Below are 98,656 nucleotides of genomic sequence, written 5' to 3' on the forward strand. Positions count from 1 at the left end.
CCCGCCGAGCTGCGCCACGAACGCGGTGTGCGGTCCGGGCGCACCGGTCACCGCGCAGTCGCCGAAGGTCGGCGCCCAGCCCGCGATCGAGAGGGCGCGCAGCAGGTAGGAGTCGAGGATCAGGGAGGCCCCGTGGTCGCCGCGGGCGAGCGCACGCAGCGCGCCGACGAGCAGCAGGTACTGCTGCGGCGACGCCTCGTCCGTCAACCGGTCGGCCGTCTCGACGATCACGTTCGCCGCGGTGAAGCTCGCGTAGTCGGCGGCGATCGCCGACCCGTAGGTGCCGAGCGACTCCGCCTGCTGGATCACGTCGAGGCTGCGGCCCTCGTAGCACTGCAGGTCCACGACCATGAAGGGCTCGACGTGCGATCCGAAGCGGCTGGAGGTGCGCCGCACGCCCTTCGCGACCGCGCGGATCTTGCCCCGGTGCTTGCCGAGCATCGTGATGATGCGGTCCGCCTCCCCCAGCTGGTGGGTGCGGAGCACGACGGCTTCGTCGCGATAGGTCGGCACCGTCCGATTGTCGCAGTTCCCACCGACTGTGCAGCGGCTCGCGGTACCCAGGAGGTCGACACCGACGGAAGGAGTTCCCATGGCGGGACTGTTCGACAAGGCGCAGGAGTTCCTGAAGACCGACAAGGGCGAGCAGGTCAGCGACCAGGTGCTCGACAAGGCCGCTGCTGCCGCGGACAAGGCCACGGGCGGCAAGCACACCGACGCGATCGCGTCCGGGCGCGACACGGCCGACAAGCACCTCGGGACCGAGTGACGGCCTCCCGCAGGACGGGACAGGAGGAGGGCGGCCGCAGCGCGACCGCCCTCCTCCTGTCGGTGCAGCCGGAGCCGCGGTGGTCTCAGGCCGCCTGGGCCAGCGGGAAGGCGCGCGCCTCCTCCAGCGAGGCGAAGCGGTGGATGCTCGAGATCGAGCCGTTGCGCAGGCCGAAGGTCGAGTAGACCGTCAGCGGGGTGTTCGTCGTGTCGCTGTTCCAGGTCGCGTCCTGCGCCACGACGATCCCTCCGGGGACGTCGTAGCAGTCGCGCGGCATCAGCCGCACGCCGGCCGTCTCCACCCATCTGACCATCTCGTCGCGACCGGTGGACTCGCCCTTGGGCCCCGCGACCACGACGTCGTCGGTGCAGGCGGCGGCAGCGGTCGCCCCGTCCCCGTTGTTCACCGCGACGTGCCAGATGACGATGACGGAATCGAGCGTCGAAGTCGTGAGCGTCATGGCCCCAGGGTGCCCGACCGGGTCCCGGCACGCCAGCGCCGTTCACGGAATGTTTCCTATGCGTCGCTGAAGTTCGCGCATAACGAACACATCACGGGGAATCGCCCCGGGAAAGCCCTGGCACCCGTTTCACCGATCTTCCAATCGACACGGAAAAGGGCCGCCGGAGACCGTTTGCGCGGGTCCTGGGCGGCCCTTCGGCACCGAGCGGATCAGGCGAGCGCGAGCTCGCCGACCTCCGCGCGCACGGCGCGGTTCACGGACGACACGATCGCCTTGAGCGACGCGGTCGCGATGTCCGCGTCGATCCCGACGCCCCAGAGGCGGACCCCGTTGACCTCGAGGTCGACGTACGCCGCGGCCTTCGCGTCGCCGCCGGCGCTGAGCGCGTGCTCGACGTAGTCGTAGAGGGAGATGACGAACCCCTGCTCGGCCATCACGCGGAGGAAGGCGTCGATCGGACCGTTGCCGCGCGCGTCGACGTCCTGCACCTCGTCGTCGATGCGGAGCCGGACGCCGAGATCGATGTCGCCGCCCATGTCGCTCGACGTGCGGGTGCGGAGCAGCTCGAACCGGCCCCACTTCGCGATCGGGTCCGGGTGCGGGAGGTACTCGTCCTGGAACGCCGTCCAGATCTCGTCGCTCGTCACCTCGCCGCCCTCGGCGTCGGTCTTCGCCTGCACGACCCCGGAGAACTCGATCTGCAGCTTCCGCGGCAGGTCGAGGTTGTGGTCCGTCTTCAGGAGGTACGCGACGCCGCCCTTGCCGGACTGCGAGTTGACGCGGATGACCGCCTCGTAGCTGCGGCCCAGGTCCTTCGGGTCGACGGGCAGGTACGGCACCGCCCACTCGAGCTGCTCGACCGGCGTGCCGGTGCGCTCGGCGGTCGCCGCCATCGCCTCGAAGCCCTTCTTGATGGCGTCCTGGTGGCTGCCGGAGAAGGCCGTGTACACGAGGTCGCCGGCCCACGGGCTGCGCTCGGGCACCCGCAGCTGGTTGCAGTGCTCCGCGGTCGCCCGGATGCGGTCGAGGTCGCTGAAGTCGATCTGCGGGTCGACCCCCTGCGTGAACAGGTTGATGCCGAGCGCGACGAGGTCGACGTTGCCGGTGCGCTCGCCGTTGCCGAACAGGCAGCCCTCGATGCGGTCGGCGCCCGCCAGGTAGCCGAGCTCGGCCGCGGCGATCGCGGTGCCGCGGTCGTTGTGCGGGTGCAGCGACAGGATCACGTGCTCGCGGTGGTCGAGGTGCCGGTTCATCCACTCGATGGAGTCGGCGTACACGTTCGGGGTCGCCATCTCCACCGTGGCCGGCAGGTTCAGGATGACGTTCCGCTCCGCGGTCGGAACGAAGATCTCCATGACGCGGTTGCAGATCTCGGCCGCGAACTCGAGCTCGGTGCCCGTGTAGGACTCCGGCGAGTACTCGTAGTAGACGGTCGTCTCCGGGATCGTCGCCTCGTACCGCTTGCAGAGCTTCGCGCCCTCGACGGCGATGTCGATGATCCCGGCACGGTCGGTGCGGAACACCACATCGCGCTGCAGGATGCTCGTCGAGTTGTACAGGTGGACGATCGCCTGCTTCGCGCCCCGGATCGACTCGTAGGTCCGGGCGATGAGGTGCTCCCGGGCCTGCGTCAGCACCTGGATGGTGACGTCGTCCGGGATCGCGTCCTCCTCGATGAGGCTGCGGACGAAGTCGAAGTCGGTCTGGCTCGCGGACGGGAACCCGACCTCGATCTCCTTGTAGCCCATGCGCACGAGCAGGTCGAACATCGTGCGCTTGCGCTCGGGGCTCATCGGGTCGATGAGCGCCTGGTTGCCGTCGCGGAGGTCGACCGCGCACCAGCGCGGCGCCTTCGTGATGCGGTTGCCCGGCCAGGTGCGGTCGGGCAGGTCGACCCGGAACTGGTCCAGGTAGGGGCGATACCGGTGGATCGGCATCGAGGACGGCTGCTGCCGGTTCTGCATGATCGTGCGTTCTCTCTACTCGTCGGTTCCGGCCAGCGCGAGGACTCCGCGACGAGGAGGGCCTGAGGAGTTAGGCCTCGTCGCGGCAGCGAAGGAGGAGGAGCGCCGTCTGCACGGTGGCCAGGGTAGCACCGCGGCCGCGAGGAGGGCTCGGAGCCGGACCGCCTACCGGCGCTCCTCCCCCGCCGGCGCGCCCTGGTCCTGCGGGGCGGCCGCCGCGAGCGTCCGGATCCGGGCCTCGTCCTCGTCCTCCTCGGGCCGGAGAGCCCCGACCATGCGGGCGAGCACGGGGAGGGTGATGTCCGGCAGGTAGGCGCGCGCGACGGCGATGCTGATCGCCGGCAGCGCGACGGCGTCCGCGTAGGCGAGCACCTGGGGGCGGTGCTCCGGGCGGAACTTCTGCTTGTACGCCGCGAGCGAGCGGAAGCCGTAGGCGGGCTCGAGCAGGCGGCCGAGGCTTCCCAGCAGCCGTTCGAGCCGGTCGTCGGCGTCGGACGACGCGCCCGCGAGCGGAGCGACGGAGAGGCTGACGAACCGCAGGGCGCGCTGCGCGGCGTGGCCGATGACGGCGGCGATGACGAACTCCATGACGCCGTTCGGCGAGCCCGGCCTGCGGCGCATGAAGTCGAGCGTCAGGCCGACGAGCTCGCCGTCCTGCCACGTGGGGAGCCAGGAGGTGACGCCCTCGATGCGGTCCCCGGGGCCGACGGCGAGCATCAGCCGCACCTCGCGGTCGACGAGCTCGCCGACGCCGCCGAGGGTGAAGCCGAGCTCCGGCAGCCGCTTGTCCGCGACCCACTCCTCGCTGATCGACTCGATCTGGGTGCGCCAGCCGAGCGGCAGCTCGGCCCAGCCCGTCCAGACCGAGCGGATGCCGAGGCGGTCCGCCCGGTTGATGGAGGAGCGCACGTCCTGCCAGTGCTTGCCCTTCATGGAGAACGAGGTCGGGTCGATGACCGTGTCCTCGCCGACCTCGACCGACGCCCAGGCCGCGCCGGGACCGCCGAGCCCCTCGGCGAACTCCGGCCGCACGGAGTAGAAGGCCGGGGTGAGTCCGATGTCGTCGCAGTGGACGGCGAAGGCGCGCGCCGCCTCCATCGCGCCGTCGTCGGGCCCGACCGGCTCCCCGAGGGTGAGCGCGACGCCCGAGCCCTCGCGGTAGGCGACGGCGTGCCGACCGTCCGCGCTGAACCAGTACCGGTTGCCCGGCCAGGTCGCCATCCAGGAGATCGATCCGCGCCCGCCGGCCTGCAGCAGGGTGCGCACGCGCGCCAGGTCGCGCTCGGAGGTCGCGCCCAGCACGGAGCGGGCCACGACGATCCCGGCGACGAGCAGGGCGAACCAGGCGAGCGGCCCGACCCATCCCTCGAGCAGCTGCGCGACCGGTCCGACCGGCACGAAGTCGACCCGGCGGAACCGGAGGAAGCCGACGGGCACGTAGCGCTGCGGCAGCTCGAGGAGCAGGTCGAGCACCGACGGGACGGGTTTGAACTGGGCGCGCACGAGCGTGCCGAGGCCGACGTAGAGCACCGCGGAGAGGACCGTCGCGCCGCCGAAGACGGCGCCGCCCACGAGCACCGCCTGTCGCGAGGGGCGCGCGGTCAGATGCCGGCGGCCCACCAGGACACCGACGACGAGCGCGAGCGGCACGAGGACGGCGAGGATCGACTGCAGCGTGAGCTGAGCGCGGATGTCGGCGATCTGGTCCGGGTCGCCGAGGGCGGGGAACAGCCCGTAGTAGACCGCGGCGAACAGCGCGAGCAGGCCGTTCACGAGGATCGAGAGCCAGGCGCCGACGCGTCGGCCCCGCTGGACGGCGAACGCGGCGAGCAGCGCGACGAGCAGCGGGAGCACCGTGAGCACGAGCGCGCCGGGACCGTTCAGCCGGGCGAGCGCCAGCTCCCGTCCGCAGCCGGGCTCCGCACCGATCCGCGCGCAGCGCTCGGCCAGCGCCCCCGCGCCGGGGAGCGTGTCGCGGAAGAGCCGCCCGAACGGCCGCAGCAGGCCGTACCCGGTGGGCTGGACGATCGCGACGACCGGGCCGATCGCGGAGACGGCGAGCACGACCGCGAGCAGGCTGCGCGCCTCGTGGTGCGAGCTGCGGAGGAAGACGAGGCGAGGCCGCCGACGGGCGAGCACCCAGCCGAGCGCGAGGCCGCCGAGGGCGGCCGCGAGACGGTTCACGTCGCTCGGCTGGCCCGAGTAGAGGAGCAGGACGATCAGCGCGGCGAAGCCGACGAGCCGGATCCGCCGGCGCCAGAGCGGCCCGGCGAACGCGCTCGTCGCCATGACGACGCCCACGATCGGCGTGATCGGGTCGAGCACGATCGAGGTGGCGGGCGGGGTTGTCCAGTACTCGCGCGTGAGGAGACCGGCCGCCTGCGCCGCCGTCCCCAGCAGGCCGCCCAGCACCGCGGTGACGATCCAGGCGAGCAGGACGCGGCCGGTGCCGATCAGCCGCTCGCAGGCGCCGACGCCGAGCACGAGCGCGAGCACCGCGACCGGCAGACCAGGGCCGCGCGCGAAGAGCACGCTCGAGACCAGCCGCCAGACCTGGCCGCGTTCGTACAGCTCCCGGATGTCGAGCCCGACCGCGGCCGCGAGGCCGGAGTCCTGCCCCGGGACGAACGAGCGGGTCGCGATCGCGAGCAGCAGGAGGAGGACGGCGAGGCCGACGGAGGCGGGTCGCTGACGGATCCAGGCGATCACGGCAGCTTCCACCACGGCGTGAGGACGTCGAGCCCGTACGAGAGGCCCGCGGCGCCGGTGTTCCAGTTGTGCGCCAGGCCGGCGAGCGTCTCGAAGTGCGTCGTGATCCCGACCTTCTTCGCCGCCGCGACGAGCAGCGGGGTGTCGGCGCCGTAGCGGAGGTCGTCGGCGCCCACGCTGAACGCGATGGCGGTCGCCGGGTAGTGCCCCACCCGCTTCATGATCGCGATCGGCTGCGCCGCCGCGTAGGCCTTCCTGCTCCCGTGGAAGCCCACCGCGATCGTGTGCGCGACCGAGCCGTTGCGCGGCCCGAGTTCGGAGGACACGGCGATCGCCGACCCGAACAGGGTCGGGTGCTCGGTCGCGAACTGCACCGCGCAGGTGGCGCCCTCCGAGAAGCCGGCGACGGTCCAGGCGAGCCGGTTCGTCGACACGGGGAGGTTCTGGAGGATCCAGTCGCGGACGTCGTCCGTGACGTAGGTCGCGACGTTCCCGAGCTTCGAGTTCACGCACATCGGGTTCTTCGCGTACCCGCCGAGCTGATCGGGGACGACCACGATCGGCGCGATGCCCTTGTGCTTCGCGGCGAGCGCGTCGAGCGGCGCCTGCAGGTTCCCGGCGAGGAACACGTCCGAGGGACCGCCCGGCTCGCCGGAGAACGCCACGATGACCGGCAGCTTCGGCGGGTGCTTCACGAGCGCGGCCGGCGGCAGGTAGATCCACGCCTCGCGCGCCTTGAAGTGCGACTCGGTGCCCGGGATCGTGCGGGTGCCCAGGGTGCCGGTGGTCGGCATGTCGGCGGGCGGAACCCAGTTCTTGAGGGAGTGGCCCTTCCCGCCCACCACGTCGATCGGCAGCGTCGTCACCCCGGTGTCGCCGACGACGTCGCCGAGCCGCGGGTAGTAGGCGACGTCCCGGTTGATCATGAGGCCCGATGCGGCGATCACCGCGGGGAGGGCGACGATCGCCACGACCTTGCGCCACCAGCGCGTCCGGACGAGGTTGACGACGGCGAGGCCGATGCCCGCGCCCGCGGCGAGCGCCGCCGCGAAGATCACGGCCGAGGCCGGGGCGCCGAAGAGGTCCTGCACGACGACGACCTCGTAGACGGCCACCCAGCCGAGCAGGGCGCCGACGCCCGCGGCGAGCGCGAGGACGCCGATGCGCGTCCGCAGCCGCCATCCGGTGCCGGGGCGCGGCAGGAGCAGCACCGCCAGCAGCACCGCCGCGACCACGTACACCGGCACGAGCACGTGATCGCGCTCGATCGGCAGATCTCTCAACCAGCTCGGCATCGCCGTTCGTTCCTTCTCCGGCGTCTGTCGTAGCGCCGCGGACCAGGTTCTCGTCCACGATGCAAGACAACGTGCAGAAATCGCGCGAAATGGTTCCGTGCTCGGACGGACGGGTCAGCCGCCGTGCCAGTGCACGACGAGCTGCACGCGGTCGCGGAGCCCGAGCTTCGCGAGCACGCGCGAGACGTGCGTCTTCACCGTCGCCTCGCTGACGTACTCGTGGGCGGCGATCTCGGCGTTGCTGAGACCGCGGCCGGCGAGGTCGTAGATCTCGCGCTCGCGCGGGCTGAGCACCGCGAGCTCGTCGTCGCGGCCGCGGTGCCCCGAGCCGAAGGTGTCGAGCAGGTGCCCGATCGCGGCCGGCGCGATGACGGCGGCGCCCGCGTGGACGGTGCGCACCGCGGCGAGCAGGAACTCGGGCCGCGCGTCCTTGAGGACGAAGCCGGACGCGCCGGCCCGGAGCGCACGGGCGGCCGCCTCGTCGAGGTCGAACGTCGTCAGCACCAGCACCCGCGGCCGGGCGCCGCGGGCGGCGAGGCGCTCGGTCGCGGTGACGCCGTCCATCCCGGGCATCCGCACGTCCATCAGCACGACGTCCGGATCAGTGCGCTCCACCTCGGCGAGCGCCGCGGCGCCGTCGGCGGCCTCGCCGACGACCTCGATGTCGTCCTGGCTGTCGAGCAGCATGCGGAGGCCGGAGCGGAACAGCGCCTGGTCGTCGACGAGGACGACGCGGATCGGCGCGATGTGGCCGACGTCAGGCACGGGGCTCGGCGAGCTGCGCCATCAGCGCAGCGAGCGGGTTCGGCGCCGCATCGGCGGGCGCCGCCTCCGTCGTCGTCTCGGCGGCGATCGGCAGCGCGACGCGCACGCGGAAGCGGCCGTTCGTGCCCGTGCCCGCGGAGCAGTCGCCGCCGGCGTCCAGGGCGCGCTCGCGCATGCCGGTGATGCCGTGGCCGGCGCGCTCGGTCGCGGCGACCGCCTCCACCGGCACCGCGTTGCTCACCACCAGGACCACCTCCCGCTCGCCCCAGTCGAGCTCGAAGCCGACCGGTTCGAGGCGGTCGCCGTGGCGCATCGCGTTCGTGAGCGCCTCCTGCGCGATGCGGTAGAGCGCGAGCCCGGTCCGCTGGTCGAGCGGGCGCGCCTGCCCGAAGGACGCCTCATCGACCTCGACGCCGAGCGCGCGCACCCCGTCGACGAGCCCGGCGAGGTCGTCGGGACCGGGCACGACGCCGCTCTCGCCGCTCGCCCGCAGGTCGTGGAGCATCGTGCGCACCTCGCCGAGCGCGCGGCGGGCGGTGTCGGAGATCGCCTCGAGCGCCGGCGCGACGGAGGCCGGCTTCGTCTCCGCCGCGAAGCGGGCGCCGTCCGCCTGCGCGATCACCACGGCGAGCGAGTGGGCCACGACGTCGTGCACCTCCCGCGCGATCCGGTTGCGCTCGAGCTCGAGCAGGACGTCGCGCTCCGCGGCCTCGCTCCGCGCAGTGGTGTCGACGAGCCGACCGGACACCGTGCCGAGGTCCCGAGCGAGCCGAGCCACGACCCACGGGCCGAGAGTCAGCGCGATGAAGGGCAGGCCGAGCGTGACTGCGACACCGCTGCTGCCCGCGAAGCGGGTGGCGATGAAGAGGGCGCCCGCCACCGCCACGAACCCGGTGAACGCGACGCCGATCCTCCGGACGCGCTCGTCGTCGCTCCGCGCCGCCCCGAAGATGGCGAAGGTTGCAGCGGACTGCTGCGTCGCGTCCTGAATGGCGAACCCGTTGGTCATCGCCCACGCCATCAGGAGGATCCCCGTCGCACTGAACCCCATCGCCAGGACCGGCCGAGATCGGAAGGCGACGAGGACCAGCGCGGCAGGTATCGCGGTGACGATGATGCTTCCGGTCCTGCCGATCTCGCCGGCGACGACCACCGCGTAGTACGCACCGGCGGCCACCACCCACACCGCAGCCCGAAGTCGCGGGTCGACGACCCACTGCCGCTTCAGCCATCCGAGGAGATCCACGATGCGAGCGTACGAACACCGCCGGTCGAGGCACAGGCTCGAGCAGACCATTCATCCTCCGGGATGACGGGAATCAGCCGATCGGGTCTGCCGCGCGACGGCGCCGCGCCGATGGGCTGCGGGCATGCGGATCGCGATCGTCCTCGACTACTCCCTCGATCTGATCGGCGGCGCGCAGCGCGCTGCCCTGAACGAGGCGGCGGCGCTCGTCGCCGCGGGGCACGGGGTCGTCCTCGTGGCGCCGCGGCCGACCGATCCGCGCTCGGTGCTGCCGCTCGGCGTCGATGCGCTCTGGACGTCGGCGCGGCGGCTGCCCGCGCTCGACTTCCCGCTCGTCCCGGACGGCGAGGAGCTGCGCGGCCGACTGGTGCGCCATCTCCGCGCGGCCCGCATCGACGCGGTGCACGTGCACTCCGAGTTCGGGCACGCGCGGGCCGCGCTCCACGCGGCACGGGTCCTCGGCCTGCCCGTCGTGCACACGGTCCACACGGCGTACTGGCCGGGCGTGCCCGGTCCGCTGCGGCCGGTCGCCCGCGACCTGCTCGCGCGCCTCGCGGGTCCGGTGCCGCATCGGACCCGCAACCCCCTGCTCGACCACACCGTCGACCTGGCGCTCGCCGCGGACGTCGTCGTCTCGCCGTCGGCGCACCAGGCGGCGGACCTCGTCCGGCTCGGCGTCCCCGCGCCCGCGGTCCGACCGAACTGCGACGCGGGCGGCGCTCCCCCGCTCCCGCTGCCGTCGTTCGAGCACCTCCGCGTCGCGTGGGTCGGGCGCTGCGTGCCGGAGAAGCGCCTGCTCGCCTTCGTCCGGGCGGTCCGCATCGCCCGGTCGCGCCTGCCGGAGGACCGGCTCCGGGTCGCCGTCGCGGGCCGGGGACCGCTGCTCCCCGTCGCGCAGCGGATCGCGGGACCCGGGGTCGTCTTCCTCGGCCGTCTCGACCGCGCCGGCGTCCGGCACCTGCTCGACGCGTCGCACCTGACCGCGCTCACCTCCCACGGGTTCGACAACCAGCCGATGACCGTCGTCGAGTCCGTCCGCGCGGGACGCGGCGTGCTGCACACCGACCCTCGGCTCCGGGAGGGGCTCGATCGCGCCGGGCTGCTGGCGGCCGCGCCGGACACCGAGGCGATCGCGGACCTCCTCGTCGAGCTCGCGCTCGACCCGACCCGGGTCCGCGCCGCGGCCGTCGGCGCGCGCGCGTCCGCCGCGCTCTTCGCACCGGAGGCGCACGTGGCCCGCCTCCTCCCGCTGCTCGCGGGCGGACGAGCGGCCGCCGCGGCGTGACCGCACAGCCGCTGGTGCGGCTCGAACGCGCTGATGCGGCCCCGCATTCGACCGCATCAGCCCGTTCGGACCGCGTCAGTGCGGCGTCACGACCTCGTGCGCCGGGCTAGAACCCGAGGCGGCCCAGCTGCTTCGGGTCGCGCTGCCACTCCTTGGCCACCTTGACGTGGAGGGAGAGGAACACCTTCGTGCCGACGAGCGGCTCGATCTGCGCCCGCGCCGCGGTGCCGACCTGCTTCAGCCGGGAGCCCTTGCTGCCGATCATGATGATCCGCTGGCTGTCCCGCTCGACCCAGACGTTCGCGAAGACGCGGGTCATGCCCTCCTGCTCCTCGACGTCCTCCACCGTCACGGCGAGGGAGTGCGGCAGCTCCTCGCGGGCGCCCTCGAGCGCGGCCTCGCGGATGAGCTCCGCGATGCGCTGCTCGAGCGACTCGTCCGTCACCGCCTCGACCGGGTAGAGCGCCGGCCCCTCCGGCATCAGCTTCAGCGCCTCGGCCACCAGCACGTCGAGCTGGATCCCGTCCTGCGCCGAGACGGGGATGATGCTGTCCCACTCGCCGAGTCCACTGACGGCGAGCAGCTGCTCGCCGACGCGGTCGCGGGGCACCGCGTCGATCTTCGTCACGATCGCGATCCGCTTCGCGCGGGGCGCGTCGTCGAGGCGCTTGTGCAGGAAGCGGTCGCCGGGGCCGATCGGCTCGGCGGCCGGGACGCAGAAGCCGACGACGTCGACGTCCGAGAGCGTCGTCGCGACGACGTCGTTGAGCCGCTCCCCCAGCAGGGTGCGCGGGCGGTGCATGCCAGGGGTGTCCACGACGACGAGCTGCCCGTCCGGCCGGTTCACGATGCCGCGGATCGCGCGGCGGGTCGTCTGCGGCTTCGGCGAGGTGATCGCCACCTTCTCGCCGACGAGCGCGTTCATCAGCGTCGACTTGCCGACGTTCGGCCTGCCGACGAACGTCAGGAACCCCGACCGGAACCCCTGCTCCTCCACCGGTCCGTCGGTCATGCGCCCAGCACCTTCGCGTCCTCCTCGGCCTCGCTGTCGTCGTCGCCGATCCGCTCCACGAGCACCCGGCTCAGGCCGCGGCGGCGGCCCTCGATGTGCTCGGCGGTGAGCCGCAGCCCGTCGACCTCCACGCGGTCGCCGAGCATCGGCAGCCGGTCGAGGTGCTTCGTCAGCAGGCCGCCGACGGAGTCGACGTCCTCGTCCTCCACCTCGCCGCCCACCAGGTCGGACAGCTCGTCGAGCTGCATGCGGGCGGAGACGAGCCAGCGCCGCTCGCCGACCTCGACCGCCTCCGGCGCCTCCCGGTCCGACTCGTCGGTGATGTCGCCGACGAGCTCCTCGATCAGGTCCTCGAGCGTCACGAGGCCGGCGATGCCGCCGTACTCGTCGACGACCATCGCGAGGTGGTTCGACGCCGACTGCATCTGCCGCAGGGTCTCGTCCGCCTTCTTCGAGTCGGGCACGAAGAGCACGGGCCGCGCCAGCTCCGCCGCGGTGGGCGGCTTCGGACCCTTCTTCGTCTGGTCCGTGAGCACCCGCGCGACGTCGCGGAGGTGGAGGACGCCGACGATGTCGTCCGCGTCCTTGGCGCGCACCGGCACGCGGGACAGCGCGCGGTCGAGCAGCAGCCGCATCGCCTTGTCCGCGCGGGAGGTCGACTCGATCGTGACCATGTCCGTGCGCGGCACCATGACCTCGCGCACCGGGGTGTCGCCCCATTCGAAGATCGAGTGGATCAGCTCGCGGTCGACCTGCTCGAGCACGTCGAGCTCGGTCGCCTCGTCGACCATGCTGAGCAGCTGCTCCTCCGACGTGAACGTGGAGGCGGCGCGGGCGCGACCGGGCGTCACGCGGTTCCCGAGCCACACGAGCACGTTCGCGAGCGGGCCGAGGATCAGCCGGGACGCGCGGACGATCGGCGCCGCCGCCTTGAGCAGCCCGCGCGGGTGCGTCCGGCCGACGCTGCGCGGGCTCGCGCCGACGAGCACGAAGGACACCCCGGTCATGATCACCGCGGCGATCAGCAGGACGAGCCACGGGTTCTCGACGATCGCGGCGAAGGCGAGGGTGACGAGCACCGCCGCGCTCGTCTCCGCGAGCACGCGGAGGAAGTTCACCGCGTTGATGTGCGCGCCGGTGTCGGCGGCGATCGCGAGCAGCGACGCCCGGAACCGGGCGCGGATCGCGGTCTCCTGCAGCTCGGCGCGCGACAGGGTGACCATCGCGGCGTCGCACGCGGCGAGGAGGCCGCCGAACACGACCAGGAGGAACGCGGCGACGAGGAAGAGGGGGGTCATGCCCGTTTCTGCTGCTTCTCCTGCACCGCGAAGCCGACCAGGATGTCGCGCTGGACGCCGAACATCTCGCGCTCGTCCTCCGGCTCGGCGTGGTCGAACCCGAGCAGGTGCAGGAGGCCGTGGGCCGTCAGCAGCTCGATCTCGTCGAGCACGGAGTGCCCGGCGGTCTTCGCCTGCGCTTCCGCGACCTGCGGGCACACGACGATGTCGCCGAGCAGCCCGGCCGGGGTCGGCGCGTCGTCGGTGCCCGGGCGGAGCTCGTCCATCGGGAAGCTGAGCACGTCGGTCGGACCCGGCTCGTCCATCCACTGCACGTGGAGCTGCTCCATCGCGGCCTCGTCGACGAAGAGGATCGCGACGTCCGCGTCCGGGTGCACGTGGAGGAGGTCGAGGCCGAAGGTCACGAGCCGCTGGATCGCGGACTCGTCGACGGGCACCCCGGACTCGTTGTTCAGCTCGACGCTCATCGGTGGCGGCCCTCCGTGCGGTCCGCTCGCCGCTCGGCGCGGTTCTGCGGCGGTCGATAGTCCGTCGGGAGCCGAGAGGTCGCGACCTCGTCCGGACCGCTGCGTTCCGGCCGTCGCGCGGCCGCCGCGGCGAGACGCTCCTCGTCATACCGGCTGTAGGCGTCCACGATGCGGCCGACGAGCGAGTGCCGAACGACGTCCTCGCTGCCGAGGCGCGAGAAGTGGATGTCGTCGATCCCGTTCACGATGCGCTGGACCGTGCGCAGACCGGACACGTTGCCCGGCAGATCGACCTGCGTGATGTCGCCAGTGACGACCATCTTCGAGTTGAAGCCCAGGCGGGTGAGGAACATCTTCATCTGCTCGGGCGTCGTGTTCTGCGCCTCGTCGAGCACGACGAACGAGTCGTTCAGCGTCCGGCCGCGCATGTACGCGAGCGGCGCGACCTCGATCGTCGACGTCGCCATGAGCTTCGGGACCAGCTCCGGGTCCATCATCTCGTTCAGCGCGTCGTAGAGCGGCCGCAGGTAGGGGTCGATCTTGTCCGTGAGCGTGCCGGGCAGGTAGCCGAGCCGCTCCCCGGCCTCGACGGCAGGCCGGGTCAGGATGATCCGGCTCACCTGCTTGCGGGTGAGCGCCTGCACCGCCTTCGCCATCGCGAGGTACGTCTTGCCGGTGCCGGCGGGACCGATACCGAAGGTGATCGTGTTGTGGTCGATCGCCTCGACGTACGCCTTCTGCCCGAGGGTCTTCGGGCGGATCGCCCTGCCCTTGGCCGTCAGGATCGCCTGACCGAGCAGCTCGGCGGGGTGCGAGTCGCGGTCGCCCTCGAGGATGCGCGCCGACGAGTTCACGTCGACCGGGCCGAGCTCGTGGCCGTTGCGGACCATCTGCAGCAGCTCCTCGATCAGCCGCTGCGCCGCATCGACCTGCGCGGGCTCGCCGTCGAGCGTGATCTCGTTGCCGCGGACGAGCACCTCCACCAACGGGAACTGCTGCTCGATCTGCCCGAGCAGGCGGTCCTGCGGGCCGAGCAGCCGCACCATGGCGATGCCGTCGACCGACATCGTCCGGGTCTCGGAAGCGGCGGCCGGGTAGCGGCGGGTCACGGACGAGGAGGTCCGGCCCGCGGTCGGACGGAGGTCGTCGGAGTCGGTCAAGCTTCCTCTCCATCGGGCAGGCCGCCCGCCATCGTCGCCTCGGCGAGACCGCCGAAGCGCGTCGCCAGCACGTGCGCGTGCACGTGGAAGACGGTCTGACCGGCGCCGACGCCGGTGTTGAAGATGAGTCGGAAGTCCGCGGCACCGGCCTGGGACGCGGCCACCCGCGCGACCTCGACCATGCTCGCGAGCAGCTTCGGGTCGCCCGCCGCCAGCTCGACGACGTCGGCGTACTCGTCCGCCTTCGGGATGACGAGCAGGTGGATCGGCGCCTGCGGCGCGATGTCCCGGATGACGAACACGTCGTCGGTCTGCAGCACGATCTCGCTCGGGATCTCCCCGCGCAGGATGCGCGTGAAGATCGAGGGCTCCGTGCCGACGCGCTCCGTCATGGGCCGAGAGTCTACGTGGGGGCCCGCATCCGGGCGCGTCGGATCCGCCCCGTCGCACCCCGGTAGTTTTGGGGCGTGTCGAAGATCCTCTCGGACCTCCCCGTCGGCCAGCGCGTGGGCATCGCCTTCTCCGGGGGGCTCGACACCTCCGTGGCGGTCGCCTGGATGCGCGAGCACGGCGCCGTCCCCTTCGCCTACACGGCGGACCTCGGGCAGTACGACGAGCCGGACCTCGCCTCCGTGCCCGGTCGCGCGAAGGACTACGGCGCGGAGGGCGCCCGCCTCGTCGACTGCCGCGCCGCGCTCGTCGAGGAGGGCTTCGCCGCGCTCGCGTGCGGCGCCTTCCACATCCGGGCCGGCGGCGCCCCGTACTTCAACACGACGCCGCTCGGCCGCGCGGTCACCGGCACCATGCTCGTGAAGGCGATGGAGGCCGACGGCGTCTCCATCTGGGGCGACGGATCCACCTTCAAGGGCAACGACATCGAGCGCTTCTACCGCTACGGCCTCCTCGCGAACCCGGACCTCCGCATCTACAAGCCGTGGCTCGACCGGCGCTTCGTCACCGAGCTCGGCGGCCGCGCGGAGATGTCCGCCTGGCTGACGGAGCGGGGGCTGCCGTACCGCGCGAGCGCCGAGAAGGCGTACTCGACCGACGCGAACATCTGGGGCGCGACGCACGAGGCGAAGAAGCTCGAGGACCTGGACAGCTCGATCGAGCTCGTCGAGCCGATCATGGGCGTCCGGTTCTGGGACCAGTCCGTCGAGATCGCCCAGGAGGACGTGACCGTCGGCTTCGAGCGCGGCCGCCCCGTCTCGGTGAACGGGCAGCGGTTCGACGACGCGGTCGCGCTCGTCGACGAGGTGAACCGCATCGGCGGCCGGCACGGCCTCGGCATGACCGACCAGATCGAGAACCGGATCATCGAGGCGAAGAGCCGCGGGATCTACGAGGCGCCGGGGATGGCGCTCCTCTTCATCGCCTACGAGCGGCTCGTCTCCGCCATCCACAACGAGGACGTGGTCGCCTCCTACATGACGGACGGGCGCCGGCTCGGCCGCCTGCTCTACGAGGGCCGCTGGCTCGAGCCGCAGTCGCTCATGCTCCGTCAGGCGCTGCAGCGCTGGGTCGGCGCCCCGATCACGGGCGAGGTGACGATCCGCCTCCGTCGCGGCAACGACTGGACGATCGTGAACACGGTCTCGCCGAACGCGACGTATCAGCCGGAGCGGCTGTCGATGGAGCGCACGGAGGACGCCGCGTTCGACCCGTCGGACCGGATCGGGCAGCTCACGATGCGGAACCTCGACCTCGCCGACTCGCGCGCGAAGCTCGAGTACTTCGACGGCCTCGGCGTCTTCGGCGGCACGGTGCACGCGCTGGTCGGCGAGCTCGAGCCCGGCCGGGCGGCGCACATCGCGTCCTCCGGGCACGACGACAGCGCCGAGGCCGCCCTCGACGCCGCCGCGATGGAGGCCGGCACCGACTGACCGCTCGCTCGCACTGTTCGTTCCGTAGGAAGCCGCGTCCTACGAAACGAAGCGTCCGGTCAGGGCCAGAGGTCGAGCCTCGCCGCAAGGGCGGCGAGCGCCGCGGGGCCAGCGGTGGAGGTGCGGAGGACGAGGGGCCCGAGGCGCACCGCGGTCGCGCCGGCGGCCTCGAGCCTCGCGCGCTCCTCGGGCGCGATGCCGCCCTCCGGCCCGACCACGAGCACGAGGTCGCGACCGTCGGGCGGACCGACGTCGAGCAGCCGGGCGTCGGCCGTCGGCTCGAGCAGGAGCATCGTCGAGGACGCTGCCAGCTCCGCGAGATCCGTGGTCGTCGCGAGCGGGCGCACCTCGGCCGCCCAGGGGCGCATCGACTGCTTGCCCGCCTCCCGCACGATCGCCGACCACCGCGCGACGCCGGCGTCGACCTTCGGTCCGGTCCAGCGCGTCACGCTGCGGGCCGACTGCCACGGCACGACGGCCGCGACGCCGAGCTCGGTCGCGGCCTGGATCGCCGACTCGTCCCGGCCGCCCTTCGCGAGCGCCTGCACCAGCACGACGCGGGGCGACGGCTCGGGCGTCTCCCACAGGTCGAGGACCCGGAGGACGACCCGGTCGCGGGCGACCTCCACCGCCTCCGCGTCCGCCACCCGGCCGGCGCCGTCCCCGACGACGACCGCCTCGCCCACCCGCAGCCGCGCGACCTGGGCGGCGTGGCGCGCCTCCTCCCCCGTCAGCTCCGCCGCCTCCGCGGTGAGCGACGAGGCGAGGTAGAAGTGCGCCATCAGCAGCCAGCGGGGCAGGACGTCAGACGCCGAGGAAGCGGTCGCGGAGCTTCGCGAACAGGCCCTGCTGGAAGTGCGCGAAGGCCGGCGCCTTCTGCTTGTTCCGGCCCGCGAGCTGGCGGACGAGCTCGGTGGCCTTCGCGTCGAGCTTCGTCGGCGTCACGACCTGCACGCCGATCCGGAGGTCGCCGCGACCCGAGCCGCGCAGGCGGGTGATGCCGCGCCCGGGCACGGTGATGACCTCCGCGCTCTGCACGCCGGGCTTCACCTCGATCTCGACAGGGCCGTCGAGCGAGTCGAGCTTCGCCGTCGTGCCGAGGATCGCGTCGGTCATCTGCACCTCGAGCGTCGCGAGCAGGTCGTCGCCCGCCCGGCTGAACACGTCGTGGTGCCGCACCTTGATCTCCAGGTACAGGTCGCCGGCGGGGCCGCCCGCCTGACCGACCTCCCCCATGCCCGACATCTGGAGCCGGAGGCCGGTCTCGACGCCGCCGGGGATGTCGACCGGGATGGTCGTGCGCGCCCGCACCCGTCCCTGCCCCGCGCAGTTCGTGCACGGGTACGGGATGACGGTGCCGTAGCCCCGGCAGACGGTGCACGGCGTGGAGGTCATGACGTTGCCGAGCAGCGAGCGGACCGCGCGCTGGATCTGGCCGGAGCCGTGGCAGATGTCGCAGGTCGCGACGGAGGTGCCTGGCTGCGTGCAGGCGCCGTGGCAGACCTCGCAGAGCACGGCGGTGTCGATCTCGAGGTCGCGGTGCGTCCCGAAGACGACGTCCTCCAGGTCGATCTCGACCCGGAGCAGGGCGTCCTGCCCGCGCTCCTGCCGCGACTTCGGGCCGCCGCCGCGCATCCCGCCGCCGAAGAACGACTCGAAGATGTCGCCGAACCCGAACGACTGGGCGCCGCCCGAGCCGCCCATGTCGTACTCCTGCCGCTGGCGCGGGTCCGAGAGCACGTCGTAGGCGTGGGTGACGTCCTTGAACCGCTCCGACGCGTCGGGGCCCGGGTTCACGTCGGGGTGGAGCTGCCGCGCGAGCCGGCGGTACGCCTTCTTGATGTCATCGGCCGATGCGTCGCGGGCGACGCCCAGCACTTCGTAGTGGTCAGCCACGTGGGCCCTCCTCGTCGCCGCGTCCGATCGCGGCGGCACGTCGTGGCCGTGGGACGGCCAGGTGGGTCACTCCTCGCCGAGGAGCTTCGAGAGGTAGCGCGCCACCGCACGGACGGCGGCGATGTTCTGCGAGTAGTCCATGCGGGTCGGCCCGAGCACGCCGATGCGCGCGACCTCGCCCGCCGACGAACGGTACCCGCCGGCCAGGATGGACGTCTCGGCGAGCCCGACCAGCGGGTTCTCCCGCCCGATCGAGATCGAGACGCCGCGCTCGTCGAGCTCCATCTCCCGGAACAGTCGCAGCATGACGACCTGCTCCTCGATGGCCTCGAGCACGGGGAGGATGCTGCCCGGGAAGTCGCGCTCGGTCCGGGCCAGGTTCGCCGTGCCCGCGAGCAGGAGGCGGTCCTGCCGCCGGTCGTCGACGGTCGCGGCGAGCGCGGCCGCGACGCGCTCGAGTACCGCGCGAGCGGCCGGCGCGAGCTCGTCGGCGAGCGCCGCCAGGGCGGTGTCGACCTCCGAGATGAGCCGCCCGACGAGCGCGCCGTTGATCCGCGCGCGCAGCTCGGCCTGCCCCGCGTCGTCGAGGCGCTCCGCGTCCCCCGGCGGCAGCTCGACGACCCGCTGGTCGACCCGCCCGGCGTCCGTGATCAGGACGACGAGCAGCCGGGTCGCAGAGAGGCTCACGAGCTCGACGTGCCGCACGTACGAGCGCGGCACGACGGGCACCTGCACCAGCGCGACCTGGTTGGTCAGCTGCGACAGCATCCGGACGGTACGCGCCAGGACGTCGTCGAGGTCGGCGCCCTCCTCGAGGAAGGTGCGGATCGCCAGGCGCTGCGCGGTGCTGAGCGCCCGGATCTCGGCGAGGTGGTCGACGAACATCCGGTAGCCCTTGTCGGTGGGCACCCGGCCGGAGGAGGTGTGCGGCGCGGCGATCAGGCCGTCCTCCTCGAGCGCGGCCATGTCGTTGCGGATCGTGGCGGCGGAGACGCCGAACGAGTAGCGGTCGACGATCGTCTTCGACCCGACCGGCTCGCGGGACGCCACGTAGTCCTGGACGATCGCCCGCAGGACGTCGAGGCCGCGTTCCGAGACCATCGCCCACCCTCCGTCTGGCACTCGCTGCTGAGGACTGCCAATTCTACCGCCCGTGACCCGGAGGTCTGGCGTCGCACACCGGCCTGTCGATACCCTGAACGCCGTCCAACGGTGCGTCGAGAGCACCGTGCGAGGTCAGGAGCATCCGCGATGTCGGGGTCCCAACCAACCGGTGCGGCCCAGCCGCTGTCGCCGGCGGACGAGAAGCTCTGGTCCACCCTCGCGCACGTCGGCAACATCATCGGCTTCCTGCCGTCGCTGCTGATCCTCCTCATCCTCGGGCCGCGCAGCGGGCGGGTGCGGGAGGAGTCGCGGGAGGCGCTGAACTTCGTCATCACCGCGACCATCGCCTGGGTCGCCCTGCTGATCCTCGGGCGCATCGTCGGCGCCCTGTACTCCGCGACGCCGACGGGCCTCGACCTGATCTTCGGGCTGCTCGGGCTCCTCATCGGCCTGGCGCAGTTCGCGGTGTGGATCGTCGTGGTCGTCTTCTCGATCGTGGCCGCCGTGCGCGTCAACAACGGGGGCTCGTACCGCTACCCGTTCGCGCTCCGGCTCGTCAAGTAGTCCTCCCCAACCGAAAGGCACGTCCGTGACCAGTGACCAGCCCCCCGCCTACACGCCCGCCCAGCCGCTCAGCCCCAGCGACGAGCGCCTGTGGGCGACCCTGATCCACGTCGGCGGCATCATCATCGGCTTCATCTCGCCGCTGCTCGGCTACCTCCTGCTGAAGGACCGCAGCTCGTTCGTCGGCGAGAACGCGAAGAACGCGCTGAACTTCCAGATCACCGTGCTGATCGGGTACATCGCCTCGGGCGTGCTGATGTTCGTGCTCATCGGCTTCCTGACCTACCCGCTCGTGTGGGTCTTCAGCATCGTCTTCTCGATCGTCGCGGCCGTCGCGGCCAACCGCGGCGAGGTCTACAGGTACCCGCTGACGATCCCGTTCATCAAGTAGACCCCGGCTCGGACGGATCCGCGGGACAGGGCCGGCGGCGCGTGGTGCGCCTCACCGGCCCTGCTCCGTGCCCGCCGCCAGGATGGTGCGCATGACCGACGACCTCCGAACGACGCGGCCGCTGAGCGACCACGACGCGCGCCTCTGGGCGACGCTGACCCACGTGAGCGCACTGATCGGGATCGTGGTCGGCGCCGGCTTCATCGGCTGGCTCGGCCCGCTGATCATCCTGCTCGTGCTGAAGGACCGCAGCGCCTTCGTCGCCGACCACGCGAAGACGACGCTGAACTTCCAGATCACCATGTTCATCGTCGCGGTGATCGCGGCGGCGACCTGGATCATCCTCGTCGGCTTCCTGCTGACCGCGGCGGTCTACGTCGTGGTGATCGTGTTCTCGATCATCGCCGCGGTGGCGGCGGACCGCGGTCAGCGGTACGAGTACCCGCTGACGATCCGCTTCATCAGGTAGCGGGGTCGAGCGCCGCCTCGAGCGGCAGCAGCCTCCGGACCACCGCGTCGGCGAGGAGCCGCCCGGAGCGGGTGAGCACCACCCGGCCGCGGAACGCGGAGGACGGCTCGACGAGCCCGTCCGCGATGAGTCCGGCGACGGCGCGGCGCCCCGCCGCGTCGAGCCGGTCCACGGGCATCCCGTCGGCCAAGCGCGTCTCGAGCAGCACCCGCTCGACGGCGCGGGTGGCGTCGTCGAGCGTCTCGCGGCCGGCCGCCGGCGACAGCCCCGCCGTGAGCCGCTGCGCGTACGCGGCCGGGTGCTTCACGTTCCACCACCGCACGCCGCCGACGTGGCTGTGCGCGCCCGGCCCGACGCCCCACCAGTCCTCGCCCGTCCAGTACGCGAGGTTGTGGCGGGACCGGGCGTCCGGGCGCCGCGCCCAGTTGCTCACCTCGTACCAGTCGTAGCCGGCGGCGGCCAGGCGCTCGTCCGCGAGCTCGTACATGTCGGCCTGCAGGTCGTCGTCCGGCTGCAGCACCTCGCCGGACCGGATGCGGCGCGCGAGCGCGGTCCCCTCCTCGACGATCAGCGCGTAGGCGGAGAGGTGGTCCGGCTCGAGGGCGAGTGCCGCGTCGAGGCTGCGGGACCAGTCCTCCAGCGACTCCCCCGGCGCGCCGTAGATGAGGTCGAGGCTGACGTCGAGCCCCGCCTCGCGCGCCCATCCGACCACGAGCGGGACGCGCTCCGGGTCGTGGGTGCGGTCGAGCACCTCGAGCACGTGCGGCACCGCGGACTGCATGCCGAACGACACCCGGGTGAAGCCGGCGTCGGCGAGCGTCCGCAGCGCCGCCGCGTCGACGGAGTCGGGGTTCGCCTCGGTGGTGATCTCGGCGCCGGGGGCGAGCCCGATCGACGCGCGGACGGCGCCGAGCATGTGCGCGAGGTCGGGCGCGGGCAGGAGGGTCGGCGTGCCGCCCCCGAAGAAGACGGTGCTCGCCGGCCGGGCGGGGAGGCCCGCCGCGTCGAGCACGCGACGCGCGAGCGCGACCTCCTGCGCCGCCTGCCCGGCGAAGTCCGACCGCTTCGCGCCCCGCAGCTGGTCCGCCGTGTAGGTGTTGAAGTCGCAGTAGCCGCAGCGGACCCGGCAGAAGGGCACGTGGAGGTAGACGCCGAGCGCCCGGTCCTCGGCACCGACGAGGACGGAGGCCGGGAGCGCGCCGTCCGCGGGGGCCGGATCGCCGATCGGGAGCGCGCTGGGCATCCGTCCATTGTCCGGCTCCGGAAGACTGGACCCGTGCGGATCGTGCTCTGGGACGTCGACGGGACCCTGCTGCTGAACTCGAAGAAGGCGGGCGCCTTCTACCACGACGCGATCCGGGAGGTCGCGGGCGTCGTACCGCCGCCGGGCGAGCCGCACGCCGTCGAGCACGGGAAGACCGACGCCCAGATCATCACCGAGCGGCTGACGCGGTGGGGCGGCGACCTCGCCCACTTCGACGCGGTGTCGGCGCGGATGGACGAGCTGTCGGACGCCTACCTGACCGATGCGGCCCGGCGGGAGGCCGCGGTCGGCGTGCCCGAGGCCCTGCGGGCGTTCGCCGACGCCGGCTGGACGAACGGGCTGCTGACGGGGAACTCGCGGCACCGGGCGCGGGTCAAGCTCGAGGGCGCGGGCGTCGACGTCGGGGCGTTCGACTGGACGCGCTCCTACTTCGGCGACCGGTTCGTGCGGCGCAGCGACCTCACGTCGGCGGCGCGGGACGAGCTGGCCGAGGCGACGGCGGTCATCCTCGGCGACACCCCGGCGGACGGCGAGGCGGCGGACGCGGTCGGCTTCCCGTTCCTCGCGGTCGCGACCGGCGCGTACTCGGTGGCGGAGCTGCGCGAGACCTCCGCCCGATCGGTCGTCCCGGACCTGGAGCAGGGCCTTCCGTCCCTCCTGGAGACCCTCCGGGCCCTCTGAGCGACTACCCCTCCGCGCGGAGCAGGCTGCGGAGGTACCGCTCGGTGAAGCGCTGCTGCAGGAGCAGGCCGACCGGAGCGGCGAGCGAGTACGGGAACGCGGGGCGCGAGAGCGCGCGCAGCTCGAAGACGGTCTCGGGGCCGATCCGGCGGACGAGGAAGGCCTCCTCCCCCACCTCCGGATGCCCGGGCAGCGTGCCGTACGCGAAGCCGACCCGGTCGGGCTCCTGCACCACCGCGGTCACGCGGAACGGCGCTCGCACCGGCACGCCGAGAGCGGGCACCACGACGACGCCCTCGAGGCCCTCCGAGGCGCGCGGCGCGTCGTCGCCGCTGTCGAACAGCGCCCGGACGCCGCTCCGCCGCTGGACCGCCCAGTCGAGCACCTCCTCGGCCGCGGTCGGGAACCGCTCGGCGGTGCCGATCACCGTGCGGCGCTCGAGACGGCGGTAGCCCCGCGGCGTCGCGTCCGTCAGGACGGTGCCCGGGAGGAAGTCGAAGGTGAAGCGGCGCATGGTGCGCCCATCCTGCCCGGCGTCCGCGGATCCGGAGATCCCGCTCGACACGCCGCGGTCAGCAGCCCGTCGTCGGGGTGTCGTCGAGGATCTCCGGATCCGCGGACGGGCTCAGGACGCGTTGCTGGGGTGCAGGGCGCGGACGATGCGCTCGTCGACCTTGCGCTGCCGCGCGTCGGCGGCGCGGGCGAGGCGGTTCAGCCGCGACGTCGGCGCCTCCCACATCGACCGGAGGACGACCTGGACCGCGTCCTCGTCGTCGTGCTCGACGAGGAGGAGGCGCTCCGCGCACTCGGCGCTGCCGGTCATCGAGCCGAACACGTAGCCGATGCGGCCCGGCTCGTCGATGACGCTCACGACCTTGACGGGGCCGCCGGCGCCTCCGGGCTCCGTCGCGGTGAGCGACGCGGTCATGCCGGGCGTGATCCAGGGCGTGCCGTCCTCGAGGAACAGCGGCCCGGCGCCCCGCGGCGAGTGCGTGGCCGGTTCGGCGTGCACGTCCTCGACCCGGAACCCGGCGGAGCGCAGCGCGCCCCAGGTCATGAGCGCGCGGCCGGCGAGGTCGAAGCGGCGCGCGCCGCTGCCGATGCGGTGCCGGTACTCGGCGGAGTGGAACCCGGACGGCGGGAACGGCAGCACGTCGGGGCGCGCGGTGGCGCCGATCGCCGCGTAGTTCAGGCCGTGGTCGACGGCGGCGGCGCCGCCGCGACGCATCGGCCCGACGGCTCGGACCGCGCTCACTTCTTCGCTGCCTCGGTGTCGCCGGAGAGCGCCGCGATGAACGCCTCCTGGGGGACGTCGACGCGACCGATGGTCTTCATGCGCTTCTTGCCCTCCTTCTGCTTCTCGAGCAGCTTGCGCTTGCGGGTGATGTCCCCGCCGTAGCACTTTGCTAACACGTCCTTGCGCATGGCCCTGATCGACTCGCGGGCGATGATGCGGGCTCCGATCGCGGCCTGGATCGGGACCTCGAACTGCTGCCGCGGGATGAGCTTCTTCAGACGCTCCGTCATGAGCGTCCCGTAGGCGTAGGCCTTGTCGCGGTGGACGATCGCGCTGAAGGCGTCCACGCGCTCGCCCTGCAGCAGGATGTCGACCTTCACGAGGTCGGCGACCTGCTCGCCGACCGGCTCGTAGTCGAGCGACGCGTAGCCGGCCGTGCGGCTCTTCAGCTGGTCGAAGAAGTCGAAGACGATCTCGCCGAGCGGGATCGTGTACGAGATCTCGACGCGCTCCTCCGACAGGTACTCCATGCCGATCAGGGAGCCGCGGCGGCTCTGGCACAGCTCCATCACCGTGCCGACGTAGTCCTTCGGCGCGAGGATCGCGGCCTTCACCATCGGCTCGCGCACCTCGGCGACCTTGCCGACCGGGTACTCGCTCGGGTTGGTGACGGTGACCTGCTTGCCGTCGTCGGTCGCGACCTCGTAGATCACGGACGGGGCGGTGGCGATCAGGTCGAGGCCGAACTCGCGCTCGAGCCGCTCGGTGACGATCTCGAGGTGGAGGAGGCCGAGGAATCCGCATCGGAACCCGAAGCCGAGCGCGACCGAGGTCTCCGGCTCGTACACGAGCGCGGCGTCGGAGAGCTTCAGCTTGTCGAGGGCCTCGCGCAGCTCCGGGTAGTCGGAGGCGTCGATCGGGTACAGACCGGAGAAGACCATCGGCTTCGGCTCGGTGTAGCCGGCGAGCGGCTCCGACGCGGGCTTCACCGCGGTCGTGACGGTGTCGCCGACCTTCGACTGGCGCACGTCCTTCACGCCCGTGATCAGGTAGCCGACCTCGCCGACACCGAGACCCTTCGTCGGCGTCGGCTCCGGGGCGGAGACCCCGATCTCGAGGATGTCGTGGGAGGCGCGGGTCGACATCATCTGGATCCGCTCGCGCGGGTTCAGCTGTCCGTCGACCATGCGGACGTAGGTGATGACGCCGCGGTACGCGTCGTAGACGGAGTCGAAGATCGCGGCCCGCGCGGGGGCGTCGGGGTTCCCCTTCGGCGCCGGGATCCGCTCCACGACGCGGTCGAGCAGCGCCTCGACGCCCATCCCGGTCTTGCCCGAGACGCGCAGCACGTCGCCGGGATCGCCGCCGATCAGGTTCGCGAGCTCGGCCGCGTACTTCTCCGGCTCTGCCGCGGGCAGGTCGATCTTGTTGAGGACCGGGACGATCTCGAGGTCGTTCTCGAGCGCGAGGTAGAGGTTCGCGAGCGTCTGCGCCTCGATGCCCTGCGCGGCGTCGACGAGGAGGATCGCGCCCTCGCACGCGGCGAGCGACCGGGAGACCTCGTACGTGAAGTCGACGTGGCCCGGGGTGTCGATCATGTTCAGCGCGAACACGTCGTCCCCGACCTGCCACGGCATGCGGACGGCCTGGCTCTTGATCGTGATGCCGCGCTCCCGCTCGATGTCCATCCGGTCGAGGTACTGCGCGCGGGCGTCGCGGTCGGACACGATCCCGGTGATGCCGAGCATGCGGTCGGCGAGCGTCGACTTGCCGTGGTCGATGTGGGCGATGATGCAGAAGTTGCGGATGCGCGCCGGATCCGTCGCGGCGGGCTGCAGGGGGGTGAGGGCGCGGGGCATGGCGCCGACAGTCTCCCCCATGCGCGTCACGACTAGCGTCGAGCCGTGCCGACGCCCGAGTTCATCCTCCGTCTCCGCGCCTCCGTCGGGCGGACGCCGCTCTGGCTCGTCGGCGCGACCGCCGTCGTGGTGCACGAGGACCGGCTGCTGCTGGTGAAGCGCGCCGACACCGGCGAGTGGTCGCCCGTCGCCGGGATCGTCGAGCCGGGCGAGCACTCCGCGGACACCGCCGAGCGGGAGGTGTGGGAGGAGGCGCGCGTGCACGCCGTCGTCGAGCGCCTCGCCGCCGTCGGGGTGACGCGCGAGTACGAGTACCCGAACGGCGACCGGACCCGCTTCACCGACCACACGTACCGGCTCCGGTACGTGTCCGGAACGCCGGAGGTCGGCGACGACGAGTCGACCGACGCGGGCTGGTTCCCGATCGACGACCTGCCCGAGATCCCGGAGCGGTACCTCGCCCGGATCCGCCGCGCCCTCGCGCCCGGCACCGAGACCCTGCTCGTCCGCGACGCCGAGGCCTGATCGTCCGACCCTTCGTTCTGCAGGACGCGCCGTCCGATAGAACGAAGAGTCGGACGGGGCTGTCACCGGGGCGTGGCACCCTCCCCGCGTGACCGACACCCGGACCGACACCCGCGCGGCGGCGCTCGACGTGCTGCGCACGCTCGTCGGACGCCCCGACGCCGACTTCCACGACGGCCAGTACGACGCGATCGAGGCGATCGTGGACGACGCCCGCCGCGCGCTCGTCGTGCAGCGCACCGGCTGGGGCAAGTCGGCCGTCTACTTCGTCGCGACGAAGCTGCTGCGGGACCGGGGCGCCGGGCCGACGCTGCTCGTCTCACCGCTGCTCGCGCTGATGCGCGACCAGGTCGCCGCGGCCGCGCGGGCGGGCGTGCTGGCCGCCTCGATCGACTCCGCGAACCAGCACCTGTGGGACGAGGTGCGCGAGCGCCTCGACCGGGACGAGATCGACGTCCTGCTCGTGTCGCCGGAGCGTCTGAACAACCCGGACTTCCGCGACGGCCAGCTGCCGGGGCTCATCGAGCGGACCGGCCTCATCGTGATCGACGAGGCCCATTGCATCTCCGACTGGGGCCACGACTTCCGGCCGGACTACCGGCGGCTGCGCGACCTCGTGGCCGCCGCCGGCAGCACGCCGGTCCTGGCCACCACCGCGACCGCGAACGGCCGCGTGGTCGCGGACGTCGCCGCCCAGCTCGGAGGTCCGGACGAGGTGCTCACGATCCGCGGGCCGCTCGCGCGGGCGTCCCTCCGGCTCGGCGTGCTCCGCACCCGCGATCAGGCGACGCGGCTCGGCTGGCTCGTGGAGCACCTCCGCGACCTCCAGGGCTCCGGCATCGTCTACGCCCTCACCGTGTCGGCGGCGGAGGACACCGCGCGGCTGCTGCGCGAAGCCGGCTACGACGTGCTCGCCTACACCGGCAAGACGGAGAACGCCGAGCGCGAGACCGCCGAGCAGGCGCTCAAGGAGAACCGGGTGAAGGCGCTCGTCGCGACGAGCGCGCTGGGGATGGGGTTCGACAAGCCGGACCTCGGCTTCGTCGTGCACCTCGGCGCCCCGTCCTCCCCCGTCGCGTACTACCAGCAGGTCGGGCGCGCGGGGCGCGCCACGGACTCCGCCGACGTCCTGCTGCTGCCGGGCGCGGAGGACGAGGCGATCTGGTCGTACTTCGCGACCGCGAGCATGCCGACGGAGGAGCAGGCGGCCGCGGTGCTGCGTGAGCTCGACCCCGACCGGCCGCTGTCCACCCCGGCCCTCGAGGCGCTGGTCGACGTCAAGCGCAGCCGGCTCGAGCTTCTGCTCAAGGTGCTCGACGTGGACGGCGCGGTGCGCCGGGTGCGCGGCGGCTGGGTGGCCACGGGCGAGCCGTGGACGTACGACGCGGAGCGCTACGAGCGGATCGCGGAGGCCCGCCGCGCGGAGCAGCAGCACATGCTCGACTACGAGGCGCTGCCCGAGGGGCCGGAGGGCTGCCGGATGGCGTATCTGCAGCGGGTGCTCGACGACCCGTCGGCGGCGCCGTGCGGCCGGTGCGACCGCTGCACGAGCGCCTGGTACCCGGCCGAGGTCTCCGGCGACGCGGCCGGGACGGCCGGCGCGGCCCTGCAGCGCGTCGGCGTCGCGATCGAGGCGCGCAAGCAGTGGCCGACCGGGGCCGAGTCCCGGGGCCTGCCGGTGAAGGGGAACATCGCGGTCGGCGAGCGCCCCGAGGAGGGGCGGGCGATCGCCCGGCTCACCGACCTCGGCTGGGGCGGGACGCTCCGGCGCCTGCTCGCCCCGGGCACGCCGGACGCGGAGGTGCCCCGCCCCGTCGTCGACGCGGCGGTCCAGGTCCTCCGCGCATGGGACTGGGCCGAACGGCCGGTCGGCGTCGTGGCGATGCCCTCGCACGGCCACCCGCGGCTCGTCGACTCGACTGCGCGGGCGCTCTCCGAGATCGGGCGGCTACCGCTGCTCGGTGCGCTCGAGGCGGCGACGTCCGGCCCACCGGAGGGCGCCGGCGGCGCGAGCCTCGCCCGCCTCGCCGGCGTCTGGAGCGCCTTCCGGGTGCCGGACGACCTCCGGGAACGGCTCACGGCGTCGACCGGACCCGTGCTGCTCGTCGACGACGCGGCCGACAGCCGCTGGACCTTCACGGTCGCCGCCCGCCTGCTCCGGCAGGCCGGAGCGCCCGGCGTCCTCCCGTTCGCCCTGGCCCTCCAGGCCTGACGCATCCTTCGTTTCGGAGGAAGCCGCGTCCTCCGGAACGGAGCGGGCGTCGACGTCAGGGCGTCGGGAGGCGGCGGAGGCCCTCGAGCAGGTCCTCGCGGGACGCGGCGGCGCAGACGCGGATCCAGCCCTCGCCCGCCGCGCCGAACGCGCTGCCGGGCGCGACCGAGACGCGGCGCTCGAGCAGGAAGCGCTCGGCCCAGGAGGTGACGTCGCCGTCCGTCGCGTGGGAGAGATCGATCCACAGGTAGAACGCACCGTCCGGCTCGCGGTACCGGATGCCGCGCTCGTCGAGCAGCGCCGTCGCGGCCCGGAGGTTCTCGCGGTAGTGCGCGGCGGCGGCGGTGACGGCGTCCTGCGGTCCCTCGAGCGCGGCGACGGCGGCGCGCTGGGCGGGCGAGTTGACGCAGGAGATCAGCGCCTCCTGGAAGCTGCGGAGCAGACTCGCCGGCGTCGGCGGGGTCACGAGGTAGCCGACCCGGCCGCCGGTGAGCGCGTACGTCTTCGAGAACGACTGCACGGTCAGCACGCGCGTCGGGTCGATCGAGGCCGGGCTCACGTGCGGCAGCCCGTAGGTGAACGCCTCGTAGACCTCGTCGCTCACGATCCAGAGGTCGTGCCGCTCGGCGAACGCGACGAGCTCGCGCACCGTCCGCTCCGGGAAGACGACGCCGAGCGGGTTCGACGGCGAGTTGAGGATGATCGCCCGCGTCCGGGAGGTCACGAGGGCGTCGAGGTCGGCGGCGCGCGGGAGGAACGCCTGCGCCGGGTCGAGCCGGTACGGCACCGGGACCGCGAACTGCATCCGCGGCGCCATCGTGAAGGTCGTGTAGCCCGGGTCGGGGATGAGCACCTCGTCGCCCGGCGCCAGGATGAGGCCGAGCGCGAGGTAGAGCGCCTCCGTCGCGCCGGGCGTCACCCACACCTGATCGGCGCCGACGTCGATGCCGTTGTCGCGGCGCAGCTTCGCGGCGATCGCGGCCCGCAGCTCGGGAATGCCGCCGTTGCCGGTGTACCGGGTGTCGTCCGCGAGCCATGCGGCGCTCCCCGCCTCGAGCACGTGGGGCGCGACCGGCAGATCGGGCTCGCCCACGGCGAGCGCGATGATGTCGTCGAGCGTGAGCGCGATCTCGAGGATGCGGCGGATGCCGCTCTCGGGGACGGCCAGGGCGTTGGCGGTGTAGGACGGCATCGGATCCATTGAACCGCCGTCGCGGCGCCGCCGCCGTGCTGATAGGCTGCCGGTCGGCTTTCGGGCACCCGCGCGCCCTCCGCGCCGCCCGTCGAGGCTCCTCCCCCACTGGAGCGGCCTCCCACCGATTCTCGAACAGCAGGAGCATCCGCATGGCCAACATCAAGAGCCAGATCAAGCGCATCGGCACCAACAAGAAGGCGACCGAGCGCAACAAGGCCGTCAAGAGCGAGCTGAAGACCCACATCCGGGCCGTCCGCACCGCCGTGACCGCTGGCGACAAGGACAAGGCGACCGCCGCCCTCGGCCTCGCGACCAAGAAGCTGGACAAGGCCGTCTCCAAGGGCGTCATCCACAAGAACCAGGCCGCGAACCGCAAGTCCGCGATCGCGAAGCAGGTCGGCGCGCTCTGAGCCGAGCAGCATGACGAAGGCCCCGCCGAGCGATCGGCGGGGCCTTCGTCGTTCCGTTCCCGCCTGCGGAGGTCCGACGGCCGGAATCTCCGCAGCCGGGAACCTCACCTGCGCTTGCGGGTGCCGAAGATGCCGCCGAGCACGTCGCCGATGATCCGCTGCGTCTGCCGGTTGCCGAGGACCTTCGTGATCGCCCCGACGCCCTGCTGCATCGCCTTGTCGCGCGCAGCCGTCTGGCGCTGCGCCTCGCGCTGCGCGGCGGCGCGCTCCCGCTCCGCCTCCTTGCGCGCGGCCTCGTCCTTCCGCGCCTCGGCCGCGGCGACCTTCGCCGCCGCGGCGTCCTCCTTCGCCTTCGCGGCTGCGGCCTTCGCGGCCTGATCGGCCGCCGCAGCGGCGTTCATCTTCGCCGTGAGGAGCTCGTACGCGGTCTCGCGGTCGACGGCGGTGCCGTACTTCGCCTGCAGCGGGGACGCGGCGACGGCGGCGCGCATCGCGTCCGGCGCGCTCGGCGACATCGATCCCTGCGGCGCGCGCAGCCGCGTCCACGCCACCGGCGTCGGCGCGCCGTTCTCGTTCATCACCGTGACGACCGCCTCGCCGATGCCGAGCGTCGTGAGGACCTCCTCGAGGTCGTACGCCGATTTCGGGTAGGTCTGCACGGTCGCCCGCAGCGCCTTCGCGTCGTCCGGGGTGAAGGCGCGCAACTGATGCTGCACGCGCGAGCCGAGCTGCCCGAGCACCTCCCCCGGCACGTCCTTCGGCGTCTGCGTCACGAACACGATGCCGACGCCCTTGGACCGGATCAGGCGGACCGTGCGGACGACCTGGTCGAGGAAGTCCTTCGACGCGTCCGCGAACAGCAGGTGCGCCTCGTCGAAGAAGAACACGAGCTTCGGCTTGTCCGCGTCGCCGACCTCGGGGAGGTCGTTGAACAGGTCGGCGAGCAGCCACATGAGGAACGTCGAGTACAGCGCGGGCCGGTCGGCGACGCCCGGCACCTCGAGCAGACTGATGACGCCGCGCCCGTCGGGGGTCGTGCGGAGGAACTCGCGGGTGTCGATCTCGGGCTCGCCGAAGAAGCCCTCCGCACCGGCGTCCGCGAAGCCGACGAGCTCCCGGAGGATGACGCCGACCGTCGCCGGCGAGATGCCGCCGAGGCCCGCCAGCTCCGCCTTGCCCTCGTCGCCGGTCAGGTACTGGAGCACGGCGCGGAGGTCCTCGAGCTCGGCGAGCGCGAGTCCGTGCTCCTCCGCGTAGTGGAACACGAGGGCGAGACTCGACGCCTGCGTCTCGTTCAGCCCGAGGACCTTCGCGAGCAGCAGCGGACCGAACCCGGACACCGTCGCACGGATCGGCACCCCCGTGCCGTTGCCGCCGAGCGAGAAGTACTCGACCGGGAACGACGCCGGGCTCCAGTCCTGCCCGATCGCGGACGTACGGGCGGTCAGCTTCGGGTTCGCGGTGCCCGGGGTCGCCACCCCGGACAGGTCGCCCTTGATGTCCGCCGCGAACACGGCGACGCCGTGCGCGGAGAGCTGCTCCGTCAGCGTCTGGAGCGTGCGCGTCTTGCCGGTGCCGGTCGCCCCGGCGATCAGGCCGTGGCGGTTCAGCATCGCGAGCGGCACGCGCACCTGGGCGTCGACCACCGGGGAGCCGTTCAGCAGCGCGCCGAGCTCGAGGGCCGCGCCATCGAACGCGTAGCCCTTCCGGATCGCCGCGACCTCGGCGTCGGAGAGCGGACCGGCCGCAGGCGCTGCGGCCGGGGCCGCGGATGCCGCCGGTGCGGCTGCAGCGGCGGCGCGGGCCTTCGCCGCCTCCACGGCCGCAGCAGCAGCGGCCGCCGCCTGCTGGGCACGCTCGAGGGCCGCCTGCGCCTCCGCCTGCAGCCGTTCGGCCTCGGCCGCCGCCGCGGCCGCCTCGTCGATCGTCGGGTCGCTCATGTCGCGATCCTGGCATCACCGGCTGGTGCGCGGAACCGCGGCGTCGCTGCCAGCCGGGGTCAGCCCGGCTCGCCGCGTTTCGCGATGAAGGCCACGAGCCGCTCGACCGCGTACTCGGGATCCCGGGCCGCGCCCTTGACCCGCTCGTCGGTCTCGGCGGCGAACACGATGGCGCGGCCGAGTCCCGCGGTCTCCCAGCCCTGCGCGTCCCGCCGCGCCCGGTCGATCTGCCAGGGTGCCATGCCGTACTCGGCTGCGATCCTGGCCGCGGGGCCACGCGCGTCGAGCACCTTCGCCATGGATCGGAGCTTCATCGCGAGCGCGGCGACGATCGGCACCGGGTCGGCGCCGCTGTCGATGGCGTGCCGCAGCAGCACGAGCGCCTCCCCCGCCCGGCCGGCGAGCGCGGCGTCCGCGACCGCGAACGCGTCGGTCTCCATGCGGCCCGCGTAGTACGTCTGCACGGTCGACTCGCGGATGTCGCCGGAGGTGTCCGCGATGAGCTGCTGGCAGGCGCTCGCGAGCTCGGCGAGGTCGCCCTGGAAGGCGGAGACGAGCACGCGGAGCGCGCCGGGCGCGACGCGTCGACCCGCAGCGCGGAACTCGCCGGAGGCGAACGCCGACCGGTCCGCGTCGCGCTTCACCTCGGCGCAGGCGATCTCGATCCCGCCGCCGGCGCCGCTCCGGACGGCGTCGAGGAGCTTCTTGCCCCGTACCCCGCCGGCGTGGCGGAGGACGACGGTCGCCCCGTCCGCCGGCGCCTCCAGGTAGCGCAGCGCCTCGGTCAGGAACGCCTCCGACAGCCGCTCGACGCCGCCGACCCGGATCAGCCGGGGCTCGCCGAAGAGTGAGGGGCTGGCGAGGGTGCTGAGGTCACCGGGGACGGCTGCGGCCGCGTCGAGGTCGGTGACCTCCAGGCTCGGGTCCTCGGCGGCGAGGGTCTCGCGAATCCGTCGGGTCGCGCGCTCCGCGAGCAGCTCCTCCGGCCCGGAGACGAGGACGATCGGCGCCGGTCGCGCCGCGTCCCACGGGACCTGCTCGATCTTCGGCGCGGAGCGCGCCGCGGGCCGTGCGGCCATCTGCTCGCACCCTCTCCGCCGGTGTCCACACCGCGGCGGTCACCGGGCGCTCCGACCAGACGACGAGCTTGCCACCCGCCCACGACACCAGCACCAGGCCGTCCTGGTCGGTCCGCACGGGCTGCGTCCCGGCCGCCCGCAGCATGTCGAGCAGTCGCCGCGTCGGGTGGCCGTAGTCGTTCTCCGCCCCGACCGACACGATCCCGAACTCGGCGCCGGCCGCCGCGATGAACGCGGCGCTCTGGTCGGCGCTGCCGTGGTGGGCGACCTTCAGGACGTCGACGCGCGGGAGCGTCCCGGCGGCGAGCACGGCGTCCTGCGCCTGCTCGCCGAGGTCGCCGGTGAGCAGGAGGGAGGCGCCGCCGCCGGTCACGTGCAGGAGGATGCTCGCCGGATTGCCGGGCTCGACGCCGCCGAGCGGGTCGGGCGGCCAGAGCACGTCGAGTCGGAGGCGGCCGAGGCGCACGACGTCGCCGCGGCGGGTCTCGCGCACGTGCGCGCCGGCCCGCGCCAGGTCGCCGCGGAGCGCGACCGCCGCTCCCCCGTCGGTCGGACCGACGAGCGCGAGGCCGACCCGGTTCGCGATCGACCGGGCAGCCCCGACGTGATCGGCGTCCCAGTGGGTGAGGACGAGCAGCTCGACCCGCCGGACGCCGAGTCGCGAGAGGCACGCGGCGATCGGCCGGTCCTCCCGCCCCGTGTCGACGACCGCGTAGTGCCCGCCCCCGCCGTTCAGCACGAGGCCGTCGCCCTGCCCGACGTCGCAGGCCGCGAAGGCCCAGTCGCTCGGGGTGCCGGCGAGCCGTCCGACCGTGCCGCCGGCGGCGGCTCCGGCCACCACGACGACCGCGAGCGCCGCGGTCACGGCCCCGGCGAGCCGCAGCCGCTGCGGTGCGGAGCGCACGAGGACCAGCGTCCCGGCGACGAGCAGCGCGAGCGCGATCGCGGCGCCGAGCATCCCTGCGGGCCAGCCGAGCTGCGGCAGCGCGCCGGTGGTCCTGGCGACGAGCCCGATCCAGGCGGCGGGTACCCAGGCGAGCACCGCGGCGCCCGCGGCCAGCGGCGGCGCGATCGGACCGAGCAGGCAGGCGAGCAGCCCCAGCACCGTGACGACCGGGGCGGCGGGCTCCGCGAGGAGGTTCGCCACGACGCCGAGCACGGGGATGCCGGGCTGCAGCAGCACGAGCACCGGCTGACAGGCGGCCTGGGCCGCGATCGGCACCGCGAGCACGACCGCGAGCCCGGTCGGGAGCACCCGCGCGAGCCGGTCCACGAGCGGCGGCGCGAGCAGCAGCAGTCCGGCCGTCGCGGCCGCGCTCAGCACGAACCCGGCGCTCCACGCGAGCCACGGATCGGCGACGAGGAGCACGAGGACCGCCGCCGCCAGCGCCGGCACGCCCGCGGCGCGACCGCCCCGGAGGGCGCAGAGCAGGGCGACCGCGGCCATCGCCGCCGCGCGGACGACCGACGGCTGCGGCGTCACCAGGACGACGAATCCGGCGAGTGCCACACCGGCCGCCGCGATCCGGAGCGGTCGCGGCAGCCGCAGGAGGCCGCAGAGCGCGAACACGGCGACGGTCACGACGGCGCAGTTGGCTCCGGACACCGCGGTGAGGTGGGTCAGCGACGCGTCCTGCATCGCCTGCTGCAGGTCGTCGCCGACGCGGGTCGTGTCGCCGACCGCGAGCCCCGGCAGGAGGGCGCCGCCGTCGCCGGGCAGCCGGGCCGTCCGCGCCAGCAGGCCGGCGCGGAGGTCGGCCGCGACGGCCTGCGCGGGCGGTGGTCGGTCCACGAGCTCGGGTCGCCCGACCACCGACCCGATCAGGGCCGCGGCGTCGGTCGGCGCCGCGGCGCGGAGCACGGTCCGCACCCGCAGGACGCTGCCGGGGACCGTCGGCGGACCCGCCGACGCGAAGAGCAGCACCGGCACGTCCAGCGTCCTGCCCGCGTGTGCGACGATCGCGCCGCGGAGCAGCCGCCGCGCGGTGAGCGCACCGCTCCGGTCGTTCCCGGAAGCGGCGGCGACCTGATCGACGCGGACGTCGACGACGACCGGCGTGCCCGCGGGCAACCCGGGCGGATGCCGGCGCACCTCCCCGGTCGCGACGGCGGCGAGGACCACGGCGCAGAGGACGGCGCCGGCGGCGAGCAGCACGGCAGCCCGGGTGCGGCGCCGTGCGGCGCGGACGGCGAGCGGGACCGCGGCGAGCACGAGGGCCCCGGCCGCGATCGGCGCGGAGCCGGGCAGCGCCGTCGACCCCAGGGCGGCGAGCCAGACCGCCGTCGCCGGCAGGAGCAGCCCGGACCGGACGAGGGCGGCGCTCACGGCGTGACCAGGTCCCGCAGGCCGGCGAGGGTCTTCGGCCCGATGCCCCCGACCTGCCCGAGCTCGTCGACGGAGGAGAACCCGCCGTGCGCCTCGCGGTACGCGATGATCCGCGCCGCGAGCGCGGGACCGATCCGCGGCAGCGTCTCGAGCTGCTCCGCCGTCGCGGAGGACAGGCTGACGGTCGCGCCCGTGGCGGTCCCGGCGGCCGCGGTCGCCGCCGGAGCGGCGCCGCGCTTCGGCACGACGACCTGCTGCCCGTCCGCGACGCGGGCGGCGAGGTTGACGACGCTCTCGTCCGCCGCCGAGGTCGGGCCGCCCGCCGCGGCGACCGCGTCGACGACGCGCGCACCGACCGGCAGCGACACGAGCCCGGGCGACCGCACGGCGCCGCTCACGTGCACGAGCAGCGGCGTCGGTGCCGGCGTGGTCGGCACGACGCGCACGACGTCCCGCTCGGCGGTGCTGCCGGACGCCTGACCGGCGCCGATCAGCACCGCGCCGCCGAGGACGGCGACCGCCAGGAGCCCGACCAGGACGAGGACGACCGGGCGTCCCGCCGCGAGCGCGGCGAAGCGGGTCCGGAGGTCGTCCACCCGCGGAACGCTAGGTCGCCCCCTCCCCGGGCCCGGACCGGGTCAGCACGCGCTGCGCCGATCCGGCCCTGGGGAGGGACGGAGGCTCACTCCGTCGCGATGCTCACGACCTTCGGCGCCCGCACGACGACCCGCGCGATGCGCTTCGCACCGACCGACCGCTTGACCACGTCGGACGACGTCGCGAGCCGCTCCAGGTCCTCGGCCGTGATCTTCGGCGACACCTCGAGCTTCGCGCGGACCTTCCCGTCGACCTGCACGATGGCGGTCACCGAGTCCTCGACGAGGAGCGTCGGGTCCGGCTTGCGGAACCCCTGGAGCGCGACGGAGGGCTGGTAGCCCAGCCGCTCCCACATCTCCTCGGCCGTGTAGGGCGCGAACAGACTGAGGGCGACCGCGATGGTCTCGACCGCCTCGCGCACCGCGCCGTCGGCGGGACCGGCCCCGCTGTCGATCGCCTTCCGGGTGACGTTGACGAGCTCCATGATGCGCGCGATCAGCACGTTGAACTTGAAGGTCTCGGCGAGGCCGGGGACGTCCGCGAGGAAGCGGTGGGTCTGCCGGCGCAGCGCCTCGTCGCCGCTCGACCAGACGACGTCCGGCGAGCTGGTGACGTCGATCGCGAGGCGCAGCGCGCGGTTCAGGAACTTCACCTGACCACCGGGACGCACGTCCTCCCAGTCGATGGTGTCCTCGGGCGGCCCCGCGAACGCCATCGTCAGGCGGATCGCGTCGACGCCGAAGCGCTCCAGCTCGTCGGACAGGCTCACGCCGCCCTTGCTCTTCGACATCTTCGCGCCGCCCGACAGCACCATGCCCTGGTTCAGCAGCGCGTTGAACGGCTCGGTGAAGTGCACGTGCCCGAGGTCGAAGAGGACCTTGGTGATGAAGCGCGCGTAGAGCAGGTGCAGGATCGCGTGCTCGACGCCGCCGACGTACTGGTCGACGGGCGCCCACTTGTCCGCCTCGGCCGGGTCGAAGGCCCGCTCGTCGTCGTTCGGCGACAGGAAGCGCAGGAAGTACCAGGAGCTGTCGACGAACGTGTCCATCGTGTCCGCGTCCCGCTTGGCGGGCGAGCCGTCGACGGGGCTCGGCACGTTCACCCAGTCGGTCGCGGCGCCGAGCGGCGACGTCCCCTTCGGCTTCAGGTCCAGGCCCTCCGTGGAGGGCAGGCGGACCGGCAGGTCCTCGACCGGCACGGGGATCTCCGTGCCGTCGGCCGCGTGGATGATCGGGATCGGCGTGCCCCAGAAGCGCTGGCGCGAGATCAGCCAGTCGCGCAGCCGGTAGCTCTTCGCCGCGCGCCCGGTGCCCGCCGCCTCGAGCTCCTTGATGATCCGCTCGATCGCGCGCGTCTTCGACAGCCCGTTCAGGCTGCCGGAGTTGACCAGGCGCCCGTCGCCGGCGAGCGCGACGCCCGTGACCTTCGGGTCGACGGACTCGATGTCGGGCAGCTCGCCGTCGGCCGGGATCACCGGGATGACGCCGGTCACCGGCTGGAAGGTGTCGACGACGATCTTCACCGGCAGGTCGAACGCCCGGGCGAAGTCGAGGTCGCGCTGGTCGTGCGCGGGCACGGCCATGATCGCGCCCGTGCCGTAGTCGGCGAGCACGTAGTCCGCCGCCCAGATCGGCAGGCGCTCGCCGTTCACCGGGTTGATCGCGTACCGGCCGAGGAAGACGCCCGTCTTCGCCCGGTCCGTGTTCAGCCGTTCGACCTCCGTCGTCGACTGCACCCGCGCCAGGTACGCGGCGAAGGGCTCGGCGATCTCCGCCGGCTGGCCCTCGACCAGCTCGGCGGCGAGGTCGGAGTCGGGCGCCACGACCATGTAGGTCGCGCCGTGCAGCGTGTCCGGCCGCGTCGTGAAGACGGTGACCTTCTCCTCGCGGCCCTCGACTTCGAAGTCGACCTGGGCGCCGTTGCTGCGGCCGATCCAGTTCCGCTGCATCGCGATGACCTTCGCGGGCCACGTGCCCTCGAGCTGCTTCAGGTCGTCCAGCAGTCGGTCCGCGTACTCCGTGATCCGGAAGTACCACTGGGTCAGCTTCTTCTTCTCGACGACGGCGCCGGACCGGTCGCTCGTGCCGTCGGGCAGCACCTGCTCGTTCGCCAGCACCGTCTGGTCCACCGGGTCCCAGTTGACCCAGCTGTCCTTCCGGTAGGCCAGCCCCTTCTTGTACAGCTCGAGGAACAGCCACTGGTTCCACTTGTAGTACTCGGGGTCGGAGGTGTGGAGCTCGCGGCTCCAGTCGAAGCTCACGCCGTAGCGCTCGAACGACGCCTTCTGCTGGGCGATGTTGTCGTAGGTCCACTCGCGGGGGTCGCTGCCCCGCTTGATCGCGGCGTTCTCGGCGGGCAGCCCGAACGAGTCCCAGCCGATCGGGTGCAGCACGTTGAAGCCCCGCTGCCGCCAGTAGCGGGCGGTGATGTCGCCGAACGCGAACGCCTCGGCGTGACCCATGTGGAGGTCGCCGGAGGGGTACGGGAACATGTCGAGGATGTACTTCCGCGGCCGCTTGTCCGCGGGATCATCCGTGCGGAAGAAGTCGCCCTCCCGCCAGATCGGCAGCCACTTCTCCTGCAGCTGCGCCGAGGTGGGCAGCTCGTCTCCGGTCGGCTCGGGCATCGGGATTCCTCTGGTGTTTCGCGCGTGTTTCAGGCAGGGGACAGCGTTCAACTGTAGGGGCCGCGGCCGTCGCGCCCGGTCCTCCAGCGCACTGCCCAGGCGGAGCGGCGCGTCGTACGCTGAACCGGACGACGAAGGAGCGCCCCCTGGACGCCTGGCTGACCATGCTGCTGGAGCACCTGGCGGACCTCGGCGCCTGGCGCTACCTCGTCGCCTTCGTCGGCATGTTCTGCGAGACCAGCCTCTTCATCGGGCTGGTGATCCCCGGCGACACGATCGTGCTCTTCACCGCGACCGCCGGGCGCAGCGCGGTCGACTGGGTGTCCCTCGTCGCCGCGGTCGTGTCCGGATCGCTCGCCGGCGAGACGGTCGGATTCGTGATCGGGCGGTTCTTCGGGCCGCGGCTCCGGGCGAGCCGGCTCGGGCGGCGGATCGGTGAGCGCCACGTGCTGCGCGCCGAGCGCTGGCTCGACCACCGGGGCGGCTTCGCGATCCTCCTGAGCCGCTTCCTCCCGGTCATGCACGCGCTCATCCCGGTCACGGTCGGCGCGAGCCACTACCCGTACCGCCGCTTCCTCGCCTGGACCGCGCCGGCCTGCGTCCTCTGGGCGTGCATCTACGTCTCCGTCGGGCAGGCGGCGGGGGCGAGCTACCAGGCCCTGGCGCAGGAGCTGCACTTCGCGGGCTGGATCGTCCTCGGCGGCGTCGCCGTGTTCTTCCTGCTCGTCTGGCTGGGGAAGAAGCTGCTCCACCGCCTCGAGCGCTGACCTCGAGCGCTGGCCTCGAGCCGGTCCCGCGTGCGGTCCGCTCGCCGCGGAGCCGGAACGACGAACGGCCGCCTCCCGATCGGGAGGCGGCCGTCCGCGGCGTCCGGGCCTAGAAGCCCTTCTCGGACAGCCAGGCCTTCGCGAGCGCCTGGTAGTCGGGCTTGTCGCTGCCCGACGCCTTCGTGTTGAGGTCGAGCAGGTCGGCGGTCGTGAGCTTCGCCGAGACGCCGTTCACGATCGACTCGAGATCGCTGGTCGCCTTGCTCGTCGAGACGATCGGGACGACCTGCTGGGACGCGAAGAGGTTCTTCGGGTCCGTCAGCGTGACGAGCTTGTTCTGCTTGATCGACGGGGTCGTCGAGTAGATGTCGGCGACCTGGACCTGGTTGCTGACGAGCGCCTTCAACGTGGTGGGGCCACCGCCGTCGTTGATCGCCTTGAACTTGATGTTCTTCAGGCCGTACACCGACTGCAGCCCCTTGACGCCGTCCGGGCGGGTGGCGAACTCGGGGTTCGCCGCGAGGGTGACCGTGCCCGCCTTCGCGAGGTCGGCGATGGAGGTCAGCCCCTTCTCCTTGGCGAAGGACGCGGTGACGTTCAGCGAGTCGGAGTCGGCCGCCTCGGCGAAGTCGAGCGCCTTCGCGTTCAGCGTGCCGATCTTCGCGTCGATGCCCGACTTCACGGCATCGCCCGACTTCGCGTTCGCCGACTTGTCCAGGTAGGACAGCAGCGAGCCGGCGTACTCGGGGACGAGGTTGATCTCCCCGTTCTGCAGGGCCGGGAGGTACGCCGCGCGCGCGCCGATGGCCGGCTTGTACGAGACGGAGTAGCCCTTGTCCGCGAGGGCGCCGCCGTAGATGTAGCCGAGGATCTCGTTCTCGCCGAAGTTCGCCGAGCCGACAACGATCGACTTCGCGTCGCCGGAGGCGGTCGCACCGCCCGAGCTGGCCGGGCTGCTGCTGCTCCCGCCGCCGATGGTGTTCGAGTTCGCGCAGCCCGCGAGCCCGAGGGTGAGCGCCGCGGCGACCGCAGCGGCGCCGAGGGCGCCTCGTCGTGTGATGGACATGGTGCTAGTTCCCTTCCGAAACGGGTGCCCGGTTCGGGACCGGCAGGCGCCGGACCCGTGCTGTGGAGGCACCGCGACCGCGGGGCACCCCGCGCGGCGTGGCGAAGCGCTGGAGGACGGCGAGGAGGCCGTCGACGAGCAGGGCGAGGACGGTCACGAGGATCGCGCCGGCCGTCATCTGCACGTAGTCGTTGGCGGCGAGTCCGCCGAGGATGAAGTCGCCGAGGCTGTTGATGCCGAAGTTCGACACGAGGGTGACCGAGGCGATGATCTGCAGCGTCGCGCCGCGGAGTCCGCCGAGGATCAGCGGCGCGGCCAGCGGGAGCTCGACGCGGCGGAGGATCTGCCACTCCGTCATGCCCATCGCCCGGGACGCGTCGATCGTCTGCCGGTCGATCGCCTCGAGTCCCGCGTAGGCCCCGGCGAGCAGCGGCGGGACGCCGAGGAGCACGAAGACGAACACGGCGGGTGGGATCGTCAGCGACACGAGCAGCAGCACGGACAGCAGACCGAGCGTCGGAACGGCCCGCACGACGTTGGCGACGACGATCGCGAAGCCGCGGCCGCGGCCGGTGTGTCCGATGTACAGCCCGATCGGCAGCGCGACGGCGGCCGTGAAGACGACCGCGAGGAACGACAGCCACAGGTGGTCGCCGAGCTCCTCGGCGATGCCCGCCTGGAAGTTGACCTCGGACCAGTGCTCGGGGTCGAGGATCCACTGGATCGCCTGGAGGAACAGCATCAGCGTCCCCCGGTCTGCGGCACGGGGATCGTGAAGGAGGCCGCGGCGGCGGAGGAGAGCCGCTGGCGGCGATTCCACGGCATCAGCGCGCGGCCGATCAGGCCGATCGCGACGTCGAACACGGCGGCCAGCAGGAGGACGGCGACCAGGCCCGTGATGATCTCGGTCAGGAAGCTGCGCTGGAACCCGTCGGTGAAGAAGCCGCCGAGGCTGGGGATGCCGACGAGGGCCGCGACCGTGGCGAGGCTGATCGTGCTGACGGAGACGACCCGGACGCCGGCGAGCAGCACCGGACCGGCGAGCGGCAGCTCGACGCGCCAGAAGAGCTGCGGGCCGGAGAACCCTTGCGCGCGGGCGGACCCGCGGACGTCGGCGCTGACGCTCGCGAAGGCGTCCGCGGCGGAACGGACCATGATCGCGACGGCGTAGACCAGCAGCGCGATCGTCACGTTCACCGGGTTGAGGATGGGCAGGCCGAGCACGACCGGGACGAGCACGACGAGCGCGATGCCGGGGATCGTGTAGAGGATGTTGCCGAGCGTGAGCAGCACGCCGCGGGCGCCCGCGGAGCGGGAGGCCCAGTAGCCGAGGGGCACGGAGACCGCGAACCCGAGGACGATCGCCGGGACGCACAGCGCCACGTGCGCCAGCGTCGACGACCAGATCAGGTCGAGGTGACTCCACACCCACGACATCAGGCGTCGCCCGCCTGGTCCGTCTTGTTCGAGACGCTGCGCGACAGGGGTCCGGAATTGGAGAGGGCCAGGCGCCCGTCGGGCGCGCTGATGACGCCGGCCGGATAGCCGGCCGCGTCGACGAGCAGCACGTCGTCACCGGCGCCCTGCTCCTCCGCGGTCAGGCGGCGCTTGCCGCGCTTGGCACCGACGAAATCGGCCACGAAGTCGCTCGCGGGGTTCGCGAGGATCTCCTGCGGGCTGCCGATCTGGGCGATCACGCCGCCGCGCTGCAGGATCACGACCTGCTGCCCGAGCAGGAACGCCTCGTCGATGTCGTGGGTGACGAAGACCGTCGTCTTCCCCAGCTCGCGCTGGAGGCGCAGCAGCTCCTGCTGCAGCTCGTCGCGGACGATCGGGTCGACCGCGCCGAAGGGCTCGTCCATGAGCAGGATGTTCGGGTCGGCCGCGAGCCCGCGCGCGACGCCGACGCGCTGCTGCTGGCCGCCGGAGAGCTGGCCCGGGTAGCGGTTCGCCAGCGACCGGTCGAGGCCGACGCGGTCGAGCAGGCCGAGCGCCTCCTGCCGGGCCTTCGCCTTCGGGGTACCGGTGAGCACGGGCACCGTCGCGACGTTGTCGACGACCGTGCGGTGCGGGAGGAGCCCCGAGTTCTGCATGACGTACCCGATGCGCCGGCGGAGGGCGACGGGCTCGATGCCGGAGATCTCCTCGTCGTCGATCAGGATCTGGCCCTCGGTCGGGTCGACCATGCGGTTGATCATGCGGAGCAGCGTCGTCTTGCCGCAGCCGGAGGACCCGACGAACACGGTCGTGCTGCGGGACGGGATCGTCACGGAGAAGTCCTCGACGGCGGTGGTGCCGTCCGGGTACGTCTTGCGGACGTGTCGGAACTCGATGCCCATGCGAGACCTCCTCCCTCCTGAGTCGAAGCGCGTCGAATAGTACGGACGCCCTCGGACATCCAAGTGCGGGCTCGGCGTTCGCACAGGTTTATGACGCCCCGTGAGCACGGGAACGGTCTGGAAGGATCGGTCCGTGGCCTCATCGAAGCGTCGCCCGTTCCGTCGGCGCACGCCGTCCCCGGCCGTCGAGCAGGCCGTCGGGCGCGCGATGCGCGTCGACGACGCGATCCGCGAGTTCCGCGAGCAGCGCGCGCTCCGCCGCGGCCGCGTGCCGAGCGTCGTGCCGTACACCGGCTACGGCTCCACCTCCTGGGTCCGGGTGCTCGGTCGCGTCCTGATCACGAAGCAGCTGCCCACCGAGACGCCGCAGGAGTCGTTCCGCGGCTGGCGGAGCTTCACCGGCATCCCGGTCGACGGCGCGCCCGTGCGCGTCACCGTCGGCGACGTCGTGCACCACGTCGTCGCGGACCGCGGCGGGGTGATCGACGTGCGGGTGGAGGTCGAGCTCGAGCCGGGCTGGCACCGCATCACCCTGCAGGCCGAGGCCGAGGGGCGGCGGTCGCCGGAGGTGCGCGCTCCCGTCTTCGTGCTCGACCCGTCTTCGCCCTTCGGCGTCGTCTCCGACATCGACGACACCGTGATGGTGACGGCGCTCCCCCGGCCCCTGCTCGCGGCGTGGAACACGTTCGTGCTGAACGAGCACGCGAGGACGCCGACGCCGGGCATGGCGGTGCTCTACGACCGCATCCGCGACGCCCACCCCGCCGCGCCGTTCCTCTACCTCTCGACGGGCGCCTGGAACGTCGCGCCGACGCTCGGGCGGTTCCTCGGCCGCAACCTCTACCCGCCGGGGCCGCTGCTGCTCACCGACTGGGGCCCCACGCCGGACCGCGTCTTCCGCTCGGGCCGTGCGCACAAGATCGACGAGCTCGAGCGGCTCGCCGAGGAGTTCCCGGACGTGAAGTGGCTGCTCATCGGCGACGACGGGCAGCACGACGAGGACACGTACAGCGGGTTCGCGCAGCGGCACCCGGAGAACGTCGCCGCGATCTGCATCCGGCAGCTCTCGACGAGCGAGGCGGTGCTCGCCGGTGGGCGCTCGCGGAAGGACCAGCGCGAGCGGGCGACGGACGCGGACTGGACCTACGCCCCCGACGGCGCCGCGTTCGCGACGGCGCTGGAGCAGAACGGGATCCTCTGACCATCGCCGCGGGCCGGGATCTCCCGACCCGCGGCCCGGACCGACGCAGGTCGGCTCAGCTCCAGGAGCTCGGGCCGCCGGATCCGGCGGGGTACTCGTCGAGCGGCACCTCGCCGCGCTGCCACGCGTCGAGGATCGGCTGCACGATGCGCCAGCACTGGACGGCCACGTCGCCGCGGATCGACAGGGTCGGGTCGTCGCCGAGCACGCCGCGCACGACCTCGCCGTACTCGGTGACCGGGCTCTTCGGCAGCGCGCCCGAGACCTCGACCGGGTCGAGCTGGAACGGCATGTCGCCGCCGCCCGAGGTGAAGCGGAACTCGATGCGCGGCGGCTTGAACCCGAATCGCAGCACCTCCGCGCTGCCGGTGCCGGACTGCCCGTCCGGGCGGAAGCGCACGGGGCGGTAGGTCACGCGGATCTCGTTGGCGGGGTCGCCGATCGCCTTGCCCGAGCGGAGGACGAAGGGCACGCCCGCCCAGCGCGCGTTGTCGACCTCCAACGCGATCTCCGCGAGCGTCTCCGTCTCGTGGTCCGGGTCGACGCCCTCCTCGGCCGTGTAGTCCGGCAGGGACTTCCCGTCGATCTCGCCCGCGGTGTAGCGCGCGCGGCGTGACGGGCCGTCCGTGTCCGGGAACACGGGCGCCCCGGTCCACGGCTGCGTGACCGCGAGCACGGCGGCGAGCGAGTCGCGGAGGTGCTCCGGGTCCAGCCCGGCCGGTGCCTCGCAGGTCGTGACGGCGAGCACCTGGAGCAGGTGCGACTGCAGCATGTCGCGGAGCGCTCCGGCGGTGTCGTAGTAGCCCGCCCGGCCCTCGAGGCCGAGCTTCTCGTCGTAGACGATCTCGACCCGCTCGATCTGGTCGGCGTTCCAGGACGACTCGAGCAGGCGGTTGTTGAAGCGGGTCGCGAGCATCGCGAGCGCGGCCCGCTGGCCGAGGAAGTGGTCGACGCGGTGGATGCGGCCCTCGGGGACCACCTTCACCAGCTCCTCGTTCAGCTCGGTCGCGCTGTCCGCGTCGTCGCCGAACGGCTTCTCGATGGCGAGGACCGTGTGCTCGGGGAGGTCGATGTCCTGGAGGATCCCGGCGACCTTCACGACCACGCTCGGCGGCAGCGCGAAGTAGACGACCAGGTCGCCGTCGACGCCGTCGAGCAGGCGCTTCCAGTCGTCCGGCTCCGTCGGGTCGGCCTGGACGTACTTCGTCGAGGCGAGGATCGCGTCGACCCGGTCGCCCTCCGCTCCGACCTGCTCGAACGCGGCGGCGACGGTGTCGCGCCAGCCGTCGGCCTTGTCGGACCGCCCGCTGCCGACGACGGTCAGGCCGTCGAGGAGCTCCAGGTCGCTCTCGTCGCCGCCGACGACGAGGCTGCCGATGCCCGGCAGGAGCAGTCGCTTCGTGAGGTCACCGCTGGCACCGAGGATGAGCATCGTCGTGGAGGTCACGCCGGGAGCGTACGGAGGATCCGCTGAACGCGGGGTGGAGGTCCGCTGTCCTCGCGCGCTCCTCGCGCCGCACCGACGGTCGCACGCCGCGCGTAGCGTGACGACGTGGACTCCACCTCCCGCGCGCTCGACCGCGAGCTGCTCACCCGCATCGCCGGCCGCGCGGCGGCGCACGACCGCGACGGCTCCTTCCCCTCCGACGACCTGGAGGAGCTGCGGGCCGCCGGCTACCTCGCCGCGCTCGTCCCCGAGGACCGGGGTGGCTGGGGTCTCAGCCTCGAGCAGCTGACCGTGCAGCAGACCCGGCTCGCCGCGGCGGCTCCCGCGACGGCCCTCGCCGTGAACATGCACCTCGTCTGGACCGCGGTGGCGAAGACGATGCACGACCGCGGGGACCGCGCGCTCGACTTCGTGCTCGACGAGGCCGCCGCGGGCGAGGTCTTCGCGTTCGGTGTCAGCGAGCCGGGCAACGACCTCGTCCTCTTCGGCTCCACCGTCGAGGCGAGGACCTCGCCCGACGGCTCCGTCGCCTTCACCGGCACGAAGACCCCCGTGTCCCTCTCCCCCGTCTGGACCCGCCTCGGCACCTTCGGGCTCGACGCGGACGGCGAGGACGGTCCCCGCATCGTCTGGGCCTTCCTCGAGCGGGGCGCGGCGGGCATCGAGATCGTCGAGGACTGGGACACCCTCGGTCAGCGCGCGACGCGGAGCGACACGACGCGGCTGCACGGCGCGGCAGCCCGGCCCGAGCGCGTCGTGCGGCGGCTGCCGCCCGGCCCGAACCCCGACCCGCTGATCTTCGGCGTCTTCGTGAACTTCGAGATCCTCCTCGCCGCGGTGTACGCAGGGATCGCCCATCGCGCGGTCGAGCTCGCGGCGGAGGCCGCGAGGCGCCGGACCTCGCTGAAGCTCGGAGGCGCGCCTCGCTCGGACGACCCGGACGTGCGGCGCCGCGTGGCGACCGCCGCGCTGCTCGACGACGCGCTCGACCCGCAGATCCGCTCGCTGGCCAGGGACGTCGACGAGCGCGCGGACCACGGCCCGCGCTGGTTCGCGAAGGCGTCCGGGCTGAAGGTCCGCGTCACCGAGCAGGCGAAGGCGGTCGTCGACCAGGCGGTGCTCGTCGGCGGTGGCAGCGGATACGCAGCCGGGTCGGAGCTGTCGCGCCTGTACCGCGACGTGCTCGCGGGTGCGTTCAACCCCTCCTCCGCCGACTCGGCGCTGAACACGATCGCGACTGCGGTCCTCGGCCCGCCCTCCCCCTGACCCGCGCCCAGAACGCTGGTTGAGCCGGGCGTCCCGCACCCGCGCCGAAACCACCCCGAGGATGCGATCGACCGCACCCCCGTGCGCTGCGAGGCGGACGAACGCGGAGGAGCCGCTCCCTAGCCTCGAACGGTGAGCGACGACCTCCCGCAGCAACAGCGGCACCCGAACGCGATCCTCGCGATCTGCTGCCTGAGCCTGTTCATCGTGACGCTCGACGCGACCGTCACCAACGTGGCGCTGCCGACCATCGGCAAGGAGCTGCACGCCGGCGTCACGAGCCTGCAGTGGACCCTCGACGCCTACACGCTGACCCTTGCGAGCCTGCTCGTCCTCGCCGGCTCGAGCGCGGACCGGCTCGGGCGCAAGCGGGTCTTCCGGATCGGGCTCGTGGTGTTCGGCCTCGGCTCGCTCGCCTGCAGCGCGGCGACCTCCGACGGCCTCCTCATCGCCTCCCGCGTGCTGCAGGCGCTCGGCGGCACGATGCTCAACCCGGTCTCGCTCTCGATCATCACGAACGCCTTCCGGGACCGGAAGGCCCGGGCGCGGGCGCTCGGGATCTGGGGCGCGATCAGCGGCGTCTCGCTCGGGTTCGGCCCGCTCGTCGGCGGCCTGCTCGTGGAGACCGTCGGCTGGCGCGCCATCTTCTGGGTGAACGTGCCGGTGGTGATCGCCGCGCTCGTGCTCACGACGCTCTTCGTCCCGGAGTCGCGCGCGGAGAAGGCGCGTCGGGTCGACCCGCTCGGGCAGGTGCTCGTCGTGGTGCTGCTGGCCGGGGCGGTCTTCGGCATCATCGAGGGGCCGGAGATCGGCTGGTCGTCGCCGGTGGTCCTCGGCGCATTCGCCGTCGCCGCGCTCGCCCTCGCCGCCTTCGTGCCGGTGGAGCTGCGCCGTGACGAGCCGCTCATCGACCCCCGCTTCTTCACGAGCATCCCGTTCGCGGGCGCCGTGGTCGCCGCCGTGCTCGCCTTCGGGTCGTGGAGCGCGTTCCTCTTCTCGAACACGCTGCTCCTCCAGGACGTGAAGGGCTTCCCGCCGATCGTCACCGGGCTGCTCTTCATGCCCGCCGGGATCGCGATCCTCGTCGCGTCGCCGATCTCGGGCCGCCTCGTCGCCGCGCGCGGCACCCGGCTGCCCATGTCGGTCGCCGGCCTCCTGATCGCCGCGGCCGCGACCGCGCTCGCGTTCACGACCGCCTCCTCCCCCGTCGCGATCGTCGCGGTCGTGTTCGCGCTCTTCGGCCTCGGCTTCGGCCTGGTGAACGCCCCGATCACGAACACGGCCGTCTCGGGCATGCCGAACGACCAGGCGGGCGCCGCATCGGCGATCGCCTCGACCGGGCGGCAGGTCGGCACCTCGCTCGGCATCGCGCTGGCCGGATCGATCACCGGTGCTGCAGGCGCCGGCAGCGGTGTGCCGAAGTCGTTCGCGACCGACGCGCACCCGCTGTGGTGGACGATCGCGGGGGCAGGCCTCGCGATCGTCGCGATCGCCTCCCTCAGCAACTCGCGGGCGGCGACGCGCTCGAGCGAGCGGCTCGGTCCGCTGCTGCAGGGCGCGGCGAGCACCTGACGCGCGTGGCGGAGGAGGGCGACCCGCCATCGGTGTACACTCGACAGGCCGCTTCGGCGGCAGCACGGGTCTGTGGCGCAGCTGGTAGCGCACCTGCATGGCATGCAGGGGGTCAGGGGTTCGAGTCCCCTCAGATCCACATCACGGCGGGATCCTCTTCGAGGGTCCCGCCTTCGTGTTCTCCGCGGTCCGCCGGGATCGCCCGGCGGCGACGCCCGACCGACGAGTCCGGAACGCCGCGCGGACGGCGAACCGTTCACGCCTTCTCCGATGGCGGACGCGTTCCGGCGGTCGCGCGATGGGCTCGCGGCCGCAGAGCGATGCGCGCTCGCGATTCTCTCCTCTCATATCGTCTTGACTCGGACGATCTTGACGCCAACGATTGGAGCATGGCCTCCCCCATCACCGTCACCCCGTGGACGGCCGACCTCCCGCCCGCCAGGCCGCCTGCAGGCGTGCGACTGTTCCACCTCCCGACAGGCAGCTACGACACACGGGGCGCGTTCGCCGTCGCCGGCGGCTCGTTCCGCGAGCAGCGCGTCTTCGCCGCGTCTGCGGTGCTGGTGCAGCACCCCGCCGGCGATCTGCTGATCGACGCGGGCTTCGGCGCCGACCTCTCCGAGCACGTCGGCATGCTCGCTCGGATGGAACGCGCACCTCATCGGCGGGCCACCACGGCCGCGGAGCAGCTGCGCGCCGCGGGGTACGAGACCGGCCGCCTCCTCGGGGTGCTCGTCACCCACGTGCACTGGGATCACGTCAGCGGGCTCGACAGCCTGCGCGTCCCCGTCTGGATCAACGCCGACGAGCTGCGCTACGGCCGGGAGGACCCGCACGGCGCCGTGTTCCGACACGTCTCCGCCGGTCTGCCCGTGCACGAGTACGCCTTCGACGGTCCCGCCCACCTCGGCTTCCCGGCGAGTCACGACGTCTTCGGGGACGGATCCGTCGTCATCGCGCAGGCCGGCGGGCACACCTCCGGATCGGTCGTCGTCTTCGTGACCCCGGCGAGCGGCGAACGCTTCGCGTTCATCGGCGATCTGACCTGGCAGATGGACGGGATCACCCGACGGGTCGAGCGATCATGGCTGATGCGGAAGCTCGCCGACGTGGACCCGCGCCTGGTGCGCGAGAACCTGTCGCGGGTGATCGCCTTGCGCGACCGGCTGCGGATCGTCCCCTCGCACGACCTCGCGGCCTACGACGCGATCCCGCTCCTCGCCTCGACGTTCCCGACGCCGGCGGACCCGCGATGACCGTCGCGCACCCGACGACGCCGCGTCGGGCGAATCCCTCGGCCATCGGCCCGGGCCCCGATTCCGAGGTCACCTGGCTGCTCCACCGTGCAGCGCTGCGCCTTCGCACCGCGACCGGGCAGCAGGCGCAGTCGCACGGCATCCAGCTGCGCGATCACATCGTGCTGAGCGCGCTGCACAAGTCGCCCGACCTCACGCAGAACGAGCTGGGTCGGGCGCTCGCACTCGACAAGACCACCCTGGTCACTCAGCTCGACCGTCTCGAACGCGCCGGCCTGATCGAGCGGCGGATCGACCCGCGCGATCGCCGGGCACGCATCCCCGCGATCACGACGTCGGGCGAACGGATCCGCGCCGCCGTCGCGGCGGACGCGGAGCGGGCCGAGCGCGAGGCGCTCCACGGCTTCGACGAACAGCAGGTGCAGGCATTACGAGCCATGCTCTTCGCGATCATCGGCGACAGCGACGACCCGGGATCCTGCCTGTGAGCGCACTCGACGACCGCGTCGCGCTCGGGCGCGGCGTCTATGCCCGAAACCTCGGCGTCGACGAGGACCGGGTGCAAGCCGCCATGGTCGAGCGCGCTGGCGCCGTCTACGCCCGGGAGGCCTACCTCGCGGCCGGCGGTCCCGGGTGGCAGTCGGAGGAGCTCACCGACCGCGACCGCACGATCGCCGTCGTCGCCGCACTGGTCGCTCAGCACGTGACCGACGACCGCCTCGTCACCTACCTCGACGCCGCACGCCGCGACGGCGTCTCGGAGGACGGGCTGACCGCGCTGATGATCGTGCTCACCGCCGACGGCGCCGCCCGGCTGACGCAGCGGCGGGAGGACGAGCGGCCGCGGCTCCGCGCCCTGCGAGACTCGCGGCGTGCACCTGCAGGGCGTCCACCACATCGCCGTCATCGCGTCCGACTACGAGCGGTCGAAGGCCTTCTACGTCGAGCGGCTCGGGTTCACGCTCCGGAGCGAGGTGTACCGCGCCGAGCGCGACTCCTGGATGGGCGACCTCGCGCTGAACGGCGTCTACGTCCTCGAGCTGTTCTCGTTCCCCTCGCCGCCGCCCCGCCCGACGAGCCCGGAGGCCCTCGGCCTGCGCCACCTCGCGTTCGCGGTCGAGGACGTGTCGGCCGCGATCGCGGAGCTGTCGGCCGCGGGCGTCCGGTGCGAGGAGGTGCGCACCGACCCGCACACCGGGCGCGACATGGCGTTCTTCTTCGATCCCGACGGGCAGCCGCTCGAGCTCTACCAGGCGTGAGACGCGGTCCGGACAGGGTTCCGGCACACGGCGCCCCCGCATCCGCCGAGCGCTCCGGGTCCACAGCGCACGATCAGCCGGCCCGCGCCTTCCGCTGGCGCCACGGCGTGTCGATGACGGCGCACCAGGCGGCCGCTGACGCGCGTCAGGACGCGGCGGCCTGCTGCTCGATCGGGATGACGGGGCAGTCGCGCCAGAGCCGCTCAAGCCCGTAGTAGGAGCGGTCCTCCTCGTTGAACACGTGCACGACGAGGTCGCCGAAGTCGAGCAGCTCCCAGTGGCCGGAGCCGCGACCCTCCCGCCGCTTCAGCTGCACGCCGCTCGCGCCCAACCGCTCGTCCACGGCGTCGGCGATCGCACTGACGTTGCGCTCGCTGCTGCCGGAGACGATGAGGAAGGCGTCTGTCAGCGCCAACCGACCCGAGACGTCGAGCGCCACCGGGTCCGTCGCGTTCCTCGAGACGGCGGCATCCGCCGCCTCCTGCACCTGGGACCTGATCTGTCGCTCCATCTGGGCGATCAGAATAGCTTGAGCACCCAGCTGCCGACGAGCAGCGTCACCACACCCACAGCCATCGCACCGGCGACGACCGCCAGAACCGTGGGCAGGATGTTGCCGCGCCGGCGCGGGGCGTTGAAACCCCGCTCGTGCGGGGCGCCGCTGACGGCGTTCTTCGCGCGCACCGGCGCGACGCCGGCGGCCGGCTCGTCCTGCGACGCCTCGTACAGGCGGTCGATCTCGTGCGAGTCGTAGAGGTCGCTCGGCGCACCGGTCGTCGAGAGGCTGCGCGGGAGGTTCATCGAGCCGGTGATGAAGATGTCGCCGTTCGCGTTCACGGCGGCCTGCGTCATGTCGGCCTGCGGGTCGTTCGGCAGGATGAGGGCGTTCGCGGAGCCGTGCGAACCCTGGACGGAGCGACTGAGGAGGCCGGTGAAGCCCTCCTGGGCCTCGTCGTCGTCGGCCCACGCGAGACCCGGACCCTTCGGCTGCTCGGGCGCCTGCGGCTGCTGCCGCGCCTTGCGGATGAGCGCCTCGAATCCGGCGAGGTCGGTGACCTCGCTCGGCGGACCCAGCTGCGGGTTCTGGAACGCGGCCTGGAACGGCGACGCCTGGAAGGGGTCGGCCTGGACCGGCTCCTGGAACGGGGACTGCGGCTGGGGGCCCGGCGTGTAGGCGCGGGGCTGGTAGCCGTTCGGCTCGTAGGCCGCGTCGACGTCCTCGTCGGCCCACTCGTCCTCGGGCTCGACGAACGCCGGGTCGGCCTGCGCGGCGGACCACGCCTCGCGGCGCTCCGCCGGAGCGACTGGCACCGGGCTCGAGAACGTGATCGCGTCGTCGCCCGAGGGCTCCGAGAACGCCTGCGGCAGGCTGATCGGGTTCGTCGTGTGGGACGGCTGGTCGAGGTCGGTCGCCTGACGCTGGATCGCGACGGTCGGCTCGGGCAGGTACGGCTCGTCGTAGTAGCCGTCGTCCTCGTAGTCGTAGCCCTCGAAGCCCGCGGGCTGCTGGGCCGGCTGCGGCGCCGGCGCACCGAGGCGCGGGTCGAACAGCTCGGTCGGCAGCCCGTCCTCGCGCTCGTCGGCGACCTCCTGCTCGCGGCGCTGGCGTCGCGTCAGGCCGGCGGCGTCCTCGGCCGGCTGGCGGAACGCGGCGGGCTGCTGGAACGCGGCGGGCTGCTGCGGTGCGAAGGGCTGCGGCGCCGTCGCGGGCCGCTGCGGCTGAGCCGGCGCCTCACGGCGGAGGAGCGCGTCGCGCACGCGGTCGAGCATCTCGCCCGAGACGCTCGAGCCGTCCTGCCGCGGCGCCGCCGGGGCCTCCGGGACGCCCGAGCGGAAGGCCGACAGCTCGTCGTCCTGCTGCGGCGCAGGGCGCTGGCCACGCGTCAGCGCCGCCCAGATGTCCTGCGTGTCGCCGACACTGAACTCCTGGTCAGGAGCGAACTCCTGATTGAAGCCGTGCGCCTCGAAGTCGACGACCCCACTGGGGTGCGGCTGCTTCTCCGCGAGCGCCTCGGCGGCGCGGCGCTCGGCCTCGCGCGCTGCTCGGCGGCTCATCGGGGCCCCGTTCGCAGCGTCGACAGCGCCACTCGCGCCCCCGCGCGTCTGCTGGTCCTGCCATGACGTCATGCTTCGCTCCTGTACAGCCGGTGCTTGCTGATGTACTGAACCACACCGTCCGGCACGAGGTACCAAACCGGTGCGCCGTGTCGCACACGCGCTCGACAATCCGTCGACGAGATCGCCAGCGCCGGCACCTCGAGCACGCTGACGTCCCCCTGCGGCAGTCCGGACACGGAGAGCTGGTGACCCGGTCGCGTGACCGCGACGAAGTGCGCGAGCCCCCACAGCTCGTCGAGGTCCTTCCACGTCACGATCTGAGCGATCGCGTCGGCGCCCGAGATGAAGAAGAGATCGGCGTCCGGGTGCTGCGCCGCGAGGTCGCGCAGCGTGTCGACGGTGTAGGTGACGCCGCCGCGGTCGATGTCGACGCGCGACACCGTGAACCGCGGGTTCGAGGCGGTCGCGATGACGGTCATCAGGTACCGGTGCTCCGCCTCGGTGACGGGCGTCTTGTGCCACGGCTGGCCGGTCGGCACGAAGACGACCTCGTCGAGGTCGAACACGCGCTGGACTTCGCTGGCCGCGACCAGGTGACCGTGGTGGATCGGGTCGAAGGTGCCGCCCATCACGCCGATTCGGCGGCGGGTGCTCCCCGCGGGACGAGCGGCGCTGAGGGCGCTGACGGCCTTCCCCTACTTGTGGCCCTGCGGCGAGCCGTGGCCCGCGGCGCCCTTGTGCTGGTTCGCGACGTCGCGGTACGACCAGGCCACGAGACCGAGGAGGGCGAAGACGCCGAGCGCGATGAGCGGGAAGACCACGCTGGACACCGGCAGCGGCTGCTCCTCGATGCGGACGGCGGCGAGCACGGCCGAGGCGACGACTGACATGCGGATCCTCCTTCAGGCGCCCCGACGGGCGGGATCGAGTGTAGAGCGCCGCGGATCAGCCGCGGATCTGCCCCGTCCCGCGCACGAGCCACTTCGTGCTCGTCAGCTCGCCGAGGCCCATCGGGCCGCGGGCGTGCAGCTTCTGGGTCGAGATGCCGACCTCCGCGCCGAAGCCGAACTCGCCGCCGTCGGTGAAGCGCGTGGAGGCGTTCACCATGACGACCGCCGAGTCGACCTCGGCGAGGAAGCGCTCGGCGCTCCGCACGGACTCGGTCACGATCGACTCGGTGTGGTGCGTCGACCACTGCGCGATGTGACCCATGGCGGCATCGAGGTCGTCGACCACCGCGACCGCCAGGTCCATCGAGTAGTACTCCGCCGCCCAGTCCTCGTCGGTCGCGGGCAGCAGGCCGTCGACGACGGCCCGGGTGCGGTCGTCGGCGTGGAGCACGACGCCGGCCTCCTGCAGCGCGCCGAGCACCGGCGGGAGCAGGCGCTCGGCGGCCGCGGCGTGGACGAGCAGCGTCTCGGCCGCATTGCACACCGCGACGCGCTGCGTCTTCGCGTTCAGCACGATCGAGGTCGCCATCTCGACGTCGGCGGACTCGTCGAGGAAGACGTGCACGACGCCCGCACCCGTCTCGATGACGGGCACCGTCGACTCCTCGACCACCGTCCTGATCAGCCCGGCGCTGCCGCGCGGGACGAGCAGGTCGACGAGCCCGCGCGCCCGCATGAGCGCCGCCGCGCCCTCGCGGCCGAACTCGTCGACCGTCTGCACGGCGTCGGCGGGCAGACCGGCGGAGGCGAGCGCGTCCTGAACGACCGCGACGAGGGCCGCGTTCGAGTGCTGGGCGGCGGTGCCGCCGCGGAGCACGACCGCGTTGCCGCTCTTCAGCGCGAGGGCGGTGATGTCGACGGTGACGTTGGGTCGCGCCTCGTAGATGGCGCCGATGACCCCGAACGGCACGCGCACCTGGGTGAGGTGCAGGCCGTTCGGGAGGGTGCTCCCCCGCACGACGTCGCCGACCGGGTCGGGCAGGCGCACGATCGCGAGCACCGCGTCGGCGAGGGCGGCGATGCGGCGCTCGTCGAGCGTCAGCCGGTCGATCAGACCGGTCGACAGGCCGTTCTCCCTCGCCGCGTCGAGGTCGCGCGCGTTGGCCGCGATGATCTCCGCGGAACGGGCGAGCAGCGCGTCCGCGATGGCCTCGAGGCCGCGATTCTTCTGCACGGTGGTCGCGGTGGCGAGCGCGGTCGAGGCGGCCTTCGCCGCGCGGAAGCGGTCCTCCGCGGTCGTGAGACCGCGGTCCTCCAGCACGTCCGTCATGCGCAGGAGTCTAGGCACCGACCGCACGCCCGGCACGGGTGTGACGGCAGGCGGTCGACCCCGGTCCGCTCAGCGCAGGGTCGGCTCGAACCAGGTGCCGACGCGGCCGCCCTCGAGGGCGTCGTCGACGCGCTGCGTCGCCGTGAGCAGCACCGCGATCCCGGCGTCGGCCGCCATGCGCGCGGCCGCGAGCTTCGTCGCGGCTCCCCCGGTGCCGACGCCGGTGTTGCTCTCCGGCGCGACGACGTCGGCGAGCGGGTCGCCGGCCGCGACGAACGGGATGCGGACGGCGCCCGGCTCCTCGGGCGGCCGCGTGTAGAGCGCGTCGACGTCCGACAGCAGCACGAGCAGGTCGGCGTGGATCAGCCGGGCGACGAGCGCGGCCAGCCGGTCGTTGTCGCCGAAGCGGATCTCGTGCGTCGCGACCGTGTCGTTCTCGTTCACGATCGGGAGGATGCGGAGGGCGAGCAGCGTCTCGAGCGCCCGCTCGGCGTTCCTCCGGTGCGTCGGGTTGTCGACGTCGCCGGCCGTGAGGAGGACCTGCCCGGCGGTGATGCCGAACCGGTCGAGCCGCTCCTGGTAGCGCTTCACCAGCAGGCTCTGCCCGACCGCGGCGGCCGCCTGCTGGACGGCGAGGTCGGTCGGTCGCTCCTCGAGGCGCAGGTAGGGCATGCCGGTCGCGATGGCGCCCGAGGACACGAGCACGACCTCCGCGCCGCGCCCGTGCGCAGCCGCGAGCGCGTCGACGAGCGGGCCGAGCTGCGCGGCGCGGTCGCCGCTGATCGACGACGAACCGACCTTGACGACGATGCGGTGCGCGGTACCGATCGCCTCGGGGGTCGCAGGAGCGGTCACGCGTCGCGCTCCCGGGTCGCCTTCTCCGCGCGGCGCTCGACCTCGAGGTCGGCGCGGGCGGCCGACTTCGCGTCCATCCGGTCGCGGTAGCCCTCGCGGCGCTCCTCGGTCGTCCGCCGACCCAAGCCGCTGAAGCGGGGGTCGGTGCCGCGGGGGCTCGTCATGAGCTCTGCGACGGAGCTGAGCGTGGGCTCCCAGTCGAAGACGACGCCGTCGCCGGGGCCGATCACGACCGCCGAGCCCGTGCGCGCGCCGGCCTCGAAGAGCGCCTCCTCGACCCCGAGCTTCGCGAGCCGATCGGCGAGGTAGCCGACGGCCTCGTCGTTGGTGAAGTCGGTCTGCTGCACCCAGCGCTCGGGCTTCGCGCCGAGGACGCGGTAGATCGTCTCGGTCCCGCCCTCGACGCGGACGACGAACGGCGTCTCGTCGACGGCCTTCGGCCGCACGACGATCCGGGGGCGCAGCGCCTCGTCGGCGGCCCGCTCGGCGCGGTCCGCCTCGACGACGGCCGCGAGCGCGAACGACAGCGGGCGCAGCCCCTCGTGACTGGCGGCGGACACGGCGAAGACCTGGAGGCCGCGGGCCTCGAGGTCGGGCCGCACGAGCTCCGCGAGGTCGCGGGCGTCGGGCGAATCCACCTTGTTCAGGGCGACGACCTGCGGACGGTCGAGCAGCGGGCGGGCGCCCGTCGGCACGGGGTAGGCCGCGAGCTCGCCGAGCACGACGTCGAGGTCGCTGATCGGGTCGCGACCAGGGTCGATGGTCGCGCAGTCGATCACGTGGACGATCACGCTGCAGCGCTCGATGTGCTTGAGGAAGTCGAGGCCGAGGCCCCGCCCCTCGCTGGCGCCCTCGATGAGGCCCGGCACGTCCGCGATCGTGTACCGCGTGCTGCCCGCCTCGACCACGCCGAGGTTCGGCTGCAGCGTCGTGAAGGGGTAGTCGGCGATCTTCGGACGTGCGGCGGACATCGCCGCGATGAGGCTCGACTTGCCCGCGGAGGGGAAGCCCACGAGGGCGGCGTCCGCGATCGTCTTCAGCTGGAGGCGGACGTCGCGCGCCTCCCCCGGCGTGCCGAGGAGCGCGAACCCGGGCGCCTTGCGCTTCGGGTTGGCGATGGCCGCGTTGCCGAGACCGCCTCGGCCGCCGGCGGCGGCGAGGTAGCGGTCGCCGGGCTCGGCGAGGTCGGCGATCGCCTCGCCGTCCTCCCCGAGGACGACGGTGCCGACGGGCACCGGCAGCTCGAGGGGCTCGCCGTTGGCGCCGTCGCGGTCGTCGCCGGCGCCCGGTCGGCCGTTGCCGGAGGAGCGGTGCGGCGCGCGGTGGTAGCCGAGCAGCGTCGTGACCTGCGGATCCGCGACGAGCACGATGTCGCCGCCGTCGCCGCCGTTGCCGCCGTCCGGCCCGGCGAGCGGCTTGAACTTCTCGCGCCGGATCGACACGCAGCCGTTGCCGCCGTGCCCGGCGCTGAGGTGCAGGGTCACTGCGTCGACGAACGTCGCCATGCGCCCTCCTCCGTTCTGCGTGCTCTTCACACGCGGAACGGGCGGGTCCCGAAGGAGCCCGCCCGTGTCCGTTCAGTCCTGCTGCGTCAGACCGCGGCGCTCTCCAGAGCGGCCTCGGCCGGGACGACGATGTTGACGACCTTGCGGCGCGCCTTGGCGCCGAACTCGACCACGCCAGCCTCGAGGGCGAACAGCGTGTCGTCCTTGCCGCGGCCGACGTTCGCGCCCGGGTGGAAGTGCGTGCCGCGCTGGCGGACGATGATCTCGCCGGCCTTCACGACCTGGCCGCCGTAGCGCTTCACGCCGAGGTACTGCGCGTTCGAGTCACGACCGTTGCGGGTCGAGCTCGCGCCCTTCTTGTGTGCCATGTGCTGCTCCTCAGCCGATCGCGGTGATGCGGACGCGGCTCAGCTCCTGGCGGTGGCCCTGGCGCTTCTTGTAGCCGGTCTTGTTCTTGAACTTCTGGATGACGATCTTCTTGCCGCGCTCGTCGCCGAGCAGCTCGGCCGTCACGGTGACCTTCGCCAGGTCCGCCGCCGCGTGCGTCACGGTCTCGCCGTCGACGAGCAGGACCGGCGCAAACGTCAGCTTCCCGTCCTCGCCGGCCTTCTGCCGGTCGACCACGAGGACGGTGCCGACCTCGACCTTCTCCTGGCGCCCACCGGCGCGCACAATCGCATAGACCACTTCGAGCCCCAACTCTTCGTTCACTGGATGCCGGCCGCAGCGATCCACCGTCCCGGGAGGGACGAAGGCGTCGCGACCGACCAAGTCGGATCGGTGCTCGACGGGCACACACACGTGGGCAGCCCAGCGCACCGACCGTCCATGGTAGCAGGAGTCCGCGTCGACCTCACCCGCATCGGCGGGGTGCGACGATGTGGCCGTGACCGTGCTCGTGGACGTGCCGATGTGGCCGGCGCACGGGCGGCTGTGGGCGCACCTCGTCAGCGACGCGTCGCTCGAGGAGCTGCACGCGTTCGCCGAGCGGGCGGGGCTGCCGGCGCGGAGCTTCGACCTCGACCACTACGACGTGCCGGAGGAGCGCATCCCGGCGCTGACCGCGCTCGGCGCGGAGTCGGTCTCGGCGCACGAACTGACGCGACGCCTGATCGCCTCGGGCCTGCGGGTCAAGTCGCGCGACCGCTGACCCGCGCTCCAGCTGAAGCGGGGCCTCCCGCTGCAAGCCGGGCGGTGCGCACCGTCCGAACTGCAGCGGAAGGCCCCGTGAGGCGGGCTACTCCTCGCCCGCGGTGAGGGTCGGGGTGCTGACGCGACGGCTGCGGCGACGGCCCTGACCGGCGGCCTTCGGCGCGGGCAGCGCCTCCAGCACGGCGTCGAGCAGGCCCTCGGCCTCGCGCTTCGCCGGCCGGGTCGCAGGCTCCCGCGGCTCGACCGGCAGGTCGAGCACCAGGGCGGGCGCGGGCTCGGACGCGGGCGTCTCGGATGCGGGCGGCAGGGTCTGCTGCTGCGCCGCGGGCGCGGCCTGCGTCGCGGCCGGCTCCTGGTGCTCCGCGTGCTCGCCGGGCTTCAACGTGGCGCCGGCGATCTGCGACAGCGCGGTCCGGGCACCCTCGGTGATGGCGTGCGTGATCGGCGTCTTCGGCGCGGGCGGCTGCTGCTGGCCGCCGCCGTTCTGCCCGCCGCTGCCGCCGCGGCCGCGCCGGCGGCCCTGCTGCTGGGACTGCGCCTGCTCCTGCTTCTCCAGGCTGGAGTTGCCGTCGCCGAGCGACTCCGCGAGGCCGACGCCGAGGCGCTTGCGCGTCATCTGTACGAGGCCGAGGGAGGTGACCTCCGCCACCTGGTGCTTCGTGCGGTCGCGCGACAGGCACTCGACGAGCCGACGCAGCACGAGGTCGCGGTTCGACTCGAGGACCATGTCGATGAAGTCGACTACGATGATGCCGCCGATGTCGCGGAGGCGCAGCTGGCGGACGATCTCCTCCGCCGCCTCGAGATTGTTCTTGGTGACGGTCTCCTCGAGGTTGCCGCCGGAGCCGACGAACTTGCCCGTGTTGACGTCGATGACCGTCATCGCCTCGGTGCGATCGATGACGAGCGAACCGCCCGACGGCAGCCACACCTTGCGGTCGAGCGCCTTCTCGATCTGCTCGTGGATGCGGTGCGCGGAGAAGACGTCACCGTCGCCCTCCCAGCGCTCGAGCCGGTCGAGCAGGTCGGGCGCGACCTGCTGCAGGTAGCGCTCGATCGTCGCGCGCGGCTCCTCGCCGTCGACGATGAGCTTCGAGAAGTCCTCGTTGAAGACGTCGCGGACGATCTTCACGAGCAGGTCGGGCTCGCCGTGCAGCATCGTCGGCGCCTGGGCGGTCTCGACGAGGTGCTCGATCTCGGCCCACTGGTTCGCGAGCCGCTGCACGTCGATGGTCAGCTGCTCCTCGGTCGCCCCCTCGGCGGCGGTGCGCACGATGACGCCCGCAGAGTCGGGCAGCGCGTCCTTGAGGATCTTCTTCAGCCGGGCGCGCTCCGTATCGGGGAGCTTGCGCGAGATGCCGGACATGGAGCCGTTCGGCACGTAGACGAGGTAGCGGCCGGGCAGGGAGATCGCGGAGGTGAGCCGCGCGCCCTTGTGGCCGATCGGGTCCTTCGTCACCTGGACGAGCACCTGGTCGCCGGAGCGGAGCGCGAGCTCGATCTTCCGCGACTGCGAGCCCTTGTCGCCGAGGCGGTCGCTCGCCGCCTCCCAGTCGACCTCGCCGGAGTAGAGGACCGCGTTGCGGCCGCGGCCGATGTCGACGAACGCCGCCTCCATCGAGGGCAGCACGTTCTGCACGCGGCCGAGGTAGACGTTGCCGATCAGCGACAGGTTCTGGCTCTTCGCGACGTAGTGCTCCGCGAGGACGCCGTCCTCGAGCACGCCGATCTCGACCCGGTCGCCGATGGTGCGGACGAGCATGACGCGGTCGACGGCCTCGCGCCGGGCGAGGAACTCGGCCTCGGTGACGACGGTGCGGCGCCGCGCGGTGTCGCGGCCGTCCCGGCGGCGCTGGCGCTTCGCCTCGAGCCGCGTCGACCCCTTGAGCTTCTGCGGCTCGGTGATCGGCTCGCGGACCGGCTTCGCCTTGGTGACGACCTCGGTCGTGCCCGGCTGCTCGGCCTCGCCCTGCCCGCCGCCGGACCGACGACGCGTGCGGCGGCGGCGGCGCGAGCCGCCCGAGTCCTCGTCGTCCTCGTCGGACGGCTCGTCGACGTCCTGCGGCGCGGAGGGAGCGCCGGCGGGCTGCGGCAGCGCCGGAGGCGCCTGGAACAGCACGGCCAGGGCGGGCCGAGCCGGGGCCGCGGACCCACTCGGGGCGGGCTCGGCCGCGTCCTCGGGCTGCGCCGCGTCCGCGGGCTCCGTCGCGTCGGGCGCTGCCGGGACGATCACGTCGGGCTCGCCCTGCTCGTCGGCGTCGTCGAACGCGCCATCGGCGTCGGCGTCCGCGGCGGGCGGGAGCTCCACGGGCACCGCGGGCGGCGGCAGCACCTCGTCCGTCGGCGCCACGTCGGCGCCGTCCGGCTCGGCGGCGACCCCGTCGCCCCCGACACCGATCGGCTGCGGCGCGTCGGCGTCGCTCAGCGGCATCGGCTGGAAGGTGGCGCGCCGCCGTCGACGGGTCGGCTGCTCCTCCGCGGTCCGGTCCTGCTCGGTCTCGTTCTCGTGGTACTCCACCATCGCTGGTGCACTCCTCACGCGGCTGCGGCTTCCGCTGCCGCCGTGTTCACCTCGGACCCGCCGCGCCGGGGCGCCGTCGAGTCCGGGAGATCCTCTGATGTCGTAGCGCGCCGGGGCGGTGCGCCGGTGGCGGGACAAGCGCCGCCCCGCGGCGACCTGCGCTGCGCGGCTCGGTCCGGAGACCTGTCCAAGCGTTCGGCACCGAAGCACGGTGACCTGTCGTCAAGTATCGCACGCGGGCCGCGTCGGCGCTGGCGGGCGCGCACCCGGTGGGATACTGCCTGCCGTGATCGAGCGGATGTCCCGACCCTCCCGCGCACTCGCGATCCTCCTGATCGTGGGCGGAATCGTGGGCCTGATCGCGGCGTTCGCGCTGACGACGGACAAGTTCATCGCGCTGCAGAACACCATCGACGGGGTCTCGGCGAAGGCGTCGTGCGACATCTCGGTGCTCGTGCAGTGCAGCAAGAACCTGAACTCCCCGGAGGGCTCGGTGTTCGGCTTCCCGAACCCGCTCATCGGGCTGGTGGCGTTCCCCATCACCGTGCTGATGGGCGTGGCGTCGCTGATCGGGGTGCGGTTCCCCCGCTGGTGGTGGGCCCTCTTCAACGTCGGCATGGCGTTCGCCATCGGCTTCGTCGCGTACCTCATGAGCGTGAGCGTGTTCGTCCTGAACACGCTCTGCCCGTGGTGCATGACCGTCTGGGCGGTCGTCATCCCGATGTCGCTCGCGACCACCCTCTACAACCTGCGGGAGCAGAACCTCCCGCTCGGTGACCGGGTCGCTCGGATCGCCGACCGCGTGTACGGCTGGATGCCGATCCTCACCCTCGTCGTCTACGTCGCCTTCGCGGTGATCGCGCAGATGCGGCTGGACGTCCTCCACCGCCTCTTCGTCTGACGTCCGCACGAGCACGAGCACGACAGCAGGAATGAGGCGCTTCAGCAGGAAGCGCGGCGCGCCTGATTCCTGCTGAAGCGTCTGCTTCCTGCTGTCGTGCCCGAGAGTTCCTGCTGTCGTGCTCAGGCGAACCAGAGGGCGAGCTCGCGCGCCGCGGACTCGGGGCTGTCGCTGCCGTGAACGAGGTTCTGCTGCACGCGGAGTCCCCAGTCGCGGCCGAAGTCGCCGCGGATGGTGCCGGGCGCCGCGGTCGTCGGGTCGGTGGCGCCGGCGAGGGAGCGGAAGCCCTCGACGACCCGTTGACCGGCCACGCGGACGGCGACGATCGGGCCGGACTCCATGAACTCGACGAGCGGCTCGTAGAACGGCTTGCCGACGTGCTCCTCGTAGTGGCGCTCGAGGAGACCGCGGTCCGCCTCGACCATCTTCAGGTCGGTGATCGAGTACCCCTTGGCCTCGATGCGGCGGAGGATCTCCCCCGTGAGGTTCCGCGCCACCCCGTCGGGCTTGACGAGGACGAGGGTCTCCTGGACGGCGTCGGGCATGGTGCTCCTTCTCTAGGACGCGGGCGGGGCTTCACGGCGGTCGATGCGCCTGCCGACGATCATCGCGTAGACCCAGATGGCCGCGAACACGACGCCGACGATGCCGACCGGGATGCTGACGGCGAAGGTCGCGAGCAGCACGACCTGCACGCCCCAGCCGAGGACGATGCCGACGGGCCGGGTCGCGAGCGCCGCGGCGACCGCGATGAGGACGACGAGCGCGCCCCCGCCGCCGAGCGCGACCGCGGGCGGCAGGTCCTTCAGCCCGAGCAGCGCGAGGGCGGCGAGCAGCACGACGAGCAGCTCCGTGACGAGCAGCATCGCCGCGAGCGTCGCGACGACGCTGCGCGGCCGGCGGGCGCGCCTCGGGACGCTCACGGCCATCCGTGCTCGCGGACGAGCTCGATCGCCTTCGCGACGAGCGTGATCGAGCCGAAGACGACGACGCCGGGCTGCGGCGGCACCGCCGCGGCGTCGGCCGACCCGTCGGCCTCCGGCTGACCGGCGTGCTCCTCCGCGAGGCCGCGGGCGGTCTCGAGCGCCCGCGCGACGTCCGGCTCGACGACGACCCGGTCCGCGCCGACGACGCGGACGACCAGCGCGGCGAGCTCGTCGGGGTCGGTCGTGCGGTCGGAGGGCGCCGTGGTCACCACGAACTCGTCGACGAGGTCGGCGGCGGCGCGGATCATGCCCTCCGCGTCCTTGTCCGCGAGGACGGCGAGCACGGCGACGACGTGGTTCAGCCGGAACGACTCGGCGAGGCCCGCCGCCATGGCCGTGACGCCGTGCGGGTTGTGCGCCGCGTCGACGACGAGGAGCGGGCCGCCGCCGAGCACCTGGAGGCGCCCCGGGGAGGATGCGCCGGCGAGGCCCTCGGCGAGGACGTCGCCGGTGATCAGCTGGTCGCCGCCGCCGAGGAACGTCTCGACGGCCGCGATCGCGACCGCGGTGTTCTGCGCCTGGTGGGCACCGAGCAGCGGCACGAAGAGCCCCTCGTACCGGCCCGCGCGGCCCTGCACGTCGACGAGCTGGCCGCCGACGGCGGGCGTGCGCGAGAGCACGCGGAAGTCGCGGCCCTCGAGGGTGACGTCCGCCTCGGACAGCGCCGCCGCGCGCTCGAGCTCGGTGAGCGCCTCCGGCTTCTGGGCCGCGGTCACGACGGAGCGGCCCGGCTTGACGATCCCGGCCTTCGTGCGCGCGATCTCCTCCACCGTGCGGCCGAGGCGCTCGGTGTGGTCGAGGTCGATCGGCGTGAACACCGCGACCTGGCCGTCGGCCACGTTCGTCGAGTCCCACTCGCCGCCCATCCCGACCTCGATCACGCCGACGTCGATCGGCGCGTCGGCGAAGACCGCGTAGGCGAGCACGGTGAGCGCCTCGAAGAAGGTGAGGGGCGGCTCCCCCGTTTCGGCGAGCTGCGCGTCCGCGAGCTCGAGGAACGGCTTCGTCTCCGCCCACGCGGCGAGCAGGTCGTCCTCCGCGATCGGCTCCCCGTCGACGACGATCCGCTGGCCGAGGTACCCGAGGTCGGGGCTCGTGAACAGGCCGGTCCGCAGCCCGTGCGCGCGGAGGATGCTCTCGATCAGGCGGGACGTGGAGGTCTTCCCGTTCGTCCCGGTGATGTGCACGATCGGGTAGCTGCGGTGCGGATCGCCCATCAGCTCGAGGGCCTTGCGCGTGGCCGAGAGGCGCGGCTGCGGCGCCTTCTCGCCGACGCGGCCGTAGAGCTCGTCGAGCATCCGGTCGAGGGCGGTGTCAGACATCGAGCACCGATCCTCCCGCACGCCGCAGCTCGAAGCGGCCGCCCTCGGCGGCTCCCCAGGTGCCGGCGACGAGGTGCACGAGGTGGCCGTCCGGCCAGCGGAGCACGCGGTCGCCGGAGCCCGCGTCGGCGGGCGCAGCCGTCAGCGACTCGGCGAGCGTCTCCGACCGGACCAGATCGCCGTGGGCGGCGAGCATCGCGAGCAGGTCGGCGTCCCCCTCGACCGCGAGGTCGATGCGGTCCGTGACCTCGAGGCCCGCCGCGCGGCGGGCCTGCTGCACGTCCCGGATGAAGTCGCGCGCGTGGCCCTCCAGCTCGAGCTCCGGGGTCGTGGCGGTCTCGAGCAGCACGAAGCCGCCGGAGGGCAGGAGGCCGAGCGCCGTCCCCTCCGTCGCGCCGGAGCGCTCGAGGACGAGGTCGTACTCGCCGTCGAGCAGCGGCACGCCGCCCACCACGACGCCGCCACCGGGCTCGGAGGACCAGTCGCCCGACTTCGCGGCCTTGATCACGGCCTGCACCTGCTTGCCGATGCGCGGGCCGAGCGCGCGGGCGTTCACGGACAATCGCTGCGCGACGCCGTACTCCGCCCCGCTGTCCGGGGTCTCCACGACCAGGTCGACCGCGCGGACGTTCAGCTCGTCCTCGAGGATCCGCAGCCCGGGCCCCAGGTCGGCGGCGTCCGTCGCGACGACGGTGAGCCGCGCGAGCGGGAGGCGGACCCGCAGCCCGGCCTCCTTCCGCAGCGCGAGCGCCGCGGAGACGATCTCCCGAAGCCGGCCCATGCGCGTGACGAGCGCCGCGTCGACTGGGAACGCGCCCGCGTCCGGCCAGTCGGTGAGGTGCACGCTGCGCCCGCCGGTCAGGCCCTTCCACACCCGCTCCGCGACGAGCGGGAGCAGCGGGGCGGCGACCCGGGTGACCGTCTCGAGCACCGTGTACAGCGTGTCGAAGGCGTCGCGGCTCGACCGGGAGAGCCCCTCGTTCCCCGACTTCACCGCCCAGAACCGCTCGCGGGAGAGGCGGACGTACCAGTTCGTCAGCAGGTCCGCGAAGTCCCGGAGGCGCTGCGAGGCGCCTGCGGTGTCGAACGCGTCGAGGTCGGCCTCGAGCCCGCGCACGAGGTCGCCCGTCGCGGCGAGCACGAACCGGTCGAGCGGGTCCGCGGAGTCCGTCCGCCACTCGGCGTCGTAGTCCTCCGCGCCCGCATAGAGCGTGAAGAAGTAGTACGTGCTCCACAGCGGCAGCAGCACCTGCCGCACGCCCTCGCGGATCCCCTCCTCCGTCACGATGAGGTTGCCGCCGCGCAGCACCGGCGAAGCGAGGAGGAACCAGCGCATCGCGTCGGAGCCGTCCCGGTCGAACACCTCGGACACGTCCGGGTAGTTCCTGAGCGACTTCGACATCTTCTGGCCGTCGTTGCCGAGCACGATGCCGTGGCTGACGACGGTCGAGAACGCGGGCCGGCCGAACAGCGGCGTCGCGAGCGCGTGCATGACGTAGAACCAGCCGCGGGTCTGGCCGATGTACTCGACGATGAAGTCCGCCGGGTTGTGCCCCTCGAACCACTCGCGATTCTCGAACGGGTAGTGCACCTGGGCGTAGGGCATCGAGCCGGAGTCGAACCAGACGTCGAACACGTCCTCGATCCGGCGCATCGTGGACGCGCCGGTCGGGTCGTCCGGGTTCGGTCGGGTCAGCTCGTCGATGTAGGGGCGGTGGAGGTCGACCTCCCCCGCCTCGTTCCGCGGGAGGCGGCCGAAGTCGGCCTCCAGCTGCTCGAGCGAGCCGTACACGTCGGTGCGCGGGTGCGCCGGGTCGTCGCTGCGCCAGACCGGGATCGGGCTGCCCCAGTACCGGTTGCGGCTGACCGACCAGTCACGGGCGCCCGCGACCCACTTGCCGAACTGCCCGTCCTTCACGTTGTCCGGCACCCAGGTGATGGCCTGGTTCAGCTCGCCCATCCGGTCGCGGTAGTCCGTGACGCGGACGAACCAGCTCGAGACCGCCTTGTAGATGAGCGGCCGGCGGCAGCGCCAGCAGTGCGGGTAGCTGTGCTCGTAGGAGCGCTCCTGCAGCAGGCGGCCCTTCGCGCGCAGGGCGCGGATGAGGGGCCGGTTCGCCTCGAAGACCTGGAGGCCGACGACCTCCGGGAGCTCCGTGTCCGCGAACATCGGGAGGAAGCGCGCCTTCTCGTCGACGGAGATGATCGTCGGGATCCCGGCCGCCGTGGAGATGAGCTGGTCGTCCTCGCCGTAGGCGGGCGCCTGGTGGACGACGCCCGTGCCCTCCTCGGTGGAGACGTAGTCGGCGACGAGCACGCGCCAGGCGCGCTCGGTGCCCCAGGTGGCGGCGTCGGCGTACACGTCCCAGAGCCGGTCGTACTGGACGTCCTGCAGCTCGCGGCCGAGCAGCGTCCGGGAGACCGCATCGCGCGCCTCCGCGGCGGACGCGTAGCCGAGCTCCTTCGCGTAGTCGCCGACCCGGGCGAGCGCCACGAGGTAGTCCGCGGTGAGGACCTCGGCGCCCTGCCCGGACGGCGCCCCGGTCCCGTCCGCGCCCTGCGAGTCCGCGGTGCCGAGCGGCCCGGAGGGCACGACGGCGTACTCGATGTCCGGCCCCACGGCGAGCGCGAGGTTCGTCGGCAGCGTCCACGGCGTCGTCGTCCAGGCGAGCGCGCGCACGGCGGTGAGCCCGAGCGCCTCCGCCTTCTCCCCGACGAGCGGGAAGGTCACGGTCACGGACGGGTCCTGGCGACGCTGGTAGACGTCGTCGTCCATGCGGAGCTCGTGGTTCGAGAGCGGCGTCTCGTCGTTCCAGCAGTACGGGAGGACGCGGAAGCCCTCGTACGCGAGGCCCTGGTCGTGGAGGGTCTTGAACGCCCAGAGCACGCTCTCCATGAACGACGGGTCGAGCGTCTTGTAGTCGTCGTCGAAGTCGACCCAGCGGGCCTGCCGGGTGACGTAGTCGCGCCACTCCCCCGTGTACTTGAGCACCGAGGCGCGCGCGGCGGCGTTGAAGGCGCCGACGCCCATCTGCTCGATCTCGTCCTTGGTGGTGATCCCGAGCTGGCGCATCGCCTCGAGCTCCGCGGGCAGGCCGTGCGTGTCCCAGCCGAATCGGCGGTGCACCTGCTTGCCGCGCATGGTCTGGTAGCGCGGGAAGACGTCCTTGGCGTAGCCCGTCAGCAGGTGGCCGTAGTGGGGCAGGCCGTTCGCGAACGGCGGGCCGTCGTAGAACACCCACTCGGGCGCGCCCTCGCGCTGCGCGATGGAGGCCTGGAAGGTGCCGTCCTCGGCCCAGAACGCGAGCACGTCGCGCTCGATGTCCGGGAACCTCGGGCTCGGGCTGACCGCCTCGCCGCCGTCCTTCGGGTACGCCATCTCGTCCTCCGTGCACGTCTCGGGTCAACGCTGTGCACGGGGACGCCTGCCGGCGCGGTACCACCCCGCTTGGCGCTCGCGCGCCCTCTCTTGCAGCGGCTGTGACGGGCCGGCCCGCCCGGTTCTACTTGCCCGAGGGCGTTCTTCCGGGGACTCCCCGGTGATGGCCGGATCGCAGTCTGTCCCGCGATCCTACGCGGGTCCCAGGTCCGCGCCCGGCCTTCGCGTCGCGATCCGTGCCGCGATCCTCATCCGCCTGCGGCACGGATCGCGACGCGAACCGGGGTTCAGGTGCTGGAGCGGGCGGCGTTCCGGAGGACGACCGCGAGGCAGACCGCCGCCAGCAGCGCGAGCAGCGCCAGGAGGAGCGGCTCCGGCGCGACCGCCGTGAGGGCGGCGAGCAGCACCGGGAAGGTGAAGCCGAGGTAGGTGGCGCTGTAGTAGACCGCGGTCAGGGCGGCGAGGTCCTCCGGCGGCGCGCTCCGCTGCACCTCCGTGAGCCCGGAGACGAGGCAGATGCCGTAGGCCGCGCCGAGCACGGCCGCGACCGGGACGCCGAGCAGCGGCTGCTGCACCAGGGCCACGACGGCCGCCCCGAGCACCCCGACGACGGCGACGGCGAGCCCCACGGCGAGCTGCCGACCGCCGGTCGCGCGACCGATGCGGGCCGCGAAGGGCTGGATCCCGGCTCCGAAGGCGAGCGCGACGACCGCGAGGAGGGTCGCGTAGCCGATCGCGCCGTCGCCGAGCCGACCCGCGAGCGCCGCCGGCGTGACGGCGAACGCGACGCTCGCGCAGCCGAACACCCACGGCGCGGCGGGGACGACGACGCCGAGGAAGCGGCCGCGCACCGCCCGCGGGACGCGGACGAGCAGCACGCCGCTCCGCCGGGTCTCCGCCGCGGTGAGCAGCACCCCGCCGGCCGCGAGCGCGAGGACCACGTGCACGGCGTAGGGCAGCTCGGTGGGCGCCGGTCCCCACTGCGCGATGACGCCGGAGACGGCGGGCCCGAGCCCGAAGCCGGCGGTCAACGTGAGGGACGCGCGGCGCGCCGCGACCGCTGCGGGGAGCGCCGTCGACAGCTCCTTGATCCAGCTGCTGCCGACGACCATGGCGGCCGCGACGCTCGCGCCGGAGACGAGCCGCCCGATCGAGAGGGCCGGCACCGACGCCGCGCCGAGCCCGAGGACCGCGCTGGCCACGACGCCGAGCACGGTGCCCACGAGCAGCACCGGCTTGCGGCCGAACCGGTCGGACAGCGGACCGGCGATCAGGAAGCCGGGGATGATCCCGACGATGTAGGCCGCGAAGAGCAGGTCGACCTCGACCTGGCTGTAGCCCTCCTGCTGCCGGTACAGCAGCAGCAGCGGGCTGAACTGGTTGCCGCCGTACGCGAGCGCGAAGACCGCGGGCGCGATCCGCCACCACGCCCGAGCCCCCACCCCGTCACGCTAGGGCCTTCGCGGATCCGCAGTTCCTGCCCGACGCGCCGCTGCACGACCGCTCGGACGCGGCGTGTCGCCCGAGGACTGCGGATCGGCGACGCTTCTGCGGATCCGCGAGGGCCCGGTACGCTGGAGGTCCGCCCGACCGGGCGCACATCTGAGGCACCTGCGACACGGTGCCGCCCACACCGCGAACCGAGGTCCCTCCATGTCGTCCATCCCCGACAAGCCCGCGCTCGAGGGCCTCGAGCAGAAGTTCGCAGAGGTGTGGGAGCGCGAGGGCGTCCACCGCTTCCCCGGCACCGAGGGCGGCCGCGAGGGCGTCTACTCCATCGACACCCCGCCGCCCACCGCGAGCGGCTCCCTGCACATCGGTCACGTGTTCTCGTACACGCACACGGACCTGATGGCGCGGTTCCAGCGCATGCGCGGCAAGCGCGTCTTCTATCCGATGGGCTGGGACGACAACGGCCTGCCCACCGAGCGCCGCGTGCAGAACTACTACGGCGTGCGGTGCGACCCGTCGCTGCCCTACGACCCCGACTTCACGCCGCCCGTCGAGGGCACCGCGAAGTCGACGCGCGCCGGCGACCAGGTGCCGATCTCGCGCCGCAACTTCATCGAGCTCTGCGAGCGCCTCACCGTCGAGGACGAGCAGCAGTTCGAGGAGGTGTTCCGCACGGTCGGCCTCTCGGTCGACTTCGGCCAGACCTACCGGACCATCGGCGACGACGCCCGCGCCATCAGCCAGCGCGCGTTCCTCGACAACCTCGCGCGCGGCGAGGCGTACCAGGCGGAGGCGCCGAGCCTCTGGGACGTGACGTTCCGCACGGCGGTGGCGCAGGCCGAGCTCGAGGACCGCGAGCAGCCCGGCGCGTACCACACGGTCGCGTTCGACGGCCCGGACGGGGACGTCGTCATCGAGACCACGCGGCCGGAGCTGCTGCCGGCGAACGTCGCGCTCGTCGCGCACCCCGACGACGAGCGGTACGCCGGCCTGGTCGGGAAGACCGTCCGCTCCCCCGTGTTCGGTGTGGAGGTGCCCGTGGTGGCGCACCACCTCGCGCAGCCCGACAAGGGCACGGGCATCGCGATGATCTGCACGTTCGGCGACCTCACCGACGTGACGTGGTGGCGCGACCTCCAGCTGCCCACGCGCGCGGTGATCGGCTTCGACGGCCGCTTCGTCAGCGAGGCGCCGGCCGCGATCGAGAGCCCGCGGGGCCGCGAGGCGTACGCCGAGCTGGCCGGCAAGACCGTGTTCTCGGCGCGCGCCACGATGGTCGAGCTGCTCCGCGAGGCCGGCAAGCTGCTCGCCGACCCGCGGCCGATCACCCACCCGGTGAAGTTCTTCGAGAAGGGCGACCGCCCCCTCGAGATCGTCTCGACGCGCCAGTGGTACGTCACGAACGGCGCGCGGCAGCCGGAGCTCAAGCAGCGCCTGCTCGACGCGGGCGAGCGCCTCGACTTCGTGCCCGACTTCATGCGCGTCCGCTACGAGAACTGGGTCGGCGGGCTCACCGGCGACTGGCTGGTGAGCCGCCAGCGGTTCTTCGGCGTGCCCCTGCCGGTCTGGTACCGGCTCGACGGCGACGGCAACCCGCTGTTCGACGAGGTGCTGGTGCCGGAGGCGGCGCAGCTGCCCGTGGACCCGTCGAGCGACGTGCCGCCGGGCTTCACGGAGGCGCAGCGCGGGCAGGCCGGCGGCTTCGTCGGCGAGGTGGACGTGATGGACACCTGGGCGACCTCGTCCCTCACCCCGCAGCTCGCGGGCGGCTGGCTCCGCGACCCGGAGCTGTGGGAGGCGGTGTTCCCGTTCGACCTGCGCCCGCAGGGCCAGGACATCATCCGCACGTGGCTGTTCTCGACCCTGCTCCGCAGCGAGCTGGCATTCGGCGAACTGCCGTGGAAGTCGGCGGCGATCAGCGGCTTCATCGTCGACCCGGACCGCAAGAAGATGTCGAAGTCGAAGGGGAACGTCGTCACGCCGGCGGACATCCTGCAGCAGCACGGCTCGGACGCGGTGCGCTACTGGGCTGCCTCCAGCCGACTCGGCACCGACGCGGCGCTCGACGTGCTGAACCCGACGCAGATGCGCAAGGGCCGGCGGCTCGCGATCAAGGTGCTGAACGCGGCGAAGTTCATCCTCGGCTTCGAGGGCGAGGCGGACCGCTCGCTCGTCACCCGGCCCCTCGACCTGTCGATGCTCGCCGCCCTCGACCACGTGATCGAGCAGGCGACGGCCGCCTTCGAGGCGTCCGACCACGCCCGGGCGCTCGAGATCGTCGAGCCGTTCTTCTGGACGTTCTGCGACGACCACCTGGAGCTCGTGAAGGAGCGCGCGTACGGCGACGACGCGGCAGGCGCGGCGTCCGCGGCGGCGGCGCTGAAGCTCGCGCTCGAGGCGCTGCTGAAGCTGCTCGCCCCGGTGATCCCGTTCGCGACCGAGGAGGCGTGGCGCTGGTCGCACAGCGCCTCCGTGCACGCGGAGCGGTGGCCCGAGCCGCTCGGCCTCGGCGGCGACCGGGCCCTGCTCGGGTGGGCCGGCGACACGCTGATCGGGATCCGACGTGCCAAGACGGATGCCAAGGCGTCGCAGAAGTCCCCGGTAGCATCACTCACCATCAGCGGTCCGGCCGCGGTGCTGCAGGGCATCGAGCTCGTGATCGACGATCTGAAGGCGGCGGGCCGGATCGCCGCGGTGGAGCTCCGCGTGGACGACACGGAGGGCGCCGCCGTGACGGTGTCCGACGTCGTGTTCGTGGACGACGCGCAGTAGGGGGAAAGCACGATGACGGTCACGATCACCCAGCTCTCGGAGCGGGAGTTCTTCGCCTGGTACGGGCTGTTCGCCGAGTACGCGGCGGGAGCCGGTGCGGAGGTCGCGGACGAGCACGTCATGCGCGTGTGGACGGCGATCCAGGCGCCCGGCGCGCACGCCGCTGTCGCGCACGACGAGTCCGGCTCCGTCGTGGGCTTCGTGCACGCGATCCCCTTCGAGCGCCTGCTGCAGGGCGACGGCGGCTTCCAGATCGAGGACCTCTTCGTCGCACCGGCCCAGCGCGGCCAGGGCGTCGCGACGGCGCTCGTGGAGCACGTCCGCACCGAGGCGGAGGGTCGCCGCCACGCGCTGCTGCGCTGGAGCGCGCACACGGACGACGCGGCCGCGAAGGCGCTGCAAGACAAGTTCGCGGACGCGGCCGGCGGCTGGGTGCTGCAGACGGTCCCGGTCGGCTGAGGTGCAGCTCGGCACCAGGTGGCCCATCGGTGCCGCTGCGCCCGCGCGCGTGCCGGAACCGGTGCGCGCGGCGATCCGCACCGTCGAGGCGGAGCTGGAGGACGCCGACGTCGCGACGACGGGATGGAGCTGGACGCTCACGTTCCTGGAGGGCAAGCCGATCGTCGACCTCGACGACGGCACCCGCATCCGGCTCGTGGACGACGACGTCGCGCTCGTGACCTCCGTCGAGCTGGACGACTCGGACGACGACGAGGACGACTAGTCCTCTCCGGTGTTCAGGGATGAGGGGCGGTCGCGCTCCGCGGGCCTCATCCCTGACCAAGTACGACGAAGGGGACCCGCGCTTCCGCGCCGGGTCCCCTTCGCCGTGGGTGGTGCTGGCTCACCAAGTCGGGCCGGCCATCGCGCGGCGCTCGAACGCGGCGTCGGCGGTCGCCGCGGCGTGCGCCTCGGCGTGGGCCGCACGGGCATGCTCCGCCCGGTCGGCGCGCCGCGCGCGGTGCCGCTCGGCGCGCAGGATCAGCAGCGTGCCGATCGTCAGCGCCAGACGGTCGGTCGCCGTCAGCTCAGGCAGGTCGTCCCGCAGGATCGGCCGGTCGGTCATGGTCGTCGTCGTGGTCATGAGTGCTCCTCCTTCCAGGGGTGTCGTGGTCACCAGGTCGGTCCGGCCGGGTGACGGCGTTCGAATGCGGTGGTGCGCGCCGCGGCGGCGAGCCCGGCGACGCCGGTGCGCCGCGCCTGCTCGGCGCGCTCCTGCAGCTCCGCGTGCCGCTGAGCCCGGAGGATCAGGGCCACGCCGAGTCGCAGCGCGACGCGGTCGGTGGCGCTCAGCTCCGGCAGCTCGCCGAGGCTGATGGCGGTCCCGAGCGCCTGGTCGCGCTCCCGGGTCCTGGTCGTGGACATGCGTGTTCCTCTTCGTGATGCGGGCGTGCGGGCACACCGGCGGCCCGCCGGTCGGCGGACGAGACGCCCTGGTCGGGCGGGAGACCCGACGGAGTCGGGCGGAGGCGCACCCCGAGCGGAGTGCGGCGGCGCCGTCAGCGGACGGCGGTCAGCGGTGCGTGAGGCGGTCTACGGTCTCGGTCGACGAGTCGGACGCGGCGCTCAGCAGGCGCGATCACCGACGAGGATCGGCGTGAGCGCCTCGGCGAAGTGCATCGGGGTCATGTGGCTCACGCTCCTTCCAGGTGTCGGCGTCCGAGAACCGTACAGCGGCCCTTCGCCGATCCACAACCCCTTCTCGGCGGGTCATCGGGATCCCTCCTCCTTCGTTTCCAGGCGCCCGTCCTCGCGGACGATCGGGAACCCGCGGAACTGGAGGTCGACGCGCTGCGCAGCGGGGTCGGCCGGACGGGATCGCCACCGCTCGAACACGGCCCACACCTCCTGTCCCAGCTCCTCCAGCTCGGCCGCGGTCAGGCGCAGCGCCGCCGAGCCGGTCTGGGTCGACCGCACCCACTCCTCGGGGAGCTGCGGCCGGCTCGACCAGTAGTCCGCGAAGCGCCGGTTCTCGTTGTCGATGAACTCCCGCTCGACCAGGTCGCCCGCCTCGCGGGCGCCCGGATCCGACGCGAAGGTCGCCTCGGCGAGCTCGATCGGGCCGGGCACGCGCTCCCACCAGCGGTCCCGGCCGTTGCCGCGCTCGGCGTCCTCCCGCACGTAGCCGTGCTTCTCGAGCTGGCGCAGGTGGTAGCTCGTCGATCCGCTCGACTCGCCCAGCCGTGCGGCGAGGCTGCTCGCCGTCGCCGGACCGTAGCTCGTCAGCTCGCTGAAGATGCGCACGCGCAGCGGGTGGGCGAGCGCCTTGAGCGCCTCGACCCCGATCCGCCTCGCCTCGTCCACCACACCTCCATCCTACGATTGCAAAGACCTCTTTGCAAACAGATCTTTGCGGTCTGCTATTCCTAGGATCGGACCGTGACCGACAACCCGTTCCTCGTGCGCAGCACGTTGCCCGCCGCGCTCCCGCCCTTCGCCGACATCCGCGACGACCACTACGAGCCGGCGTTCGAGATCGGGATGCGCGAGCAGCGCGAGGCGGTGGCCCGCATCGAGGCCGACCCGGAGACGCCGACCTTCGCGAACACGCTCGAGGCGCTCGAGCTGAGCGGGCCCGTCCTCGAGCGGGTCACCGCCGCGTTCTTCACCGTCGCCTCCGCGCACGCGACGCCCTTCGTCCGCGACCTGGAGGAGCGGGTCGCCCCTCGGCTCGCCGCGCACGGCGACGCCATCCGGCTGAGCTCCGCGCTCTTCGCCCGCGTCGACGCCGTCTGGCGGGATCGCGGGGCGGTGGACGCGGAGCAGCAGCGGCTCGTCGAGCGGACGCGCACCGAGATGCTGCTCGCCGGCGCCGCGCTCGACGACGCGGCCAAGGAGGAGCTCCGCGGGCTCAACGAGCGGCTCTCGGCGCTGGCCACCCGGTTCGACGCGGCACTCGTCGCCGACACCAACGACCTCGCCGTCCACGTGACCGACGCCGCGGAGCTCGACGGGCTGGCGGCCGACACGGTGTCCGCGGCGCGGGAGGCGGCGTCGGCGCGCGGGCTTGACGGCTGGCTCCTCACCCTGGTGCTGCCGACCGGGCAGCCGGCCCTCGCGGACCTCGTCTCCCCCGCGACGCGCGGGCGGCTGATGGACGCCTCCCGAGCCCGCGGCACGCGCGGCGGCGATCACGACACGCGCGCGATCCTGCTCGAGACGGTGCGGCTCCGCGCCCGCCGCGCACGACTGCTCGGATTCCGGGACCACGCCGCCCTGGTCGCGGTCGACGAGACGGCGGGGTCGACGGAGGCGGTCACCGCGCTGCTCGACCGCCTGGTCCCCGCGGCGGTCAGGAACGCCCGCCGGGAGCAGGAGGAGCTCGGCGGCGACGTCGCGGCCGCGGACTGGGCCTTCCTCGCCGAGGCACGACGGCGGGAGGAGTACGACGTCGACCTCGCGGCGCTGCGACCGTGGTTCGAGGCGGAGCGGGTGCTGCAGGACGGCGTGTTCGCGGCCGCCGGGCGGCTCTACGGCGTGACCTTCACCGAACGGGCGGACCTCGTCGGCTACCACCCCGACGTCCGCGTCTTCGCGGTGGCCGATGAGCGCGGGCCGCTCGGGCTGTACCTCCTCGACCTCTACACGCGCGACGAGAAACGGGGCGGCGCGTGGATGAACTCGCTCGTCGACCGGGCGTCGCTCACCGGCGAGGCGCAGGCGGTGGTGATCAACAACCTGAACGTGCCGAAGCCGGACGCCGGCACCCCGACGCTCCTGACGCTCGACTCGGTGGAGACGCTCTTCCACGAGTTCGGGCACGCGCTGCACGGGCTGTTCGCCACCGTCCGGTACCCGAAGCTCGCCGGGACGAACGTCCCCCGCGACTTCGTGGAGTTCCCGAGCCAGGTCAACGAGATGTGGGTGCTGCACCCGGCGGTGCTGCCGGGGTACGCGCGGCACGTGGAGACCGGCGAGCCACTGCCGGACGGCGTCGCCGATCGGCTGCGCGCCACCGGCACGTACGGGCAGGGCTTCGCCACGACCGAGTACCTCGCGGCGACCGTGCTCGACCAGGCGTGGCACCGGCTCACGGTGGAGGAGGCGGACGCGGTCGTCGACGTCGCCGCGTTCGAGGCGGGGGCGCTGGCGGCCGCGGGGTTCGACGTGCCCGCGGTGCCGCCGCGCTACGCCTCCACGTACTTCGCGCACGTGTTCGCGGGCGGGTACAGCGCGGCGTACTACGCGTACATCTGGAGCGAGGTGCTCGACGCCGACACGGTCGCCTGGTTCGACGAGCACGGCGGCCTCACGCGGGAGAACGGCGACCGGTTCCGCCGGTTCGTGCTCGGGCGCGGGAACGCGGAGGACCCGATCGGCGCCTACCGCGCGTTCCGCGGCCGCGACGCGGACATCGCCCCGCTCCTGGCGCGCCGCGGCCTCGGCTGACTCGTCGCGCGCCCGGGCCCCGCACCCAGCCCCGGTGGTTGAGCCGGGCGCCCCGGCGCCCGTGCCGAGACCACCCCGACCCCGAACAGCTGCGAGGCTTGCGCCTCGACCAGCGGAGTCGGCTCAGGCGGACTTCTCCTGCGGGCGGATCCGGCTGCGCGGCACGATCGTCGGCGCGGCGTTCTTCTCCACCGCGTCGCGCGTGATGACGACCCGGGCGACCTCGTTCGAGGACGGCACCTCGAACATCACCGGCCCGAGCACCTCCTCGAGGATCGCGCGGAGGCCGCGAGCACCCGTCTGACGCAGCACCGCGAGGTCCGCGATCGCCTCGAGCGCGCCGTGGTCGAACTCGAGGTCGACGCCGTCGAGCTCGAACATGCGCTGGTACTGCTTCACGAGCGCGTTCTTCGGCTCGGTCAGGATCTCCATCAGCGCGACGCGATCGAGCGGCAGCACGGTCGTGACGACCGGGAGGCGGCCGATGAACTCGGGGATCAGGCCGAACTTGTGGAGGTCCTCCGGCAGCACGTCCGCGAAGAGGGTCTTCTCGTCGACCTTCGAGTGGAGCGTCGCGCCGAAGCCGATGCCCTTCTTGCCGACCCGCTGGCTGATGATCTGCTCCAGCCCGGCGAACGCGCCGGCCACGATGAACAGCACGTTCGTCGTGTCGATCTGGATGAACTCCTGGTGCGGGTGCTTGCGGCCGCCCTGCGGCGGCACCGACGCGGTCGTCCCCTCGAGGATCTTCAGCAGCGCCTGCTGCACGCCCTCGCCGGAGACGTCGCGCGTGATCGACGGGTTCTCGGCCTTGCGGGCGATCTTGTCGACCTCGTCGATGTAGACGATGCCGGTCTCCGCGCGCTTCACGTCGTAGTCGGCGGCCTGGATGAGCTTGAGGAGGATGTTCTCCACGTCCTCGCCGACGTAGCCGGCCTCCGTCAGCGCGGTCGCGTCGGCGACGGCGAACGGCACGTTGAGGCGCTTCGCGAGCGTCTGCGCGAGGTAGGTCTTGCCGCAGCCCGTGGGCCCGATCAGCAGGATGTTCGACTTCGCGATCTCGATGTCGTCCTTGATCGTGTCCGCCGCCGCGAGCGTGCCCTTGGCGCGCACGCGCTTGTAGTGGTTGTAGACCGCGACCGAGAGCGCCTTCTTCGCGGCGTCCTGCCCGATGACGTACTCCTCGAGGAAGGCGAAGATCTCCTTCGGCTTCGGGAGGTCGAACTCACCGGGGTGCTCCTCGGCGGCCTCCGCCAGGCGCTCCTCGATGATCTCGTTGCAAAGCTCGACGCACTCGTCGCAGATGTACACGCCGGGACCGGCGATGAGCTGCTGGACCTGCTTCTGGCTCTTGCCGCAGAACGAGCATTTCAGCAGGTCGGCACTTTCGCCCATACGAGCCATGGAGCGTCTTCTCCCCCGGGTGTCGATCGATCAGCCCCGAGCCTAACCCGCCGTCCGACAGGCGGCGGTGGTACGACGCCAGCGGGTCGTCCCCCCGTTCGCGCGCGGCGGACACGGGCGGGGCGCGTGTGACCGGAGTGACGGGTGGTGCGCGTCGAGCCGGTCGTCAGCGGTTCAGCACCCGGGCGATCAGCTCCTGGATGAAGGGCTCGACGTCCTGCACCTGCGCGACGCCGCTCAGCGCGACGGCCACGATCGGCCAGACCGAGACGGCGAGCGCGGAGATCACCGCGGCGACGCCGAGCACCCAGGCCGCCGCGCCGTTCGTGCGCCGCACGCAGAACACGAGGAGCACCAGCGCGAGCACGTACCCGATCGCGATGGCCCCGACGATGCCGCCGACCGGCACGCGGAGCACGCCCGCGGTGGCCGCGACCGCCGCGCCGATGAAGCCGAGGATCGGCAGCAGCACCCCCACCACCGCGATCACGACGAGCACGGTCGAGGTGATGAACGCGGCCCACACGGCGCGCGGACGCCGGTGATGGAGGAGGTTCTCCGCGTCGAGCCGCGGGCCGCGGCCGATCGGGACGGTCCTCATCGCCCGGTGCGTCCGCGCTCGGCGTCGTCGACGGCGTCCGCGAGGTCGTCGACCTCGGCCGCGACCGCGTCCGCCCGGGCCGCGACGTCGTGCACGCGGTCCGCGACGTCCTCGAGGTCCGCGTCCTCGGCGGGGGTCGCGTCGGCGCCGCCCTCCGGAGCGGTCGCGCGCTCGTCGGCCCGGCCCTGCACGGCCTCGTCGAGCCGTTCCGCGGCGGCCTGCACGCGGTCCCCGGCGCGCTCGCCCGCGCTCCGGCCGGCGTCGGCGGCGCGAGCAGCGGCGTCCGCCGCCCGGTCCCCCGCGCGGTCCGCCGCGTCCGCGACCCGGTCCGCCGCATCGGCAGCCGCCGTGGACGCCCGGTCGCGGACGTCCTCCGCCTGCGCCGCCGCCGCACGGGCCGCGTCGCCGACCGCGTCCGCGGCCCGGTCCTTCGCCGCGGCGACCACGTCCGCGGCGTCCGACACGGCCTCCGTGGCGCGGTCGGCCGTGTCCGACGCGACGTCCGCGGCACGGTCGCGCACGTCCGCCGCGCGGTCGGACGCGGTCGCGGCCGCGTCCGCCGCGGCGTCCCGCGCGCGCTCCGCGGCGGCGGCGGCGCGAGCGGCCGCGGCGCGGGAGGCGCGGACGGAGGCCGGCTCGAGCGCCTCCTCCAGCGTCTGCTTCGGCTCCACCGGGTCGAACGGGCCGTGCACGTCGAGCACCTGCACGTCGACGGACACGGCGTCCTGCTCGGCCCTCAGCTCCTCCAGGACGCGCGACCGCACCTCGGCGGCGACCTGCCCGACCGGCTCCGGGTACGCGGCGACGATCCCGATGCCGACGGCCACCCGACCGCCGTCGAGGTCCACCCGCACACCGGGGACGGACGTCGTCGTCAGCGGTCCGGCGCGGAACGAGCCGATCGTGCGGGCGAACGCCGTGCCGATCGCGTGCACGCCCTGCACCCCGGTCGCGGCGGTCGCGGCCGCCCGGGCGATCGCATCGACGCGGGCGCGCTCGGCGGATCGGGGCGAGACGGGCCGCGAGCCCGTTCCGCTGGTCGCTGCGGGGGTCGTGCTGGGGGCGTCGGTCACGGTGGTCCTCCTCGGTTCTCCGGGCGCGCCTGCTCGGCGACGCCCTCGGGAAGAAGGAGGCGATGAAGGCCCCGATCGTCATCGACGCTCAGGGGACTCCCAGCGCTCGCACCGCTGCTGGACGGCGAAGGGGCCGCTCACCGAGCACGGTGAGCGGCCCCTCCGGGTCCTGCTGATCGGGTCAGGCCGGCGTGAGCGCCGGGGTCGCCGGGACCTGCTTGCGGCTCGAGAGCACCTGGTCGATCAGGCCGTACTCGAGCGCGTCCTGGCCGTTCAGGATCTTGTCGCGCTCGATGTCGCGGTTGACCTGCTCGACGGAGCGCTTCGAGTGGTGGGCGAGCGTCTCCTCCAGCCAGGTGCGCATGCGCAGCACCTCGGCGGCCTGGATCTCGATGTCGCTCGCCTGACCGCCGGAGCCGCCGGAGGTGGCGGGCTGGTGGATCAGGATCCGCGCGTTCGGCAGCGCGAGGCGCATGCCGGGCGTGCCCGCTGCGGCGATGACCGCGGCTGCCGAGGCGGCCTGGCCGAGCACCACCGTGGAGATCGGCGGACGGATGTACTGCATGGTGTCGTAGATCGCCGTCATGGCCGTGAACGAGCCGCCGGGCGAGTTGATGTACATCCGGATGGTCTGCTCGGGGTCCTGGCTCTCCAGGACGAGGAGCTGGGCCATGATGTCGTCCGCCGAGGCGTCGTCGACCTGCACGCCGAGGAACACGACGCGGTCCTCGAACAGCTTCGCGTACGGGTCCTGCCGCTTGTAGCCGTAGGCCGTGCGCTCCTCGAAGCTCGGCAGGATGTACCGAGCGCTGGGCGAGGCGGCGGTGCCGCCCGGCTGAGCCGAATTGATCCAGTTCATGTGCGTTCCCTCCCCGGGAATCAGAGGTCGGCCGCGCTGACGGACGTCTTGGCGTCGGTTCCCCCGCCGCCCGTGACGTCGGCCGCGGAGGCGCGGATGTGGTCGACGAAGCCGTACTCGAGGGCCTCGTCCGCGTTGAACCAGCGGTCGCGGTCGCCGTCGGCGTTCACCTGGTCGACCGTGTGGCCGGTGGCGTCCGCCGTGATCTTCGCGAGCCGGTTCTTCATGTCGATGATCAGCTGCGCCTGCGTCTGGATGTCGGACGAGGTGCCGCCGAAGCCGCCGGAGGGCTGGTGCAGCAGCACGCGGGCGTTCGGCGTGATGTAGCGCTTGCCCTTCGTGCCGGCGGTCAGCAGGAACTGGCCCATGGAAGCCGCCATGCCGATGCCGACCGTCACGACGTCGTTCGGGATGAACTGCATCGTGTCGTAGATCGCCATGCCGGCTGTGATCGAGCCGCCGGGCGAGTTGATGTAGAGGTAGATGTCCTTCTCGCTGTCCTCAGCGGCGAGCAGGAGCAGCTTGGCGGCGATCTCGTTCGCGTTCTCGTCGCGAACCTCGCTGCCGAGCCAGATGATCCGATCGCGCAGCAGGCGATCGAAGACGCTTGGCGTCGGGCTGAAGTCGGCCATTCGCAGCACTTCCTTCTCGTGTGGTCCGTCGAGCCCCGATCCCCGCGGCTCGAAGCGTGGTGCCAACGGTAGTGAGCCCTCCACGCTCAGACGGCCCTGTTCGCCGTCGGCGTTCGCCCGCTGCTCACGGCTGCGACCAAGGTCCCGCCGATACGGTTCGCAGCGTCGGAGCGGGTCTCCGGCCGTCCGACGTCCGCCCGCCTTTCGCGACGGGAGCCCGCCGTGTTCCTCCTCCTCCTGCTGTTCGGTCTCACCGCGCTGGCGCTGCCGCTGCTGACCCCGAGGCTCGGGACGAAGGCGTTCCTCGTCGCGGCCGTCCCGCCGACGCTCGCATTCGCGGTGACCCTGGCGCGGAGCGGCGATGCGCTGCACGGCGGCGTCCGCGAGCGGACGTCGTGGGTGCCGCAGCTCGGGCTGGCCCTGGACCTCCGCCTCGACCCGCTCTCCTGGACGCTGGCGCTCGTCGTGACCGGGGTCGGGGCCCTCGTCCTGCTCTACTGCGTCTCGTACTTCCACGACGACGAGCCGTCGCTCGGCCGCTTCGCCGCGACGTTCACCGCGTTCGCCGGGGCGATGTACGGGCTGGTCGTCGCCGACGACGTGTACCTGCTCTTCACGTTCTGGGAGCTGACGAGCGTCCTCTCGTACCTGCTGATCGGGCACTACTCGGACCGCCGCGCGAGCCGCGGCGCCGCCCTGCAGGCGCTCCTCGTGACGACGCTCGGCGGCCTCGCGATGCTCGCCGGGCTCGTCCTGCTGCAGCAGGCGTCCGGGACGTCGACGCTGTCCGGCCTGGTCGCCGCCCCTCCCCCGCTCTCGGATCCGGTCGTGATCGTCGGCGTCGCGCTCGTGCTCCTCGGCGCGATCACGAAGTCGGCGGTCTTCCCGTTCCACTTCTGGCTGCCCGGCGCGATGGCCGCCCCGACGCCCGTGTCCGCGTACCTGCACGCCGCCGCGATGGTGAAGGCCGGGGTGTACCTCGTGCTGCGGCTCGCTCCGGGCTTCGCGGCGGCGCCCGGCTGGCGGGAGGCGCTCGTCTCGCTCGGCGTCGTGACGATGCTCATCGGCGGCGCGCGGGCGCTCCGCGAGCACGACCTGAAGCTCGTGCTCGCGGGCGGGACGGTCGCCCAGCTCGGCTTCCTGACGATCGTCGCGAGCCTCGGCACCGCCGCGAGCGAGACGGCCGCGCTCGCGCTGCTCGTCGGGCACGCCCTGTTCAAGTCCACGCTCTTCCTCGTCACGGGCGTCGTCGACCACGCGGTCGGCACCCGGGACCTGCGCCGCATCTCCGGCCTCGGCCGGCGCCTGCCCGTGCTCGCGGCCGTCGCGGCGGTCGCGGCCGCGTCGATGGCCGGCGTGCCGCCGACGCTCGGGTTCGTGACGAAGGAGGGCGCGCTCATCGCGCTCGGCGAGGGCCCGCAGCCGTGGGGCGCGGTCGCGGTCGCCGGTGTCGTCATCGGCTCGGTGCTCACCGTCGCCTACGCGCTGCGATTCGTCTGGGGCGCCTTCGCGACGAAGCGCGGCGTCGTGCAGACGGAGGTCGACCCGGAGCGGATCGCGTTCCTCGCCCCGCCCGCGGTCCTCGCCGCCGCCTCCCTGCTCCTCGGCCCGCTCGCCGGGCTGGTCGTCGAGCCCGCCGCGGAGGCTGCCGCGCACGGCATGGCCGGCGAGCCGGTGCACCTCGTGCTCTGGCACGGCCCGACGCTCGAGCTGCTGCTGTCCGGCGTGACGCTGGCCGGCGGCATCGGGCTCTTCCTCCTCCGCGATCGGCTGACGGGCGTGCAGGAGGCGCTGCACCCGCGGCGCAGCGCGGAGGACGTCTACCGCGGCACGCTGCGCGGCATCGACGTGGTCGCGACCCGCACCACCGCGACGATCCAGACCGGGTCGCTCGCCCGGTACGTCGCCGTCATCCTGACCGTCTTCGCGGGCGGCGTCGGCGCGGTGCTCCTCTCGACCGGCATCCTCGCGGCCCCGCGGCTCTTCGCTCCCGCTGCGCAGATCGTGACCGCCGCGCTCATGGCGGTCGCCGCGATCGCCGCGACGGTCGCGGGCAAGCGCTTCCAGGCCGTGGTGCTCACCGGCGTCACCGGCCTCGGCATGGCCGTGCTCTTCGGGCTGCAGGGCGCCCCCGACCTCGCCCTCACGCAGGTGCTCGTCGACCTCGTCACCCTCATCGCGTTCGTGCTCGTGCTCCGCCGCCTGCCCGCGCGCCTCGGCGTCGCGCACGCGAGCACGCGCCCCGTGATCCGGATCCTGCTCGGCGTCGCGGTCGCCGGCGTGATGGTCGCGGTGGTGCTCACGACGCTCGCCGCGCGGACGGCGACGCCGGTCTCCGAGGCGTTCGAGCGGCTCGCCGTCGAGATCGGGCACGGGAACAACGTCGTCAACGTCACGCTCGTCGACATCCGCGGCTGGGACACCTTCGGCGAGATCACCGTGCTCGTCGCCGCGGCGACCGGCGTCGCGAGCCTCGTCTTCGTGGGCGGCCGCTCGGACCGCCTCCCGGCGCTCCGCGGGCACCGGCGGCGCGCGTTCCGGCGGACCCGCCCGATCGATCCCGAGGTCACGAGCGGCACGTGGCTGCTCGCCGGTCGCACGCTGCGGCCCGAGCACCGGTCGATCCTGCTCGAGGTCGCCGTCCGGCTCACCTTCCACGCGACGATCGTCGTGTCGGTCTACCTCCTCTTCGCCGGGCACAACGACCCCGGCGGCGGGTTCGCGGGCGGCCTGGTGGCCGGCCTCGCGCTCACGGGCCGCTACCTGGCAGCGGGACGCTACGAGCTGGGGCTCGCGGCCCCGCTGAACGCGGGCGTGCTGCTCGGGCTCGGCCTCGTGCTCGCCGTGGGCACGGCGGTCGTGCCGCTCGCCTTCGGCGAGGCCGCGCTCACCTCCCACTACCTCGGCGCCGACCTCGGCTGGTTCGGGAAGGTGTCCTTCAGCACGTCGGCGATCTTCGACATCGGCGTGTACCTGATCGTGGTCGGCGTCGTGCTCGACGTGCTCCGGTCGCTCGGCGGCGAGCTCGACCGGGAGTACGAGGCGGCGTCCGCCGAGGAGGTGCGCGCGTGAGCGTCTCGGTCCCCCTGCTCGGCGCCATGGCCGTGCTCTACGCCTGCGGGGTCTACCTGCTGCTCGACAAGAGCGTGACCCGCATCATCATCGGCATCCTGCTGATCGGCAACGCGACGAACCTGCTGCTGCTGTCCCTCGCGGGCCCGCCCGGGGCGCCGCCCATCGCCGGCAGCGGGCGGTCGTCCGATCCGCTCCCCCAGGCGCTGATCCTCACCGCCATCGTCATCACCTTCGCGGTGTCGGCGTTCCTGATGGCGCTGGTCTACCGCTCCTGGCGGCTCGCGCAGGAGGACCGCATCGAGCGCGACGAGGCGGACGCCGCCGTCGGGCTCGGCGAGCAGCCGGAGCCCGATGCGCCGGAGGTCGACGAGGAGAGCGAGTTCGACCGACCGGGAGGCACCGCATGACCGCCCTCGTGCCGCTCGTCGTCGTCCTGCCGATCCTCGGCGCCGCGGCGGCGCTGCTCGCCTCCGGCCGGCCGCGGGTGCAGCGCACCGTCGCGGCGGTCGTGCTCACGGCCGTGCTCGGCGTCGGGATCGCGCTCATCGCCGCCGTCGCCGACGGCTCCATGCTCGTCATGCCGGTGGGCGGCTGGCCGGTGCCGTTCGGCATCGTCCTCGTCGTCGACCGCCTCTCGGCGCTGCTCCTCACGGTCTCGGCCGCCGTGCTGCTCGCGGTCCTCGTGTTCTCCATCGGGCAGGGCAGCGCGGACGGCGACGACCGGGAGGCGCCGGTCTCGATCTTCTACCCAACGTACCTCGTGCTCGCCGCGGGCGTCTTCGACGCGTTCATCGCGGGCGACCTCTTCAACCTCTACGTCGGGTTCGAGATCCTCCTGGTGTCGAGCTACGTGCTCATCACCGTCGGCGGCACGCAGCCGCGGATCCGCGCCGGGACGACCTACATCGTCGTGAGCCTGGTGTCCTCCACGCTGTTCCTCGCCGCCGTCGGCGCGATCTACGCCGCCACCGGGACGGTGAACATGGCGCAGATCGCCGAGCGCGTCGCGGTGCTGCCGCCGGGCGTGCAGATCCTGCTGCACGTCATGCTCCTCACCGCGTTCGGCATCAAGGCCGCGGTGTTCCCGCTCGCGTTCTGGCTGCCGGACTCGTACCCGACGGCCCCGGCGCCCGTCACGGCGGTGTTCGCGGGCCTGCTCACGAAGGTCGGGGTGTACGCGATCCTCCGCACGGAGACGACGCTCTTCCCCGGCCCCGAGCTGAATCCCCTGCTGCTCGTGATCGCGGCGCTGACGATGCTCGTCGGCGTGCTGGGCGCGATCGCGCAGGCCGACATCAAGCGCATGCTGTCGTTCACGCTCGTCAGCCACATCGGCTACCTGATCATGGGCGTCGGGCTGGGCACGGCGGCGGGCACGGCCGCCGCGATCTTCTACACGGTGCACCACATCGTCGTGCAGACCACGCTGTTCCTCACGGCCGGCCTGATCGAGCGCCGGGCCGGCACGACGACCATCACCCGCCTCGGCGGCCTGCTCGCCGCGTCGCCCCTCCTGGGCGTGCTGTTCCTCATCCCCGCGCTGAACCTGGGCGGGATCCCGCCGTTCTCCGGCTTCCTCGGCAAGCTCGGGCTGCTGGAGGCCGGCGTCGCGGACCGGGATCCGCTCGCCTACGTCGTGGTCGGCGTCGCGACGCTCACCTCCCTCCTGACGCTCTACCCGCTGGTCCGGGTGTGGAACGTGTCGTTCTGGCGGCCCGCCGCGCAGGTGGCGGAGGGCTCTCGCCTCACCGATGAGCTGCACGAGGACCCGTTCCGGCCCGAGACCGTCGCCACCCGGGCCCTCGCCGCCCCGATGGTGCTCGCGACCGCGGGCATGGTCCTCCTCGGCGTCGCGATCACCGTGTTCGCGGGACCGCTGTACGCCTACGCGTCGGCGGCCGGTGCGACGCTGCAGGACTGGGACGTGTACGTGCAGGGGGTGCTGGGCCGATGACCGACGCATCGCGGAAGCGCGCCGGCCGGTGGACGACGGGACCGCCCCTCGTCATCGGCCTCGTGGTCCTCTGGCTGCTCCTCTGGCGGTCGGTCGCACCGCTCACGATCCTCACCGGCGTCGTGACGGCCCTCCTGGTCGTGCGGATCTTCGACCTGCCGCCGGTGCCGCACGTCGGCCGATTCCGTCCGCTCGCGGCGCTCGCGCTGCTCGGGTGGTTCCTCGGCCAGGTCGTGATCGCCTCCGTCCAGGTCGCGGCGCAGGCCGTCGCCGCGCTTTCGCCGTCGCGGCGACCGCGGTCCGGGGTGATCGCCGTGCAGCTGCGGACCCGCGACGACCTGGTGCTGACCCTCACCGGCATCGTCACCTCCCTGATCCCCGGCACGGTGATCGTGGAGGTCGACCGCGCGGAGTCGGTGCTCTACCTCCACGTCCTGCGCGGCGGCACGCCGGAGCGGCTCGAGCAGGCCCGCGACTCCGCCCTCATCGCGGAACGGCGCCTCGTCCGGGCCATCGGATCGCCGGGCGAGCAGGAGGTGGTCCGATGAGCGTCCATGCCGTGCTGACGGCGCTGATCGCGCTGCTGTTCGCCGCCGGCGCCGCGCTCGCGGTCTTCCGAGTCGTCCGCGGCCCCACCATCCTCGACCGGATGATCGCCTCGGACGTCCTGCTCACGACGACGATGCTCGTGCTCGGCGCGTTCATGGCACTCGAGCGCCGGGCCGATCTCCTCCCGGTGCTCCTGGTGCTCGCGGGGGCCGCCGGCTTCGCGACGATCGCCGTCGCGCGGGCGGTGTCGAAGCACGACCGACCGGACCCCGATGACGCCGGCCACGACCCGCTCGCGACCGTCGACGGCGCCCCCGCGGTGCTCGAGGCGACGAGGCGGCACGTGGAGGGGCTCGACCCCGAGGACCTGGACCGGGACGACCTCCGACCGACGGGACGGGACGCATGACGCTCCTCGCCGACCTCCTGCTGCTCGGGGCCGCGCTGCTGACGGTCTCCGCGGGCATCGGGCTCGTGCGCTTCCCCGACGCGCTCGCCCGCCTGCACGCGGCGACGAAGCCGCAGGTGCTCGGGCTCCTGCTGGTGCTCGCGGCGATCGCGGTCGCGAACGGCCGGTGGGACCTGGTGCCCGCGCTGATCCCGGTCGCCGGGCTGCAGCTCGTGACCGTCCCGGTCTCCGCGCACATCGTCGCCCGCTCCGCCTACCGCACGGGCAACTACCGGGACGACCTGCTGACCGAGGACGAGCTCGCGCCCGCGATCGCGGCCGCCGACCGGGAGGACCCCGACCGCCCGGCCTGAGCTCAGCGGTCGGCTCCGGGCCAGCGCATGAGCAGGTCGGGCGCGCCCTCGTCGTTGTCGCCGTCGGTCCCGCCGACGACGACGAAACCGCGGCGTTCGTAGAACCCGCGCGCCGCGCAGTTGCTCTCGAACACCCAGAGCCGGAGGCCCTCGGGTCGGCGCGCCTTCGCGTCGTCGAGGAGCACCGTGCCCGCGCCGGACCCCTGCTCGTCCGGCGCGACGTACAGGTCCGCCAGCAGGTCGCCCTCGAGCGTCGCGTATCCGACGGGGACGCCGTCGCGCAGCAGGAGCCGCACCTCCGCGACCGGCAGCACGTCCTGCAGCAGGTGCGGCAGGAGCTCCTCGTCGGCGTGCGCCGGAGGCGGGAACGCATCGCCGGCGGCGGCTCGCGCCCGGAGGTGGATGTCCGCGAGCGCCGGGGCGTCCTCGGGACCGGCGTCGCGCAGCTCGAACGGCATCCGCCCATCAGACCAGGAAGGGGTCGCCGGACCGTGCGCGCGCACGGACCGACGACCCGGTTCCGGTCAGGAGGAGGCTCAGGCCTCCGGCGTCGCGGCGGCCTTCTTGCGGGGCGCGCGCTTCTTCGGCGCGGGCTTCTCGGCCTCGGCCTCCGCGTCCGCCGCGTCGTCCGCGAGCTGCTCGGCCTCGACGACCGTGTCGAGCTCGGCGGCCGGCACGGTCTCGACCGGCGCGTCCGTCTCCTCGTCCGCCACGTCGGCCGGGTCGTTCGCGACGACGAACTCGCTGATGTCGACCGCGGCGCCGGTCGTGTCCACGACCTCGACCTTGCCGAGCAGGACGCCGATCGCCTTGCTGCGGGCGACCTCGCTGAACATCGACTGCAGCTGGTTGTTCTGCTGCAGGACCTCGATGAACTCCTGCGGCTGCATGCCGTACTGCTGCGCGGACTGCACGACGTACTGCGCGAACTCGTCCTGCGAGACGCCGACGTTCTCGACCTCGGCGACCTTGTCGAACAGCAGCTGCGAGCGGAACGCCTTCTCGGACGCCTCCTTCACCTCGGCGCGGTGCACGTCGTCCTCGAGGCGGTTCTCGCTCTCGAGGTGACGGTGCACCTCGTCCTCGATGAGGGACGCCGGCACGGGCACGTCGACCTTCGCGAGCAGCGCGTCGGCGACCTTGTCGCGGGCCTGCGAGACCTGCTCGAACTTCTTCTGCGACTCGACCTGGCGGCGGACGTCGGCGCGGAGCTCCTCGAGCGTGTCGAACTCGCTCGCCATCTGCGCGAAGTCGTCGTCGAGGTCGGGCAGCTCGCGCTCCTTGACGGCGAGGACGGTGACCGCGATCTCCGCCTCCTCGCCCTCGTGGTCGCCACCGAGCAACGTCGACTTGAACGTGGTCGACTCCCCCGCCGTGAGGGACTCGAGCGCCTCGTCGATGCCCTCGATCAGCTCGCCGGAGCCGATCTCGTAGGAGATCGCATTCGCGGAGTCGACCTGCTGGTCGCCGATCGTGGCGATGAGGTCGATCTGCACGAAGTCGCCGCTCTTCGCCGGGCGCTCGACGGTGCTGAGCGTGCCGAAGCGGCCGCGGAGCTCGTCGACCTGCTGCGCGATGTCCGCGTCGGTGACCTCGATCGGGTCGACGATCACGGTGAGCTGCTCGAGCGGCGGCAGCTCGATGTCGGGGCGCACGTCGACCTCGACGGTGACCTCGAGGTCGCCGGAGAAGTCCTTCGCGTCCGGCCAGGCGGTGATGTCCGCCTCCGGGCGACCGAGCGGCTGGATGTCGTTCGCCGCGACGGCCTCGCGGAAGAAGCCGTCCAGGCCCTCGTTGACGGCATGCTCGAGCACCGCGGTGCGGCCGACGCGCTGGTCGATGATGGGAGGCGGCACCTTGCCCTTGCGGAAGCCGGGGATCTGCACGTCCTCGGCGATGTGGCTGTAGGCGTGGGCGATGCTCGGCTTGAGCTCGTCCGGCTTGACGGAGATGGCGAGCTTGACCCGCGTCGGGCTCAGCTTCTCGACGGTCGTGGTGACCATGGACGTGTTCCTCGATCCTTGTCGTACGTCGTGTTGCGCGTCCGGTCCGCGCACCGCTGTCGGTCGGGGCGACAGGATTCGAACCTGCGGCCTCCCGCTCCCAAAGCGGGTGCTCTACCAAGCTGAGCTACGCCCCGCGGAGGCGACCCTGGTGGGAGCGCCGCGGTGGGACCGGAAAACGACCGCCGGGAAGTCTAGCGAGTCCCGCGGCGAGCGCGCCCCGGACAGCGGCGGAGGGGCCGTCCCGATGCCGGGACGGCCCCTCCGATGCTCGGGTCGACTCAGTCGGTCGCGAGGTGGGCGGCGAGGAACCAGCGGTCCTCGACGAGCCCGCGCTCGATCTCGATGGCGACGTCCTGGCTGTTCAGGTCGATGTCGTCGAGACCCTCGACCGCTTCGCGGACGACGGCGACGGCCGCGTCGATCTGCGCGACGACCTGCTGGATCATCGGGCCGTAGTTCTGGAAACCGTCCTTCATCTCCGGCAGCGGGTTCTTGGCGGCGATGGTCGTCAGGCGGGCGTCGACCGGCAGGCCGAGGGCGACGATGCGCTCCGCGGCGAGGTCGGCGTACTTGCCGGCGTGCTTCACGACCTTGTCGAGCAGCTCGTGCACGGCGATGAAGTTCTCGCCGCGGACGTGCCAGTGCGCCTGCTTGCCGTCGATCGCGAGCGCCTGCATGGCGATCACGACCGGCGCGAGGAACTGCTGCGAGCCGTTGATGTCCTCCGCGCTCGCCTGGGTCTGGTCCAGGACCGGCTCGGTCTTGGCCTCGACGTTGGTGGGCGTCTCGATGTTGCTCACGTGGATGCTGTCCTTCCGTTCGTCGGGGACGATGGTGCCGAAGCCGTCTGAGCGGCCCGTGTGTGCGCGCTGTGCGCGAGTCAGGAAGCGGCGGCGTCCTCCGCCGGCTTCGCGCGCTTCGCGTACTCGGTCACCGCGAAGGAGCCGGCGACGCCGGCGACGAGGGCGAAGACGCCCGCGCCGAAGCCCCACTTCGACTTGCCGAAGATCGCGTCGATCGAGACGACGCCCGGTCCGTCGGAGGCGACGGCGACGGCCGCGGCCGCGAGCGCGGCGTTGAACTCCCAGCCTCCGTTGCTGTTCCAGACGCCGTTGCTGAGGTGCACCTTGCGCACCGCGGTGACCATCGTCGCGATGAGGCCGGCAGCGGCGACGGGGGTGGCGGCGCCGAGCGCGAGCGCGGCCCCGCCGAACGTCTCGGTCGCGGCGACGGCGACGGCGTTCTGCCGCGGCGGGTGGATCTCGAGGTTCTGCATCATCCCCTCGACGCCGTCGAGGCCGGGGCCGTCGAAGGCTCCGGTCAGCTTCTGCAGGCCGTGGCCCACGAACAGGCCGCCGACGGTGAGGCGGAGGAGCAGGGTGCCGAGCGCCATGAGATCCCTCTCTGTCATGAACGGAGTCGGGGGTGAATCTACGAGGAGCCACCTCCGAGTCCGCCGGTGCTCCACGAGGGCGTCAGGAGCCGGTGGGCGTCGACGGGCTCGCGCTCGGATCCCGATCGGCCTGGTCCAGCAGGACGGAGCCGTTGACCGCGTCGATGCGCACGTCGTGACGGAGTCCGTCCAGGAGGACGTCGCCGCGCCACACCACGCGGTCCTCGTACTCGTCGAGCTCGATCGCCGTGACCCGGCCGCCGGGTACCGCGGCGAGCATCCGCGTGTGCGCGGCGGCCAGCGTGATCGAGGCGGCGGCCACGAGGGCGCGGTTGGCGGACTCGACGTCCGCGTCGGTCGTGTCCGAACTCGGCCCGGCGACCACCGCTCCGTCGGTCGAGAGGTGCACCTCCTGCACCGAGCCGTCGGCGAGGACCACCCGGACGTCCCACTCCGTTCCGGCCGCCTCGTCGGCGACGGCGACGACCGTGCCCTCGCCGACCTCGCGCCGCGCGAGCGTCGCGATCACCGCCACGGTCGGTCCGGGCGCGACCGTCGTGGTGGGGGTCGGGGTGGTGGAGGTCAGCAGTGGCAGCGGCTGGCCCGGCGTGCACGCGGCGAGCGCGAGCGCGGTCAGCGGCGCGATCGCGGCGAGCGTCAGGATGCGGACGGATCGGCGCACGGCGTTCTCCTCAATGGGTGCTGCACATCGAACCGGTGCTCGCCGTACGTGCGCTGGGTGCACCGGGCCGCTCAGCGGGCGAGCGCCTCCCAGGGCGCGGTCGGCACGACGCCCTCCGCCAGGGCCGCGATCGCCGGGTCGAGCGCGACGAGGGCGTCCGCCTGAAGCCGGGTGACCGACAGGTACGCGGCCGGACCCGGGTCCTCGAGGTCGAGGGCCGCGGCGATCGTGAAGGCCGTCCGCATCGAGACCTTGTCGCCGAGGACTCGCATCGGCGTGCTCGCGATGACCCGGACGAGGTCGAGCGCCTGCCGCTGCTCCCGCTCCCCCGCGCGCACCTGCGCGTAGAGGATGCGGAGGGCGTCGGAGCGGAGGATCGCGGGTGCGACCAGCTGGTCGCCGTCGGCTGCGCCGCGCCCCTCCTCAGCGAGCCGGATGGCGGCGAGGGCGTCGATGCCGAAACGCGTCATGCCTGATCGTACGAAGCGGCGACCTCCGGCCGCAGCCGCGCGGATGCCGCACCTGTTCGATCGGCCTGCGCTCGGCGTTCACCCGCGCAACCCGAGCGGTTCACCGGGGGCCCGTAGCCAGGAGGCGTGCTCCGACGTCGCCCCGCCGATGCCGTCCTGCTGCTCCTCGCCCTCGCCGTCATCGCCGGCGTGCTGCTCGCCGTGGTCCTGCTGCGGCAGACGGTGTCGGGCGACGGCCTGCCGCTGATCCCCGCGGATCTCGCCCGCATCGCGAGCGGGAGCTGACCGCCGTGCCGCACAGCGCGGATGCCCGGCCGGCTGGCTACGGTCAGCGGGTGGATCGCCCGCAGGACGCATCGCCGGACCGCTTCGAGCTCGACGACGAGGAGGAGCAGGACGAGGACCTCGACGACGAGGACTTCGAGCTGCCGCCGGCGCATCCCGCGTTCCGCCGGATCTTCTCCGACCCGCTCTACGACGACCAGGGCGACGAGTTCGCGCCCTTCGGCTCGGACGAGGGCTGGGACGCGATGGCGGAGATCGTGGAGGACTTCACGCCCCTCGATCCCGATGTGACGCTGCGCGACCTCGCGGAAGACGTGCTGGAGCTCGAGGACGACGAGTTCGACGCGACCGGCCTGGACGAGACGGAGGACACCGACTTCGCCCTGCTCGGCGTCGGGTTCACGATCCTCCGACTGACCGGCCGCATCGACGACGAGGGCCGGCGCCGCCTGATCACCGCAGTCGCTCGGCAGCAGGAGCGCTTCGGCGACGAGCTCGCGACCCTCCGCCGCATCGCCGCCGACCTCGAGGAGCTGCCCGCCGAGGGCTGAGGCTCAGCGCAGCGCGGTCGCGACGAAGCATCGGCCGCGCCGGATGGGCTCAGAAGGAGCGGCGGTCCTCGTCGTCACCGAGGTCGAGCTCGAGTCGGAACCGCTCCATGCGGGCCCAGCCCATGAAGAGCGACACCGCGATGAACGCGTCCGCGATGAGCAGCATCACCGAGAAGATCCGCCCCTGCTCAGTCAAGGAGAAGAGCAGCAGGCAGACCGCGGCGACGGCGCCCGCCAGCAGGGCGCGCCACACCCAGATGCTGTGTCCCCAGCGACGCTCGCTCGACATGTGTCGAGGGTAGGAGCCCGTGCTTCGGGGCATCTGAACGGAGTCCGGCGGAGGCGAGGGCTATGGTCCGGACCGTGGATGAGGTGTCGCTGACCGCCGCGGAGGCGGATCTTGCGAACGCGATCCGTGCCGTCGACGCCCAGCTCGACGAACTGGCGGAGCGCGAGCGTCGCACGCTCGGATTCGGCATGCGCGCGGGCGGAGCCGGCGGCTGGTTCGCGCATCAGGCGGAGGACGAGCTGGACGCGCGGCGGGCGACGCTGCTGCAGCGCCGGGCCGAGCTCGCGGCGCAGCTGCGGCACCAGGTCGAGGGCGACTGACGTGGCATGCCGAGGACCGAGCCGGCAGGCATCGAACGCGAACCGGGTGAACAGATCGGCTTCGTACGGTGCAGCGGTGGCTGCCTCCACCGTGGATTCCCTGCTGACCGAGTTGGAGGACGGAGTGGTGATGCCGGAGCAGGTCGTCCGTCGATCCCTCGCCTCGCGGCTGTCGCAGCTGGCGACCACGACGGTTCTCGCGGCCGTCGCGATCCTCGGCTCGATCCTGCTCTGCGAGCTGACCCGGAAGCGGTGAGCCCACGGGCCTACAGTCCGGGGATGTCCAGGCCCTTCAAGCGCTCATCCCACCATGGCGTCCCGCCGCGTGGCGCGCACGTGCGACGGCGGCGCGCACTCGTGCTCGCGATGCTCGCTGCACTGCTGGGTGTCGTCGTGCTCGGCCGCGAGTAGGCGGCGCACCGGCTCTCGCTGCCGCGGCAGAGCGGTAGCGTCCGACCGTGCCTGCCACCGTCGCGATGCTGCTCGTGATGATCGCCGTGCTGCTGCTCGGCCTGGTCGTCTTCTTCAGCGGCGTCGTGCAGGTCGTGACCGCACGCCGACGATCAGCAGCGGTCGGAGTTCCGGTGGTCGCGACCGGCATCGGGCTCCTCATCGTGCTCGCAGCAGCGGTGATGCTCGTCGTGACCGCGACCATGCACCTGACCGTCGTGTCCGTCACCGTCGTGCGCTGAGGGAGATCGGATGATCCGCCCAGGAGGATGACGTCGTGCATGCCTCCCTCGCGGTGATCCTCGCCGCGATCCTGCTGCTCGTGGCCGTCGCGCTCATCGTCGTCGCGGTTCGCAGGAACGGCTGGAGAGGGACGCCGGCGAGCCTCCGGGAGCGCGTGTCGATCTACGTTCCCATCTCGGTCTGCGTCTCCCTAGCCGGCGTGCTGCTCCTCAGTCATTGACGAGGACGCCAGGGCGCGATCGCGGGAGGCTTCAGCGTGCGGAAGTTCGCGCCGAAGGTCAGTTCTGGAACTGCTCCTCGAACAGGGACGCGTAGGTCTTCGCCTGCGACGGCTTCAGGTCGCCTGCGACGCGGAGCAGGAACGACCCCTGAACCGTGTCGTACTCGGAGCCGAGGACCGGGCTCGCCTTCAAGATCTTCTGTATGTACTCGGACCGCTGCTTCGCGTCCGCGGGACTCCCCCACTGCTCGACCATGGCGCCGCAGTCTGCACCGAGCCCGTCGCTGCATGCGGTCCTGGAGTCGTACAGCACCGCGGCGGAGACGTACCCGTTGGAGCGTCCGATCAACTTGTTCGGGTCGTTGTCCTCGGTGACCTCGACGACCTTCGCCACGTGCTTCGCGGAGGACCGGATCGCCTTCGCCGCGGCGGCTGCGTCAGCCGGACCGGGCGGGGTGGGCGTCGGCGTGGGGGTCGCCGCGGCGGTCACGGTCGCCACATTGGAGGTCACCTCGACGGCGCTCTCTGACGGCTCGTGGAGCAGCCGGTGAGCACGACCAGCACCCCCACGAGCCCCGTCATCGCGAGTGCCACCTCGGTCCTGCTCGTCCGCATCCGAATTGTGTACCCGACGGACGGACCGTGAAGCAGGAGACGAAGCCGTAGGACCGCAGACCCAGACCTTTCCGACGTTGCCTTTGCCGCACCGAGCCGCCAGGCTGCGAGCGTGGTCGTCGCCTCCCCTCCCGTGAAGACGCAGCCTCGCGAACCGCTGGCATGGGTGCTACTGCCCCTCGCCCTGCTGGCGTACGCGGGGGCGGTGATCTTCGCGGTGGTCTTCGTCACCGGCGTCGCAGTCACGGTTTCGGCCGCGACCTCGACAGCGCCGATCCCGGTGCCCTTGTACGCCTCGGCGCCCCTGCATCCGACCGCGGGCACGCATGCCTACTCGGGCGGGCCGTACATCGCGGACGGCACGACCGTCACCGCTACCGAGTTCACCGCAGGCGTCAGCGGACTGGACTTGGCGACCAGGATCGCGCTCACCATCGGCGGGACCGTCTGGAGCGCGACGGTCGCCGTCGTTGCCGCGATGGTCGGCGCGGCCCTGCTGCGGTTGCGGCGTCGGAACCCGGACCGCCGCGCCTCGCGCGTGCTGCTCTCCGCCGCGGTCACCTTGACGATCGGCCGCGTCGTCGCACAGGTGATCACGGCCTGGTCCGACATCCGGCTCGGCCACGTCGCGTGGATCGGCCAGGACGGCATCCGCGACTTCACCGGAATCAGCCCGGACATGATCGACCTCACCCCGTTCGGGATCGCGGCTCTGATGCTGGCGATTGTTGTCGTCATGAGGCGGAGCGAGCAGGTCGACCCGTGAGCGAGGTCCAGGTCGTCGTGGTGCACGTGCCGCTGCTACTCATCGCGACCGTCGTCCTCGGGAGCGTCATCGGCGCTGGAGTCGCGCTGCTCGCGGTCCGGGCTGTCCGCCGCTGAGTTCCCGTTCTCGGGCAGCACGCTCAGCCGATCAGGAGTTCCGCGGAGGGGATGACGGGAATCGAACCCGCACCACCAGTTTGGAAGACTGGAGTGCCACCCCTGCCGCTTCGCCAACTTCCGCTCAGTTACTGACCAAGAGTCAACATCGCCACGGCAGATTCTGCCCTGTCGGCGGTAGCAATCGGTAGCAGATCGGTAGCAGACCTGATCCCGCATCAGTCCTTCATCGGCAGTCCGCGACGGGACTCGACTCGCCTGCCAGTCGCGAGCCGGACCCATCCATGCATCTTGCTGAACGGCACCCCTCGCTCGTCATGGAGGCGGCGGAGGTCCTTGCCGAGTACGAGGAACTTCGCCTCCGACCCGCCCTCCAGTCGGTGCGGCAGCAGCGTGGTCCCTGGGCCTGACTGGGTGACGTGCGCCTGCTCGCGCGTGTCCAGTCCGATCCCCCAGTTCGTCACGGTCACCGGGTCCGACCCCGAGTTCACCGCGATGACCTCGACCCAGGTCGGCGGGAACGACACCTTCACGACCACCTTCACCGCGTGCTTCGACCGCCGCCAGGTCGCGATCTGCCACACCAGGGCGCCAACGCCCGCTGCGGCCCCGACCCAGGCGGCGATGACGCTCGCGATGTCCATGGTGACCGTCTACTCCCCCACAACCTCGGCACCGTGCTCGACAGGCTGGACCGCGGTACACGTCAGGCAGATGACGGCCTCGGCCTCGGCGTGACCGGGCAGCAGCACCGCGACGAGGTTGATCGCTCCGCAGTGCTGGCAGTTCATGGCCGCAGGTGTACGTCACGCCTCGGACATGCCCGTGGACCTGAGTTCGTACGGCACGAGATGCAGTCCCATCTCCTCGTGCCGATAACAAAGGTCATGCAGGCACATCAGTTCGGCACGACCGACGAGGAGGCCGAGGCGATCCGTCGAGCCGCGTCGGCCTTGACCACCACGACCGCCACGCTCGCGCAGGTGGCTTTGGAGTGGAACCACGCGGGCTTCCTCACCTCCCGCGGGAACCCGTGGAGGTTCCTTCAGGTGAAGCGAGCACTCCGCAAGCCCATCGCACGGCAGGTGCTGGGCGAGTTCCATCACGACGCCCTCCTGGCTCGGCTCGGACGGGAGGCGCTGCGGCCACCGCTACCCGGCTCGGACCGCACCCGGATCGGTACCTGCGGCACGTGCGGGTCCGCGATGCACCGGTACATCCGCGCGGACGGGGCGATGCGGTTGGTGTGCACCGCCCGCATGGAAGGACGGACTCGCGGCGACGGGCTGACGCACCCACAGATCGTGCTGGCGTACGTCGAGACTCGGGTGCGGGACGCGGTGTCCGAGTTGATCGCTGGGCGTTCGGCGCCTGTGCTCGACTACTTGCCGCGCGACCTCAGCACCATCGCAACCCTGTGCGGCGACCTCGAAGCCCGGCAGCGACGACTGCACCGGCTGGTGGACGATGCCGATGCTCCGGTCACGGCGGCAGACGTGGCACGGGACCTGCGGGCCATCGACGCCGACCTCGCGTTGCTGGAGGCCGAACGAGCCGACTACCTGCTCGCGGCTGCGCTGGAGCGGCTCGGCACGGGCACCGAAGCCGAACTGAACGCACGGTGGGACCTGCTGCCCGCAGCGGACCGCACGACGATTGCGACAAGGTTGGTCGCCGTCACCATCGACACCGGTCGTGGTCCTGGCCGTGTTCGCATCGAGAGCCTGCTGTCGTGACCGACGTGCCGCCGCAGTTCTTTGAACTGACGCCCGAGCAGATCGATCTGCTCGGGCTGGCCTCGGACAGGCGGTGGTTCGCCTTCCTCGCACTCGACGGCGAGGAGCGCCGCACCTACTTCCTGCACGACGAGGCCGCCTTCGACGCCTTCGCGCTCGCGATCACCACGCACATCTTTGAGTACGACTTCGAACCGCCGCTGATGCTTCAGACCTGGGGCTGGCCGCAGTTCTGGGCTTGAACTACACCGCTGTCATTCCGCAGTTCGGGCAGGTGTCGATGACGGTGCCGACGCTCAGCGTGCGCGGCAGCATCGGGGTTCCGCACGCCGGGCAGCGCCGCTCCACGTCCTCGTCCAGGGGGCAACCTAGTTCTCCGCGGGCACGTCGATGTCCGCTTATCCACAGGGCTCCCCCTCAACGTCTATTTCTTGTTCTCCACATTCCGCGAGGTGAAATTTGACTGCGAGTCAATGTGCTGCCGGGTGCATTTGACGAGTGCAACCCTTTGTATACGAGAACTAGCCCTCCGTCAGTGCCTGAAGCGCCCCGGCGATGTACGCCGCTTCTGTGTCGGAGGCGACGAGTCGCCCTTGCTCGATGTCACCAAGGAGGCGACGGAGCCCGTCGGCTGCTCGCTGACGCTCGTCCTCGGTCACGGCGAAGATTCTCCGCTCAGGGCCGGTTCCGGTTCGGTGCCGTCGTGCCCGCGTGGTGTTCGAGCAGTCGCTTCAACGTGTTGCGTTGCGCAGTGGCCTCCGCCTGCGACAGACCGAGCACCCGCTGACGCATCTGGTCGAGCCCTGCGTCATCGAGCGGGCGACCGGAGAGCGTGCGGACGCGCACAACGAGGTCGAGCAACGACTGGATCATCTGAGACCCAGCCGATTGAAGTCGGCTACCTCGGTCGCCGTCAGGTAAGACCAGGCGAACCGACCAACCTCGCGGTAGCGAACGAGCGTGTGCGAGTCGCGCACCCACTCCCATGAGCCGCCAGCGGAACGCGGAATCGTGTTGAAGACCGTCACCTTCTCCACCATCGACACGAACGAAGCAGCCAACAGGTCGGGGAAGTTGTTCTTCGACAACGTCGGCGCGGCACCGCGAGCGACGAACCTGAATTTTTTATGGTTCGGTCTCCACGACCTCGGAGGTCTCCATGAGACGCCTTCTGGCCATCACCACCGCCACCACGACCATCGCGCTGGGCGCCCTGGTCCCGATCACCA

Annotated in this window: 103 protein-coding genes, 2 tRNA genes and 1 pseudogene (1 of these 106 running past the window's edge); 40 read left to right on the plus strand and 66 right to left on the minus strand. The window is 72.7% G+C overall.

The features are described from left to right. Positions 1–513, minus strand: partial view of a DNA repair protein RecO gene (recO, locus tag CLV52_RS12615; RefSeq protein WP_133766654.1) — the 5' portion only. The gene continues 258 nt to the left of window position 1, outside the view; only the first 513 of its 771 coding nucleotides appear in the window; its start codon is at positions 511–513; the stop codon falls past the left edge of the window. Positions 514–592: 79 nt separating this feature from the next. Between recO and CLV52_RS12620 the strand changes: the two genes are divergently transcribed. Further along, entirely contained in the window at positions 593–769 is a 177-nt protein-coding gene (locus CLV52_RS12620; protein ID WP_133766655.1) for an Rv0909 family putative TA system antitoxin, read from the plus strand. Positions 770–854: 85 nt separating this feature from the next. Here CLV52_RS12620 and CLV52_RS12625 read toward each other — a convergent pair whose 3' ends face one another. From CLV52_RS12625 to CLV52_RS12650, 6 genes are all read right to left on the minus strand, one after another. Beyond that, complete coding sequence (locus tag CLV52_RS12625) at positions 855–1,229, minus strand: nuclear transport factor 2 family protein (protein ID WP_133766656.1); 375 nt, start codon at positions 1,227–1,229, stop codon at positions 855–857. Between the two features lie 212 nt (positions 1,230–1,441). Then, positions 1,442–3,196, minus strand: coding sequence for a 2-isopropylmalate synthase (gene leuA, locus CLV52_RS12630; protein ID WP_133766657.1), 1,755 nt, complete (start codon positions 3,194–3,196; stop codon positions 1,442–1,444). A gap of 165 nt (positions 3,197–3,361) precedes the next feature. Continuing rightward, positions 3,362–5,905 (minus strand): bifunctional lysylphosphatidylglycerol flippase/synthetase MprF, encoded by a 2,544-nt coding sequence (locus CLV52_RS12635; RefSeq protein ID WP_162850840.1) that lies wholly within the window; start codon positions 5,903–5,905, stop codon positions 3,362–3,364. Then, positions 5,902–7,200, minus strand: coding sequence for an alpha/beta hydrolase (locus CLV52_RS12640; RefSeq protein ID WP_133766659.1), 1,299 nt, complete (start codon positions 7,198–7,200; stop codon positions 5,902–5,904). The genes CLV52_RS12635 and CLV52_RS12640 overlap by 4 nt, the downstream gene beginning before the upstream one ends. Positions 7,201–7,314: 114 nt before the next feature. Then, positions 7,315–7,887 carry a response regulator gene (locus tag CLV52_RS12645; RefSeq protein WP_246018128.1) on the minus strand — a complete coding sequence of 191 codons (573 nt, stop codon included), beginning with the start codon at positions 7,885–7,887 and terminating at the stop codon, positions 7,315–7,317. A 70-nt stretch (positions 7,888–7,957) separates the two neighbouring features. Further along, on the minus strand, positions 7,958–9,211 hold the full coding sequence (locus CLV52_RS12650; protein WP_162850841.1) for a sensor histidine kinase: 1,254 nt from the start codon (positions 9,209–9,211) through the stop codon (positions 7,958–7,960). A 124-nt stretch (positions 9,212–9,335) separates the two neighbouring features. On the opposite strand from CLV52_RS12650, the gene CLV52_RS12655 reads away from it, so the two are divergent. Continuing rightward, positions 9,336–10,496 (plus strand): glycosyltransferase family 4 protein, encoded by a 1,161-nt coding sequence (locus CLV52_RS12655; protein WP_133766661.1) that lies wholly within the window; start codon positions 9,336–9,338, stop codon positions 10,494–10,496. A 106-nt stretch (positions 10,497–10,602) separates the two neighbouring features. Here CLV52_RS12655 and era read toward each other — a convergent pair whose 3' ends face one another. The 5 genes from era to CLV52_RS12680 form a co-directional block, all read right to left on the minus strand. Next, positions 10,603–11,508, minus strand: a complete 906-nt coding sequence (gene era / locus CLV52_RS12660) for a GTPase Era (protein WP_133766662.1) — start codon at positions 11,506–11,508, stop codon at positions 10,603–10,605. Beyond that, positions 11,505–12,806: a hemolysin family protein gene (locus CLV52_RS12665; RefSeq protein ID WP_133766663.1), complete on the minus strand. Its 1,302-nt coding sequence runs from the start codon at positions 12,804–12,806 to the stop codon at positions 11,505–11,507. Before CLV52_RS12665 ends, era begins: the two co-directional genes overlap by 4 nt. Continuing rightward, positions 12,803–13,273 carry an rRNA maturation RNase YbeY gene (ybeY, locus tag CLV52_RS12670; protein ID WP_133766664.1) on the minus strand — a complete coding sequence of 157 codons (471 nt, stop codon included), beginning with the start codon at positions 13,271–13,273 and terminating at the stop codon, positions 12,803–12,805. Before ybeY ends, CLV52_RS12665 begins: the two co-directional genes overlap by 4 nt. Then, the gene (locus CLV52_RS12675) at positions 13,270–14,340 is read right to left on the minus strand and encodes a PhoH family protein (protein ID WP_133766835.1); all 1,071 of its coding nucleotides are present in this window, start codon (positions 14,338–14,340) and stop codon (positions 13,270–13,272) included. Before CLV52_RS12675 ends, ybeY begins: the two co-directional genes overlap by 4 nt. 89 nt (positions 14,341–14,429) lie before the next feature. After that, positions 14,430–14,825 carry an HIT domain-containing protein gene (locus CLV52_RS12680; protein ID WP_133766665.1) on the minus strand — a complete coding sequence of 132 codons (396 nt, stop codon included), beginning with the start codon at positions 14,823–14,825 and terminating at the stop codon, positions 14,430–14,432. Between the two features lie 75 nt (positions 14,826–14,900). Here CLV52_RS12680 and argG point away from each other — a divergent pair, with 75 nt between their 5' ends. Next, positions 14,901–16,316 carry an argininosuccinate synthase gene (gene argG, locus CLV52_RS12685; protein WP_133766666.1) on the plus strand — a complete coding sequence of 472 codons (1,416 nt, stop codon included), beginning with the start codon at positions 14,901–14,903 and terminating at the stop codon, positions 16,314–16,316. Positions 16,317–16,375: 59 nt separating this feature from the next. On the opposite strand, the gene CLV52_RS12690 is transcribed toward argG, so the two are convergent. The 3 genes from CLV52_RS12690 to hrcA all read right to left on the minus strand — a co-directional run bounded on the left by CLV52_RS12690 (position 16,376) and on the right by hrcA (position 19,313). Continuing rightward, on the minus strand, positions 16,376–17,098 hold the full coding sequence (locus tag CLV52_RS12690; RefSeq protein WP_133766667.1) for a 16S rRNA (uracil(1498)-N(3))-methyltransferase: 723 nt from the start codon (positions 17,096–17,098) through the stop codon (positions 16,376–16,378). A gap of 22 nt (positions 17,099–17,120) precedes the next feature. Beyond that, complete coding sequence (gene dnaJ, locus CLV52_RS12695; protein ID WP_133766668.1) at positions 17,121–18,212, minus strand: molecular chaperone DnaJ; 1,092 nt, start codon at positions 18,210–18,212, stop codon at positions 17,121–17,123. A 66-nt stretch (positions 18,213–18,278) separates the two neighbouring features. Next, a complete protein-coding gene (hrcA, locus tag CLV52_RS12700; protein WP_133766669.1) occupies positions 18,279–19,313 on the minus strand; it encodes a heat-inducible transcriptional repressor HrcA in 1,035 nt (344 codons plus the stop codon). Between the two features lie 150 nt (positions 19,314–19,463). Here hrcA and CLV52_RS12705 point away from each other — a divergent pair, with 150 nt between their 5' ends. The 3 genes from CLV52_RS12705 (at position 19,464) to CLV52_RS12715 (ending at position 20,740) form a co-directional block, all read left to right on the plus strand. Beyond that, positions 19,464–19,880, plus strand: a complete 417-nt coding sequence (locus CLV52_RS12705; protein ID WP_133766670.1) for a DUF4870 domain-containing protein — start codon at positions 19,464–19,466, stop codon at positions 19,878–19,880. Between the two features lie 25 nt (positions 19,881–19,905). Continuing rightward, positions 19,906–20,271: a DUF4870 domain-containing protein gene (locus tag CLV52_RS12710; RefSeq protein ID WP_133766671.1), complete on the plus strand. Its 366-nt coding sequence runs from the start codon at positions 19,906–19,908 to the stop codon at positions 20,269–20,271. 91 nt (positions 20,272–20,362) lie between these two features. After that, the gene (locus tag CLV52_RS12715) at positions 20,363–20,740 is read left to right on the plus strand and encodes a DUF4870 domain-containing protein (RefSeq protein WP_246018112.1); all 378 of its coding nucleotides are present in this window, start codon (positions 20,363–20,365) and stop codon (positions 20,738–20,740) included. Here CLV52_RS12715 and hemW read toward each other — a convergent pair. Next, positions 20,733–21,983 (minus strand): radical SAM family heme chaperone HemW, encoded by a 1,251-nt coding sequence (gene hemW, locus CLV52_RS12720; RefSeq protein ID WP_133766672.1) that lies wholly within the window; start codon positions 21,981–21,983, stop codon positions 20,733–20,735. The two genes, CLV52_RS12715 and hemW, sit on opposite strands and share 8 nt — an antisense overlap. Positions 21,984–22,016: 33 nt before the next feature. On the opposite strand from hemW, the gene CLV52_RS12725 reads away from it, so the two are divergent. Next, complete coding sequence (locus CLV52_RS12725; protein WP_246018113.1) at positions 22,017–22,685, plus strand: HAD family hydrolase; 669 nt, start codon at positions 22,017–22,019, stop codon at positions 22,683–22,685. Between the two features lie 4 nt (positions 22,686–22,689). Here CLV52_RS12725 and CLV52_RS12730 read toward each other — a convergent pair whose 3' ends face one another. The 3 genes from CLV52_RS12730 to lepA all read right to left on the minus strand — a co-directional run bounded on the left by CLV52_RS12730 (position 22,690) and on the right by lepA (position 25,781). Beyond that, entirely contained in the window at positions 22,690–23,199 is a 510-nt protein-coding gene (locus tag CLV52_RS12730; protein ID WP_133766673.1) for a DUF1990 domain-containing protein, read from the minus strand. Positions 23,200–23,310: 111 nt separating this feature from the next. Then, positions 23,311–23,940, minus strand: a complete 630-nt coding sequence (locus CLV52_RS12735; protein ID WP_133766674.1) for a DUF1990 family protein — start codon at positions 23,938–23,940, stop codon at positions 23,311–23,313. Continuing rightward, positions 23,937–25,781 carry a translation elongation factor 4 gene (gene lepA, locus CLV52_RS12740; protein WP_133766675.1) on the minus strand — a complete coding sequence of 615 codons (1,845 nt, stop codon included), beginning with the start codon at positions 25,779–25,781 and terminating at the stop codon, positions 23,937–23,939. Before lepA ends, CLV52_RS12735 begins: the two co-directional genes overlap by 4 nt. Before the next feature lie 45 nt (positions 25,782–25,826). Between lepA and CLV52_RS12745 the strand changes: the two genes are divergently transcribed. Both CLV52_RS12745 and CLV52_RS12750 read left to right on the plus strand, forming a co-directional pair. Continuing rightward, positions 25,827–26,306 (plus strand): NUDIX hydrolase, encoded by a 480-nt coding sequence (locus CLV52_RS12745; protein WP_133766676.1) that lies wholly within the window; start codon positions 25,827–25,829, stop codon positions 26,304–26,306. 88 nt (positions 26,307–26,394) lie between these two features. Then, positions 26,395–28,518, plus strand: a complete 2,124-nt coding sequence (locus CLV52_RS12750) for a RecQ family ATP-dependent DNA helicase (RefSeq protein ID WP_133766677.1) — start codon at positions 26,395–26,397, stop codon at positions 28,516–28,518. Between the two features lie 55 nt (positions 28,519–28,573). Here CLV52_RS12750 and CLV52_RS12755 read toward each other — a convergent pair whose 3' ends face one another. Continuing rightward, positions 28,574–29,710, minus strand: coding sequence for a pyridoxal phosphate-dependent aminotransferase (locus tag CLV52_RS12755; RefSeq protein WP_133766678.1), 1,137 nt, complete (start codon positions 29,708–29,710; stop codon positions 28,574–28,576). A 152-nt stretch (positions 29,711–29,862) separates the two neighbouring features. Between CLV52_RS12755 and rpsT the strand changes: the two genes are divergently transcribed. Further along, positions 29,863–30,123 (plus strand): 30S ribosomal protein S20, encoded by a 261-nt coding sequence (gene rpsT / locus CLV52_RS12760; RefSeq protein ID WP_133766679.1) that lies wholly within the window; start codon positions 29,863–29,865, stop codon positions 30,121–30,123. 104 nt (positions 30,124–30,227) lie between these two features. On the opposite strand, the gene CLV52_RS12765 is transcribed toward rpsT, so the two are convergent. From CLV52_RS12765 to leuS, 5 genes and pseudogenes are all read right to left on the minus strand, one after another. Then, a complete protein-coding gene (locus CLV52_RS12765; protein ID WP_133766680.1) occupies positions 30,228–32,063 on the minus strand; it encodes a helicase HerA-like domain-containing protein in 1,836 nt (611 codons plus the stop codon). 59 nt (positions 32,064–32,122) lie between these two features. Then, the gene (holA, locus tag CLV52_RS18945) at positions 32,123–33,142 is read right to left on the minus strand and encodes a DNA polymerase III subunit delta (protein WP_133766681.1); all 1,020 of its coding nucleotides are present in this window, start codon (positions 33,140–33,142) and stop codon (positions 32,123–32,125) included. Between the two features lie 247 nt (positions 33,143–33,389). After that, positions 33,390–35,468, minus strand: a pseudogene (locus CLV52_RS18950) (ComEC/Rec2 family competence protein); the annotation flags it as partial. Continuing rightward, the gene (locus CLV52_RS12780) at positions 35,465–36,064 is read right to left on the minus strand and encodes a ComEA family DNA-binding protein (protein WP_133766683.1); all 600 of its coding nucleotides are present in this window, start codon (positions 36,062–36,064) and stop codon (positions 35,465–35,467) included. The pseudogene CLV52_RS18950 and the gene CLV52_RS12780, both read right to left, overlap by 4 nt. 86 nt (positions 36,065–36,150) lie before the next feature. Then, entirely contained in the window at positions 36,151–38,691 is a 2,541-nt protein-coding gene (gene leuS, locus CLV52_RS12785) for a leucine--tRNA ligase (RefSeq protein WP_133766684.1), read from the minus strand. A gap of 164 nt (positions 38,692–38,855) precedes the next feature. On the opposite strand from leuS, the gene CLV52_RS12790 reads away from it, so the two are divergent. Next, a complete protein-coding gene (locus CLV52_RS12790) occupies positions 38,856–39,458 on the plus strand; it encodes a DedA family protein (RefSeq protein ID WP_133766685.1) in 603 nt (200 codons plus the stop codon). 109 nt (positions 39,459–39,567) lie between these two features. Here CLV52_RS12790 and CLV52_RS12795 read toward each other — a convergent pair whose 3' ends face one another. Genes CLV52_RS12795 through CLV52_RS12810 form a run of 4 tightly spaced genes read right to left on the minus strand, consistent with a single transcriptional unit; the run spans position 39,568 to position 42,863 of the window. Further along, positions 39,568–40,524: an ABC transporter substrate-binding protein gene (locus CLV52_RS12795; protein ID WP_133766686.1), complete on the minus strand. Its 957-nt coding sequence runs from the start codon at positions 40,522–40,524 to the stop codon at positions 39,568–39,570. Between the two features lie 4 nt (positions 40,525–40,528). Next, positions 40,529–41,266, minus strand: a complete 738-nt coding sequence (locus tag CLV52_RS12800) for an ABC transporter permease (protein WP_133766687.1) — start codon at positions 41,264–41,266, stop codon at positions 40,529–40,531. Then, positions 41,266–41,961 (minus strand): ABC transporter permease, encoded by a 696-nt coding sequence (locus CLV52_RS12805; RefSeq protein ID WP_133766688.1) that lies wholly within the window; start codon positions 41,959–41,961, stop codon positions 41,266–41,268. The genes CLV52_RS12800 and CLV52_RS12805 overlap by 1 nt, the downstream gene beginning before the upstream one ends. Next, a complete protein-coding gene (locus CLV52_RS12810) occupies positions 41,961–42,863 on the minus strand; it encodes an ABC transporter ATP-binding protein (protein ID WP_133766689.1) in 903 nt (300 codons plus the stop codon). Before CLV52_RS12810 ends, CLV52_RS12805 begins: the two co-directional genes overlap by 1 nt. A gap of 208 nt (positions 42,864–43,071) precedes the next feature. Here CLV52_RS12810 and CLV52_RS12815 point away from each other — a divergent pair, with 208 nt between their 5' ends. Then, positions 43,072–44,064: an App1 family protein phosphatidate phosphatase gene (locus CLV52_RS12815; protein WP_133766838.1), complete on the plus strand. Its 993-nt coding sequence runs from the start codon at positions 43,072–43,074 to the stop codon at positions 44,062–44,064. A gap of 55 nt (positions 44,065–44,119) precedes the next feature. Here CLV52_RS12815 and CLV52_RS12820 read toward each other — a convergent pair whose 3' ends face one another. Continuing rightward, positions 44,120–45,511, minus strand: a complete 1,392-nt coding sequence (locus tag CLV52_RS12820) for a glucose-6-phosphate dehydrogenase (protein WP_246018114.1) — start codon at positions 45,509–45,511, stop codon at positions 44,120–44,122. 105 nt (positions 45,512–45,616) lie between these two features. Here CLV52_RS12820 and CLV52_RS12825 point away from each other — a divergent pair, with 105 nt between their 5' ends. The 6 genes from CLV52_RS12825 to CLV52_RS12855 all read left to right on the plus strand — a co-directional run bounded on the left by CLV52_RS12825 (position 45,617) and on the right by CLV52_RS12855 (position 50,864). Next, positions 45,617–46,777 (plus strand): acyl-CoA dehydrogenase family protein, encoded by a 1,161-nt coding sequence (locus tag CLV52_RS12825; protein WP_133766690.1) that lies wholly within the window; start codon positions 45,617–45,619, stop codon positions 46,775–46,777. 132 nt (positions 46,778–46,909) lie between these two features. After that, complete coding sequence (locus CLV52_RS12830) at positions 46,910–48,349, plus strand: MFS transporter (RefSeq protein WP_133766691.1); 1,440 nt, start codon at positions 46,910–46,912, stop codon at positions 48,347–48,349. Positions 48,350–48,415: 66 nt separating this feature from the next. After that, positions 48,416–48,488 (plus strand) — tRNA-Ala (locus CLV52_RS12835). A 250-nt stretch (positions 48,489–48,738) separates the two neighbouring features. Further along, positions 48,739–49,605: an MBL fold metallo-hydrolase gene (locus tag CLV52_RS12840; protein ID WP_162850842.1), complete on the plus strand. Its 867-nt coding sequence runs from the start codon at positions 48,739–48,741 to the stop codon at positions 49,603–49,605. Beyond that, on the plus strand, positions 49,602–50,093 hold the full coding sequence (locus CLV52_RS12845) for a MarR family winged helix-turn-helix transcriptional regulator (RefSeq protein WP_133766693.1): 492 nt from the start codon (positions 49,602–49,604) through the stop codon (positions 50,091–50,093). Before CLV52_RS12840 ends, CLV52_RS12845 begins: the two co-directional genes overlap by 4 nt. A gap of 384 nt (positions 50,094–50,477) precedes the next feature. Further along, positions 50,478–50,864 (plus strand): VOC family protein, encoded by a 387-nt coding sequence (locus CLV52_RS12855; protein ID WP_133766694.1) that lies wholly within the window; start codon positions 50,478–50,480, stop codon positions 50,862–50,864. Positions 50,865–51,009: 145 nt separating this feature from the next. Here CLV52_RS12855 and rsfS read toward each other — a convergent pair whose 3' ends face one another. The 9 genes from rsfS to rplU all read right to left on the minus strand — a co-directional run bounded on the left by rsfS (position 51,010) and on the right by rplU (position 58,189). After that, positions 51,010–51,375 (minus strand): ribosome silencing factor, encoded by a 366-nt coding sequence (gene rsfS / locus CLV52_RS12860; RefSeq protein WP_133766695.1) that lies wholly within the window; start codon positions 51,373–51,375, stop codon positions 51,010–51,012. An 8-nt stretch (positions 51,376–51,383) separates the two neighbouring features. Beyond that, the gene (locus CLV52_RS12865; RefSeq protein WP_133766696.1) at positions 51,384–52,919 is read right to left on the minus strand and encodes a hypothetical protein; all 1,536 of its coding nucleotides are present in this window, start codon (positions 52,917–52,919) and stop codon (positions 51,384–51,386) included. 68 nt (positions 52,920–52,987) lie between these two features. After that, positions 52,988–53,560: a nicotinate-nucleotide adenylyltransferase gene (nadD, locus tag CLV52_RS12870; protein WP_281276078.1), complete on the minus strand. Its 573-nt coding sequence runs from the start codon at positions 53,558–53,560 to the stop codon at positions 52,988–52,990. Between the two features lie 57 nt (positions 53,561–53,617). Beyond that, positions 53,618–53,812, minus strand: a complete 195-nt coding sequence (locus CLV52_RS12875) for a hypothetical protein (protein WP_133766698.1) — start codon at positions 53,810–53,812, stop codon at positions 53,618–53,620. 55 nt (positions 53,813–53,867) lie between these two features. After that, positions 53,868–55,142, minus strand: coding sequence for a glutamate-5-semialdehyde dehydrogenase (locus tag CLV52_RS12880; RefSeq protein ID WP_133766699.1), 1,275 nt, complete (start codon positions 55,140–55,142; stop codon positions 53,868–53,870). Positions 55,143–55,211: 69 nt separating this feature from the next. Further along, entirely contained in the window at positions 55,212–55,997 is a 786-nt protein-coding gene (gene proB / locus CLV52_RS12885; protein ID WP_246018115.1) for a glutamate 5-kinase, read from the minus strand. Next, a complete protein-coding gene (obgE, locus tag CLV52_RS12890; protein WP_133766700.1) occupies positions 55,994–57,502 on the minus strand; it encodes a GTPase ObgE in 1,509 nt (502 codons plus the stop codon). The genes proB and obgE overlap by 4 nt, the downstream gene beginning before the upstream one ends. An 86-nt stretch (positions 57,503–57,588) precedes the next feature. After that, positions 57,589–57,870 carry a 50S ribosomal protein L27 gene (gene rpmA / locus CLV52_RS12895; protein ID WP_133766701.1) on the minus strand — a complete coding sequence of 94 codons (282 nt, stop codon included), beginning with the start codon at positions 57,868–57,870 and terminating at the stop codon, positions 57,589–57,591. Between the two features lie 10 nt (positions 57,871–57,880). Further along, positions 57,881–58,189: a 50S ribosomal protein L21 gene (gene rplU / locus CLV52_RS12900; protein WP_133766702.1), complete on the minus strand. Its 309-nt coding sequence runs from the start codon at positions 58,187–58,189 to the stop codon at positions 57,881–57,883. 199 nt (positions 58,190–58,388) lie between these two features. On the opposite strand from rplU, the gene CLV52_RS12905 reads away from it, so the two are divergent. After that, positions 58,389–58,652: a DUF4031 domain-containing protein gene (locus tag CLV52_RS12905; protein WP_133766703.1), complete on the plus strand. Its 264-nt coding sequence runs from the start codon at positions 58,389–58,391 to the stop codon at positions 58,650–58,652. Between the two features lie 87 nt (positions 58,653–58,739). On the opposite strand, the gene CLV52_RS12910 is transcribed toward CLV52_RS12905, so the two are convergent. Continuing rightward, the gene (locus tag CLV52_RS12910; RefSeq protein WP_133766704.1) at positions 58,740–61,175 is read right to left on the minus strand and encodes an Rne/Rng family ribonuclease; all 2,436 of its coding nucleotides are present in this window, start codon (positions 61,173–61,175) and stop codon (positions 58,740–58,742) included. A 337-nt stretch (positions 61,176–61,512) separates the two neighbouring features. On the opposite strand from CLV52_RS12910, the gene CLV52_RS12915 reads away from it, so the two are divergent. Continuing rightward, positions 61,513–62,076 carry a vitamin K epoxide reductase family protein gene (locus tag CLV52_RS12915; protein WP_246018116.1) on the plus strand — a complete coding sequence of 188 codons (564 nt, stop codon included), beginning with the start codon at positions 61,513–61,515 and terminating at the stop codon, positions 62,074–62,076. A gap of 122 nt (positions 62,077–62,198) precedes the next feature. Here CLV52_RS12915 and ndk read toward each other — a convergent pair whose 3' ends face one another. The 5 genes from ndk to CLV52_RS12940 form a co-directional block, all read right to left on the minus strand. Next, positions 62,199–62,621 carry a nucleoside-diphosphate kinase gene (ndk, locus tag CLV52_RS12920; RefSeq protein ID WP_133766705.1) on the minus strand — a complete coding sequence of 141 codons (423 nt, stop codon included), beginning with the start codon at positions 62,619–62,621 and terminating at the stop codon, positions 62,199–62,201. A 12-nt stretch (positions 62,622–62,633) separates the two neighbouring features. Beyond that, positions 62,634–62,999: a DUF4233 domain-containing protein gene (locus CLV52_RS12925; protein ID WP_162850843.1), complete on the minus strand. Its 366-nt coding sequence runs from the start codon at positions 62,997–62,999 to the stop codon at positions 62,634–62,636. Then, complete coding sequence (locus CLV52_RS12930; protein ID WP_133766707.1) at positions 62,996–64,384, minus strand: bifunctional folylpolyglutamate synthase/dihydrofolate synthase; 1,389 nt, start codon at positions 64,382–64,384, stop codon at positions 62,996–62,998. The genes CLV52_RS12925 and CLV52_RS12930 overlap by 4 nt, the downstream gene beginning before the upstream one ends. Then, positions 64,377–67,763 (minus strand): isoleucine--tRNA ligase, encoded by a 3,387-nt coding sequence (ileS, locus tag CLV52_RS12935; RefSeq protein ID WP_133766708.1) that lies wholly within the window; start codon positions 67,761–67,763, stop codon positions 64,377–64,379. The genes CLV52_RS12930 and ileS overlap by 8 nt, the downstream gene beginning before the upstream one ends. Before the next feature lie 287 nt (positions 67,764–68,050). Beyond that, positions 68,051–69,205, minus strand: a complete 1,155-nt coding sequence (locus CLV52_RS12940; protein WP_133766709.1) for an MFS transporter — start codon at positions 69,203–69,205, stop codon at positions 68,051–68,053. Between the two features lie 211 nt (positions 69,206–69,416). Between CLV52_RS12940 and valS the strand changes: the two genes are divergently transcribed. Genes valS through CLV52_RS12955 form a run of 3 tightly spaced genes read left to right on the plus strand, consistent with a single transcriptional unit; the run spans position 69,417 to position 72,711 of the window. Next, positions 69,417–71,987, plus strand: coding sequence for a valine--tRNA ligase (valS, locus tag CLV52_RS12945; protein ID WP_133766710.1), 2,571 nt, complete (start codon positions 69,417–69,419; stop codon positions 71,985–71,987). 12 nt (positions 71,988–71,999) lie between these two features. Further along, positions 72,000–72,446 carry a GNAT family N-acetyltransferase gene (locus CLV52_RS12950; RefSeq protein WP_133766711.1) on the plus strand — a complete coding sequence of 149 codons (447 nt, stop codon included), beginning with the start codon at positions 72,000–72,002 and terminating at the stop codon, positions 72,444–72,446. 49 nt (positions 72,447–72,495) lie between these two features. Beyond that, a complete protein-coding gene (locus tag CLV52_RS12955; protein WP_211342686.1) occupies positions 72,496–72,711 on the plus strand; it encodes a hypothetical protein in 216 nt (71 codons plus the stop codon). 120 nt (positions 72,712–72,831) lie between these two features. On the opposite strand, the gene CLV52_RS12960 is transcribed toward CLV52_RS12955, so the two are convergent. From CLV52_RS12960 to CLV52_RS18955, 3 genes are all read right to left on the minus strand, one after another. Beyond that, positions 72,832–73,071 (minus strand): hypothetical protein, encoded by a 240-nt coding sequence (locus CLV52_RS12960; protein ID WP_133766712.1) that lies wholly within the window; start codon positions 73,069–73,071, stop codon positions 72,832–72,834. A gap of 29 nt (positions 73,072–73,100) precedes the next feature. After that, the gene (locus CLV52_RS12965; RefSeq protein WP_133766713.1) at positions 73,101–73,352 is read right to left on the minus strand and encodes a hypothetical protein; all 252 of its coding nucleotides are present in this window, start codon (positions 73,350–73,352) and stop codon (positions 73,101–73,103) included. A gap of 345 nt (positions 73,353–73,697) precedes the next feature. Continuing rightward, positions 73,698–74,294 carry an ArsR/SmtB family transcription factor gene (locus tag CLV52_RS18955; RefSeq protein ID WP_133766714.1) on the minus strand — a complete coding sequence of 199 codons (597 nt, stop codon included), beginning with the start codon at positions 74,292–74,294 and terminating at the stop codon, positions 73,698–73,700. Between the two features lie 72 nt (positions 74,295–74,366). On the opposite strand from CLV52_RS18955, the gene CLV52_RS12975 reads away from it, so the two are divergent. Then, positions 74,367–76,376: a M3 family metallopeptidase gene (locus CLV52_RS12975; protein WP_133766715.1), complete on the plus strand. Its 2,010-nt coding sequence runs from the start codon at positions 74,367–74,369 to the stop codon at positions 76,374–76,376. 123 nt (positions 76,377–76,499) lie between these two features. Here CLV52_RS12975 and clpX read toward each other — a convergent pair whose 3' ends face one another. The 5 genes from clpX to CLV52_RS13000 form a co-directional block, all read right to left on the minus strand. Continuing rightward, the gene (gene clpX, locus CLV52_RS12980) at positions 76,500–77,780 is read right to left on the minus strand and encodes an ATP-dependent Clp protease ATP-binding subunit ClpX (protein ID WP_133766716.1); all 1,281 of its coding nucleotides are present in this window, start codon (positions 77,778–77,780) and stop codon (positions 76,500–76,502) included. A gap of 166 nt (positions 77,781–77,946) precedes the next feature. Continuing rightward, positions 77,947–78,381: a hypothetical protein gene (locus CLV52_RS12985; RefSeq protein ID WP_133766717.1), complete on the minus strand. Its 435-nt coding sequence runs from the start codon at positions 78,379–78,381 to the stop codon at positions 77,947–77,949. Further along, positions 78,378–79,454: an Asp23/Gls24 family envelope stress response protein gene (locus tag CLV52_RS12990; protein ID WP_133766718.1), complete on the minus strand. Its 1,077-nt coding sequence runs from the start codon at positions 79,452–79,454 to the stop codon at positions 78,378–78,380. Before CLV52_RS12990 ends, CLV52_RS12985 begins: the two co-directional genes overlap by 4 nt. A gap of 181 nt (positions 79,455–79,635) precedes the next feature. After that, on the minus strand, positions 79,636–80,313 hold the full coding sequence (locus tag CLV52_RS12995) for an ATP-dependent Clp protease proteolytic subunit (protein WP_133766719.1): 678 nt from the start codon (positions 80,311–80,313) through the stop codon (positions 79,636–79,638). Between the two features lie 20 nt (positions 80,314–80,333). After that, positions 80,334–80,945, minus strand: a complete 612-nt coding sequence (locus CLV52_RS13000) for an ATP-dependent Clp protease proteolytic subunit (RefSeq protein ID WP_133766720.1) — start codon at positions 80,943–80,945, stop codon at positions 80,334–80,336. 222 nt (positions 80,946–81,167) lie between these two features. On the opposite strand from CLV52_RS13000, the gene CLV52_RS13005 reads away from it, so the two are divergent. The 6 genes from CLV52_RS13005 to mnhG are packed head-to-tail and all read left to right on the plus strand — an operon-like array spanning position 81,168 to position 87,285. Continuing rightward, on the plus strand, positions 81,168–84,017 hold the full coding sequence (locus CLV52_RS13005; RefSeq protein ID WP_133766721.1) for a Na+/H+ antiporter subunit A: 2,850 nt from the start codon (positions 81,168–81,170) through the stop codon (positions 84,015–84,017). Then, complete coding sequence (locus tag CLV52_RS13010) at positions 84,014–84,427, plus strand: Na(+)/H(+) antiporter subunit C (RefSeq protein ID WP_133766722.1); 414 nt, start codon at positions 84,014–84,016, stop codon at positions 84,425–84,427. The genes CLV52_RS13005 and CLV52_RS13010 overlap by 4 nt, the downstream gene beginning before the upstream one ends. Continuing rightward, on the plus strand, positions 84,424–85,974 hold the full coding sequence (locus tag CLV52_RS13015) for a Na+/H+ antiporter subunit D (RefSeq protein ID WP_133766723.1): 1,551 nt from the start codon (positions 84,424–84,426) through the stop codon (positions 85,972–85,974). The genes CLV52_RS13010 and CLV52_RS13015 overlap by 4 nt, the downstream gene beginning before the upstream one ends. Continuing rightward, entirely contained in the window at positions 85,971–86,522 is a 552-nt protein-coding gene (locus CLV52_RS13020; protein ID WP_133766724.1) for a Na+/H+ antiporter subunit E, read from the plus strand. The genes CLV52_RS13015 and CLV52_RS13020 overlap by 4 nt, the downstream gene beginning before the upstream one ends. Continuing rightward, positions 86,519–86,932 (plus strand): MrpF/PhaF family protein, encoded by a 414-nt coding sequence (locus CLV52_RS13025; RefSeq protein WP_133766725.1) that lies wholly within the window; start codon positions 86,519–86,521, stop codon positions 86,930–86,932. The genes CLV52_RS13020 and CLV52_RS13025 overlap by 4 nt, the downstream gene beginning before the upstream one ends. Next, positions 86,929–87,285 carry a monovalent cation/H(+) antiporter subunit G gene (mnhG, locus tag CLV52_RS13030; RefSeq protein ID WP_133766726.1) on the plus strand — a complete coding sequence of 119 codons (357 nt, stop codon included), beginning with the start codon at positions 86,929–86,931 and terminating at the stop codon, positions 87,283–87,285. The genes CLV52_RS13025 and mnhG overlap by 4 nt, the downstream gene beginning before the upstream one ends. Positions 87,286–87,287: 2 nt before the next feature. Here mnhG and CLV52_RS13035 read toward each other — a convergent pair whose 3' ends face one another. From CLV52_RS13035 to CLV52_RS13065, 7 genes are all read right to left on the minus strand, one after another. Further along, on the minus strand, positions 87,288–87,743 hold the full coding sequence (locus tag CLV52_RS13035; RefSeq protein ID WP_133766727.1) for a GNAT family N-acetyltransferase: 456 nt from the start codon (positions 87,741–87,743) through the stop codon (positions 87,288–87,290). 78 nt (positions 87,744–87,821) lie between these two features. Then, entirely contained in the window at positions 87,822–89,288 is a 1,467-nt protein-coding gene (gene tig, locus CLV52_RS13040; protein ID WP_133766728.1) for a trigger factor, read from the minus strand. Positions 89,289–89,351: 63 nt separating this feature from the next. Beyond that, positions 89,352–89,425: transfer RNA gene (locus tag CLV52_RS13045), tRNA-Pro, on the minus strand. Between the two features lie 144 nt (positions 89,426–89,569). After that, positions 89,570–90,040 (minus strand): Dps family protein, encoded by a 471-nt coding sequence (locus tag CLV52_RS13050; RefSeq protein ID WP_246018130.1) that lies wholly within the window; start codon positions 90,038–90,040, stop codon positions 89,570–89,572. Positions 90,041–90,171: 131 nt separating this feature from the next. Further along, the gene (locus CLV52_RS13055; protein ID WP_133766729.1) at positions 90,172–90,702 is read right to left on the minus strand and encodes a DoxX family protein; all 531 of its coding nucleotides are present in this window, start codon (positions 90,700–90,702) and stop codon (positions 90,172–90,174) included. A 64-nt stretch (positions 90,703–90,766) separates the two neighbouring features. Then, on the minus strand, positions 90,767–91,366 hold the full coding sequence (locus CLV52_RS13060) for a PepSY domain-containing protein (protein ID WP_133766730.1): 600 nt from the start codon (positions 91,364–91,366) through the stop codon (positions 90,767–90,769). A 71-nt stretch (positions 91,367–91,437) separates the two neighbouring features. After that, positions 91,438–91,836 carry a hypothetical protein gene (locus CLV52_RS13065; RefSeq protein WP_133766731.1) on the minus strand — a complete coding sequence of 133 codons (399 nt, stop codon included), beginning with the start codon at positions 91,834–91,836 and terminating at the stop codon, positions 91,438–91,440. Positions 91,837–91,962: 126 nt separating this feature from the next. Here CLV52_RS13065 and CLV52_RS18475 point away from each other — a divergent pair, with 126 nt between their 5' ends. Continuing rightward, positions 91,963–92,121: a hypothetical protein gene (locus tag CLV52_RS18475; RefSeq protein ID WP_162850844.1), complete on the plus strand. Its 159-nt coding sequence runs from the start codon at positions 91,963–91,965 to the stop codon at positions 92,119–92,121. 50 nt (positions 92,122–92,171) lie between these two features. Then, the gene (locus CLV52_RS13070) at positions 92,172–92,672 is read left to right on the plus strand and encodes a hypothetical protein (RefSeq protein ID WP_133766732.1); all 501 of its coding nucleotides are present in this window, start codon (positions 92,172–92,174) and stop codon (positions 92,670–92,672) included. Positions 92,673–92,721: 49 nt separating this feature from the next. On the opposite strand, the gene CLV52_RS13075 is transcribed toward CLV52_RS13070, so the two are convergent. Beyond that, positions 92,722–92,961, minus strand: coding sequence for a hypothetical protein (locus tag CLV52_RS13075; RefSeq protein ID WP_133766733.1), 240 nt, complete (start codon positions 92,959–92,961; stop codon positions 92,722–92,724). Between the two features lie 74 nt (positions 92,962–93,035). On the opposite strand from CLV52_RS13075, the gene CLV52_RS13080 reads away from it, so the two are divergent. From CLV52_RS13080 to CLV52_RS13095, 5 genes are all read left to right on the plus strand, one after another. Continuing rightward, entirely contained in the window at positions 93,036–93,281 is a 246-nt protein-coding gene (locus CLV52_RS13080) for a hypothetical protein (protein ID WP_133766734.1), read from the plus strand. Between the two features lie 76 nt (positions 93,282–93,357). After that, positions 93,358–93,537 (plus strand): hypothetical protein, encoded by a 180-nt coding sequence (locus CLV52_RS13085; protein ID WP_133766735.1) that lies wholly within the window; start codon positions 93,358–93,360, stop codon positions 93,535–93,537. Between the two features lie 23 nt (positions 93,538–93,560). Further along, positions 93,561–93,692, plus strand: a complete 132-nt coding sequence (locus CLV52_RS19090) for a hypothetical protein (protein ID WP_281276076.1) — start codon at positions 93,561–93,563, stop codon at positions 93,690–93,692. Between the two features lie 47 nt (positions 93,693–93,739). Continuing rightward, positions 93,740–93,973 carry a hypothetical protein gene (locus CLV52_RS13090; RefSeq protein WP_133766736.1) on the plus strand — a complete coding sequence of 78 codons (234 nt, stop codon included), beginning with the start codon at positions 93,740–93,742 and terminating at the stop codon, positions 93,971–93,973. A gap of 35 nt (positions 93,974–94,008) precedes the next feature. After that, complete coding sequence (locus CLV52_RS13095; protein ID WP_133766737.1) at positions 94,009–94,194, plus strand: hypothetical protein; 186 nt, start codon at positions 94,009–94,011, stop codon at positions 94,192–94,194. A 58-nt stretch (positions 94,195–94,252) separates the two neighbouring features. On the opposite strand, the gene CLV52_RS13100 is transcribed toward CLV52_RS13095, so the two are convergent. Next, positions 94,253–94,693 (minus strand): hypothetical protein, encoded by a 441-nt coding sequence (locus CLV52_RS13100; protein WP_133766738.1) that lies wholly within the window; start codon positions 94,691–94,693, stop codon positions 94,253–94,255. Between the two features lie 249 nt (positions 94,694–94,942). On the opposite strand from CLV52_RS13100, the gene CLV52_RS13105 reads away from it, so the two are divergent. Next, the gene (locus tag CLV52_RS13105) at positions 94,943–95,575 is read left to right on the plus strand and encodes a hypothetical protein (protein WP_133766739.1); all 633 of its coding nucleotides are present in this window, start codon (positions 94,943–94,945) and stop codon (positions 95,573–95,575) included. Between the two features lie 334 nt (positions 95,576–95,909). Here CLV52_RS13105 and CLV52_RS13110 read toward each other — a convergent pair whose 3' ends face one another. Beyond that, complete coding sequence (locus CLV52_RS13110; protein ID WP_133766740.1) at positions 95,910–96,335, minus strand: hypothetical protein; 426 nt, start codon at positions 96,333–96,335, stop codon at positions 95,910–95,912. A 33-nt stretch (positions 96,336–96,368) separates the two neighbouring features. Here CLV52_RS13110 and CLV52_RS13115 point away from each other — a divergent pair, with 33 nt between their 5' ends. Both CLV52_RS13115 and CLV52_RS13120 read left to right on the plus strand, forming a co-directional pair. Continuing rightward, positions 96,369–97,427, plus strand: coding sequence for a hypothetical protein (locus tag CLV52_RS13115; protein WP_133766741.1), 1,059 nt, complete (start codon positions 96,369–96,371; stop codon positions 97,425–97,427). After that, positions 97,424–97,669, plus strand: a complete 246-nt coding sequence (locus tag CLV52_RS13120; RefSeq protein WP_133766742.1) for a hypothetical protein — start codon at positions 97,424–97,426, stop codon at positions 97,667–97,669. Before CLV52_RS13115 ends, CLV52_RS13120 begins: the two co-directional genes overlap by 4 nt. A 279-nt stretch (positions 97,670–97,948) precedes the next feature. Here CLV52_RS13120 and CLV52_RS18755 read toward each other — a convergent pair whose 3' ends face one another. Genes CLV52_RS18755 through CLV52_RS13135 form a run of 3 tightly spaced genes read right to left on the minus strand, consistent with a single transcriptional unit; the run spans position 97,949 to position 98,515 of the window. Then, a complete protein-coding gene (locus tag CLV52_RS18755) occupies positions 97,949–98,086 on the minus strand; it encodes a hypothetical protein (protein ID WP_211342687.1) in 138 nt (45 codons plus the stop codon). 16 nt (positions 98,087–98,102) lie between these two features. Beyond that, a complete protein-coding gene (locus CLV52_RS13130; RefSeq protein ID WP_133766743.1) occupies positions 98,103–98,300 on the minus strand; it encodes a hypothetical protein in 198 nt (65 codons plus the stop codon). Beyond that, positions 98,297–98,515: a hypothetical protein gene (locus CLV52_RS13135; RefSeq protein ID WP_133766744.1), complete on the minus strand. Its 219-nt coding sequence runs from the start codon at positions 98,513–98,515 to the stop codon at positions 98,297–98,299. The genes CLV52_RS13130 and CLV52_RS13135 overlap by 4 nt, the downstream gene beginning before the upstream one ends. Between the last annotated feature and the right edge of the window lie 141 nt (positions 98,516–98,656).

Source organism: Amnibacterium kyonggiense (assembly GCF_004364555.1).
GTDB classification, from domain to species: domain Bacteria; phylum Actinomycetota; class Actinomycetes; order Actinomycetales; family Microbacteriaceae; genus Amnibacterium; species Amnibacterium kyonggiense.

Coding starts and splice junctions, on each gene's coding strand:
- CLV52_RS12640 (WP_133766659.1), bottom strand. CDS start 7,200: ATGCCGAGCTGGTTGAGAGATCTGCCGATCGAGCGCGATCACGTGCTC.
- valS (WP_133766710.1), top strand. CDS start 69,417: ATGTCGTCCATCCCCGACAAGCCCGCGCTCGAGGGCCTCGAGCAGAAG.
- CLV52_RS12655 (WP_133766661.1), top strand. CDS start 9,336: ATGCGGATCGCGATCGTCCTCGACTACTCCCTCGATCTGATCGGCGGC.
- CLV52_RS13025 (WP_133766725.1), top strand. CDS start 86,519: ATGAGCGTCCATGCCGTGCTGACGGCGCTGATCGCGCTGCTGTTCGCC.
- CLV52_RS13020 (WP_133766724.1), top strand. CDS start 85,971: ATGACCGACGCATCGCGGAAGCGCGCCGGCCGGTGGACGACGGGACCG.
- era (WP_133766662.1), bottom strand. CDS start 11,508: ATGACCGACGGACCGGTGGAGGAGCAGGGGTTCCGGTCGGGGTTCCTG.
- CLV52_RS12645 (WP_246018128.1), bottom strand. CDS start 7,887: ATGCTGCTCGACAGCCAGGACGACATCGAGGTCGTCGGCGAGGCCGCC.
- CLV52_RS12995 (WP_133766719.1), bottom strand. CDS start 80,313: ATGAACTGGATCAATTCGGCTCAGCCGGGCGGCACCGCCGCCTCGCCC.
- tig (WP_133766728.1), bottom strand. CDS start 89,288: ATGGTCACCACGACCGTCGAGAAGCTGAGCCCGACGCGGGTCAAGCTC.
- hrcA (WP_133766669.1), bottom strand. CDS start 19,313: ATGGTCTCGGAACGCGGCCTCGACGTCCTGCGGGCGATCGTCCAGGAC.
- ndk (WP_133766705.1), bottom strand. CDS start 62,621: ATGCCCGACGCCGTCCAGGAGACCCTCGTCCTCGTCAAGCCCGACGGG.
- CLV52_RS19090 (WP_281276076.1), top strand. CDS start 93,561: ATGTCCAGGCCCTTCAAGCGCTCATCCCACCATGGCGTCCCGCCGCGT.
- CLV52_RS13075 (WP_133766733.1), bottom strand. CDS start 92,961: ATGTCGAGCGAGCGTCGCTGGGGACACAGCATCTGGGTGTGGCGCGCC.
- mnhG (WP_133766726.1), top strand. CDS start 86,929: ATGACGCTCCTCGCCGACCTCCTGCTGCTCGGGGCCGCGCTGCTGACG.
- CLV52_RS12950 (WP_133766711.1), top strand. CDS start 72,000: ATGACGGTCACGATCACCCAGCTCTCGGAGCGGGAGTTCTTCGCCTGG.
- holA (WP_133766681.1), bottom strand. CDS start 33,142: ATGGCCGCACGGCCCGCGGCGCGCTCCGCGCCGAAGATCGAGCAGGTC.
- CLV52_RS12755 (WP_133766678.1), bottom strand. CDS start 29,710: ATGCCGTCCTACACCGCCAACGCCCTGGCCGTCCCCGAGAGCGGCATC.
- CLV52_RS12960 (WP_133766712.1), bottom strand. CDS start 73,071: ATGACCACGACGACGACCATGACCGACCGGCCGATCCTGCGGGACGAC.
- CLV52_RS12880 (WP_133766699.1), bottom strand. CDS start 55,142: ATGACGGACGTGCTGGAGGACCGCGGTCTCACGACCGCGGAGGACCGC.
- CLV52_RS12620 (WP_133766655.1), top strand. CDS start 593: ATGGCGGGACTGTTCGACAAGGCGCAGGAGTTCCTGAAGACCGACAAG.
- lepA (WP_133766675.1), bottom strand. CDS start 25,781: ATGCCCCGCGCCCTCACCCCCCTGCAGCCCGCCGCGACGGATCCGGCG.
- CLV52_RS12675 (WP_133766835.1), bottom strand. CDS start 14,340: ATGTCGGTCGACGGCATCGCCATGGTGCGGCTGCTCGGCCCGCAGGAC.
- CLV52_RS12705 (WP_133766670.1), top strand. CDS start 19,464: ATGTCGGGGTCCCAACCAACCGGTGCGGCCCAGCCGCTGTCGCCGGCG.
- leuA (WP_133766657.1), bottom strand. CDS start 3,196: ATGCAGAACCGGCAGCAGCCGTCCTCGATGCCGATCCACCGGTATCGC.
- CLV52_RS12840 (WP_162850842.1), top strand. CDS start 48,739: ATGGCCTCCCCCATCACCGTCACCCCGTGGACGGCCGACCTCCCGCCC.
- CLV52_RS12765 (WP_133766680.1), bottom strand. CDS start 32,063: ATGAGCGACCCGACGATCGACGAGGCGGCCGCGGCGGCGGCCGAGGCC.
- CLV52_RS12730 (WP_133766673.1), bottom strand. CDS start 23,199: ATGCGCCGCTTCACCTTCGACTTCCTCCCGGGCACCGTCCTGACGGAC.
- leuS (WP_133766684.1), bottom strand. CDS start 38,691: ATGCCCGAGCCGACCGGAGACGAGCTGCCCACCTCGGCGCAGCTGCAG.
- CLV52_RS13065 (WP_133766731.1), bottom strand. CDS start 91,836: ATGACGCGTTTCGGCATCGACGCCCTCGCCGCCATCCGGCTCGCTGAG.
- CLV52_RS12665 (WP_133766663.1), bottom strand. CDS start 12,806: ATGACCCCCCTCTTCCTCGTCGCCGCGTTCCTCCTGGTCGTGTTCGGC.
- CLV52_RS12810 (WP_133766689.1), bottom strand. CDS start 42,863: ATGGGCATCGAGTTCCGACACGTCCGCAAGACGTACCCGGACGGCACC.
- CLV52_RS12680 (WP_133766665.1), bottom strand. CDS start 14,825: ATGACGGAGCGCGTCGGCACGGAGCCCTCGATCTTCACGCGCATCCTG.
- ybeY (WP_133766664.1), bottom strand. CDS start 13,273: ATGAGCGTCGAGCTGAACAACGAGTCCGGGGTGCCCGTCGACGAGTCC.
- clpX (WP_133766716.1), bottom strand. CDS start 77,780: ATGGCTCGTATGGGCGAAAGTGCCGACCTGCTGAAATGCTCGTTCTGC.
- CLV52_RS13015 (WP_133766723.1), top strand. CDS start 84,424: ATGACCGCCCTCGTGCCGCTCGTCGTCGTCCTGCCGATCCTCGGCGCC.
- ileS (WP_133766708.1), bottom strand. CDS start 67,763: ATGGCGTACCCGAAGGACGGCGGCGAGGCGGTCAGCCCGAGCCCGAGG.
- CLV52_RS12930 (WP_133766707.1), bottom strand. CDS start 64,384: ATGTCTGACACCGCCCTCGACCGGATGCTCGACGAGCTCTACGGCCGC.
- obgE (WP_133766700.1), bottom strand. CDS start 57,502: ATGGCGACGTTCGTCGACGCAGTGACCCTGCACCTCAGCGCCGGGCAC.
- rsfS (WP_133766695.1), bottom strand. CDS start 51,375: ATGGAGCGACAGATCAGGTCCCAGGTGCAGGAGGCGGCGGATGCCGCC.
- rpsT (WP_133766679.1), top strand. CDS start 29,863: ATGGCCAACATCAAGAGCCAGATCAAGCGCATCGGCACCAACAAGAAG.
- CLV52_RS12625 (WP_133766656.1), bottom strand. CDS start 1,229: ATGACGCTCACGACTTCGACGCTCGATTCCGTCATCGTCATCTGGCAC.
- CLV52_RS12815 (WP_133766838.1), top strand. CDS start 43,072: ATGCGCGTCGACGACGCGATCCGCGAGTTCCGCGAGCAGCGCGCGCTC.
- CLV52_RS12985 (WP_133766717.1), bottom strand. CDS start 78,381: ATGAGGACCGTCCCGATCGGCCGCGGCCCGCGGCTCGACGCGGAGAAC.
- CLV52_RS12965 (WP_133766713.1), bottom strand. CDS start 73,352: ATGTCCACGACCAGGACCCGGGAGCGCGACCAGGCGCTCGGGACCGCC.
- CLV52_RS13035 (WP_133766727.1), bottom strand. CDS start 87,743: ATGCCGTTCGAGCTGCGCGACGCCGGTCCCGAGGACGCCCCGGCGCTC.
- CLV52_RS12875 (WP_133766698.1), bottom strand. CDS start 53,812: ATGTCAGTCGTCGCCTCGGCCGTGCTCGCCGCCGTCCGCATCGAGGAG.
- CLV52_RS12790 (WP_133766685.1), top strand. CDS start 38,856: ATGCTGCTGGAGCACCTGGCGGACCTCGGCGCCTGGCGCTACCTCGTC.
- CLV52_RS13000 (WP_133766720.1), bottom strand. CDS start 80,945: ATGGCCGACTTCAGCCCGACGCCAAGCGTCTTCGATCGCCTGCTGCGC.
- CLV52_RS13130 (WP_133766743.1), bottom strand. CDS start 98,300: ATGATCCAGTCGTTGCTCGACCTCGTTGTGCGCGTCCGCACGCTCTCC.
- CLV52_RS12795 (WP_133766686.1), bottom strand. CDS start 40,524: ATGTCCATCACACGACGAGGCGCCCTCGGCGCCGCTGCGGTCGCCGCG.
- CLV52_RS12865 (WP_133766696.1), bottom strand. CDS start 52,919: ATGAGCCGCCGAGCAGCGCGCGAGGCCGAGCGCCGCGCCGCCGAGGCG.
- CLV52_RS12845 (WP_133766693.1), top strand. CDS start 49,602: ATGACCGTCGCGCACCCGACGACGCCGCGTCGGGCGAATCCCTCGGCC.
- CLV52_RS12910 (WP_133766704.1), bottom strand. CDS start 61,175: ATGGTGGAGTACCACGAGAACGAGACCGAGCAGGACCGGACCGCGGAG.
- hemW (WP_133766672.1), bottom strand. CDS start 21,983: ATGCCCAGCGCGCTCCCGATCGGCGATCCGGCCCCCGCGGACGGCGCG.
- CLV52_RS13110 (WP_133766740.1), bottom strand. CDS start 96,335: ATGGACATCGCGAGCGTCATCGCCGCCTGGGTCGGGGCCGCAGCGGGC.
- rpmA (WP_133766701.1), bottom strand. CDS start 57,870: ATGGCACACAAGAAGGGCGCGAGCTCGACCCGCAACGGTCGTGACTCG.
- CLV52_RS12805 (WP_133766688.1), bottom strand. CDS start 41,961: ATGTCGTGGGTGTGGAGTCACCTCGACCTGATCTGGTCGTCGACGCTG.
- CLV52_RS13055 (WP_133766729.1), bottom strand. CDS start 90,702: ATGACAGAGAGGGATCTCATGGCGCTCGGCACCCTGCTCCTCCGCCTC.
- CLV52_RS12690 (WP_133766667.1), bottom strand. CDS start 17,098: ATGGCGCACTTCTACCTCGCCTCGTCGCTCACCGCGGAGGCGGCGGAG.
- CLV52_RS12800 (WP_133766687.1), bottom strand. CDS start 41,266: ATGCTGTTCCTCCAGGCGATCCAGTGGATCCTCGACCCCGAGCACTGG.
- CLV52_RS12715 (WP_246018112.1), top strand. CDS start 20,363: ATGACCGACGACCTCCGAACGACGCGGCCGCTGAGCGACCACGACGCG.